The 107,251-nt window shown below is 67.9% G+C and carries 104 protein-coding genes, 2 tRNA genes and 2 pseudogenes (1 of these 108 only partly in view); 80 read left to right on the top strand and 28 right to left on the bottom strand.

The window, feature by feature from the left end; translation table 11 throughout:
- The 3 genes in view from ML342_RS01900 to ML342_RS01910 are tightly spaced (at most 29 nt apart) and all read left to right on the top strand, a layout consistent with a single transcriptional unit that may run on beyond the window.
- Nucleotides 1–1,255: the 3' portion of a UDP-glucose dehydrogenase family protein gene (locus ML342_RS01900; RefSeq protein ID WP_240125211.1), read on the top strand. Its footprint begins 101 nt before the window's first position; only the last 1,255 of its 1,356 coding nucleotides appear in the window; its start codon lies off the left edge, out of view; its stop codon occupies nucleotides 1,253–1,255.
- Complete coding sequence (locus ML342_RS01905) at nucleotides 1,252–1,485, top strand: SlyX family protein (protein ID WP_240125212.1); 234 nt, start codon at nucleotides 1,252–1,254, stop codon at nucleotides 1,483–1,485. The genes ML342_RS01900 and ML342_RS01905 overlap by 4 nt, the downstream gene beginning before the upstream one ends.
- Nucleotides 1,486–1,514: 29 nt before the next feature.
- On the top strand, nucleotides 1,515–2,081 hold the full coding sequence (locus tag ML342_RS01910) for a DUF2058 domain-containing protein (protein ID WP_240125213.1): 567 nt from the start codon (nucleotides 1,515–1,517) through the stop codon (nucleotides 2,079–2,081).
- Nucleotides 2,082–2,099: 18 nt separating this feature from the next.
- Here the strand turns inward: ML342_RS01910 and metH are convergent, their stop codons facing one another.
- The 3 genes and pseudogenes from metH to ML342_RS01925 form a co-directional block, all read right to left on the bottom strand.
- The gene (gene metH, locus ML342_RS01915; protein WP_240125214.1) at nucleotides 2,100–4,787 is read right to left on the bottom strand and encodes a methionine synthase; all 2,688 of its coding nucleotides are present in this window, start codon (nucleotides 4,785–4,787) and stop codon (nucleotides 2,100–2,102) included.
- Nucleotides 4,784–5,881, bottom strand: a complete 1,098-nt coding sequence (locus tag ML342_RS01920; RefSeq protein WP_240125215.1) for a homocysteine S-methyltransferase family protein — start codon at nucleotides 5,879–5,881, stop codon at nucleotides 4,784–4,786. Before ML342_RS01920 ends, metH begins: the two co-directional genes overlap by 4 nt.
- A gap of 23 nt (nucleotides 5,882–5,904) precedes the next feature.
- Nucleotides 5,905–6,828: pseudogene (locus ML342_RS01925) on the bottom strand (ArsR/SmtB family transcription factor); the annotation flags it as partial.
- Nucleotides 6,829–7,071: 243 nt separating this feature from the next.
- Here ML342_RS01925 and ML342_RS01930 point away from each other — a divergent pair.
- From ML342_RS01930 to ML342_RS01950, 5 genes are all read left to right on the top strand, one after another.
- A complete protein-coding gene (locus tag ML342_RS01930) occupies nucleotides 7,072–8,265 on the top strand; it encodes an acyl-CoA dehydrogenase family protein (RefSeq protein ID WP_275672340.1) in 1,194 nt (397 codons plus the stop codon).
- A gap of 59 nt (nucleotides 8,266–8,324) precedes the next feature.
- Nucleotides 8,325–13,265: an NAD-glutamate dehydrogenase gene (locus tag ML342_RS01935; protein ID WP_240125218.1), complete on the top strand. Its 4,941-nt coding sequence runs from the start codon at nucleotides 8,325–8,327 to the stop codon at nucleotides 13,263–13,265.
- Between the two features lie 110 nt (nucleotides 13,266–13,375).
- Nucleotides 13,376–14,146, top strand: a complete 771-nt coding sequence (locus tag ML342_RS01940; protein ID WP_240125220.1) for an NAD kinase — start codon at nucleotides 13,376–13,378, stop codon at nucleotides 14,144–14,146.
- 24 nt (nucleotides 14,147–14,170) lie between these two features.
- Nucleotides 14,171–16,816, top strand: a complete 2,646-nt coding sequence (locus tag ML342_RS01945) for a bifunctional diguanylate cyclase/phosphodiesterase (RefSeq protein ID WP_240125221.1) — start codon at nucleotides 14,171–14,173, stop codon at nucleotides 16,814–16,816.
- Nucleotides 16,809–17,738, top strand: a complete 930-nt coding sequence (locus ML342_RS01950) for a 5'-nucleotidase (RefSeq protein ID WP_240125222.1) — start codon at nucleotides 16,809–16,811, stop codon at nucleotides 17,736–17,738. Before ML342_RS01945 ends, ML342_RS01950 begins: the two co-directional genes overlap by 8 nt.
- Before the next feature lie 63 nt (nucleotides 17,739–17,801).
- Here the strand turns inward: ML342_RS01950 and ML342_RS01955 are convergent, their stop codons facing one another.
- From ML342_RS01955 to ML342_RS01975, 5 genes and pseudogenes are all read right to left on the bottom strand, one after another.
- Nucleotides 17,802–17,981: an oxidoreductase-like domain-containing protein gene (locus ML342_RS01955; protein WP_240125223.1), complete on the bottom strand. Its 180-nt coding sequence runs from the start codon at nucleotides 17,979–17,981 to the stop codon at nucleotides 17,802–17,804.
- A gap of 125 nt (nucleotides 17,982–18,106) precedes the next feature.
- Nucleotides 18,107–20,329 (bottom strand): annotated as a pseudogene (locus tag ML342_RS01960) (Tex family protein); the annotation flags it as partial.
- Nucleotides 20,330–20,438: 109 nt separating this feature from the next.
- Complete coding sequence (locus ML342_RS01965; protein ID WP_240125225.1) at nucleotides 20,439–21,740, bottom strand: MFS transporter; 1,302 nt, start codon at nucleotides 21,738–21,740, stop codon at nucleotides 20,439–20,441.
- 37 nt (nucleotides 21,741–21,777) lie between these two features.
- Nucleotides 21,778–22,866, bottom strand: coding sequence for a DNA polymerase IV (gene dinB, locus ML342_RS01970; RefSeq protein ID WP_338064968.1), 1,089 nt, complete (start codon nucleotides 22,864–22,866; stop codon nucleotides 21,778–21,780).
- Nucleotides 22,867–22,885: 19 nt separating this feature from the next.
- Nucleotides 22,886–24,289: a GntP family permease gene (locus ML342_RS01975; protein ID WP_240125226.1), complete on the bottom strand. Its 1,404-nt coding sequence runs from the start codon at nucleotides 24,287–24,289 to the stop codon at nucleotides 22,886–22,888.
- Nucleotides 24,290–24,443: 154 nt separating this feature from the next.
- Here ML342_RS01975 and ML342_RS01980 point away from each other — a divergent pair, with 154 nt between their 5' ends.
- The 4 genes from ML342_RS01980 to ML342_RS01995 all read left to right on the top strand — a co-directional run bounded on the left by ML342_RS01980 (nucleotide 24,444) and on the right by ML342_RS01995 (nucleotide 31,836).
- Nucleotides 24,444–26,702: a TonB-dependent receptor gene (locus ML342_RS01980; protein ID WP_240125227.1), complete on the top strand. Its 2,259-nt coding sequence runs from the start codon at nucleotides 24,444–24,446 to the stop codon at nucleotides 26,700–26,702.
- A 120-nt stretch (nucleotides 26,703–26,822) separates the two neighbouring features.
- Nucleotides 26,823–30,176 (top strand): PAS-domain containing protein, encoded by a 3,354-nt coding sequence (locus ML342_RS01985; RefSeq protein ID WP_240125228.1) that lies wholly within the window; start codon nucleotides 26,823–26,825, stop codon nucleotides 30,174–30,176.
- Between the two features lie 37 nt (nucleotides 30,177–30,213).
- Nucleotides 30,214–30,702 (top strand): NUDIX hydrolase, encoded by a 489-nt coding sequence (locus ML342_RS01990; protein ID WP_240125229.1) that lies wholly within the window; start codon nucleotides 30,214–30,216, stop codon nucleotides 30,700–30,702.
- Between the two features lie 87 nt (nucleotides 30,703–30,789).
- Nucleotides 30,790–31,836, top strand: coding sequence for an NAD(P)-dependent alcohol dehydrogenase (locus tag ML342_RS01995; protein WP_240125356.1), 1,047 nt, complete (start codon nucleotides 30,790–30,792; stop codon nucleotides 31,834–31,836).
- Between the two features lie 274 nt (nucleotides 31,837–32,110).
- On the opposite strand, the gene ML342_RS02000 is transcribed toward ML342_RS01995, so the two are convergent.
- Together ML342_RS02000 and cas6 are read right to left on the bottom strand one after the other, a co-directional pair.
- Nucleotides 32,111–32,776: a response regulator transcription factor gene (locus tag ML342_RS02000; RefSeq protein WP_240125230.1), complete on the bottom strand. Its 666-nt coding sequence runs from the start codon at nucleotides 32,774–32,776 to the stop codon at nucleotides 32,111–32,113.
- A 169-nt stretch (nucleotides 32,777–32,945) separates the two neighbouring features.
- Complete coding sequence (gene cas6, locus ML342_RS02005) at nucleotides 32,946–33,155, bottom strand: CRISPR system precrRNA processing endoribonuclease RAMP protein Cas6 (protein WP_240125357.1); 210 nt, start codon at nucleotides 33,153–33,155, stop codon at nucleotides 32,946–32,948.
- 72 nt (nucleotides 33,156–33,227) lie between these two features.
- Here cas6 and ML342_RS02010 point away from each other — a divergent pair, with 72 nt between their 5' ends.
- From ML342_RS02010 to tadA, 5 genes are all read left to right on the top strand, one after another.
- On the top strand, nucleotides 33,228–33,737 hold the full coding sequence (locus ML342_RS02010; protein ID WP_240125231.1) for a hypothetical protein: 510 nt from the start codon (nucleotides 33,228–33,230) through the stop codon (nucleotides 33,735–33,737).
- Entirely contained in the window at nucleotides 33,737–34,183 is a 447-nt protein-coding gene (locus ML342_RS02015; protein WP_240125232.1) for a hypothetical protein, read from the top strand. The genes ML342_RS02010 and ML342_RS02015 overlap by 1 nt, the downstream gene beginning before the upstream one ends.
- Nucleotides 34,184–34,269: 86 nt before the next feature.
- On the top strand, nucleotides 34,270–35,478 hold the full coding sequence (gene csm6 / locus ML342_RS02020; protein ID WP_240125233.1) for a CRISPR-associated ring nuclease Csm6: 1,209 nt from the start codon (nucleotides 34,270–34,272) through the stop codon (nucleotides 35,476–35,478).
- A gap of 7 nt (nucleotides 35,479–35,485) precedes the next feature.
- Nucleotides 35,486–35,791 (top strand): CRISPR-associated protein Csx16, encoded by a 306-nt coding sequence (gene csx16 / locus ML342_RS02025; RefSeq protein WP_275672341.1) that lies wholly within the window; start codon nucleotides 35,486–35,488, stop codon nucleotides 35,789–35,791.
- 100 nt (nucleotides 35,792–35,891) lie between these two features.
- On the top strand, nucleotides 35,892–36,392 hold the full coding sequence (gene tadA, locus ML342_RS02030; protein WP_439655135.1) for a tRNA adenosine(34) deaminase TadA: 501 nt from the start codon (nucleotides 35,892–35,894) through the stop codon (nucleotides 36,390–36,392).
- A gap of 11 nt (nucleotides 36,393–36,403) precedes the next feature.
- On the opposite strand, the gene ML342_RS02035 is transcribed toward tadA, so the two are convergent.
- Nucleotides 36,404–36,865 (bottom strand): DUF2721 domain-containing protein, encoded by a 462-nt coding sequence (locus ML342_RS02035; RefSeq protein ID WP_240125237.1) that lies wholly within the window; start codon nucleotides 36,863–36,865, stop codon nucleotides 36,404–36,406.
- Between the two features lie 58 nt (nucleotides 36,866–36,923).
- On the opposite strand from ML342_RS02035, the gene orn reads away from it, so the two are divergent.
- Nucleotides 36,924–37,493: an oligoribonuclease gene (orn, locus tag ML342_RS02040; RefSeq protein ID WP_240125238.1), complete on the top strand. Its 570-nt coding sequence runs from the start codon at nucleotides 36,924–36,926 to the stop codon at nucleotides 37,491–37,493.
- Nucleotides 37,494–37,511: 18 nt separating this feature from the next.
- On the opposite strand, the gene ML342_RS02045 is transcribed toward orn, so the two are convergent.
- Nucleotides 37,512–38,348, bottom strand: coding sequence for a mechanosensitive ion channel family protein (locus tag ML342_RS02045; protein ID WP_275672363.1), 837 nt, complete (start codon nucleotides 38,346–38,348; stop codon nucleotides 37,512–37,514).
- A gap of 59 nt (nucleotides 38,349–38,407) precedes the next feature.
- Nucleotides 38,408–40,780, bottom strand: a complete 2,373-nt coding sequence (ppsA, locus tag ML342_RS02050) for a phosphoenolpyruvate synthase (protein WP_240125239.1) — start codon at nucleotides 40,778–40,780, stop codon at nucleotides 38,408–38,410.
- Between the two features lie 73 nt (nucleotides 40,781–40,853).
- Between ppsA and ppsR the strand changes: the two genes are divergently transcribed.
- The 4 genes from ppsR (at nucleotide 40,854) to ML342_RS02070 (ending at nucleotide 42,513) form a co-directional block, all read left to right on the top strand.
- The gene (gene ppsR / locus ML342_RS02055; protein WP_240125240.1) at nucleotides 40,854–41,675 is read left to right on the top strand and encodes a posphoenolpyruvate synthetase regulatory kinase/phosphorylase PpsR; all 822 of its coding nucleotides are present in this window, start codon (nucleotides 40,854–40,856) and stop codon (nucleotides 41,673–41,675) included.
- Nucleotides 41,676–41,762: 87 nt separating this feature from the next.
- Nucleotides 41,763–42,269: a DUF1249 domain-containing protein gene (locus ML342_RS02060; RefSeq protein WP_240125241.1), complete on the top strand. Its 507-nt coding sequence runs from the start codon at nucleotides 41,763–41,765 to the stop codon at nucleotides 42,267–42,269.
- Between the two features lie 69 nt (nucleotides 42,270–42,338).
- A tRNA-Ala gene (locus ML342_RS02065) sits at nucleotides 42,339–42,414 on the top strand.
- Between the two features lie 23 nt (nucleotides 42,415–42,437).
- A tRNA-Glu gene (locus ML342_RS02070) sits at nucleotides 42,438–42,513 on the top strand.
- A 95-nt stretch (nucleotides 42,514–42,608) separates the two neighbouring features.
- Here ML342_RS02070 and smpB read toward each other — a convergent pair.
- Nucleotides 42,609–43,103 (bottom strand): SsrA-binding protein SmpB, encoded by a 495-nt coding sequence (gene smpB / locus ML342_RS02075; RefSeq protein WP_240125244.1) that lies wholly within the window; start codon nucleotides 43,101–43,103, stop codon nucleotides 42,609–42,611.
- Nucleotides 43,104–43,170: 67 nt separating this feature from the next.
- On the opposite strand from smpB, the gene ML342_RS02080 reads away from it, so the two are divergent.
- Both ML342_RS02080 and ML342_RS02085 read left to right on the top strand, forming a co-directional pair.
- Entirely contained in the window at nucleotides 43,171–43,599 is a 429-nt protein-coding gene (locus tag ML342_RS02080; RefSeq protein ID WP_240125245.1) for a type II toxin-antitoxin system RatA family toxin, read from the top strand.
- The gene (locus ML342_RS02085) at nucleotides 43,599–43,877 is read left to right on the top strand and encodes an RnfH family protein (protein ID WP_240125246.1); all 279 of its coding nucleotides are present in this window, start codon (nucleotides 43,599–43,601) and stop codon (nucleotides 43,875–43,877) included. Before ML342_RS02080 ends, ML342_RS02085 begins: the two co-directional genes overlap by 1 nt.
- Nucleotides 43,878–44,185: 308 nt before the next feature.
- On the opposite strand, the gene ML342_RS02090 is transcribed toward ML342_RS02085, so the two are convergent.
- Nucleotides 44,186–44,590, bottom strand: a complete 405-nt coding sequence (locus ML342_RS02090; protein ID WP_240125248.1) for an outer membrane protein assembly factor BamE — start codon at nucleotides 44,588–44,590, stop codon at nucleotides 44,186–44,188.
- Nucleotides 44,591–44,721: 131 nt separating this feature from the next.
- Here ML342_RS02090 and fur point away from each other — a divergent pair, with 131 nt between their 5' ends.
- Nucleotides 44,722–45,120 (top strand): ferric iron uptake transcriptional regulator, encoded by a 399-nt coding sequence (gene fur / locus ML342_RS02095; protein ID WP_240125249.1) that lies wholly within the window; start codon nucleotides 44,722–44,724, stop codon nucleotides 45,118–45,120.
- Between the two features lie 22 nt (nucleotides 45,121–45,142).
- Here fur and ML342_RS02100 read toward each other — a convergent pair whose 3' ends face one another.
- The 6 genes from ML342_RS02100 to ML342_RS02125 are packed head-to-tail and all read right to left on the bottom strand — an operon-like array spanning nucleotide 45,143 to nucleotide 50,636.
- A complete protein-coding gene (locus ML342_RS02100; RefSeq protein ID WP_240125251.1) occupies nucleotides 45,143–46,015 on the bottom strand; it encodes a copper resistance protein B in 873 nt (290 codons plus the stop codon).
- The gene (locus tag ML342_RS02105) at nucleotides 46,012–47,751 is read right to left on the bottom strand and encodes a copper resistance system multicopper oxidase (RefSeq protein ID WP_240125252.1); all 1,740 of its coding nucleotides are present in this window, start codon (nucleotides 47,749–47,751) and stop codon (nucleotides 46,012–46,014) included. Before ML342_RS02105 ends, ML342_RS02100 begins: the two co-directional genes overlap by 4 nt.
- Nucleotides 47,748–47,960: a heavy-metal-associated domain-containing protein gene (locus tag ML342_RS02110; RefSeq protein WP_240125253.1), complete on the bottom strand. Its 213-nt coding sequence runs from the start codon at nucleotides 47,958–47,960 to the stop codon at nucleotides 47,748–47,750. The genes ML342_RS02105 and ML342_RS02110 overlap by 4 nt, the downstream gene beginning before the upstream one ends.
- A 60-nt stretch (nucleotides 47,961–48,020) precedes the next feature.
- Entirely contained in the window at nucleotides 48,021–49,253 is a 1,233-nt protein-coding gene (arsJ, locus tag ML342_RS02115) for an organoarsenical effux MFS transporter ArsJ (protein ID WP_240125254.1), read from the bottom strand.
- A 6-nt stretch (nucleotides 49,254–49,259) separates the two neighbouring features.
- Nucleotides 49,260–50,264 (bottom strand): ArsJ-associated glyceraldehyde-3-phosphate dehydrogenase, encoded by a 1,005-nt coding sequence (locus tag ML342_RS02120; protein ID WP_240125255.1) that lies wholly within the window; start codon nucleotides 50,262–50,264, stop codon nucleotides 49,260–49,262.
- Between the two features lie 42 nt (nucleotides 50,265–50,306).
- A complete protein-coding gene (locus ML342_RS02125; RefSeq protein WP_240125256.1) occupies nucleotides 50,307–50,636 on the bottom strand; it encodes an ArsR/SmtB family transcription factor in 330 nt (109 codons plus the stop codon).
- Nucleotides 50,637–50,772: 136 nt separating this feature from the next.
- Here ML342_RS02125 and ML342_RS02130 point away from each other — a divergent pair, with 136 nt between their 5' ends.
- The 3 genes from ML342_RS02130 to ML342_RS02140 all read left to right on the top strand — a co-directional run bounded on the left by ML342_RS02130 (nucleotide 50,773) and on the right by ML342_RS02140 (nucleotide 53,940).
- Nucleotides 50,773–52,956 carry a heavy metal translocating P-type ATPase gene (locus ML342_RS02130; protein WP_275672342.1) on the top strand — a complete coding sequence of 728 codons (2,184 nt, stop codon included), beginning with the start codon at nucleotides 50,773–50,775 and terminating at the stop codon, nucleotides 52,954–52,956.
- Nucleotides 52,932–53,420: a Cu(I)-responsive transcriptional regulator gene (cueR, locus tag ML342_RS02135; RefSeq protein ID WP_240125257.1), complete on the top strand. Its 489-nt coding sequence runs from the start codon at nucleotides 52,932–52,934 to the stop codon at nucleotides 53,418–53,420. Before ML342_RS02130 ends, cueR begins: the two co-directional genes overlap by 25 nt.
- A gap of 109 nt (nucleotides 53,421–53,529) precedes the next feature.
- Entirely contained in the window at nucleotides 53,530–53,940 is a 411-nt protein-coding gene (locus ML342_RS02140; RefSeq protein WP_240125259.1) for a DUF4124 domain-containing protein, read from the top strand.
- Here the strand turns inward: ML342_RS02140 and ML342_RS02145 are convergent.
- Both ML342_RS02145 and ML342_RS02150 read right to left on the bottom strand, forming a co-directional pair.
- A complete protein-coding gene (locus tag ML342_RS02145) occupies nucleotides 53,934–54,488 on the bottom strand; it encodes a lipocalin family protein (protein ID WP_240125260.1) in 555 nt (184 codons plus the stop codon). The two genes, ML342_RS02140 and ML342_RS02145, sit on opposite strands and share 7 nt — an antisense overlap.
- Nucleotides 54,489–54,493: 5 nt before the next feature.
- A complete protein-coding gene (locus tag ML342_RS02150) occupies nucleotides 54,494–55,573 on the bottom strand; it encodes an SAM-dependent methyltransferase (RefSeq protein WP_240125262.1) in 1,080 nt (359 codons plus the stop codon).
- Nucleotides 55,574–55,687: 114 nt separating this feature from the next.
- Between ML342_RS02150 and ML342_RS02155 the strand changes: the two genes are divergently transcribed.
- Together ML342_RS02155 and ML342_RS02160 are read left to right on the top strand one after the other, a co-directional pair.
- Nucleotides 55,688–55,819, top strand: a complete 132-nt coding sequence (locus ML342_RS02155) for a DUF2256 domain-containing protein (protein ID WP_240125263.1) — start codon at nucleotides 55,688–55,690, stop codon at nucleotides 55,817–55,819.
- Between the two features lie 13 nt (nucleotides 55,820–55,832).
- Nucleotides 55,833–56,498, top strand: coding sequence for an NAD(P)H-binding protein (locus ML342_RS02160; RefSeq protein WP_240125264.1), 666 nt, complete (start codon nucleotides 55,833–55,835; stop codon nucleotides 56,496–56,498).
- A 25-nt stretch (nucleotides 56,499–56,523) separates the two neighbouring features.
- Here ML342_RS02160 and ML342_RS02165 read toward each other — a convergent pair whose 3' ends face one another.
- On the bottom strand, nucleotides 56,524–57,924 hold the full coding sequence (locus ML342_RS02165) for a cryptochrome/photolyase family protein (RefSeq protein WP_240125265.1): 1,401 nt from the start codon (nucleotides 57,922–57,924) through the stop codon (nucleotides 56,524–56,526).
- 246 nt (nucleotides 57,925–58,170) lie between these two features.
- Here ML342_RS02165 and ML342_RS02170 point away from each other — a divergent pair, with 246 nt between their 5' ends.
- Together ML342_RS02170 and ML342_RS02175 are read left to right on the top strand one after the other, a co-directional pair.
- Nucleotides 58,171–59,457 carry a cyclic di-GMP phosphodiesterase gene (locus ML342_RS02170; protein ID WP_275672344.1) on the top strand — a complete coding sequence of 429 codons (1,287 nt, stop codon included), beginning with the start codon at nucleotides 58,171–58,173 and terminating at the stop codon, nucleotides 59,455–59,457.
- Nucleotides 59,458–59,552: 95 nt separating this feature from the next.
- On the top strand, nucleotides 59,553–61,217 hold the full coding sequence (locus tag ML342_RS02175) for an EAL domain-containing protein (protein WP_240125267.1): 1,665 nt from the start codon (nucleotides 59,553–59,555) through the stop codon (nucleotides 61,215–61,217).
- A gap of 12 nt (nucleotides 61,218–61,229) precedes the next feature.
- Here ML342_RS02175 and ML342_RS02180 read toward each other — a convergent pair whose 3' ends face one another.
- The 4 genes from ML342_RS02180 to ML342_RS02195 all read right to left on the bottom strand — a co-directional run bounded on the left by ML342_RS02180 (nucleotide 61,230) and on the right by ML342_RS02195 (nucleotide 63,779).
- Nucleotides 61,230–62,477 (bottom strand): ATP-binding protein, encoded by a 1,248-nt coding sequence (locus ML342_RS02180; protein ID WP_240125268.1) that lies wholly within the window; start codon nucleotides 62,475–62,477, stop codon nucleotides 61,230–61,232.
- Nucleotides 62,474–62,818, bottom strand: coding sequence for a flagellar protein FlgN (locus tag ML342_RS02185; RefSeq protein WP_240125269.1), 345 nt, complete (start codon nucleotides 62,816–62,818; stop codon nucleotides 62,474–62,476). Before ML342_RS02185 ends, ML342_RS02180 begins: the two co-directional genes overlap by 4 nt.
- Nucleotides 62,819–62,825: 7 nt before the next feature.
- Nucleotides 62,826–63,143 (bottom strand): flagellar biosynthesis anti-sigma factor FlgM, encoded by a 318-nt coding sequence (flgM, locus tag ML342_RS02190; protein WP_240125270.1) that lies wholly within the window; start codon nucleotides 63,141–63,143, stop codon nucleotides 62,826–62,828.
- A 78-nt stretch (nucleotides 63,144–63,221) separates the two neighbouring features.
- Nucleotides 63,222–63,779 (bottom strand): flagella basal body P-ring formation protein FlgA, encoded by a 558-nt coding sequence (locus ML342_RS02195; RefSeq protein ID WP_240125271.1) that lies wholly within the window; start codon nucleotides 63,777–63,779, stop codon nucleotides 63,222–63,224.
- 101 nt (nucleotides 63,780–63,880) lie between these two features.
- Between ML342_RS02195 and ML342_RS02200 the strand changes: the two genes are divergently transcribed.
- The 48 genes from ML342_RS02200 to ML342_RS02435 form a co-directional block, all read left to right on the top strand.
- Nucleotides 63,881–64,795, top strand: coding sequence for a chemotaxis protein (locus tag ML342_RS02200; protein ID WP_240125272.1), 915 nt, complete (start codon nucleotides 63,881–63,883; stop codon nucleotides 64,793–64,795).
- Between the two features lie 182 nt (nucleotides 64,796–64,977).
- Complete coding sequence (flgB, locus tag ML342_RS02205; protein ID WP_240125273.1) at nucleotides 64,978–65,343, top strand: flagellar basal body rod protein FlgB; 366 nt, start codon at nucleotides 64,978–64,980, stop codon at nucleotides 65,341–65,343.
- Between the two features lie 13 nt (nucleotides 65,344–65,356).
- The gene (flgC, locus tag ML342_RS02210; RefSeq protein WP_240125274.1) at nucleotides 65,357–65,764 is read left to right on the top strand and encodes a flagellar basal body rod protein FlgC; all 408 of its coding nucleotides are present in this window, start codon (nucleotides 65,357–65,359) and stop codon (nucleotides 65,762–65,764) included.
- Between the two features lie 2 nt (nucleotides 65,765–65,766).
- Nucleotides 65,767–66,444, top strand: coding sequence for a flagellar hook assembly protein FlgD (locus ML342_RS02215; RefSeq protein ID WP_240125275.1), 678 nt, complete (start codon nucleotides 65,767–65,769; stop codon nucleotides 66,442–66,444).
- A 35-nt stretch (nucleotides 66,445–66,479) separates the two neighbouring features.
- Nucleotides 66,480–67,697, top strand: coding sequence for a flagellar hook protein FlgE (flgE, locus tag ML342_RS02220; RefSeq protein ID WP_240125276.1), 1,218 nt, complete (start codon nucleotides 66,480–66,482; stop codon nucleotides 67,695–67,697).
- Nucleotides 67,698–67,745: 48 nt separating this feature from the next.
- Nucleotides 67,746–68,486: a flagellar basal body rod protein FlgF gene (locus tag ML342_RS02225; RefSeq protein WP_240125277.1), complete on the top strand. Its 741-nt coding sequence runs from the start codon at nucleotides 67,746–67,748 to the stop codon at nucleotides 68,484–68,486.
- A 39-nt stretch (nucleotides 68,487–68,525) separates the two neighbouring features.
- Nucleotides 68,526–69,311 carry a flagellar basal-body rod protein FlgG gene (flgG, locus tag ML342_RS02230; protein ID WP_240125278.1) on the top strand — a complete coding sequence of 262 codons (786 nt, stop codon included), beginning with the start codon at nucleotides 68,526–68,528 and terminating at the stop codon, nucleotides 69,309–69,311.
- Nucleotides 69,312–69,319: 8 nt separating this feature from the next.
- A complete protein-coding gene (locus ML342_RS02235) occupies nucleotides 69,320–70,039 on the top strand; it encodes a flagellar basal body L-ring protein FlgH (RefSeq protein WP_240125279.1) in 720 nt (239 codons plus the stop codon).
- Between the two features lie 11 nt (nucleotides 70,040–70,050).
- Nucleotides 70,051–71,157, top strand: a complete 1,107-nt coding sequence (locus tag ML342_RS02240) for a flagellar basal body P-ring protein FlgI (protein ID WP_439655129.1) — start codon at nucleotides 70,051–70,053, stop codon at nucleotides 71,155–71,157.
- A 29-nt stretch (nucleotides 71,158–71,186) separates the two neighbouring features.
- Entirely contained in the window at nucleotides 71,187–72,173 is a 987-nt protein-coding gene (flgJ, locus tag ML342_RS02245; RefSeq protein WP_240125281.1) for a flagellar assembly peptidoglycan hydrolase FlgJ, read from the top strand.
- Nucleotides 72,174–72,176: 3 nt separating this feature from the next.
- The gene (flgK, locus tag ML342_RS02250; protein WP_240125282.1) at nucleotides 72,177–74,057 is read left to right on the top strand and encodes a flagellar hook-associated protein FlgK; all 1,881 of its coding nucleotides are present in this window, start codon (nucleotides 72,177–72,179) and stop codon (nucleotides 74,055–74,057) included.
- Between the two features lie 14 nt (nucleotides 74,058–74,071).
- Nucleotides 74,072–75,280 carry a flagellar hook-associated protein FlgL gene (gene flgL, locus ML342_RS02255; protein WP_240125283.1) on the top strand — a complete coding sequence of 403 codons (1,209 nt, stop codon included), beginning with the start codon at nucleotides 74,072–74,074 and terminating at the stop codon, nucleotides 75,278–75,280.
- A 340-nt stretch (nucleotides 75,281–75,620) separates the two neighbouring features.
- Nucleotides 75,621–76,769 carry a flagellin gene (locus ML342_RS02260; RefSeq protein WP_240125284.1) on the top strand — a complete coding sequence of 383 codons (1,149 nt, stop codon included), beginning with the start codon at nucleotides 75,621–75,623 and terminating at the stop codon, nucleotides 76,767–76,769.
- A gap of 63 nt (nucleotides 76,770–76,832) precedes the next feature.
- Entirely contained in the window at nucleotides 76,833–77,261 is a 429-nt protein-coding gene (locus tag ML342_RS02265; protein WP_240125285.1) for a flagellar protein FlaG, read from the top strand.
- A 105-nt stretch (nucleotides 77,262–77,366) separates the two neighbouring features.
- Nucleotides 77,367–78,704 carry a flagellar filament capping protein FliD gene (gene fliD, locus ML342_RS02270; RefSeq protein WP_240125286.1) on the top strand — a complete coding sequence of 446 codons (1,338 nt, stop codon included), beginning with the start codon at nucleotides 77,367–77,369 and terminating at the stop codon, nucleotides 78,702–78,704.
- A gap of 15 nt (nucleotides 78,705–78,719) precedes the next feature.
- The gene (fliS, locus tag ML342_RS02275) at nucleotides 78,720–79,109 is read left to right on the top strand and encodes a flagellar export chaperone FliS (protein WP_240125287.1); all 390 of its coding nucleotides are present in this window, start codon (nucleotides 78,720–78,722) and stop codon (nucleotides 79,107–79,109) included.
- Nucleotides 79,106–79,411 carry a hypothetical protein gene (locus ML342_RS02280; RefSeq protein ID WP_240125288.1) on the top strand — a complete coding sequence of 102 codons (306 nt, stop codon included), beginning with the start codon at nucleotides 79,106–79,108 and terminating at the stop codon, nucleotides 79,409–79,411. Before fliS ends, ML342_RS02280 begins: the two co-directional genes overlap by 4 nt.
- The gene (locus ML342_RS02285) at nucleotides 79,408–79,980 is read left to right on the top strand and encodes a PilZ domain-containing protein (RefSeq protein WP_072756655.1); all 573 of its coding nucleotides are present in this window, start codon (nucleotides 79,408–79,410) and stop codon (nucleotides 79,978–79,980) included. The genes ML342_RS02280 and ML342_RS02285 overlap by 4 nt, the downstream gene beginning before the upstream one ends.
- A 146-nt stretch (nucleotides 79,981–80,126) precedes the next feature.
- On the top strand, nucleotides 80,127–81,536 hold the full coding sequence (gene rpoN / locus ML342_RS02290; protein ID WP_240125289.1) for an RNA polymerase factor sigma-54: 1,410 nt from the start codon (nucleotides 80,127–80,129) through the stop codon (nucleotides 81,534–81,536).
- An 18-nt stretch (nucleotides 81,537–81,554) separates the two neighbouring features.
- Nucleotides 81,555–81,968 (top strand): response regulator, encoded by a 414-nt coding sequence (locus tag ML342_RS02295; RefSeq protein ID WP_240125290.1) that lies wholly within the window; start codon nucleotides 81,555–81,557, stop codon nucleotides 81,966–81,968.
- Nucleotides 81,961–83,463, top strand: a complete 1,503-nt coding sequence (locus ML342_RS02300; protein WP_240125291.1) for a sigma-54 dependent transcriptional regulator — start codon at nucleotides 81,961–81,963, stop codon at nucleotides 83,461–83,463. Before ML342_RS02295 ends, ML342_RS02300 begins: the two co-directional genes overlap by 8 nt.
- A 60-nt stretch (nucleotides 83,464–83,523) precedes the next feature.
- The gene (fliE, locus tag ML342_RS02305; RefSeq protein ID WP_240125292.1) at nucleotides 83,524–83,898 is read left to right on the top strand and encodes a flagellar hook-basal body complex protein FliE; all 375 of its coding nucleotides are present in this window, start codon (nucleotides 83,524–83,526) and stop codon (nucleotides 83,896–83,898) included.
- Nucleotides 83,899–83,971: 73 nt separating this feature from the next.
- Nucleotides 83,972–85,675, top strand: a complete 1,704-nt coding sequence (fliF, locus tag ML342_RS02310) for a flagellar basal-body MS-ring/collar protein FliF (protein ID WP_240125293.1) — start codon at nucleotides 83,972–83,974, stop codon at nucleotides 85,673–85,675.
- Complete coding sequence (gene fliG / locus ML342_RS02315; protein ID WP_240125294.1) at nucleotides 85,668–86,666, top strand: flagellar motor switch protein FliG; 999 nt, start codon at nucleotides 85,668–85,670, stop codon at nucleotides 86,664–86,666. The genes fliF and fliG overlap by 8 nt, the downstream gene beginning before the upstream one ends.
- Nucleotides 86,663–87,274: a FliH/SctL family protein gene (locus ML342_RS02320; protein ID WP_240125295.1), complete on the top strand. Its 612-nt coding sequence runs from the start codon at nucleotides 86,663–86,665 to the stop codon at nucleotides 87,272–87,274. Before fliG ends, ML342_RS02320 begins: the two co-directional genes overlap by 4 nt.
- A 5-nt stretch (nucleotides 87,275–87,279) precedes the next feature.
- Complete coding sequence (locus ML342_RS02325) at nucleotides 87,280–87,426, top strand: hypothetical protein (protein WP_240125296.1); 147 nt, start codon at nucleotides 87,280–87,282, stop codon at nucleotides 87,424–87,426.
- Nucleotides 87,423–88,799, top strand: coding sequence for a flagellar protein export ATPase FliI (gene fliI, locus ML342_RS02330; protein WP_240125297.1), 1,377 nt, complete (start codon nucleotides 87,423–87,425; stop codon nucleotides 88,797–88,799). The genes ML342_RS02325 and fliI overlap by 4 nt, the downstream gene beginning before the upstream one ends.
- Nucleotides 88,796–89,248, top strand: coding sequence for a flagellar export protein FliJ (fliJ, locus tag ML342_RS02335; RefSeq protein ID WP_240125298.1), 453 nt, complete (start codon nucleotides 88,796–88,798; stop codon nucleotides 89,246–89,248). The genes fliI and fliJ overlap by 4 nt, the downstream gene beginning before the upstream one ends.
- A gap of 872 nt (nucleotides 89,249–90,120) precedes the next feature.
- A complete protein-coding gene (locus tag ML342_RS02340; protein WP_240125299.1) occupies nucleotides 90,121–90,732 on the top strand; it encodes a flagellar hook-length control protein FliK in 612 nt (203 codons plus the stop codon).
- Between the two features lie 169 nt (nucleotides 90,733–90,901).
- Nucleotides 90,902–91,318 (top strand): flagellar basal body-associated FliL family protein, encoded by a 417-nt coding sequence (locus ML342_RS02345; RefSeq protein ID WP_240125300.1) that lies wholly within the window; start codon nucleotides 90,902–90,904, stop codon nucleotides 91,316–91,318.
- Nucleotides 91,319–91,331: 13 nt separating this feature from the next.
- On the top strand, nucleotides 91,332–92,327 hold the full coding sequence (gene fliM, locus ML342_RS02350) for a flagellar motor switch protein FliM (RefSeq protein ID WP_240125301.1): 996 nt from the start codon (nucleotides 91,332–91,334) through the stop codon (nucleotides 92,325–92,327).
- Nucleotides 92,324–92,662 (top strand): flagellar motor switch protein FliN, encoded by a 339-nt coding sequence (gene fliN / locus ML342_RS02355; RefSeq protein ID WP_240125302.1) that lies wholly within the window; start codon nucleotides 92,324–92,326, stop codon nucleotides 92,660–92,662. The genes fliM and fliN overlap by 4 nt, the downstream gene beginning before the upstream one ends.
- A gap of 152 nt (nucleotides 92,663–92,814) precedes the next feature.
- Nucleotides 92,815–93,174, top strand: a complete 360-nt coding sequence (fliO, locus tag ML342_RS02360) for a flagellar biosynthetic protein FliO (RefSeq protein WP_439655136.1) — start codon at nucleotides 92,815–92,817, stop codon at nucleotides 93,172–93,174.
- A complete protein-coding gene (gene fliP / locus ML342_RS02365; RefSeq protein ID WP_240125304.1) occupies nucleotides 93,171–93,992 on the top strand; it encodes a flagellar type III secretion system pore protein FliP in 822 nt (273 codons plus the stop codon). The genes fliO and fliP overlap by 4 nt, the downstream gene beginning before the upstream one ends.
- A 64-nt stretch (nucleotides 93,993–94,056) precedes the next feature.
- Complete coding sequence (locus tag ML342_RS02370; RefSeq protein WP_240125305.1) at nucleotides 94,057–94,326, top strand: flagellar biosynthetic protein FliQ; 270 nt, start codon at nucleotides 94,057–94,059, stop codon at nucleotides 94,324–94,326.
- Between the two features lie 11 nt (nucleotides 94,327–94,337).
- Nucleotides 94,338–95,126 (top strand): flagellar biosynthetic protein FliR, encoded by a 789-nt coding sequence (locus ML342_RS02375; RefSeq protein WP_240125306.1) that lies wholly within the window; start codon nucleotides 94,338–94,340, stop codon nucleotides 95,124–95,126.
- 4 nt (nucleotides 95,127–95,130) lie between these two features.
- Nucleotides 95,131–96,273 (top strand): flagellar biosynthesis protein FlhB, encoded by a 1,143-nt coding sequence (flhB, locus tag ML342_RS02380; protein ID WP_240125307.1) that lies wholly within the window; start codon nucleotides 95,131–95,133, stop codon nucleotides 96,271–96,273.
- Between the two features lie 35 nt (nucleotides 96,274–96,308).
- Nucleotides 96,309–98,363: a flagellar biosynthesis protein FlhA gene (gene flhA, locus ML342_RS02385; RefSeq protein WP_240125358.1), complete on the top strand. Its 2,055-nt coding sequence runs from the start codon at nucleotides 96,309–96,311 to the stop codon at nucleotides 98,361–98,363.
- Nucleotides 98,364–98,388: 25 nt separating this feature from the next.
- On the top strand, nucleotides 98,389–99,915 hold the full coding sequence (flhF, locus tag ML342_RS02390) for a flagellar biosynthesis GTPase FlhF (protein ID WP_240125308.1): 1,527 nt from the start codon (nucleotides 98,389–98,391) through the stop codon (nucleotides 99,913–99,915).
- Nucleotides 99,887–100,777: a P-loop NTPase gene (locus tag ML342_RS02395; RefSeq protein WP_439655130.1), complete on the top strand. Its 891-nt coding sequence runs from the start codon at nucleotides 99,887–99,889 to the stop codon at nucleotides 100,775–100,777. The genes flhF and ML342_RS02395 overlap by 29 nt, the downstream gene beginning before the upstream one ends.
- Nucleotides 100,774–101,523, top strand: a complete 750-nt coding sequence (locus ML342_RS02400; RefSeq protein ID WP_240125309.1) for an RNA polymerase sigma factor FliA — start codon at nucleotides 100,774–100,776, stop codon at nucleotides 101,521–101,523. The genes ML342_RS02395 and ML342_RS02400 overlap by 4 nt, the downstream gene beginning before the upstream one ends.
- A gap of 92 nt (nucleotides 101,524–101,615) precedes the next feature.
- Nucleotides 101,616–102,008, top strand: coding sequence for a chemotaxis response regulator CheY (gene cheY / locus ML342_RS02405; RefSeq protein ID WP_240125310.1), 393 nt, complete (start codon nucleotides 101,616–101,618; stop codon nucleotides 102,006–102,008).
- Nucleotides 102,005–102,628, top strand: a complete 624-nt coding sequence (locus ML342_RS02410; protein ID WP_240125311.1) for a protein phosphatase CheZ — start codon at nucleotides 102,005–102,007, stop codon at nucleotides 102,626–102,628. Before cheY ends, ML342_RS02410 begins: the two co-directional genes overlap by 4 nt.
- A gap of 2 nt (nucleotides 102,629–102,630) precedes the next feature.
- Nucleotides 102,631–104,490 (top strand): chemotaxis protein CheA, encoded by a 1,860-nt coding sequence (locus ML342_RS02415; protein ID WP_240125312.1) that lies wholly within the window; start codon nucleotides 102,631–102,633, stop codon nucleotides 104,488–104,490.
- Nucleotides 104,491–104,500: 10 nt separating this feature from the next.
- Nucleotides 104,501–105,241, top strand: a complete 741-nt coding sequence (locus ML342_RS02420) for a flagellar motor protein (RefSeq protein ID WP_240125313.1) — start codon at nucleotides 104,501–104,503, stop codon at nucleotides 105,239–105,241.
- Nucleotides 105,242–105,257: 16 nt separating this feature from the next.
- Nucleotides 105,258–106,190 (top strand): flagellar motor protein MotD, encoded by a 933-nt coding sequence (gene motD, locus ML342_RS02425; RefSeq protein WP_240125314.1) that lies wholly within the window; start codon nucleotides 105,258–105,260, stop codon nucleotides 106,188–106,190.
- On the top strand, nucleotides 106,187–106,960 hold the full coding sequence (locus ML342_RS02430) for a ParA family protein (RefSeq protein ID WP_240125315.1): 774 nt from the start codon (nucleotides 106,187–106,189) through the stop codon (nucleotides 106,958–106,960). The genes motD and ML342_RS02430 overlap by 4 nt, the downstream gene beginning before the upstream one ends.
- A partial coding sequence (locus ML342_RS02435; RefSeq protein WP_240125316.1) for a hypothetical protein occupies nucleotides 106,957–107,251 on the top strand: 295 nt, incomplete at its 3' end. The genes ML342_RS02430 and ML342_RS02435, both read left to right, overlap by 4 nt.

Here is a 107,251-nt window from a genome sequence, read left to right on the forward strand (position 1 = left end):
CAAGATCGCCGGGTTGAACCGAGGCGAGGTGCCGATCTACGAGCCGGGTCTGACGCCGATGGTGCAGGCCAACCACGCTGCCGGGCGGCTGCGCTTCACCACCGATGCGGCGGCCGGGATCGCGCATGGCCAGGTGCTGTTCATCGCGGTCGGCACTCCACCGGACGAGGACGGCAGCGCCGATTTGCAGTACGTACTCGCAGTGGCGCGCACCATCGGACGCCATTTGCAGCGGCCTGCCATCGTGGTGGACAAATCCACCGTGCCGGTGGGCACTGCCGACAAGGTGCGTGCGGCGATCGAGGACGAGCTGGCAGCGCGTGGGGTGGAGATCGCCTTCCAGGTCGTCTCCAATCCGGAGTTTCTGAAAGAGGGCGCGGCGGTCGAGGACTGCATGCGCCCGGACCGGATCGTGATCGGCACCGACAGCCCGCAGGCGCTGGAGACGCTGCGTCGGCTGTATGCGCCGTTCAACCGCAATCACGAGCGCATCGTGGCGATGGATGTGCGCTCGGCGGAGCTGACCAAGTATGCGGCCAACGCCATGCTGGCCACCAAGATCAGCTTCATGAACGAAATCGCCAACATCGCCGAGCAGGTCGGCGCGGACGTGGAGATGGTGCGCAAGGGCATCGGCTCCGATCCGCGGATCGGCTGGCATTTCATTTATCCGGGCGTCGGCTATGGCGGCTCGTGCTTCCCCAAGGACGTGCAGGCACTGGCGCGCACTGCGCAGCAGCATGGGGTGACGCCGCGCCTGCTGCAGGCGGTGGAAGCGGTGAATGCTGCGCAGAAGCAGCATCTGTTCGAGCTGATGGTGCGTCATTACGGCAACGCCGATGCACTGCGTGGCAAGACCATCGCGCTGTGGGGGCTGGCGTTCAAGCCGAATACCGACGATATGCGCGAGGCATCCAGCCGCACTTTGCTGGCGCAGCTGTGGGCGGCAGGAGCGCGGGTGCAGGCCTTCGACCCGGAAGCGATGGGCGAGGCGCGGCGGATCTTCGGCGCGCGCGATGACCTGCGGCTGTGCGAAAGCGCGCAGGCCGCCCTGCAGGGCGCCGATGCGCTGGCGGTCGTCACCGAGTGGAAGCAATTCCGCAGCCCGGACTTTGCGCGGCTGCGCGCGCAGCTTGCCGATGCGGTGATCTTCGACGGCCGCAACCTGTATGAGCCGGCCGAGGTCGAGGCGGCTGGCATCGCCTATTACGGCATCGGGCGCGGACGTTCGCTGCGGCGGGAGGCGCTGGCGTGATCGATCCCGAGCTCGAGCGTCGGCTGGTGGATCTGGAAACGCGGCTGGCGTTCCAGGAGCACGCGCTGCAGGAGCTCAGCGATGCGCTGGCCGCCGCGCGCGCCGAGGAATCTGCCAATGCGCTCCGCCTGCATCGCGCATTGGAGGAGTTGCGCCAGCTGCGTATCGCTCTGGCCAACAGTCCTGCCGTCGGCGATCCTGCCAGCGAGCCGCCGCCCCCGCATTATTGAACGATCAGATTGCAGTTCCTGGGTGTTCGATGAGCAATTCCCTGCGCGATCAGTTGCTTGGTCTGGGTTTCAAACCTGCTTCGAAGCCGGTTTCCGGTTCCGCAAAAGCCGCCCGCAAGGCGCCGTCTGGGCCGGGCGGCAAGTCCGCGCCTTCGCCGCGTCCGCGTGAGCAGGACATCGATCTGGCGAAGGCCTACGCGCTGCGTGCGCAAAAGGAGAAAGAAGAGCGCATCGAAGCCGAGCGTCGCAAGCAGGAACAGGCGCGTCAGCGCCGCGAGGCCAGGGCGAAGCTGGAGGCCTTCCTGCAAGGCAAGGCGCTGAACGTGGCCGAAGCCGAGCACGTGCGCCATTTCGAGTACGGCGGCAAGATCAAGCGCATTTATGTGACCGCCGAGCAGTTGAAGGCGCTCAATGCGGGTGAGCTGGGCGTGGTTCAGCTCAACGGCCGCTATCTGCTGGTGGACGCTGCGGTGCTGGCCGAGGCGGAGACGATTTTCCCGGACGCGGTCGCGCTCAAGGTGGATCCGAATGCGCCGACCGAGGACGATCCCTACTCCGATCCGAAATACCAGGTGCCGGACGATCTGATGTGGTGAGCGTGGACCGCCGCGCCGTCACTCCGGGTCGTAATCCAGCTCGGCAGCCAGCCAGCGCTCCGCCTGCGACAGTTCGACACCCTTGCGGCGGGCGTAGTCGGCCACCTGATCCCGCGTGAGTTGGCCGACCACGAAATAGCGGCTCTCCGGATGGCTGAAGTAGTAGCCACAAACGCTCGCCGCCGGAGTCATGGCGAAGTGCTCGGTCAGGCGGATGCCGGTATGGGCACTGGCGTTCAGTAAATCGAACAGTGTCTGCTTCTCACTGTGCTCGGGGCAGGCGGGGTAGCCCGGAGCCGGGCGGATGCCGCGGTAGCGCTCTGCGATCAGCGCCTCGTTGTCCAGCGCTTCGTCCGGTGCGTAGCCCCAGAACTCGGTGCGCACGCGCTGATGCAGGCGTTCGGCGAAGGCTTCGGCCAGACGGTCGGCCAGCGCTTTGATCAGGATTGCGCGGTAGTCATCGTGCGCGGCTTCGAAGCGCGCCACATGCGCCTCGATGCCGATCCCGGCCGTGACCGCGAAGGCGCCGATCCAGTCTTGCATTCCCGCATCGCGCGGCGCGATGAAATCGGCCAGGCACAGGTTCGGGCGTTCGGCCGGCTTGTCGGCCTGCTGGCGCAGGAAATGCAACCTGCGCATACCGGACTCCGTGCGCACCGCCACGTCGTCCCCCTCGCTGCTCGCCGGCCATAGGCCAATGACACCGCGCGCGGTCAGCCATTTTTCGGCCACGATCTGCTCCAGCATCGCGCGCGCATCGCGATACAGCTCGCGCGCCTGAGGGCCGACCACGGCATCGTCGAGGATGGCCGGGTATTTGCCCGCCAGTTCCCAGGCGCCGAAGAACGGCGACCAGTCGATGTAAGCGATCAGTTCCGACAGCGGGTAATCGTCGAATACGTGCAGCCCGGGTTGCTGCGGCTGGGGCGGCGAATAGGTCTGCCAGTCGTAACGGAAGCGGCGCGCGCGCGCCTGCTCCAGCGGTACCAGCAGGCGCCTGTGGTCGCGGTTGCGATGCCGCTTGCGCACCTCCGCATAGTCGTCGGCCGTCGCGCGCATGAACTCTTCGCGTAGCTCGGGCGACAGCAGCGACTGCGCGACGTTGACCGCGCGCGAGGCGTCTTTCACCCAGACCGTCGGCGCCGCGTAATGCGGGGCGATCTTCAGCGCGGTATGCGCGCGCGACGTGGTGGCCCCGCCGATCAGCAGCGGAATCGTGAACCCCTGCCGCTGCATCTCCTTGGCGACGTGGCTCATCTCCTCCAGCGAGGGCGTGATCAGTCCTGACAGCCCGATCATATCGGCGCCTGCTTGCCGGGCAGTGTCCAGGATGGTCTGCGCGGGAACCATCACGCCCAGGTCGATGACCTCGAAGTTATTGCAGGCCAGTACCACGCCGACGATGTTCTTGCCGATGTCATGCACATCGCCCTTGACCGTGGCCAGCACGATCTTTCCGTTGCTCTTGCCGGTATCGCCGCTGCGCTGCTTTTCCGCCTCGATGTAGGGCAGCAGGTGCGCGACGGCTTTCTTCATCACCCGGGCTGACTTCACCACCTGCGGCAGGAACATCTTGCCGGCGCCGAACAAATCGCCGACCACGTTCATGCCCGCCATCAGCGGGCCTTCGATCACGTCCAGTGGACGCGCAGCCGCCTGGCGGGCTTCCTCGGTGTCCTGTTCGATGTATTCATCGATGCCATGCACCAGCGCGTGCGACAGGCGAGCGGCAACCGGCTGCTGGCGCCAGGCCAGGTCCTCGGCTCTCTTTTCGCCCTTTTGCTTCCTGTAGTTGCCGGCGATTTCCAGCAGGCGTTCGGTGGCGTCCGGGCGGCGGTTCAGCACCACGTCCTCGACGCGCTCGCGCAGCAGCGGATCCAGCGCATCGTAGATTGGCAGCGCGCCGGCGTTGACGATGCCCATGTCCATGCCGGCGCGGATGGCGTGGTAGAGAAAGACGGAATGGATCGCCTGCCGCACCGGCTCGTTGCCGCGGAATGAAAACGAGACGTTGGACACGCCGCCGGAGACATGGCAGTGCGGAAACCGCCGGCGCAGCTCGCGCGCGGCGTCGATGAACTCCACCGCATAGTTGTCGTGCGCCTCGATCCCGGTGGCGACCGCAAAGACATTGGGGTCGAAGATGATGTCCTCGGGCGGAAACCCCACCTGGCTGACAAGCAGACCGTAGGCGCGGGCGCAGATCTCGACTTTGCGCGACGCGGTGTCGGCTTGCCCCATTTCATCGAAGGCCATCACCACCACTGCCGCGCCGTAGCGCCGCACCAGGCGCGCCTGGCGCAGGAACTCGGCCTCGCCTTCCTTCAGCGAGATCGAGTTGACGATGCCCTTGCCCTGCAGGCATTTCAGGCCGGCCTCGATCACCTCCCACTTGGAGGAGTCCAGCATCACCGGAACCCGCGCGATGTCCGGCTCGGCCGCGATCAGGTTGAGGAACTCGACCATCGCCTGCTTGGCATCGAGCAGCCCCTCGTCCATGTTGACATCGAGGATCTGCGCGCCGTTCTCCACCTGTTGACGCGCCACCGCGACTGCGGCGTCGTAGCGGCCTTCCAGGATCAGCTTCTTGAACTGCGCGCTGCCGGTGACGTTGGTGCGCTCGCCGATGTTGACGAAGTTGGATTCGGGCGTGATGACCAGCGGCTCCAGCCCGGACAGCCGCGTGTGGCGGGGCAGGATGCTCATGCGATCGGCTCGAGGGCGGGGACCTGGCGCGGCGGCAGGTCGCGCACCGCCGCGGCGATGGCGCGGATGTGATCGGGCGTGGTGCCGCAGCAGCCGCCCACCAGATTGAGCAGCCCAGACTCGGCGAAATCGCGCAGTACGCGCGCCATGTCGTCGGGCGTCTCGTCATAGCCGCCGAAGGCATTGGGAAGCCCGGCATTGGGATGGGTGCTGACATGGGTATCGGCGACCTGAGCCAGCACGTCGATATGCGGGCGCAGGTCACGCGCGCCGAGCGCGCAGTTCAGCCCGATCGCCAGCGGCTCGGCATGCCGCAGGGAATACCAGAATGCCTCGGCGGTCTGTCCGGAGAGCGTGCGGCCGGAGGCATCGGTGATGGTGCCGGAGATCATCACCGGCAGGCGCGCGCCGATCTCCGTAAATACGTCGTCGATCGCAAACAGCGCGGCCTTTGCGTTCAGGGTGTCGAACACGGTTTCGACCATCAGGATGTCGGCGCCGCCTTCGACCAACCCGCGCGCGGCTTCGCGGTAGGCATCGGCGAGCTCGTCGAAGGTGATGGCGCGAAAGCCGGGACGGCTGACGTCCGGCGAGAGCGAGGCGGTACGGTTGGTGGGGCCGAGCACGCCGACCACGAAGCGCGGTCGCGATGGGTCGGATGCCTCTGCCGCGTCGCACTCGGCGCGCGCCAGTCGGGCGCCTTCGCGGTTGAGTTCGCGCACCAGATGCGAAAGATGGTAGTCGGCCAGCGAGATGCGCGTGGAGTTGAAGGTGTTGGTCTCGATCAGGTCGGCGCCGGCCTCGAGATAGGCGCGGTGGATGCCGCGGATGATGTCCGGACGGGTCAGCGTGAGCAGGTCGTTGTTGCCGCGCTGGTCGTGCCCGGCGCAGCCGCAGCCGGGTCCGTGGACGTGGCCAGCAGGCGCGCACAGGGCGTCGAAGCCGGAGGCAAAGCGCTCGCCGCGGTAGTCGGCTTCGGTCAGGCCATGACGCTGGATCATGGTGCCCATCGCGCCGTCGATCACGAGAATGCGGCGTGCCAGCGCCTCCTGCAGCGCGGCGACGCGGAGTGGGGCACGCCAGGGGAGGGCCATGATCAGGAGGCCTCCGCTCACGACTTGACGCCGGTCAGCGCAATCACCTCGAAATGAGGTGGACGACGCTCGCGAGTGACGGTTTCGCAGTTGGCAATCGTCAATCCAGCCTTTTCCGCGAACTTGCGCAGCTCCTTGTGGGTGAAGCCCAGGTTCACATGGCCGTAGGCTTCGACCACGCTGCGGTGCTCGTGGCGGGCCAGGCTGGACAGCAGCAGGCGGCCGCCTGGGCGCAACACGCGCGCCGCCTCGGCCACCGCCTGCGCCGGGCGCGTGGCGTACGTCAGCGCATGCATCAGAATGACCAGGTCGAAACTTGCCTCCGGAAACGGCAGTGCATGCATGTCGCCTTCCAGCACTTCGACATTGTCGAAGCGGCGCAGGCGCTCCCGCGCTGCCGCTACCACGCGTTGGCTGGAATCGATGCAGACATAGCGATCGGCGTGCGGGCTCAGCAACTCGGCCAGCACGCCGTCGCCGGAGGCGATGTCCAGCACGTCGCCCGGCCACAGCAGCGGCAGCGCGGTGCGCGCCAGCGCCTCCCAGGTGCGGCCCGGCGAGTAGTGGCGCTCCATGTCGCCGGCCACGCTGTCGGCCCAGTTCTGATCGGCTGCGCGCATCGCCAGCACTGCCGGCACGCGTTCGGCGTCCTGGCGCAGCAGGGGATCGTCGGTTCCGGTGCGGATCGATTGCCAGAGCATGCGCTGGGCTGGCTCGATCATGCTGTCGTCGAAGCGGTAGTAGGCCGAGACCCCGGCGCGGCGATCACGCACCAGGCCGGCTTCCTTGAGTTTGGCCAGATGGGTGGAGACCCGCGGCTGCGCCAGCTGGGTGATCGCCGACAGCTCGGCCACCGTCAGCTCCTCATTTTCCAGCAGCGCCAACAGGCGCACGCGGGTCGCATCGGCGAAGACTTTCAGATGCGCAGACCAGCCTTCCAGATCCATAAATATCTTTCCATCGCGATTTAAAGATGATTATTTCGGGAAGCCGCGATGCGGTCAAGTCGCTGCCTGTCCCCGGCTTGGCCCCGGATGGCATTGCCGCCTCTTCGCGCAGGCTGGCGAATCGCCGCTCGATGCGATCAGAACGCCTGTCCGCCGGCGTGGCTTGGGGCATTTCGCGCAGGCTCCTACACGATGCGCCGGACGCCTGCGTACTGCTACGGTTCGCCGCGGCGCGGGGCTACAATGCCGCATCTCGTAAGACACGCGAAAGGGCAAAGAGAGGCACTCGTGGATTTCAGCTTCAGCGAAGAGCAGTTGATGATTCAGGACGTGGCGCGGCGGATCGCGCGCGAGAAGATCGCGCCCAGCGCCGAGCATCATGACCGCACCGGCGAGTTTCCGGTCGAGAACATTCGCGCGCTCGGCGAGAACGGTCTGATGGGCATCGAGGTGCCGGTGGAATACGGTGGCGCCGGCATGGATCCGATCAGCTACGTGCTGGCAATGATCGAGATCGCAGCTGCCGATGCCGCCCACAGCACCATCATGTCGGTCAATAATTCGCTGTTCTGCAATGGCATCCTCACCTTTGGCACGGAGGCGCAGAAGCAAAAGTACGTGCGCGCGATCGCCGAAGGCCGCGAGATCGGCGCGTTCGCGCTGACCGAGCCGCAGTCCGGCTCGGATGCCACCGCGATGCGCTGCCGCGCGGTGAAGCAGGCCGACGGTCGTTTCATCGTCAACGGCAAGAAGAGCTGGATCACCTCCGGCCCGGTCGCCAAGTACATCGTGCTGTTCGCAATGACCGATCCGGAGAAGGGCGCACGCGGCATCACCGCGTTCCTGATCGACACTGCGCGCGCTGGTTTCCACCGCGGCAAGACCGAGCCGAAGCTGGGCATTCGCGCCTCCGCCACCTGCGAGATCGAGTTCACCGACTACGTGGTCGAGCCGGATGAGGTGCTGGGCGAGGAAGGCCAGGGCTTCAAGATCGCGATGGGCGTGCTGGATGCCGGCCGCATCGGTATCGCCAGCCAGGCCATCGGCATCGCTCGCGCCGCCTACGAGGCCACCCTGGCCTACGTGAAGGACCGCAAGGCGTTTGGTCAGCCGATCGGCGCGTTCCAGATGACCCAGGCCAAGATCGCCGACATGAAGTGCAAGCTGGATGCGGCATTGCTGCTGACTCTGCGCGCCGCGTGGCTGAAGGCGCAGGGGCAGCGCTTCACCACCGAAGCCTCGGTGGCCAAGCTGACCGCGTCGGAAGCGGCGATGTGGATCACCCATCAAGCGCTGCAGATCCACGGCGGCATGGGCTATTCCAAGGAAATGCCGATCGAGCGGTATTTCCGCGACGCCAAGATCACCGAAATCTACGAAGGCACCAGCGAGATCCAGCGGCTGGTGATCGCCCGCAACGAAACTGGACTGCGCTGATCATTTATTCCAGGCGGCCGCGCTTTCGTGCGGCCGTTTCTCTTGAAGGCCATGACCCGATGAAAACCTCCGTCGCACCCGCCGAAAGCGCCGATCTCAACCCGATTCTCGATGCCGTGGCCAAGCGCGTGGGCAAGGCTGCCCGCGCCGAGGCGCAAGCGTTCGTCGCCGCCTTCTATCGGCGCATGGATGCCGAGGAGTTCGCCACGCGCAGCGCCGATGCCTGGGCTCAACTCGCCATCGACATCCTGGAGTTCGCACGCAGCCGCAAGCGCGGCAAGCCCAGCGTGCGCGTCTTCAACCCGGCGGATTCCGCGCACACCGTGCTGCAGATCGTCAACGACGACATGCCATTTCTGGTCGATTCGGTGACGATGGCGCTGGCCGAGGCCGCGATCGGCGTGCACGTGCTGGGACACCCGGTGATCCGGCTGCAGCGCGACAAGGCCGGCAAGCTGCTGGCCGTGGGCGAAGGAGAGCCGGAATCCTTCATGCATCTGGAGATCGATCGCCAGCCGCAGGCGGACATCGCCAAGTTGAAGGCCCGCATCCTGGCCGTGCTGAACGATGTGCGGATGATCGTCTCCGATTGGCAGAAGATGCGCGCGAAGATGCATGAGGTCGCAGATGACCTCACCAATCGTCGTCTGCCGGTGGCCGACAAGCAGCGCCACGAGGCGCAGGAGTTCCTGCGCTGGGCGGCGGACGATCACTTCACTTTCTTCGGCTACCGCGAATATCGGGTCGAAAAGCGCGGCAAGGAAGAGGTGCTGGTGGCGGTGCCGGGCAGTGGCCTGGGCCTGCTGCGCAGCGAGGACGGCCACAAGGTGCGGCCGCTGAAGTCGCTGGCCGCACACGGCATGCCGCAGTCGGGCGCGGTGGATGCGCTGATCCTGACCAAGACCAATGCGCGCTCGACCATCCATCGCCCAGGCTACATGGACTATATCGGCGTGCTGGAGTTCGACGCCAAGGGGCGTGCGGTGGCCGAGCAGCGTTTCTTGGGGCTGTATACCTCGAGCGCCTACAACCGCCGCCCGTGGGACATTCCGCTGGTGCGCGAGCGCTTCAACTACGTGATGGAGCAATCCGGGCTCGATCCGAACAGCCATAGCGGAAAGGCGTTGCGCCACATTCTGGAGACGCTGCCGCGCGATGAGCTGTTCCAGGCCAGCGAAGAAGAGCTGCTGCGTACCTGCATGGGCATCCTCGGGCTGCAGGAGCGCGTGCGCAGCAAGCTGTTCCTGCGCCGTGACCGCTACGGCCGCTACTACTCGGCGCTCGTCTATGTGCCGCGTGATCGGATGAGCACCCAGGTCCGGCATCGCATCGAGGGGATGCTGCTGGAGGCGCTGAAAGGCGAGCGGGTGGATACCAACGTGCAGATCGGCGATTCGCCGCTGGCGCAGCTGCACCTGATCGTGCGCCAGCGTGCCGGCGAGGACGCGGCGCAGGTGGATATGGCGACGCTGGAGGTCGGGCTGGCCGACATCGTGCGCGACTGGCGCGACGAGCTGCGTGAGCAGCTGGTGGCCAGCCAGGGTGAGGAGATCGGGCTCAAGCTCGCCGCGCGCTATGGCGGCGCCCTGCCGACGGGCTACATCGAGGAAGTCAGCCCGCAGGTGGCCGCCGATGATGTGCTCCAGATCGCCGATCTGCACCATCCAGGCGACATGCGCCTGAAGCTGTATCGAACCCCCGCCGCACAGCACGAGCGCCTGCGCTTCAAGGTGTTCCGTTACGGTTCTCCGCTGGTGCTCTCGGATGTGATGCCGGTGCTCGAGAACATGGGGCTGAAAGTGCTGTCGGAGCGCCTGTTCGAGGTCGAGGTGGGTCACGAGTCGGTGTTCATCCAGGACTTCGAGGTCATCAGCCAGCAGGAGCAGGTCGGTTTCGAGGCGCTGGACGTGGAGGTCGTGCGTGAGGCTTTCGAGACCACGTTTGCCAAGGTGTTGAGCGGCGATTGCGAGAACGACGGGTTCAACCGCCTGGTGCTGCTGGCCAAGCTGGACTGGCGCCAGGTCTCGGTGCTGCGCGCCTACTGCAAGTATTTGCTGCAGGTCGGGGTGCCGTTCTCGCAGAGCTACATGGAAACCACGCTTGCGCGCTACCCGCTGCTGGCGCGGTTGCTGATCGAGCTGTTCGAGGCGCGCTTCCATCCGGCGACGGGCCGCGAGACCCGTGCGGAAATCGAGCATGGCGTGGCGCGTCTGCGCACGCAGCTGCAAGCGCTGGCGGGCGGCGATGATGCGACGCTGGCGCTGCTGGAGCCGCTGCTCAAGGCGCGCGCCGGAACGCGCGCCGAGCAGGAGCAGGCCGCGCGCGAGGCATTGCTGGGACTGCTCGATCGGGTGTCCAGCCTGGATGAAGACCGCATCGTGCGCAGCTTCATGGGCGTGATCGAGGCCACGTTGCGCACCAGCTTCTACATCGAGTACGCGCATGGCCTGCGCAAGGACGGCGGGCCGGCTGACTACGTCAGCTTCAAACTGGATTCCGCGCGCGTGCCCGACCTGCCCAAGCCGCGCCCGTACCGCGAGATCTGGGTGTGCGGCCCGCGGGTGGAAGGCATCCACCTGCGCTTCGGTCCGGTCGCGCGTGGTGGCCTGCGCTGGTCCGACCGCCGCGAGGATTTCCGCACCGAAGTGCTGGGCCTGGTCAAGGCGCAGATGGTCAAGAACACCGTCATCGTTCCGGTCGGCAGCAAGGGCGGCTTCTTCTGCAAACAGCTGCCGGACCCCGCACAGGACCGCGATGCCTGGTTCAACGAGGGCGTGGCCTGCTATAAGCGTTTCATCAATGGTCTGCTGGACATCACCGACAACCTCGGTACCGACGGCAAGGTGATTCCGCCGGCGGGCGTGGTGCGCCATGACGGCGATGATCCCTATCTGGTGGTGGCCGCCGACAAGGGCACCGCGACGTTCTCGGATATCGCCAATGGCATCGCCAAGGCTCATGGCTTCTGGCTGGACGATGCGTTTGCCTCCGGCGGTTCGGCAGGCTACGACCACAAGGGCATGGGCATCACCGCGCGCGGCGCGTGGGAATCCGTCAAGCGCCATTTCCGTGCGCTCGGCCGCGATTGCCAGAGCGAAGACTTCACCGTGGTCGGCATCGGTGACATGTCCGGCGATGTGTTCGGCAATGGCATGCTGCTCTCGCGCCATATCAAGCTGGTATGCGCGTTCGATCACCGCCATGTCTTCCTCGACCCTGATCCCGATCCCGAGGTCTCGTTCAAGGAGCGCGAGCGTCTGTTCAAGCTGCCGCGATCGAGCTGGGACGATTACGACAAGTCTTTGATCAGCGCTGGAGGCGGCGTCTATGCGCGCACGCTCAAGTCGATCGAGATCACTCCGCAGGTGCGGCAGGCGCTGGGGCTGGATCCAGAGGTCAAGTCGATGACCCCGAGCGAGCTGATCAGCGCGGCGCTGCGCGCCCCGGTCGATCTGCTGTGGAACGGTGGCATCGGCACCTATGTCAAGGCGACTTCCGAAAGCCACGCAGACGTGGGCGACCGTGCCAACAATGCATTGCGCGTGAACGGCGCGCAGTTGCGCTGCAAGGTGGTGGGCGAGGGCGGCAACCTCGGCTTCACCCAGCTTGGGCGAGTCGAAGCCGCCCTGCACGGGGTGCTGCTCAATACCGACTTCATCGACAACTCTGCCGGCGTGGACACCTCCGACCACGAGGTGAACATCAAGATCCTGCTCAATGGCGAGGTTCAGAAGAAGCGGCTGACCCTGGCGGCACGCAACAAGCTGCTGGCAGAGATGACCGATGAAGTGGCGCAGCTGGTCCTGAACGACAACTACCGGCAGAACCAGGCACTGACCCTGATGGAACGCATGAGCGCAACGCGTCTTGGCTCCAAGATGCACTTCATTCGCACCCTCGAGGCGCAGGGTCTGCTCGATCGCCAGATCGAGTTCCTGCCGAGCGATGCCGAGATCGCCGAGCGCACGCTGCGCGGGCAGGGCCTGACCCGGCCGGAGCTGGCGGTGCTGCTGTCCTACGCCAAGCTGGTGGCCTATCCGCAGCTGCTGGATTCGGACGTGCCGGAAGACCCGTACCTGTCCAAGGAGCTGGTGCGCTACTTCCCAGAGCCGCTGCAGAAAAAGTACGCCAAGGCGATGGAGAACCACCGCCTGAAGCGCGAGATCATCGCCACCGCGGTGACCAACTCCACCATCAACCGCATGGGGGCGACCTTCTTCCTGCGCATGCAGGAAGACAGCGGCCGCAGCATCGGCGAGATCGCGCGGGCCTACACCATCACCCGGGAAACGCTGGATGCGCGCGATTTGTGGGCGCAGATCGATGCGCTGGATGGCAAGGTGGCCGAGTCGGTGCAGATCGATGCCTTGCAGGTGATCTGGGAGTTGCAGCGCAGCTTCACGCGCTGGCTGCTGTCGCGTCCGGGCGCGGTGCCCGCGATCGCCACCGCGGTCGAACGCTATCACGACGGTTTCCGCGACATTCGCGCCGGCCAGGGGATCCTGCCGGATTCGCAGCGGCCAGAGTACGAGGCCAGCCGCCGTGCGTGGCGTGAGAAAGGGGTGCCCGATGCGCTGGCCGACCAGCTCGCGGCGCTGCCGTATCTGGACGCCAGCCCGGACATCATCGAGCTGGCTCGCGAGCGCAAGCTGCGCGCGGTGGAGGTGGCCAAGGTCTATTTCCGTCTCGCCGACGCCCTGCACGCGCCATGGCTGCGTGAGCAGATCGAGGCGCTCAAGGTGGAAGGGCGTTGGCACGCGGTCGCGCGCGGGGTACTGCGCGACGAGCTGTTCTCGCAGCTGCGTACGCTCACCGGCCAGGTGCTGGGCATGCCGGGCAAGGACGCCGATGCCAAAGTGCGGGCATGGCTACAGCGCGACGATCCATCGCTGCGGTTCACGCTGGCGATGTTGACCGAGCTTGCCGCGCAAAAGACGCTGGACTATCCCACTGCATCGGTGGCGGTGCAGCGCGTGGCGCAGCTGGCACAGCGCGGTTGAGCGCGTCGCCTGCGTTGGCCGCAAAGGGCGTCCCGAAACGGACGCCCTTTGCGTTCGCTCATGAAAGATGATCGCGAACACCCGGCGCTGGGTCTTGTTATCCTGCGAGCATGACTGCCCCCCGCCTTGCCCTGCTTGCCAGTCCCGCTGCCGAGGCCCAGGCCGCGCTGGCCGAACTGCAGCGGATCCACGGAGCATATCCGCCGGCGGAAGCCGACGTGATCGTCGCGCTCGGCGGTGATGGCTTCATGTTGCAAACGCTGCACCGGCATGGTGCGCTGGGTCGGCCGGTGTACGGGATGAAGCTCGGCACGGTCGGGTTTCTGATGAACCAGTACCGCCCCGGCGATGACCTGTTGGCACGCATTGCATCGGCCGAGCCTGCCGTGCTGCATCCGCTGGAGATGCATGCGCAGACCGAAGCCGGCGCCTGCGTCACCTCCCTGGCGTACAACGAGGTTTCGCTGTTGCGCCAAACCCGCCAGGCTGCGCATATCTGCATCGAGCTGAACGGCCAGGTGCGGCTGGAGGAGCTGATTTGCGACGGGGTGATGCTGGCCACCCCGGCCGGCAGCACCGCCTACAACTTTTCCGCGCACGGCCCGATCCTGCCGCTCGGCGCCAACGTGATGGCGCTGACCCCGATCGCTCCGTTCCGGCCGCGGCGCTGGCGCGGCGCGGTGCTCAAGGCAGGGACCGAAGTGCGCTTTCGGGTGCGCGATCCGCTCAAGCGCCCGGTCAGCGCCACCGCCGATTCACATGAGGTGCGCGACGTCACTGAGGTGCGCGTGCGCGAGTCATCCGAGCGTCCGGTGACCTTGCTGTTCGACCCCGAGCACAACCTGGAAGAACGCATTCTCATCGAACAGTTCACCGTCTGACCCGTCCAGCCCAGCGGAGCCTGCATGTCTCTCGATGCGACGACGCCAAGCCACAGCGACCCGTTGCAGACGCTGGCCGATCGCCGGCGGTTTCCGGCCTGGGCGTCGGGGTTGCTGGTGCTGCTGCTCGGCCTTGGCACCACGCTATGGCTGGCTGCGGTTCAACGCGCCTATGCCGAGCATCAAGCGCGCGCGGAGTTCGTCAGGCAGGTCGAGCAGGTGTCACTGCGGATCCAGGATCAGCTGCGGCAGTGCGAGCATCTGCTGCGCGCGTTTCAGTCGCTTTTCCTGGCCTCCGAAGATGTGACTCCAGAGGAATTCGCGCATGCCTACGAGAACATGCAGGCCAGTGCCGATGTTCGGGTCAGCTTGCAGGCGCTGGCGTATGCGCAGCGGCAGGTCATCGATGGTCGCGAGCACTACATCACCACCATGTTCACCCCGCTGGAAGGCAACGAGGCCATCCGCGGGCTGGATGTCGCCTCGCAGCCGATGAATCTTCAGGCCCTGCAGCGCTCGCGCGATGACAACCAGATCGCGATGTCGCCGCCATTTCGGTTGTTGCAAAGCCGCGACAGCCAGGGGCCTTTGGATGGCATCATCATGCGCCTGCCGGTGTATCGGCCCGGCCCCGTTCCCGTCACCGTGGAGGAACGGCGGCAAGCGATCGTCGGGTCGCTCGGCGCCTCGTTCCGGATCGTCGATCTGATCGGCTCCGCCATTCCCGTGTCGCCTGCCCAGTTCGCCGCGGTACGGCTGGAAGACGTCAGCGATCGGCGCACGCAGCTGCTCTATGCGCGTAGGTTCGCGCCCGACGCCGGCGGCGCGCCGCATACGCAGGAGTTCCGTTTCGGCGGTCGAACCTGGCGCTTGGCCGTCACTCCGGGAATCGCGCTGGACGGGCGCGGGCAATGGCGCGCCGTGGTGTGGATCGGTTCCACGCTGAGCCTGCTGCTCGCGATCCTGACCTGGTCGTTGGTGAGTACCCGCGAGCGCGCGATCGCGCTCGGCGCTGCGATGAGCGCGCGCTTCCGCGCGAGCGAGGAGCGCTTTCGTACCCTCAACGAGCTGCTGCCTTGTCTGGTGCTGCTGGTGCGCAAGGACGACGGCACGATCGTCTATCGCAATGCGGTGGCGCGCCAGAAGCTGGATCCGGAGGCTGCCGTGCGCGGTGGTTTCAGCACGCTGCTGGAAATCGGCAGCCGCGACTTGCTGGAGTTGACCGAGGATGGGGCGTCGCCTCCATTGGAAGTGCAGATGCGTGGCGCCGACGGAAAGCCATTCTGGGCCACGGCCTGGATCAGCTCGATCGAGATCGACGATGTGCCGATGTGGTTGCTGGTCGCCAGCGATACCACCGAGCAGCGGCAGCTGAACGAGCGCCTGAGCTACCAGGCCAGTCATGACCCGTTGACCCGGCTGTTCAACCGGCGCGAGTTCGAGCTGCGCGCGCAGGCTTTGCTCGCCAGCGGCGGGAGCAAGCTCGGCGCGATGCTGTTCATCGATCTCGATCAGTTCAAGCTGATCAACGACACCTCCGGGCATGCCGCCGGCGACGAGCTGCTGGTTCGCCTGGCGGCACAGATGAAGGAGAGCCTGCGTCCGCACGACATCCTGGCGCGGCTGGGAGGAGATGAGTTCGGCGTGCTGCTGGCGGGCGTGCGTAGCCCCGATGAGGCCATCCAGGCGGCCGAGCGCATCCGCGCCGGGATCGAATCGTTCGTCTTCCTCTGGCAGGAGCGCAGCTACACCGTCAGCGCCAGCATCGGCGTGGTCATGCTGCGCAGCGCGGCATCGCTGAAAGAGCTGTTCGCGAATGCGGATGCGGCCTGCTATCTGGCCAAGGAGGCCGGGCGCAACCGCATCCATCTGTATGTCGAGGACGATGCCGCCATCGCGCGCCGTATGAGCGAGATGGAATGGGCCAGCCGCATCCGCAAGGCGATCCAGGATGACCGTCTGCTGCTGGATTATCAGGAGCTTCGCTCCTTGCGCGGTGAGGCTGGCGTGCATATCGAACTGCTGCTGCGGCTACGCGACGAGGACGGCGGCGAGGTGTTGCCGGGCGTGTTCTTGCCAGCAGCCGAGCGCTACGGGCTGATGCCGCTGCTCGATCGCTGGGTAGTGGAATCCGCGCTGGCGAATCTGGACCGTCTGCATCCCAGCGGCGCGGCGCTGTCCACCTGCGCGATCAACCTGTCCGCCGCCAGTCTGGAAGACCCGGGCCTGGTCGAGCGCATCGCGCGCCTGCTGGAGCAGCATCGGATCGATCCGCGGCGATTGCTCTTCGAGATCACCGAGACGGTGGCGATGCGCGACTTCGCCGCCTCCAGTGCGCTGATCGCCCGTCTGCGCAAGCTCGGCTGCCGGGTGGCGTTGGATGATTTCGGTGCCGGTATGTCGTCGTTCGCCTATCTCAAGGACCTCGAGCTGGACATGGTGAAGATCGACGGCAGCTTCGTGCAGAACATGGCCAGCGACCGCATGTCGCGTTCGATCGTCCGCGCGGTGGCTGAGATCGGCCATGAGCAGGGTCTGAAAGTCGTGGCCGAATGGGTGTCGTCGCAGGAGCTGCTGGATCTGCTGGCCGGGATGGCGGTCGATTATGCACAAGGCTTTGCGCTCCACCGTCCGCAACGCGTCGTATTCCAACGGGATGCCAATGTCTGACACACTTCAGCCCTGCGATGATCGCATCGTGCCGCCATTAGTGGTGGCGATCACCGCGCGTGCGTTGTTCCACATGGAAGACAGCCATGCGGTGTTCGAACGCGAGGGAATCGAGGCGTTCGCCGAGCATCAGCGCCAGCGTGAGAACGAGGTGCTGCCGCCCGGCATCGCCTTTCCGCTGGTGCGCAAGCTGCTCAATCTGAACAGGGATGCGCGCCGGGTCGAGGTGATTCTGCTGTCGCGCAACTCTGCCGACACCGGCCTGCGCGTGTTCAACTCCATCCAACATCACGGACTGGACATCCGGCGTGCGACCTTCACTGCCGGCGCGCCGGTCTGGCCGTACATCAAACCGTTTGGCGCAAAGCTGTTTCTCTCGGCCAATCCCGAGTCGGTGCGGCGGGCGCTGGAGGCAGGCGTTGCCGCCGCGACCATCCTGCCGGAAAAGGCCAGCGAGCCGCGCCATCCGCACCAGCTGCGCATCGCTTTCGATGGGGATGCGGTGATTTTCGGAGATGAAAGCGAGCGAGTCTCGCGCGAGCAGGGAGTAGAGGCATTCGGCCAGCATGAGCGCGCACATGCGCACGAGCCTCTTTCGGGTGGCCCGTTCCGCGGGTTCCTGGCGGCACTGCACGACTTGCAGGCAGCATTCCCCGCCGGCCAGGACGCGCCGATCCGCACCGCCCTGGTCACGGCGCGCTCGGCGCCTGCGCATGAGCGCGTGATCCGCACCTTGCGTGAATGGGGCGTGCGCCTGGATGAGGCGCTATTCCTCGGCGGGCGCGACAAAGGGCCGTTCCTGGAGGCATTCGGCGCGGATATTTTTTTCGACGACTCGCCGCACAATATCGATTCGGCACGCCGTCACGTCGCGGCCGGGCACGTGCCGCACGGTGTCGCGAACGAAGCCGGGCCAGCCTGAGCCGCGCCGGTTGCCAGCAGGCGCGAGCCTCGCGGGGCGCTGCGCGCCGCGAGGCATCGGGATTTACTCTGCGGCATCAGGATGGCGTGCCTTCCACGCGGCCAGTGCCTGTCGGTAATGCCGGAGTTCCTCGGCGTAGAGGTCGTGCACGCAGGGGTCGCAGCCGCTGTCGCAGCAGTCGCCGGGTTGCGGTGGCGTCGGCGGCTGCGGACGCGGGTCTGGGTCCACTGTAGATGACGGCATGCTCATCGTTTCAGCCCCCGCAGTGCGTCCGCCAGCGCGCTGTTGAACGGCGCTTTCGCCGGCTGCGCTTGCGACGTCACTGTGCGTGAATCGCGTGGAGCGGAGCGGTGCCGCGCCGTCCGGTCGGCCTCGCGCGCGTCGGAGCGGGCCTGGCCCAGGGGATCGTCCAGGCGGCGGGTGAGGGCGATGCGGCGGCGCGCAACGTCCACCTCCAGCACCTTCACCTTCACGATATCGCCGGCTTTCACGACGTCGCGCGGGTCTTTGACATAGCGCTCGGACAGCGCCGAGATATGGATCAGCCCGTCTTGATGCACGCCGATATCCACGAACGCGCCGAATGCGGCGACGTTGGTCACCACGCCTTCCAGGACCATGCCTGGACGCAAATCCCGGATGTCTTCCACGCCTTCGGCGAACTGCGCGGCGCGGAACTCCGGACGCGGGTCGCGGCCGGGTTTTTCCAGCTCTTTGAGGATGTCGCGCACGGTCGGCAGGCCGAAGCGGTCATCCACGAACTGCTGTGGCTGCAGTGCGCGTAGCAGCGTCGTATCGCCGATGATCTGCCTGACCGATTTCCCGGTGGTGGCGAGGATCCGCTCCACTACCGGATAGGCTTCCGGATGCACGGCGGAGGCATCCAGCGGCTGCTCGCCGTCCATGATGCGCAGAAAGCCTGCGCACTGCTCGAAGGTTTTTTCGCCCAGGCGCGGCACCTTCAGCAGCGCCTTGCGCGACGGGAAGGGGCCGTGTTGGTCGCGGTAGAGGACGATGTTCTCCGCCACCGTCGCCGACAGGCCGGAGACGCGCGCCAGCAGCGGCGCGGAGGCGGTGTTCACATCCACCCCGACCGCGTTCACGCAGTCTTCCACCACCGCATCCAGGCGCCGCGCCAGGCGGTATTGGTCCACGTCGTGCTGATACTGGCCGACGCCGATCGACTTGGGCTCGATCTTCACCAGCTCGGCCAGCGGATCCTGCAGACGACGCGCGATGGAGACCGCTCCGCGCAGTGAGACGTCGAGATGCGGAAACTCCTTCGCGGCCAGCTCCGATGCCGAATACACCGAGGCGCCGGCTTCGCTGACCACGAGTTTCTGCAGCGCGAGTTCGGGATGGCGTTTGATCAAATCGCCGGCCAGCCTGTCGGTCTCGCGACTGGCAGTGCCATTGCCGATCGCGATCAGCGCGACCCGATGCGCGCGGCACAGCGCGGCCAGGGTGGCGATCGACGCCTCCCACTGCCGCTTGGGTTCGTGTGGATAGATGGTGTCGGTGGCGACCAGCTTTCCGGTGGCATCCACCACCGCCACCTTTACGCCGGTGCGCAGCCCAGGATCGAGGCCCAGTACGGCCTTCGGGCCCGCCGGCGCGGCCAGCAGCAGATCCTTCAGATTGCGCCCGAAAATCTCGATGGCCTCGGTCTCGGCTTTCTCGCGTGCCTGGTTGAACAGGTCGAGCAACAGGTGCATGTGGATCCGCGCACGCCAGGCCAGGCGCACCGCATTGCGCAGCCAGGAATCGGCCGCGCGCCCGCGCTCGGCGATGCCGACGTGTCGCGCGATGCGTCCTTCGGCATAGGCATGCCCGGCTTCGGCGTCTGCTCCCGGGTCGAGCTCCAGCTGCAGGATTTCCTCGCGGCGTCCGCGCAGCAGCGCCAGCATCCGGTGCGAGGGAATCGTGGCAAGTGGTTCTGCGTGGTCGAAATAATCGCGATATTTCTCGCCCTCCGCCTGCTTGCCTTCCACTACCCGGGCACGGATGACGCCATCGCGCGCCAGCCAGTCGCGCAGTTCGCCCAGCAGCGTGGCATCCTCGCTCCAGCGTTCGATCAGGATCGCGCGCGCGCCTTCCAGCGCGGCTTTGACATCGGGAACGCCCTTGTCGGCGTCGATGAAGCCGGCGGCGTACTCCTCCGGCACCAGATCTGGATTGGCCAGCAGGCCATCTGCCAGAGGCTCCAGCCCGGCCTCGCGCGCGATCTGCGCGCGCGTGCGGCGCTTGGGCTTGTAGGGGAGGTAGAGGTCTTCCAGGCGCGCCTTGCTGTCTGCCGCCTCGATCTCGGCGCGCAGCGCATCGGTGAGTTTGCCCTGTTCGGCGATGCTGGCCAGGATCGCCGCGCGCCGCTCTTCCAGTTCGCGCAGATAGGCCAGGCGGATTTCGAGATTGCGCAGCTGGGTATCGTCCAGACCGCCGGTTACTTCCTTGCGGTAGCGGGCGATGAACGGAACCGTGGCACCTTCGTCCAGCAGCTTGACTGCGGCCTGCACCTGGGCAGGCTGCGCGCCGATCTCGGCGGCGATGGTGGTGGCGATCTTGTGGCTGGAGGCAGAGACGGCATCAGTCATGCGGCAGGCTCGCGAGAAAACTCTGCGCGCATTGTCGCCGCGCAGTTCGATCGGCGACAGCTTGACAAGCCAGTCGCGGCGCACTCAATGGCCAGCCCGCCATGCGGACTCAAGCCGCGGGCATGCGCTGGTCGCGCCAGGCGACTCCGACTGCGAGCGCGATCCCCAGCGCGGCCATGCCGGCGATATAGTGCGCAGGCGCGGCCGGGTTGCGTTGCATCGCCAGGCTCAGCAGCACCGGGGTGAGGCCGCCGGCGATGGCGTAGGCGAGGTTGTAGGCCAGCGACAGTCCGGAGAAGCGGACCGCCGGTGGAAAACCGCCGAGGATGATCGCGGGGATCATTGCAGTCAGGCCCACGCCGCTGCCGGCGAGCGCATAGAGCGCGTGTGAGTAGTGGCCGTCCTGCGCTGCGCGGTAGCACCACCAGAATGCGACACCCAGCAGCAGGCTCCATAGCGCCAGCACGCGGCCGGTGCCGAAGCGGTCGGCCAGCGCCCCGGCGACCAGGTTCGCCGCCATCGCCGCCAGCACCGCCAGCGCATTGCCGGCGAGCGCGGCATCGCGGCTGACGCCCATGCCCTGCAGGATGGTGGGCATCATCAGGATGGTGACCACCACCGCGGCGGTCAGCAGCCAGGTGAGCAGCATGCCCAGCGCGACTGCGCTGGCATGATCGCGCAGCACGGCTTTCAGCGGCAGCTCCGATGCCAGCCTGCGGCGCGCCTGCAGCTCCGCGAACACCGGGGTTTCCTGCAGCTGCCGGCGCAGCACCATCGCCAGCAGTCCGAACACGCCGCCCAGCAGGAATGGCAAGCGCCAGCCCCAGGCCAGCAGCTGCGCCTCGTCCAGCCAAGCGTTGAGCGCGCGCGCCACCAGCGAGCCCAGCAGGATGCCGGCCAGCAGGCCCAGCGACAGCGAGCCGCAGGCCAGGTTGCGATGGCGCGGGCTGACGTGCTCGCTGACGAACACCCACGCGCCCGGCGCCTCGCCGCCGATCGCAGCGCCTTGCAGGATGCGCAGCACGAGCAGCAGCAGCGGGGCTGCGATCCCGATCTGGGCGTAGGTCGGCAGCAGGCCCATCAGCAGGGTGGGCAGCGCCATCAGCAGGATGCTGAGCAGGAACATCCGCTTGCGCCCGGTAAGGTCGCCGAAATGCGCCATCAGCACGCCGCCCAGCGGACGCGCGAGATAGCCCGCGGCGAAGATGCCGAAGGTCTGCACCTGCCGCATCCATGCAGGCAGGTCGGCCGGGAAGAACAGCGCGCCCATGGTGGTGGCGAAGAACACGAACACGACGAAGTCGTAGAACTCCAGCGCGCCGCCGAGCGCGGACAGCACGAGGGTCTTGAGTTGCTGGCGCGATAGTCCGCGGCTCTGTGCGGAATGTGATGCGCAATCGACGGTGCCCATCGCGCTAGCGTATGCGAATGTAGGCGCAGCCGAACAGTCAGCCGAACAGGTCATCCTGGGCCGGACTACCATCGGGTTCGCTGAAGCCGGACAGGCCTACGCCGGCCAGCCGGTAGCGGGTCGCGGCGAGCAGGCCCACGCGGGCGCGCAGCGCGCAGGCAGTGTCGGCCAGCGCCTGTTCCGAGGTTGGCGGTTCCGGCGCGGTCAGGCTGCGGGTGAGGGTGCGGAAGTCGGCGGTCTTGAGCTTGAGCACCACGGTGCGCGCCACCCGTTCAGGACGGCGCGCACGCTCGCGCAGGTAGCCCGCCCAGGTCTTGCCCGCCAGCCGGCGCAGGTGCGGTTCCAGCGCTTCCAGCGGCAAATCCTCAGGGAAGGTGTCCTCGCTGGAGACCTGCAGGGTGGGGCGCTCGGATTCCACCTCGCGTTCATCGATCCCCCGCGCGAGCTCGTGCAGGCGCAGGCCCCAGCGCCCGAAGCGCGCCTGCAGCGCCTGCGCGCCGAATGCGCGCAGGTCGGCGCAGGTGGCGATGCCCAGCGCCGCCAGCTTGGCCTCCATCACCTTGCCCACCCCGGGCAGCTTGCCCACCGCCAGCGGGGCCAGGAACGCATCGACCATCACCGGCTTGATGACGAACTGGCCGTCCGGCTTGTTCCAGTCGCTGGCGATCTTGGCCAGGAACTTGTTGGGCGCGACACCGGCGGAGGCGGTCAGCCCGATTTCGGCGCGGATCGCCTTGCGGATCTCGGCGGCGATCGCGGTGGCGCTGCCGAGGTCGCGCTTCGGTGCGGTGACGTCGAGGTAGGCCTCGTCCAGCGACAGCGGCTCGATGCGGTCGGTGTAGCGTTCGAAGATGGCGTGGATCTGCCGCGACACCGCCTTGTAGCGGCTGAAATCCGGCGGCACGAACACCGCCTGCGAGCACAGCCGCTCCGCGCGCAGGGCCGGCATCGCCGAGCGCACCCCGAAGCGGCGCGCCTCGTAGCTGGCGGCGCACACCACCGAGCGCGCCCCGCGCCACGCCACCACCACCGGACGTCCGCGCAGGGCGGGGTCGTCGCGCTGTTCCACCGACGCGTAGAACGCGTCCATGTCGATGTGGATGATCTTGCGTTGCGGGGCGCTCACCGCGTCATTGTAGGCAGGCTCACACCAGCCCGAAGGCGTAGTACAGCGCGATCACCACGAACACCGCCAGGGTCTTGACGCAGGTGATGGCGAAGATGTCCTTGTAGGCCTGGCGGTGGGTGAGGCCGGTCACCGCCAGTAGGGTGATCACCGCCCCGTTGTGCGGCAGGGTGTCCATGCCCCCGGAGGCCATCGCGGCGACGCGGTGCAGGACTTCCATCGGGATGCCGGCGGCGTTGGCGTTGGCGATGAAGGTGTCGGCCATCGCCGCCAGCGCGATGCTCATGCCGCCGGAGGCACTGCCGGTGATGCCGGCCAGCGCGGTCACGGTCACGGCTTCATTGACCAGCGGGTTGGGGATCGCGCCCAGCGCGTTGGCGACCACCAGGAAGCCGGGCAGGGCGGCGATCACCGCGCCGAAGCCATATTCCGAGGCGGTGTTCATCCCGGCCAGCAGCGCACCGCCGATCGCGGACTTGCTGCCTTCGGAGAATCCCGCCTTGACCGGCCGCCAGGCCAGCAGCAGCACGCAGGCGATGCCCGCCAGCAGCGCGCCTTCCACCGCCCAGATCGCCACCAGCTTGGAGGTGTCCTGCACCACCGGGGCGGGGTTGCCGATCACCGCCGGCACGAAACTGGTGCTGTCGCCGTAATGCAGCGGGATCCACAGCGTCAGCAGCTTGTTCGCCACGCCCACCACCAGCAGCGGCAGCACGGCGATGAGCGGGTGGGCGAGTTTGCCGCCGGTGAAGGCGGCCGGTTCGTTCGCCAGCGTCGCGGCATCGCCATAGCCCTCGCCGTTGCGTGTCGCCACCCGCCGCCGCCAGTCGAGCCAGGCAAGGCCGGTGATCAGGATGAACACGCCACCCAGCGTGCCCAGCACCGGCGCCGCCCAGGTGGTGGTGCCGAAGAAGGTGGTGGGGATGATGTTCTGGATCTGCGGCGTGCCGGGCAGGGCGTCCATGGTGAAGGTGAACGCGCCGAGGGCAATGGTGCCGGGGATCAGCCGCTTGGGGATGTCGCTCTGGCGGAACAGCTCGGCCGCGAACGGGTACACCGCGAACACCACCACGAACAGCGAGACCCCGCCATAGGTCAGCAGCGCGCACACCAGCACGATGGAGAGCATCGCCCGCTGCGCGCCGACGACGCGGATGGTGGCTTGCACGATCGCCTTGGAAAACCCGGACAGCTCGATCAGCTTGCCGAACAGCGCGCCCAGCAGGAACACCGGGAAGTACAGCTTGAGGAAGCCGACCATCTTGTCCATGAACAGGCCGGTGAACATCGGCGCGACCAGCTGCGGGTCGGTGAGCAGCACCGCGCCGAGGGCGGCCACCGGCGCGAACAGGATGACGCTGTAGCCGCGGTAGGCCACCAGCATCAGGAAGCACAGCGCGGCCAACACGATCAGAAACGACATGCCCATTCCCGACGACGGATGCAGGGCTGCGAGTGTCCGGGGCAGGGGCGGGGCAGCCCATTGTCCGAACGTCCAATGCCGCCGGCGAGCGGTGGCGCTTACCGTGCCCGGCATTGGTGGTAATCGTGCCGCCCGCATACCTGGAGGGGAGAAGATGAAACGCAAGCAGTTGAGCATGGCGATCCACGGCGCGCTGGCCGTGTCGCTGCTGGTCGGGGCGCCGGCGCTGGCGCAGGACGCGCCGCAGGCGAAGACCCGGGAAGGCGAGCAGACGGCCAAGACCCTGGACACCGTCACCGTCACCGCCCGTCGCCGCGCCGAGTCCATCCAGGACGTGCCGGTCGCGGTCAGCGCGTTCGGCGAGGACCAGCTCAAGGACCTGCAGGCCAGCAACGTCGATGGACTGCAGGGTGCGGTGCCCAACATGAACATCGTGCAGGGCCGCGGCTCGGCCAACAGCGTGAACGTGTTCATCCGCGGCATCGGCCAGCCGGATGCGCTGCAGACTTTCGATCCGGGCGTGGGCATGTACGTGGACGACGTGTACTACTCGCGCATCAACGGCGCGTTGTTCTCGCTGTTCGACATCGCCGACGTGGAAGTGCTGCGCGGCCCGCAGGGCACCCTGTATGGCAAGAACTCCACCGGTGGCGCGGTCAAGCTCACCACCAAGAATCCGTTCGATTACGAGGGCGGCTCCGCCGAGCTGACCTATGGCGATTACGACCGCGCCGAGGCGCGTTTCTATGCCGGCGGCAAGCTTTCCGACAGCGTGGCCGGCAGTATCGCGGGCGCCTGGATCACCAACGGCGGTTATGTGAAGAACCGCGCCGGCGGCCATAACTTCAACGACGACGACACCCGCAGCGTGCGCGCCAAGCTGGGTTTCAGGCCCAGCGAGACGTTCCAGGCGATGCTGTCGCTGGACTACACCAAGCAGGACGCGGCGCTGACCATGGGCCGGCCGATGGCCAACCTGATCCGCACCGACGTGGTGTTCGGCCCGGTGGTGCTGCAGCCGGGGGAGACCGGCAAGTGGAACTATTCCGCGCAGACGTCGTTCGCGCCGGGCAAGGGCCAGCAGATGACCCACCAGGGCGCCAGCCTGAGCATGCAGTGGAACATCTCGCAGGCCTGGCTGCTCAAGAGCATCACCGCCTACCGCAAGCTCAAGACTCATTCGTTCATCGACATCGACGCCTCGAAATGGGAGCTGGGCGACGTGCTGGTGGCCATCGACCAGAATCAGAAGAGCCAGGAGCTGCAGCTGCAATACGACAACGGCGGCCACCTGCGCGCGATCTTCGGCGCGTACTGGATGCGCGAGCACGTGCCGTCCTACCAGGAGGCCTACGCCAGCGATCTGTACGCGGTGGCCGGCAACCGGGTGAGCTTCCTGCGCACGATTGCCGATGACCTCACCACCACCAGCACGGCTGCCTTCGCGCATGCCACCTGGGAGTTCGTGCCGAGCTGGACGCTGTCTGCCGGCGTCCGCTGGACCCGCGACCACAAGGCCTATCAGCGCACCACCAGTACGTTCTGGGGCGCGCCGTTCACCGGCCTCAACGGCACCGTGCCGTTCCCGCGCACGGCCGCCAGCTGGACCGCGGTGACCCCGTCGGTCAGCCTGCAGAAGAAGATCAGCGCGGGCCTGATGTGGTACGTCTCGGCCAACCGCGGCTTCAAGTCCGGCGGTTTCAACGGGCGCGCCAATACCCCGTATGACGTGGCCCATGCCAAGTACGACCCGGAATACGTGTGGACCTACGAGACCGGGTTGAAGATGGAGTCCGCGGACCATCGCCTGCGCGGCGGCATCACCGCGTTCACCAGCCGCTACAAGGACTTTCAGGCGCGTGTGTCGCAGGATGTCAATACATTCCCAGTGTTGAACGCGGCCGCGCTGAGCATCCAGGGCCTGGAGCTGGAGGGCAGCGCGATGCTCGGCGAGCGCACCACCGTCACCGGCCAGATGAGCTGGCTGGATGCCAAGTACGACCGCTTCGACGATTTCCGGCTGGATCCCAGCTACCCCGGCTACGACCCCAACGTCAGCCATGCGCACGTGCCGTTCTCTCCGCGCTTCACCAGCCGGATCGCGGTGAACCACGCGATTCCGCTGGCCACCGGCGGCATGCTCAGCTTTGGGGGCGACGTGTCCTACCGCACCCGCACCTGGCTGTCGGTGGACAACCGCAACGTGCTGAGCCAGCCGGCTTACACCGTGGTTGGCGTGTACGGGGTGTGGGATTCGGCCGACTACAAGTGGCAGGTGCGGGTGGGCGTGCGCAACCTGACTGACGAGCGCTTCATGATCGACGGTCAGGAGTTCTCCAGCGTGGCCAACATCCAGACCGCCTACTACGGGCTGCCGCGCAACTGGTACGCCTCGGTGCGCTACAACTTCTGATCCACGCCCGTTCTGGTTGGTACGCCGTGACGGCGGGCGTAAGCTCGCCGTCGCGCTATCCTCACCGCGAATGCGCCTCGATGATGTCCCGCGTCCCCATACCTGCCTGAAGGCGGCGCCATGCTGAGCGTCGCCGCGGTGGTGGCCGCCGCGCTGCTGTGGTTGGGCCTGCTGTTCGGCACTGGTCTGTACGCGGAGCGCCACCCGGGGGTGTTCGCCCGCCACTGGCGGCACGTCTATGCGCTGTCGCTGGCGGTGCACTGCACCTCGTGGACCTTCTACGGCACGGTCACCCAGGCCGCCCGCTACGGCTGGCCGCTGCCGCCCACGTTCGTCGGCGCGATCCTGTTCTACGCGTTGGCGATCGCCTTCATGGCGCGGCTGGCGCGGTTGGCGCGCGAGAGCAACGCCACCTCGCTGGCCGACCTGATCGCCACTCGGCTGGGCAAGGACGCGTGGCTGGCCGCGGTGGTGACCCTGGTCGCGGTACTCGGCCTGATCCCCTACATCGCCCTGCAGCTGCAGGCGATCACCATGAGCCTGGCCACGCTCACCTCCGGCATCGCCAGTGCGGACGCCGGCGCGCCGCCGGCGTGGCGCGACGGTGCGCTGTACGTGGCGCTGGCGATGGCGGCGTTCGCGATCCTGTTCGGCACCCGCCGGGTCAGCGCCGCCGGGCACAACCGCGGGTTGGTGCTGGCGCTGGCGTTCGAATCGCTGTTCAAGCTGGTGGCGATGCTGGCGCTGGGCGGGTTCGTCTGGTTCGGCCTGCGCGGCCTGCCGGAGCTTCCGCCGCCGGCGCCGCAGGCGGCGGCCGGGGGGTTCATGCCGCTGGTGATCCTGGGCGCGCTGGCGATGTTCGTGATGCCGCACCAGTTCCACGTCGCGGTGGTGGAATGCCGCGACGAGGCCGACGTGCGCACCGCGCGCTGGCAGTTCCCGCTATACCTGCTGTTGATCGCGCTGCCCACCCTGGCGCTGGCGCGCGCGGGCGCGGCGCTGCTGGGCGATAGCGTGCCCACCGACATGTATGCGCTGGCATTGCCGCTGGCGCAGGGGCATGCCGGGCTCGCCCTGCTGGTGTTCCTGGGCGGGCTCAGCGCGGCCACCGGCATGGTGATCGTGAGCACGCTGACGCTGAGCCTGATGATCGGCAACCACTGGTTCGCCCCGGGCCTGCTGCGCGGGGCCTGGGCACGCGCGCAGGGCGGCGACCGCAGTGGCGACCTGCTGCGGCTGCGGCGAATCGGGATCCTGCTGCTGATGCTGCTGGGCTGGGGCTACGGCCGCTTGCTCAGCGGCAACGAGGCGCTGGCCGACGTCGGCGCGGTGTCGTTCTCGGCGCTGGCCACCCTGGCCCCGGCGCTGGTGTTCGCGGTCTGGCGTCCGCAGACGCCGGCGATCGCCGCCAGCATCGGGATCCTGGCCGGATTCGCGGTCTGGGCCTGGGTGATGCTGGTGCCGATGCTCGCCGGTGCGCTGGGCAGTACGCCGCACTGGCTCCGCGAGGGGCCGCTGGGCCTGGCATGGCTGGCGCCGGAGACGATGTTCGGCCTGACCGGCTGGAGCCGGCTGGGCCGCGCGGTCGGCGCCAGCCTGTTCGTCGGCACCGTCGCCACCTGGCTGGTGGCCGTCCTGCGCGGCGCGCCGCGCCAGCGCGCCGCGCGCGGGGCGGACCTGGCGACCTTGCGCAGCGCGGGGCTGCGCTTTCTTCCGGCGGAGCGGGTGAACATGCTGCTGCGCGACGCGCCGCCCAGTGGGCCGGTCCCGGCGCGGCTGGAGTCGCGGCTTGAACACGAGCTGGCGGCGGTGCTTGGCAGCGCTTCGGCGCGCCTGCTGTTGGATGCCGCGCGCCGCGCCGCGCCAGGCGCCGACCTCGATACGGTGGCCGCGATCGTGGGCGAGGCCTCGCAGGATTTGCGCTTCAACCAGCGGGTGCTGGAGGCGGCGCTGGAGAACATGAGCCAGGGCATCAGCGTGGTCGATGCCCAGCTGCGGCTGGTGGCCTGGAACCGGCGCTACGAGGAGCTGTTCGGCTTTCCGCGTGGGATGCTGCGGGTGGGGATGCCGATCGCGCAGGCCGCGCGCTGGGCGCTTCGGCATATCTCCAGAATCGCTCCGGAGCATTTGGATGTCGCGCTGGAACGGCGGCTGGCGCACATGCGCGCCGGAACCCCGCATCTGTCGGAGCGGGTGTTCCCGGACGGCAGCATCGTCGAGATTCGCGGAAACCCCATGCCGGGCGGCGGTTTCGTCGCTACCTTCACCGATGTCACCGCGTTCCGCCGGGCGCAGGCCGAGCTGATGCGGGTGAACGAGACCCTGGAGCAGCGCGTATCGGAGCGCACCGCGCTGCTGGAGGCGGCCAAGCGTGAGGCCGAGCAGGCCAACGATGCCAAGAGCAGGTTCCTGGCCGCGATCGGGCACGACCTGCTGCAGCCGCTGCATGCCGCGCACCTGTTCGCGGATGCGTTGCAGCAGCGCGGCGACGGCGAGCAGCGCGAGCTGGCCCGGCAGATCGCATCAGCGCTGGATTCCACCGCCGACCTGCTGACCACCCTGCTGGACATGTCGCGGCTGGAGGCCGGTGGCCTGGTGCCAGAGCCGCGCGCCCTGCCACTGGCGGATGTGCTGGAACCACTGGTCGAACAGTTCCGCGCACTGGCCGCCGAGCGCGGGTTGCAGCTGCGCTACGTGCCCACCCGGTCCTGGGTGCACAGCGACCCGCAGCTGCTGCGGCGGGTGCTGCAGAACTTCCTGGCCAATGCGGTGCGCTACACCGCGCGCGGAAAAATCCTGCTGGGCGTGCGTCGCCGCGCTGGCCAGCTATGCATCGAGGTGCACGACACCGGCCCGGGCATCCCCGATGCCCAGCGCGAGGCGATCTTCGAGGAGTTCCGCCGTGGCGAGGGCGCGTCGGGGCAGGGGCTCGGGCTGGGGCTGGCGATCGCGCGGCGCATCGCCGGCCTGCTGGGCAGCGGGATTTCCCTGCGCTCGTCGCCCGGCCGCGGCAGCTGCTTCGGCCTGTGCCTGGGGCCGGCCGAAGCGCCGCCGCAGCGGCCGCCGGGGCGGGCCGCCACCCGCGGTCTGCCCGGCCTGCGGGTGCTGCTGGTGGACAACGAGGCGCCGGCGCGCGAAGCCCTGTGCCGGATCTTGGAAGGTTGGGGCTGCCGGGTGCAGGCGGCCGCCGATGGCGAGGTCGCCGCGCGCCTGCTGGCCGAGTCCGCCTGCGATCTGTGGCTGCTGGACTACCATCTGGATGGCGGCGATGACGGCGTCCGCCTGCATGCGCGCCTGGCCACCCGTTTCGGAGCCGTGCCCTGCCTGATCCTCAGCGCCGACCAGACCGGCGCGGTGCGCAGCGCGGTGCAGGAGGCCGGGCTGCCGCTGCTGGCCAAGCCGCTGCGCCCGCTGGCGCTCAAATCGATGCTCGACCGCCTGCTGGCCGCGCATCCGTCGCGCATCCCGGGTTAGTCGCAAGGCCGCCGCGGCGCGCGGCTACACTGTGCGCATGCCCTATACCCCGATCGCCGCCACCCTCGGCTATGTGCTCTCGCCAGACCGGCGACGCGTATTGATGATCCACCGCAATGCCCGCCCGGATGATCCGCATTGGGGCAAGTACAACGGCCTCGGCGGCAAGCTGGAGCGGGACGAGGACGTGCTGGCCGGCCTGCGCCGCGAGCTGCGCGAGGAGGCCGGGATCGAGTGCACCGGCGTGCGCCTGCGCGGCACCATCAGCTGGCCCGGCTTTGGCAAGCAGGGCGAGGACTGGCTGGGCTTCGTGTTCGTGGTCGAGGCCTTCACCGGCACCCCGCTGCAGCGCAACCCGGAAGGCACCCTGGAATGGGTGGAGCGCGAGCACCTGCTCGACCTGCCGCTGTGGGAGGGCGACCGCCACTTCCTGCCGCTGGTGTTCGACGACGATCCGCGCCCGTTCCACGGGGTGATGCCCTACCGCGACGGACGCATGCAGTCCTGGGCTTATTCGCGCCTGTGATCCTGTGCTGTTCCACTGGAGTTCGCACCGAGGCGACACACTTCGGCGCACAATGGAACTTCCCTCCACCAGGAGCCTGCCATGAGCATGACCGTCAAAGCCCGCGGCGCGCACGCCGCCGATCAACCCGTCGTTGCCCTCGAGATCCAGCGCCGCGCGCCGGGACCGCGCGACGTGCAGATCGAGATCGCCTATTGCGGCATCTGCCATTCCGATCTGCACACCATCCGTTCCGAATGGCCGGGCACGCTGTACCCCTGCGTTCCCGGTCACGAGATCGTGGGCCACGTCAGCGCGGTCGGCGCGGCCGTCACCCGCTTCAAGCCGGGCGACATCGTGGGCGTGGGCTGCATGGTCGGCAGCTGCCAGCACTGCGCGGCCTGCGACGAGGGGCTGGAGCAGTATTGCGAGAACGGCATGGTCGGCACCTACAACGGCCCGACCACGGATGCCCCCGGCCATACCCTCGGCGGCTATTCGCAGCGGATCGTGGTGGACGAGAAGTTCGTCCTGCACGTGCGCCATCCGCAGGACCAGCTGGCGGCGGTGGCGCCGCTGCTGTGCGCCGGCATCACCACCTATTCGCCGCTGCGCCACTGGAAGGCTGGTCCGGGCAAGAAGATCGGGATCGTCGGCATCGGTGGGCTGGGCCACATGGGCATCAAGCTCGCGCACGCGATGGGCGCGCACGTGGTGGCATTCACCACCAGCGAATCCAAGCGTCAGCAGGCGCATGCCCTAGGCGCTGACGAAGTGGTGAACTCGCGCGATGAGGCGCAGATGGCCGCGCACCGCGGCAGCTTCGATTTCATCCTGGACACGGTGGCCGCGCCGCACGTGCTGGATGCGTTCACCGCGCTGCTCAAGCGCGACGGCACGCTGTGCCTGGTCGGCGCGCCGGCCACGCCGCATCCGAGTCCAGCCGTATCGAGCCTGATCTTTGGCCGCAAGTCGATCGCCGGCTCGCTGATCGGCGGGATCAAGGAGACCCAGGAAATGCTGGATTTCTGCGCCAAGCACGGGATCGTGGCGGATATCGAGATGGTGCATGCGGACCAGATCGAGGTCGCCTACGAGCGCATGCTCAAGAGCGACGTCAAGTATCGCTTCGTGATCGACATCGCCACCCTGTGAGCAGGCGTAATGTGCGCGCCGGTTCTCCACAGCCGCTGTGGATGAAATCCGGATAAGCATGTGGATAATGGCCTGCGCGCTTTGTGTGGCGCGGCTGTCAAGAGGCGTGGCGAAAAAATCGCCACGTCTTTTTTGTGGCGATCCGCCGCGGAATCCGGGTTCTCCACAGCGGCTGTGGATGAAAATCGTATAACGATGTGGACAACCGCGTGCGCGCCTTGCGTGGCGCGGCTGTCAAGAGTGTTGGCGAAATATTCGCCAGTCGCGCGCTGGGTCAGACCTCGACCTGGCGGGCCGGGTCGCTCAGTTCCAGCGAGCGCAGCACCACCCCGGCCTGGGTGCGGTTGCGCACGCCCAGGCGTTCGAAGATCGCAGTCAGGTGGGCCTTCACCGTGCGCTCCTGCACGCCGAGGCGGTCCGCGATCTGCTTGTTGAGCAGGCCTTCGGCGACCAGCGTGAGCACTCGGAACTGCTGCGGCGACAGGCTGGCCAGCCGCGCGGCGAGGTCGGCATCGCCCGGCGCGCTCTGCGCGCGCGCCACGCTGGCGCGCAGCGCCGGCGGCAGCCAGGTCTCGCTGGCCAGCACGGCGGTGATCGCCGCGCGCAGTTCATCCAGCCCGGTGCTCTTGGGCAGATAGCCGGCCGCGCCGTGGTCCAGCGCGCGCCGTACCACTCGCGGATCGTCGTTGGCCGACACCACCACCACCGCCACGCCCGGGAACTGCGCGCGGATCGCGGCCAGCCCGGCCAGCCCGTGGTTGCCAGGCATGTGCAGGTCCAGCAGCACCAGATCGACCTGCGGCTGCGCCTCCAGCAGCGCGAGCGTCGCCTCCAGGGTGCCGGCTTCGAACAGCTCCACCACACCCAGCGCCTCGCGCGCCGCCTGCTTGAGCGCAGCGCGGAACAGCGGGTGGTCGTCGGCGATCAGTAGCGAGGGCATGGGGGTGTCATGTTTGCTTGCGCTGGTCCAGATCCTCGGCGTCACCGAACGTCGCTTGCATGAGTCGTCATCGCCAAAGGCGATGTCTCATTGTCACCGATGGCGTGCAAATAGTTCAGAGTTTCCCTGAATCCGGTGAACTTCGCGTGCGCGTCGAATGAGTCGTGGCTCAGCCGGTGTCTGCAAGCTGGTAGCGCCCTTGCCCGAATGCTGCATGTTTGCCCACGTGCAGCCATTGTCCGGCGTGCAGGAGTGGCAGAAACGGTGTGAGCGGGCCGCGCATGTGGAAGCGGCCGAGCACGCCGCCCATGGGGTGGGTTTTGCCTTGCCGGCTGGACCAGCGTTCACCGTCGCTCCATTCCAGCCTCGAATGCGGCATGGTCAACGGACAGGCAATCTATCAGCCTTCCAGCCTCGACATGGAGGCGGTCGCGCCAGCGGCTGCGACGGCATGAGCATCAAGCAGGCGGCGCTCATGTTCGTGGTGCCGATGCTGACGGCGATGCTGAGCGTGCTGATGGTGCGGGTGCAGTATGAGCAGCGCGTGATGCGCGTCATCATCGCGCCCGCCATCATCCTCCATGAGCTTGGGCACATGCTGTTCGGGATGTTGACCGGTGCGGACGTGGTGCGCTACCAGCTGTTGCCGAGCCGGACGTCGGCCGGATTCGTGACGATCCGGGCAGAGGGCGAGATTTCTTCCCTCATCAGCCCGATGTTCATGCTCCTTGGCCCGGCCCTGTTGGGCTGGGGTGGCGGCGCTGCGCTCATGGCCTATGTCTGGACGCACCACGTTCCGGCCTGGGCGACGGCCGCCAGCGTGATCGGGCTGCCGTACCTGTTCAATGCCGGCGTTCTATCCGGCTTCGACACGAAGGCATTGGGAGGGTTCGGCAAGTTGGTGCTGCTGAACCTGGAAGTGATGGTGCTGTGGCTGTTCGTTCACACGGTGGGCTTGTGATGCAAGAGCAGCGGACCAGCAACATCGTGTTTCTGCCTAATGCCGACCGCCGCTGCGAATGCGGCCTCAAGCGGGCGGTGGCGGATGCCTGCCAGCGGCGCAACCCCAAGTTTGCCGCGATTCCCGTGATCGAGTGCGACGACTGCGGCCACCTGGTCGAGCTGCCGAGCGTGATCGAGCAGGGAGGCAGATGGATTGGGTATGAGGATGCTGCTGATGACAGCGATGGGGTTGCGGAATCGCTGGATGGAAATCGAGTGCGCAGCGTGTCCGGGCATCAGGCAGAGCAGGAGAGCCCGCCGCTTCTGGTGACGACCCCGTTCCATGTCATCGCGTGGCGTATCCGGCAAATCGTGCTTCCGCCATTGCTGGCCATCGTCATCGCGCTGATTCTGCTGTCCGTGACTGGCCCTGCCGCAGCCTCTGGTCCGTTGGGGGGCGCCTGAGCTTCCGGCTTTCGCCCGCAAGCTTGCGGATGTTGCAACCGGCCTGCAGCACGTCATCATTTCGCACGTTCTCTTGGGAGTGATCGATGCAGCCTCATGTGTTCCCGCGCCGCATCCTGTTGTGCGTCAGCGGCAATAGCCCTCAGATCATCACGGAAACGCTCTACGCGCTGGCAGTGGAGACGGGCGGGCGGCCGCCGTTCGTGCCGACCGAGATCCGCGTGCTGACCACGGCGCGCGGGGCGGAGCAGACGCGGCTTTCGCTGCTTGCGGAGGACCGCGCCATGCTCGCGCGGCTGTGCGAAGACTATGGGCTCGAGGGGATTCGCTTCGACGAAGAATGCATCGAGGTTTTCACGCGGGAGGACGGAAGTCCGCTGCATGACATCGTGACTCCGGATGACAACCGGATTGCGGCGGATCACATCACCCGCCGGGTCGCGGAGCTGACGGCCGATCCCGACGCCGCGATTCATGCGTCGATTGCCGGCGGCCGCAAGACGATGGGCTTTTATCTGGGATACGCGATGATCCTGTATGGACGCGAGCAGGACCGGGTGTCGCACGTCCTGGTCTCCGAGGGGTTCACCGAGCATCGCGATTTCTTCTTCAAGCCGAAGAAGCCGCGCACGCTGCAAGGGCCGCAGGGCTGGGAGATGAGCACGGCCGATGCGCAGATTCATCTGGCGCAGATTCCCTTGGTGCGGCTGCGCAGCAGCGAGTTCGAGGCGCTCAGCGAGCGGCGGTTGGGGTTCGCCGATGCGGTCGAGCGCGCCAGCCGGCTGGCGCATGGGGTGGAACTGCGGATTCGGGTGGACCGTATGGCGGGCGAAGCCAGATGCGAGGCGCAGCTGGCTGGGCAGCGTCTTGCGCTTTCGAATACGCAGGGGTTGTTCCTGCATTGGCTTGCGCTGCGCCGTTTGCACGGCGGGCAGGATGGCAGCCAGGGGCAGGTCTTGCGCGAGGCATTCAAGTATCCGCGCGGTTCCAGGCATGCCATGGGATATCTGGATGAGATTTTCGAACTTGCCAAGGACTGCTACGGCGAGATGTCGGCGGTCTATGCCAGCATCGAGGACAGCCTGAGCGGCAAGCCGGGACGAAGCCAGCGTGAGCCGGTCAAGTGGCTGGAGCCTTTGGTCAGCGGCATCAACAAGGAAATCCGCAAGCACTTCGGTGAGGTGGGCGTGCGGCGATATGGAATCGCGGGCGAGGGTGGCCGTGGGCAGAAGGTGTATTGCCTGGCGCTGCCGCCTTCGCAAATCGTCATCGAGGATGAAAAGAGCAGGGAGTGACCACCCAATGGCGACGTGGCTGGTGACGCGGCATCCAGGGGCCTTGGCCTGGCTGCTGGAGCAGGGATTTACCGAGGTGAAGCACGTGCCGCATCTGCAGATCGGAGAGGTGGCGGCGGGCGATGTCGTAGTCGGCACGCTGCCCGTGCATCTGGCTGCCGAAGTGTGCCGGCGCGGCGCGCGCTATCTGCATCTGGCGCTGGACATCCCGCCCGATTTGCGCGGAATCGAGTTGAGCATCGCGCAGATGGCGCAATGCCGGGCGCGGCTGGAGGAGTACCGGGTCGAGCACATTGCGGCGGAGGACGCCTGACGGCGATGTGGCATTGGCAGTACAGTGCGCCAGCCGCCCCTGGCAAAAGCCGCGGCGGCACGCCGCGGTGATACGGAGCCTTCGAGTGATGCGCAGCGCGATGGACCTGCCTTCGCAAATCGATGCAAACATGTCTCATCTGGACGATGAACGCTGGATGCGTCATGCCCTGACGCTGGCCGAGCGCGCCCGTGACGAGGACGACGAGATTCCGGTCGGCGCGGTGGTCGTGTCCGCCACCGGCGAGGTGCTGGGGGAGGGCTGGAACCGCAACATCGGGGAGCACGATCCTTCCGCGCATGCCGAGATCGTCGCCTTGCGCGAAGCCGGCCGCCGGCTGGGCAACCACCGCCTGCTCGGCACGACGCTGTACGTGACGCTGGAGCCCTGCGCGATGTGCGCGATGGCGATGGTGCATGCGCGCATCGCGCGGGTGGTGTTCGGCGCGTTCGATCCCAAGACGGGAGCGGCGGGCAGTGTGTTCGACCTGATCGCCGATCCGCGGCACAACCATCGGGTGGCGGTCACCGGCGGGGTTCTCGGGGAACAGGCCGGCGCGATGCTGACCGCCTATTTCCGCGCCAAGCGCGGCAAGGCGTGAGCGCGACCGCTTCAGCGGCGCCGGTCGAGTTCTTGGTCGAGTTCCTGGTCGAAGTTTTGCACCGCCAAGCTTACTTCCCGCCACATCGCGACGCTGGCGGCCAGCAGGAACAGCACGCCGAGCACGGCCGTGATCGTAGGCAGGGCGCCAAGACGCGAACCCACCAGGGCATCCGCCGCCAGCGCGAGGCTGGTGCCGACGAAGCTGGCCAGCGCTGCATAGAGCAGGCGCAAGGCGCGTAGCACCAGATGCGCACGCTGGCGGTGCCGCTGGATCTGCGCCTGGCGTTCAAACGCGTCCGGGGCATCGTGCTGCCAGGCACCGATCAGGCTGCGCAGGCGATCCACCACCCGCGCCAGGCGCGCGTTGGCCGACGTCAGCAGGCCGGCGGTGGCGGTCAGAAAGAACGCCGGGGCGAGCATGGCCGTCAGCACGGCATGATGATCCGGAAGCGAGGCGGGAAGCGGCAGCATTGCAATCTCCATTGCGCTAGCCAGTATCATGCGCACAGCCGATGACAAGTGCGAGCCCATGACGACTGATTCGCCGAAAGACCGTTTGATCTGGATCGATCTGGAGATGACCGGTCTGGATACCGCACGCGACGGGATTCTGGAGATCGCAACGGTCGTCACCGATGCCCAGCTCAATGTGCTGGCGGAAGGCCCGGCGCTGGCGATCGCGCATCCGCTCGAGGTGCTGGAGGCGATGGACGAGTGGAACCGCACCCAGCATCGCAAGTCCGGGTTGTGGCAGCGGGTGCTCGAAGAAGGCGTGCCGCTGGCGGAGGCGGAGGCGCGCACCCTGGCCTTCCTGCGTGAGTGGGTTCCGGCCAACGCTTCGCCCATGTGCGGCAACTCGATCTGCCAGGATCGGCGTTTCCTGCACCGGCTGATGCCGGCGTTGGAGGCGCATTTCCACTACCGCAACCTGGACGTGAGCACGCTCAAGGAGCTGGCGCGGCGCTGGGCGCCGCAGGTGCTGGACGGATTCCAGAAGGAGTCCGCGCACACCGCCTTGAGCGATGTGCACGATTCGATCGCGGAGCTGCGCCACTACCGCGCCTTCATGGGCGCGTTGAGCGGCCTGCCGGCCGCCTGAGGATCAGGCGCGAATCAATCAGTCCTTCGCGGCCGCCGGCGCCGGCTCGGCGTAGTACACATGCAGGTCGCGCTGCGGGTAGGGGATGCTCAGCCCGTTGGCGGCGAACGCATCGCGCACCGCCTCGATGATCTCGCTGCGCGCATCCATATGGTCATCGTTGCGGGTGAAGGCGTACAGCGTCAGGGTGATGCTGCTGTCGGCCAGCGCCACGATGCGCACCACCGGCGGCGGATCGTCCACCACGGCGGGATGCTGCCGGGCGATTTCAAGCAGCAGCGCGCGCGCTTTTTTCAGGTCATCGTCATAGCCCACGCCCACCGTCACCTCCATGCGCCGCAGCGGCAGGGTGGAGTAGTTGACGATCTGGGTGGTCGTGATCTGGCTGTTGGGCAGGATGATCATGCGATGGTCGAAGCTGCGCAGCCAGGTCTGGAACACCCGGATTTCCTGCACGATGCCCTCCTGGCCGGCGATGACCACGTGATCGCCGGCGCGGAACGGACGCAGGACGATCAGCATGACTCCCGCGGCGATGTTGGACAGCGAGTCCTTGATCGCCAGGCCCACCGCCAGGCCAGCGGCGCCGAGCAGGGCGAACATCGAGGTGGTCGGAACGCCCAGTGCGGTCAGCGCGGTCATGATGACCAGCACGATCATCACCGCATAGGCGATGTTGCGCAGGAAACCGCCAAGGGTGGCATCCACCCCGGCGCGGGTCAGCACCCGGTCCAGCCCGCGTGCGAGGCGGCGTGCCAGCCAGCGGCCCAGCAGGAAGATCAGGATCGCCGCGAGCACGCGCAGCCCCCAGGTCTCGAGCAGGCCGAGCCAGTCGATCCTGCGCACGTCGCGCATCAGGTCGATGGCGTCGCGGTGGATCGCAGTAGTGGCGGGTTGTCGCAGCCCCACGGTGCTCAGGCCGACTTCGCCTTGGCCAGCGCCAGCCAGGTGTCGACCACGGTGTCGGGGTTCAGCGACACCGACTCGATGCCCTGTTCCATCAGCCATTGCGCCAGGTCGGGATGATCGCTCGGACCCTGGCCGCAGATGCCGATGTACTTGCCCTTGGCGCGGGCGGAATGGATCGCCATCGCCAGCATTTTCTTGACCGCGGGGTCGCGCTCGTCGAACAGGCCGGCGACGATCGCGCTGTCGCGATCCAGCCCCAGGGTGAGCTGGGTCATGTCGTTGGAGCCGATCGAGAAGCCGTCGAAGATGTCCAGGAACTCGTCGGCCAGCAGCGCGTTGGACGGCACCTCGCACATCATGATCACCTTCAGGCCGTGCTCGCCCTGCACCAGGCCGTTCTCGCGCAGGACTTCAATCACTTTGCGCCCTTCATCGAGGGTGCGCACGAACGGGATCATCACCCACACATTGGCAAGCCCCATTCCCTCGCGCACGCGCTTGACCGCCACGCACTCCAGCGCGAACGCGTCCTTGAAGCTGGGATCGACATAGCGCGAGGCGCCGCGGAACCCGATCATCGGGTTTTCCTCGTGCGGCTCGTAACGGCTGCCGCCGAGCAGGTTGGCGTATTCGTTGGACTTGAAGTCCGACAGGCGCACGATCACCGGCTTGGGATAGACCGAGGCCGCGATGGTGGCGATGCCTTCCTTCAGGCGCTCGATGTAGAACTCCACCGGGCTGGCATAGCCCGCGGTGCGGGCGTCGATCTTCGCCTTGGTGGCGGCGTCCTGGGTGTCGTATTCGAGCAGCGCCTTTGGATGCACGCCGATGTGGCTGGCGATGATCATCTCCAGTCGGGCCAGGCCGATGCCCGCATTGGGAAGCATCCCGAAGTCGAACGCGCGCTCTGGGTTGGCGACGTTCATCATGATCTTCAGCGGAGCTTCCGGCATGTTGCCGAGATCGGTGGTGGTGCGCTCGAAGGGCAGGGCGCCGGCATAGATGTAGCCGGTATCGCCCTCGGCGCAGCTGACGGTCACGGTATCGCCATCGCGGATGGTCTCCAGCGCGTTGCCGGTGCCGACCACCGCCGGCACGCCCAGCTCGCGGGCGATGATCGCGGCGTGGCAGGTGCGGCCGCCGCGATTGGTGACGATGGCGGCGCTGCGCTTCATCACCGGCTCCCAGTCGGGGTCGGTCATGTCCGCGATCAGCACGTCGCCAGGCTGCACTTTGTGCATGTCCTCGAGCGTGCGCACCACGCGCGCGGTGCCGACCCCGATCTTGTGGCCGATGGCGCGGCCTTCGGCCAGCACCTGGCCACGCTGTTGCAGGGTGTAGCGTTCGATCTGAGTGGCGTGCGCGCGCGATTTCACCGTTTCCGGACGCGCCTGCAGGATGTAGAGCTTGCCGGTGTGGCCGTCCTTGCCCCATTCGATATCCATCGGGCGGCCATAGTGCTGCTCGATGATCAGCGCTTGGCGCGCCAGCGCGTGCACGTCCTCATCGGTGATGGAGAACCGCGCGCGCAGCTCGGCGGGCGTTTCCTCGGTGCGCACGCGCTCGCCCGGCACGTCGGAATAAACCATGCGCAGCTGCTTGCTGCCCAGCGAGCGGCGCAGGATCGCCGGCTTGCCGGCCTGCAGGGTCGGCTTGAACACGTAGAACTCGTCGGGATTGACCGCGCCCTGCACGACCATCTCGCCCAGGCCGTAGCTGGAGGTGATGAACACCACGTCGCGGAAGCCGGACTCGGTGTCGAGGGTGAACAGCACGCCGGAGGCGCCGACGTCGGAGCGCACCATCAGCTGCACGCCGGCGGAGAGGAACACGTCCTCGTGCTTGAAGCCGTGGTGCACGCGGTAGGCGATCGCGCGGTCGTTGTACAGGCTGGCGAAGACTTCCTTCACCTTGCGCACCACGTCGTCCGCGCCGGTGACGTTGAGGAAGGTTTCCTGCTGGCCGGCGAAGCTGGCATCCGGCAGATCCTCGGCAGTGGCCGAGGAGCGCACCGCGACCGCGACGTCGCTCGCGCCGGCCTCGCTGCACAGCGTGGCGTAGGCGCTGCGGATGTCGGTCTCCAGCTCCGGCTGCAAGGGCGCGTCCACGACCCAGCGGCGGATCTCGGCCCCGGCGGCGGTCAGCGCGGGCACGTCTTCCACGTCGAGCCCGGCCAGCCGGTCATAAATGCGGGCATGCAGATCGTTGTGTGCGATGAAGGCCTTGAACGCGTCGGCAGTGGTAGCGAAGCCGCCGGGGACGGAGACCCCGAGTCCGGACAGCTGGCCGATCATCTCGCCGAGCGAGGCGTTCTTTCCGCCCACCTGGGCGAGGTCGGACAGGCGCAGTTCGTTCAACCAAAGGATGTTGCGGGTCAAGGCAGGCTCCATCGGGGCGGCGCGGTCGCGCGAATCACGTTATTTTAGCCGCTGTTCGTCAGCGAGGATCAGCATGCCCGACGCGCGCCCGGTTTTTTTCGTGTCGGATGGCACCGGCATCACCGCCGAAACCATCGGCCACAGCCTGCTCACCCAGTTCGCAGGGCAGCGGTTTTCCAGCGATCGCCTGCCGTTCGTGGATTCCATCGAAAAAGCGCGTGAGGCTGCCGACAAGATCCGGCAGACGGCGCAGGCGACCGGCCTGCGTCCGATCGTGGTCAGTTCCTGCGTGGATCCGGCGTTGACCGCGACTCTGGCCGAGAGCGGCGCCCTGATTCTGGACGTGTTCGCGCCGTTCATCGGGCCGCTGGAGCGCGAGCTCGGACAGCCACGACAGCCGCGCGTGGGGCAGGCGCATGGGATCGTCGATTTCGAGGCCTATCATCGGCGCATCAACGCGATGAACTACGCGCTCGCCTACGATGATGGCGCCCGCCTGGATTACAGCGATGCCGACCTGATCCTGGTGGGCGTCTCCCGCGCGGGCAAGACCCCGACGTGCGTATATCTTGCGCTGCATCACGGTGTGCGTGCCGCCAACTATCCGCTGACCCCGGAAGACTTGGAAAGCGAGCGTCTTCCAGCGGTGCTGCGTCCGCATCGCGCCAAGCTGTTCGGGCTGACCATCGATCCGGCGCGGTTGCACCAGATCCGGCAGGAGCGGCGGCCCAACTCGCGCTATGCGCAGCTGGAGACCTGCCGGCGCGAGGTCGCGCAGGCCGAGGCCATGCTGCGGCGGGAGGGGATCGAAATGCTGAGCACCACGCACGCCTCGATCGAGGAAATCGCCAGCCGGGTGATGGAGGCGCTCGGCCTCGACCGCGAGATGTTCTGAAGAACGCGCGCGACTTCCTCAGCGTGCGCCGGCGGTGAGCATCCGTCAATCCTGCCGTCCTCGGTGCGGCGCGTGTAGGATCGGCGCATGAGTCTTGCCATCGCACGCCGTCAGCGCATTCCCAGCCTCAGCCGCTTTGGCTGGCTGATGGCGCTATACGCCGAGAACCATGCCCGTCTGCAGCGCCTGTTCGATGTCGGGCATCTGCCGCGCGGGGTGTATGTCTCCACGATCGGCGACGGGCTCGACGTGCGCATCGAGGTGCTGGAGCAGCACGCCTACACCAGCGAGCTGCGCATGAGCTATGGGCTGATCGACCCGCACACCGGTCTGGCCGATCCGTCCGCGCATCTGCGCCTGTATCGCGATGCGCGCCAGGTGGAAGCCACGCACTGCTATGCCGGGCGCCGCTGGCAGGATGTGATCGGCATGTTCCCGCCGCCCGCGCGCATCCTCGATCACCGTCTGCGCATGAACACCTTCCTCGGCAAGTGGCTGCAATATCTGGCCGAGTGCGGGCACGGCATGGCCACGCTGCGTTCCCTTGAGCAGGCCGGTTGCGCCGCTGCGGCAGGGCAGGCGCAGGACGGCTGATCATTTCGTTGAAAAACCTCTTGACGGTTTTCGATTTGCGCCTCACAATGCGCGTCCTTTCCAGCCCGTGGGGCCATAGCTCAGCTGGGAGAGCGCCTGCATGGCATGCAGGAGGTCGCCGGTTCGATCCCGGCTGGCTCCACCACGTTTCGACGCGTTTTCGGTACTGTCCCCATCGTCTAGAGGCCTAGGACATTACCCTTTCACGGTAGTAACCGGGGTTCGAATCCCCGTGGGGACGCCATCCGAAAACCAGATTGGAATGCAAACGGCCGCCTCAGGGCGGCCGTTTTGCTGTTGGGACGCACGCGACGAGTGTCATCGCGCTCGGGTGTCCTTTCAGGCGTCCTTGTTGTGCCGGCGCAGCAGGCGCTGTTTCTCGCGGTTCCAGTCGCGCTCCTTGCTGGCTTCGCGCTTGTCGTGCGTCTTTTTGCCTTTGGCCAGCGCCAGCTCGGCCTTGACTTTGTTGCCTTTCCAGTACAGCGCCGTCGGTACCAGCGTGTAGCCGTCGCGCTGGATGCGGCCGATCAGGGTGTCGATCTCGCGCCGGTGCAGCAGCAGCTTGCGGGTGCGGCGGTCGTTGGCGACCACGTGGGTGGAGGCCTGGATCAGCGGCGTGATCTGGGCGCCGATCAGGAACAGCTCGCCCTGCAGCACCACCGCGTAGGCATCGCCGATGTTCGCGCGGCCGGCGCGGATCGCCTTCAGCTCCCAGCCTTGCAAAACCAAGCCAGCCTCGAACTTCTGCTCGAAGCTGTACTCGTGGCGTGCGCGCTTGTTGAGCGCGATGGTGCCGCCGGTGTTTGGCTTATCCTTGCCGTTCTTCTTGCTCATTTGGCTATTGTCGCCGATCCGGATGCCGTGCGGTGCTCCGGGATGCGGCCCGCACGGATCCTGACCGATGCCCGTCATTCAGCGCAGCGCGCTCGTCGAACACTCCGCCGCCAGGATGTTCGCCCTGGTCAACGATGTGAGAGCCTACCCGCAGCGGTTCGAGTGGTGCCGCGAGGCCAGGGTGCTGGAGGAGGGCCCGGAGCGGCTGGTGGCGCGACTGGATCTGGGCTTGGGCGGCTTTCACACGTGGTTTACGACCGAGAACCACCTGATCCCGCCGCATCACATCGAAATGACGCTCCGCGACGGGCCATTTCGCCATCTGCACGGGCATTGGCAGTTTCATGCGCTCGACGAGAGCGCCTGCAAGGTGACGCTGCGACTGGACTTCGAGCCGCAGTACGCGCTGTTGACGCCTGCCTTGCAGCTGGGCATGCAGGGCTTGGCCGATCGCATGGTGGACGATTTCGTGCGCGCAGCGGACAGGGGCGAGTGATGCGAGTCGAGTTGGTGCGCGCCTGGCCGGGGCGCTTCGAAACGGCGGAGGTGCATGTGCCGGCTGGTGCGGTCGTGGCCGATGCCCTGGCGGCTGCCGGCTGGACATTGGATGCGGAGTTCGTGGCGCTGGCGGTGTTCGGGCAGGCCGCCGGGCTACGGACCGGGCTGGAAGACGGCGACCGCATCGAACTGTTGCGGCCGCTGCAATGCGACCCGATGCAGGCGCGGCGCCGACGCGCAGAACGGCGGGCGTCCGGCGGCCGCCCGAAGCGATGACGCCTTGCCTTCAGGCAAGGTCTGAACGACGCGAGCCAGGCGTTGTTAGTTCACGCCGAATCCGGTGCAGGCTTGGACTGGGCTCACGTGCATCCATCACGTGCATGATGGGTGCGTGGCCGGCGGGAACCTCTGAGTCGATCGGAGGTTTCTTAGGGAAGGTCTGAACAACGCCATCCAGGCGTTGTCAGCCCACGCCGAGTCCGGTACAGGCCCGGACTCGGCTCACACGCATCAATCACTTGCGTGATTGATGCGTGGCCGGCCCTCCATGGCCGGCGGGAACCTCTGATTTGATTAGAGGTTTCTTAGCGGCCGCGCCGCTTCTTGTCTTTATCCTTGTCTTTGGCCAGGTTCGGGCCGAAGTAGCGGATCGAGTTGTTGGCCAGGGCTTCGTCCTGTTCGGGGAAATACTCGCCTTCCCAGCGCGCCAGCTGACCGTTTTCGAACCATAGCGTCATGGTCTTGACCACCGGTGCGCCGGTGCGGCCGATGCGCTGGCTGGCGACGTAGTCCCAGCGGTCGTGGTGGAACGGATCCTGGACCGAGGGTGTGCCGAGCAGCATCATCACCTGGCGCTGATCCATGCCGACCTGCAGCTGGTCCACGGCGGTCTTCTCCAGCAGGTTGCCCTGGAAAATCGGTTGCCGGTACACCAACCCGCAGCCGCTCACGAGCAAGGTGGCCAGAACGAGGGGAAACAGCTTGCGCATCGGGACGGGCAGGGCAGTGGTCAGGAACGCGGATGATACACTTCCGAATGCTGGCTGCGGCCAGCATGGCCTGCGCGGGCGCCCGCATTCATGCCGGGTTGCCGGGTGCCGGCCGCGACGGAGGAGTTTCGATGGCGCCGGATCTTCGCAAGGCGGGACTCAAGGTCACTCATCCGCGGCTGCGGATCCTGGAGCTGCTGGAGCACGCCAAGCCCCGGCACATGACCGCCGAGGACATCTACAAGCAGCTGCTGGCCGAGGGCGAGGATATCGGCCTGGCGACCATCTACCGGGTGCTGACCCAGTTCGAGGCCGCGCACCTGGTGCTCAAGCACAACTTCGATGGCGGCACCGCGGTGTACGAGCTGGATCGCGGCGTCCACCACGACCACATGGTGGATGTGGACACCGGCAAGGTGATCGAGTTCCAGAGCGAGGAAATCGAGCGGCTGCAGCAAAAGATCGCCGCCGAACACGGCTTCGAGATCGTCGATCACGCGCTGGTGCTGTACGTGCGCAAGAAGCGCTGATCGTCACCGCCGCGCGGGGGATTCAGAACCAGAAGCGGACGCCGGCGACCCAGCCGTGGTCGCGCACGGGCTCGCCGCGCAGGCGCGCACGATCCACGCTGCCGCCATGCCGCTGGGTCCAGGCATAGCCGAAGTAGGGCGCAAGTTCTCGCCGGAGCTCGTAGCGCAGCCGCAGGCCCTGCGAGGTTTGCGCCAGGCCCGCCCCGGTGCCGCGCGCGGGATCGGCGCGCCCGTTGAGCACCGCCTCCAGGTGCGTCTGCAGGATCAGACGGTTGGTGAGCAACAGCTCGTACTCGGCCTCGGCGCGCAGCATCGAGCGCCCGCCGCTGCCCAGGTAGGCGGTGGCCTGCACCTCGAACTTGTACGGGGCCAGCCCCTGCACGCCGAGCGCCAGCCAGTCGCGCGCGGGGCCGGGCCCGGCGGTGTCGTGGCGGAGACCGGCCAGCACGTCCCACCAGGCATCCAGCGGGCGGCCCCACAGGGCTTCGAGGCTGGCATCGACATGGCCATGACTGCGCTCGCCCTCGCTGCGCAGCCACAGGCGGCCGCGGTCGCGGCCGATCCAGGCCTTGCCCGACCAGGCCAGCGTATCGCCTTGGGTGTATTCGAAGCGGTCGGCCTGCACCATCCACACCAGCGGATCGCGGTGGTCGTGGCGGGCGTGCAGCACCGGGAAGGCCGCCGCGCGATCGGCATCGGTCAGCGGCGGGACTTGGTACGTACCTGCCATCGGAGCGGAGACGTGCGACGCCATCGCGCGATGCGCCGCGTGCGGATCCGTCTGCTCTTCGCCCGCGGCCTGGGGCGCCTGCGTCGCGCGGTGGGCGTGATCCTGCGCGCTGGCAGCGCCCAGCCAAAGCGCCAGCGGGAGAAGGGGCCAGGCGCGCGCGGTCATTCCTCCACCCGCACTTCGCGCATCATCCCGGTTTCCATGTGCAGCAGCATGTGGCAGTGGAAGGCCCAGCGGCCAAGCGCATCCGCGGTGACCCGGAGGCTGCGGCGGGCGCCGGGCGGAATGCGGACCGTGTGCTTGCGCACCAGGAACTGGCCGTGTTCGTCCTCCAGGTCGCTCCACATGCCGTGCAGGTGGAGGGGGTGCTCCATCATGGTGTCGTTGACCAGCACCAGCCGCACGCGCTCGCCGTAGCGCAGCCGGATCGGCTCGGCATCACTGAAGCGGATGCCGTCGAAGCCCCAGGTGTAGCGTTCCATGTTGCCGGTGAGGTGCAGCTCGATCTCGCGCGACGGCGGGCGATCGTCCGCAGGCGGCTGCAGGCTGCGCAGATCGGCGTAGCGCAGCACGCGGCGGCCGTTGTCGCGTAGGCCGATGCCGGGGTCGTCCAGGCGCGGCGTGGGCATCATGGTCTGCATATCCACGTCCGGGTTGCCGGTCTCGCTGGCGGGGTGCGCCTGCATCCCGCCACCGTGCGTGCCGTGGTCCATCCCGGCCATGGCCATGCCCGGCATGGTCATCGCCGCGCCGCAGGTCATTTCACTCGCAACGGTCTTGCCGGGATCGGCGTGGCCGCCGTGGCCCATGTCGTCCATGCTCAGCAGCGGTCGCCGGTCCAGCGCCGGGATCAATGCCTGCATGCCCGGCCGCGGCGCCAGGGTGAGGCGGGTGTAGCCGCTGCGGTCCATCGCCTGCGCGAACACGGTATAGGCCGCATCGTCGCGCGGCTGCACGATCACATCGAAGGTTTCGGCGGGCGCGATGCGGAACTCGTCGATCGCAACCGGATGCACCGGCTGCCCGTCCGCGGCGACCACGGTCATCGACAGGCCGGGAATGCGCACGTCGAAGAAGGTCATCGCGGCGCCGTTGATGAAGCGCAGGCGGACGCGTTCGCCGGGGGCGAACAGCGCGGTCCAGTTCTGCGCGGCGGTGTGGCCGTTCACGAGATAGGTGTAGGTATGGCCGTTGACGTCGGCCAGGTCGGTCGGGCTCATCCGCATCGCGCCCCAGGCGCGGCGGTCGGCCAGGGCGGCGGCCAGCCCGTCGCGGCGCACGTCGCGCATGAAATCCACGACGGTGCGCTTGTGCAGGTTGTCGTAGTCGCTGCGCTTCTTCATGCGCGCCAGCAGGCGCGAGGGCGGCAGGTCGGTCCAGTCGGACAGCAGCACCACGTAGTCGCGTTCGCAGGCCAGCGGGTCAGGGCCGGCCGGATCGATGATGATCGCGCCCAGCAGCCCGGCCTGCTCCTGCAGGCTGGAATGGCTGTGGTACCAGTAGGTGCCGCTCTGTCGGACCTTGAACTGGTACAGGTAGTCGCCGCCGGGCGGGATGCCGTCGAAGCTCATCCCCGGCACGCCGTCCATGTTGGCCGGCAGCAGCAGGCCGTGCCAGTGGATCGAGCTCGTTTCTGCCAGCGCGTTGCGCACGCGGATGCGCACGCTGTCGCCTTCGCGCCAGCGCAGCACCGGGCCCGGCAGTAGCCCGTTGACGGTAAACGCGGAAGCGGTGCGTCCGGTGATGTTCACCGGCGTGCGCTCCAGCGTCAGCTCGAAGGCGTTGCCGGCGAGCACGCCGGGCTGATCCGGCGAGGCCAGCGCCCACAGCGGGCGCAAGGCGAGTGCGCCGGCGCCCAGCGCGGCCCCTTGCAGCAGGCGGCGGCGGGTGTGGTCGGTCATGCCGGATCGGCGTCTGCCGACAAGCGCGCCGGATAATCCGCGTCGGCCAGCGCCCGGATCGCCGCCTCGGCATCGAACTTCCCCTCCGTGAGCACTTCGCCGCGTGCCAGATCCACCTCGACCTGGGCCTGCGGATCCAGCGCGCGCAGGGCGGCGGTCACGGCCCGCACGCAGTGCTGGCAGCTCATGTTCTCGACCTGCAAACGCATGGCTACGCTCCTTATTCTGGCGATGGAGCGCATAGCCTCCACCTTCCCAGGGTGGGAAAGTCAAGCGGGCGTGGGCGAGGAGGGCGCTGCCCGATCGTGCCGCGGCAGCGCCAGCGAGATGAACGCGGCCAACAGCACGAACGCGGCCGAGATCCACAGGCAGGCGGTAAGCCCCGCGGCCTGGAACACCCAGCCCGAGAGCACCGTGCCGAGCAGGCGGCCCATCGCGTTGGCCATGTAGTAGAAGCCGACGTCCAGCGAGACGCCGTCCTCGCTGGCGTAGCTCACGATCAGATAGCTGTGCAGCGCGGAGTTGACCGCGAACAGCACGCCGAACACCAGCAGGCCGCCGATCAGGATCGGCGCGAACTGCGGCCGGCCGGAACAGGCCGCCATCAGCGCCGGCGCCAGCGCCAGCAACAGCGCCCACGCCGCGGCGCTGCGTCCATCCGGCACCTGCCCGCGGCGGCGGCCGGTGACCCACGGAGCCAGCGACTGCACCAGCCCATACCCGATCACCCAAGCCGCCAGGAATCCGCCGACCTGCCAGAAATCCCAGCCGAGGGAGTCGTACAGGAACACCGGCAGGGCGACCACGAACCAGACGTCGCGCGCGCCGAACAGGAACAGCCGCGCCGCCGACAGCAGGTTGATCGCACGGCTCTTGGAGAATGCCTCGCGGAACTTCGGCTTGGCCTTGGCCTTGCCCAGGTCGCGCTTCAGCAACACCAGGCTGGCCAGCCAGACCAGCAGCAGCATGCCGGCCATCGCTGCCACCGCGGCGCGGAAGCCGATCGCCGCCAGCAGCGCGCCTCCCAGGAAGAACCCCACGCCCTTGAGCGCATTCTTGGAGCCGGTCAGCGCCGCCACCCAGCGGAACAGCGCGCCCTGCTGCCCGCCCGGCACCAGCAGTTTGATGCTGGCCTTGGCGCTCATCTTGTTGAGGTCCTTGGCGATCCCCGACAACGCCTGCGCCGTCATGACCCAGGCCACGCTGAGCGCCGCCGGCGGCACCAGCAGCATGGCCAGCGCCGCCACCTGCAGCAGCAGGCCGATGTTCATGGTGCGGTTGAGCCCGATGCGCGCCCCCAGCCAGCCGCCCACCAGGTTGGTGACGACCCCGAACACCTCGTAGAACAGGAACAGCAGCGCGACCTGCAGCGGGCTGTAGCCCAGCTGATGGAAGTGCAGCACCACCAGCATGCGCAGGGCGCCGTCGGTGAGGGTGAAGGCCCAGTAGTTGCCGGTGATCAGCAGGTACTGGCGCACCTCGGGAGACAGCCGGGCCAGCATCGGCTTTCAGCCCGCGCGACCGACCAGCTGCACCAGCTCGCCGAGCCGGTTGGCATAGCCCCACTCGTTGTCGTACCAGGCATACAGCTTGACCTGGGTGCCGTTCACTACCAGCGTCGAGAGTGCATCTACGATGGCGGAGCGCGGGTCGTGCAGGAAATCGATCGACACCAGCGGGCGGGTCTCGTAGCCGAGGATGCCAGCCAGCTCGCCTTCGGCGGCCGCGCGCAGCAGGCCGTTGACTTCCTCCACGCTGGTTACGCGCTCCACTTCGAACACGCAGTCGGTGAGCGAGGCATTGGTCAGCGGCACCCGCACCGCGTGCCCGTCCAGCCGCCCGCGCAGTTCGGGGAAGATTTCCGCGATCGCAGTCGCCGAGCCGGTGGAGGTCGGGATCAGGCTGCTGCCGCAGGCGCGCGCCCGGCGCAGGTCCTTGTGCGGCGCATCCACGATCACCTGGGTATTGGTCAGGCTGTGTACGGTGGTCAGGCTGCCGTGGCGGATGCCGATGCCTTCGTGGATCACCTTCACCAGCGGCGCCAGGCAGTTGGTGGTGCAGGACGCGGCCGAGACGATGCGGTGCACGGCCGGGTCGAAGCGGTGGTGATTCACCCCCATCACCACGTCCAGCGCGCCGGCGGCCTTCACCGGCGCGGCCACCACCACCCGGCGCACGCCCTGGTCGAGATAGGGCTGCAGCACGTCCGGCTTGCGGAACTTGCCGGAGGATTCGATCACCACGTCGCAGCCAGACCAGTCGCTGGCGGCCAGCTCGCGGTTGCGGCTGACCGGGATGCGCACGCCGTCGATCACCAGGGCGTCGCCGTCGCTGGTGATGGCCGCGTCCCATCGGCCATGCACCGAATCGAACTGCAGCAGGTGGGCGAGGGTGGCGGCATCACCCGCCGGGTCGTTGATCTGCACGAAGGACAGCCCGGGCTTGCCCCAGGCGGCGCGCAGGGCCAGGCGCCCCATGCGCCCGAAACCATTGATGCCGATGCGGAGATTCATGTGGAGGCTCGCGTGTCGTGAGGGAAATCGTGGCGGAAGGGGTCAGGCACAGCCGCGGCGCGCGCCGGGCAGGCAGTCGCGGGTGCCGCTGCCCGCGCAGCAGTTGCGGGTGAGAAAGCCGATCAGCGCGTCCATCGCCGCGAAATCGGCGCGGTACCGGATCGCGCGGCCCTGCGGCTCGGCGCTGATCAGGCCGGTGCTGGCCAGTTCTTTCAGATGGAAGGACAGGGTGGCGCCCGGCAGGTCCAGCGCCTCGGCGATTTCCCCGGCCAGTCGCCCGTCCGGGCCGGCTTCCACCAGCAGGCGGAACACCGCCAGCCGGGTGGCCTGGCCCAGGGCGGCAAGAGCGGCGGTGGCGTCTTTCATTTCCATCTTTCCAGAATAATCGAACGACGGCACGGTAATCGCCGGATGTGACGCCGGCATGACGATCACGGCGCACCGGCTTGACCTTCCCATCTTGGTAAAGTCGAAACTGACATCCCTGCCCGTGCCGATGGAGATCCCCATGCATTCCGAATCTCCGCTGCGCCTGGACATCGCCGGGATGACCTGCGCCTCCTGCGTGGGCCGGGTGGAAAAAGCCCTGCGCAAGGTCGAGGGCGTGCGCGAGGCCAGCGTCAACCTGGCCACCGAGACCGCCGCGGTCATCGCCCCCGGCGTGCCCGCCGCGCGGCTGATCCAGGCGGTGGAGCAGGCCGGCTACCAGGCCCGCGTGCACGCCGACGCCGCGCCGCCGCCCGCCGTCTCGCGCGAAACCCGCCACCTGTGGCTGGCGGTGCTGCTGTCGCTGCCGCTGGCCGCGCCGATGCTGCTGATGCCGTTCGGCATCCACTGGGCGCTGCCCGGCTGGGCGCAATGGCTGCTGGCCACGCCGGTGCAGTTCTGGCTGGGCGCGCGCTTCTACCGCGCCGGGTTCGCCGCGCTGCGCGCGCGCAGCGGCAACATGGACCAGCTGGTCGCGCTCGGGACCAGCGCCGCCTACGGCCTGAGCGTGTATCACCTGCTGGCCGCGATGCCGGGTCACCACACACCGCCGCTGTATTTCGAATCCTCGGCGGTGGTGGTGACCCTGATCCTGTTCGGCAAGTGGCTGGAGGCGCGCGCCAAGCGCCAAGCAACTGATGCCATCCGCGCTCTGCAAGCGCTGCGCCCGGCGACCGCGCGGGTGCTGCGCGACGGGGTCGAAACGCCGGTGGCAGTGGATGCGGTGGCGGTGGGCGATACGGTGGTGGTGCTGCCCGGTGAGCGCATCCCGGTGGACGGGGTGGTGCTGGATGGGCGCAGCCATTGCGACGAATCCCTGCTCAGCGGCGAGTCGCGGCCGGTGCCAAAGGCGCCGGGCGACACCGTGACGGGCGGGGCGGTGAACGGCGAGGGCCGGCTGCACCTGCGCACCACCGCGGTCGGCGCCGAGACCGCATTGGCCCGCATCGTGCGGTTGGTGGAAGACGCGCAGGCGAAGAAGGCGCCGATCCAGCGCATCGTGGACAAGGTCAGCGCGGTGTTCGTGCCGGTGGTGATCGTGATCGCGCTGGTCACGCTGCTTGGCTGGGGCCTGGTCCGCGGCGACTGGACGCAGGCGCTGCTCGACGCGGTGGCGGTGCTGGTCATCGCCTGCCCCTGCGCGCTGGGCCTGGCGACCCCGGCAGCGGTGATGGCCGGCACCGGCGTGGCCGCGCGCGCCGGCATCCTGATCCAGGACGTGGAGGCGCTGGAAACCACCGGCCGCCTGCGCACGGTGGCATTCGACAAGACCGGCACGCTGACCGTCGGCAAACCCGCGCTGATGCGACTGCAGGCGCTGGAGGGCGACGAGGCGGCGCTGCTGGCGCTGGCCGCCGGGCTGCAGCAAGGCAGCGAGCATCCGCTGGCGAAGGCAGTGCTGGACGCGGCGCGCGCGCGCGGCATCGCGCCGGCCGCTGTCACCGGCATCGCGGCCGTGGCCGGGCGCGGCGTGCAGGGCGAGCAGGACGGCCGACGCCTGGTGCTGGGCCAGGCGCGCTGGCTGGCCGCGCTGGGCGTCGATCTGACGCCCATGCAGGAGGCGGCGCAGGCGGCCGAACGGCAGGGCCAGACGCTGTCCTGGCTGGCCGTGGCCATGCCCGACGGCTGGCAGGTAAGGGGGCTGCTGGCGTTCGGGGATACGCCGCGCCCGCAGTCCGCCGAGGCCATCGCCGCGCTGCGTGCGCTGGGCATTCGCCCGCTGCTGCTGACCGGCGACAGCCGCGGCGCGGCGCGTGCGCTGGCCGCCCAGGTCGGGCTGCACGAGGACGAAGTGCGCGCGGAGCTGCTGCCGCAGGACAAGCTGGAGGCGATCCGCGCCCTGGCCGCAGACGGTCCGGTCGGGATGGTCGGGGATGGGATCAACGATGCGCCGGCGCTGGCCGCGGCCACCGTTGGCTTCGCGATGGGCAGCGGCACCGACGTGGCGATGCACGCCGCCGGCATCACCCTGGTGCGCCCGGATCCGCGGCTGGTGGCGGATGCCATCGACATCTCGCGGCGCAGCGTGCGCAAGATCCACCAGAACCTGTTCTGGGCTTTCATCTATAACGTGGTGGGCATCCCGCTGGCGGCCCTGGGCCAGCTCGACCCGATGCTGGCGGGGGCGGCGATGGCCGCCTCCAGCGTCAGCGTCGTCAGCAATGCCCTGCTGCTGCGGCGATGGACACCGCGCGCCCGCGATTGATCCGCGAGAAGACCGACATGGCGAGTAAAACCCTCCGCCCCGAACTGGCCGACGCGCTGGCGCAGGGGCTGCACAACATCGGCCAGGCCGCCGCGCTGACCGGCGTGTCGGCCAAGATGATCCGCCACTACGAGGCGATCGGGCTGCTCGCGCCGGCCAGCCGCACGTTCGCGGGCTATCGCCTGTATGGCGAGCCCGAACTGCACCGGCTGCGCTTCATCAAGCGCGCGCGCTCGCTGGGGTTTTCGATCAGGCAGATCGAGACCCTGCTGGCGCTGTGGGACGACCCGCATCGCGCCAGCGCCGAGGTCAAGCGGCTGGCGCTGGCGCACGCCGCCGAACTGGAGCAGAAGATCCGCGAGCTGCAGGCCATGCAGCGCACGCTGGAGACGCTGGCGCGGCGCTGCCACGGCGACGGGCGCCCGACCTGTCCGATCCTGGAGGATCTCGCCGCAGGCGCTTGAATGCCTGCGGCATTTCCCGACCTTTCGCCGGCGTGCATGCCGACAGACAGGCACGCCGGTAGGCGCGACCCTGCATGCCGCGTTCCTTCGCGCATTCTGGGAGCTTGCGATGCCTTCGTTCACCGGCCTGCTCGTGCTGCTGTCCATCGCGCTGGCCTGCCCCGTCCGGGCAGAGCAGCTGTACCGCTGCGTGACGCCGCAGGGCTCCGTCAGCTACCAGGCGGCGCCATGCGCAGGAGCGGCGCGGCTGGACCGGGTGGTGGAATATCGACCCGATCCGGTGACGCCAGCCGCCGCCCGCCCCGCGCCAGCCCGGACGGCGCCTCCCGCTTGGCGCGCAGCAGGCCGCCGCGTATACGTCCTGCGCGTGCAGCAGCGCGCCGTTGCTACCGCCGCCCAACGCTGCCGGGCCGCGCGCGAGCGGCGTGAAGCGGCGCTGCAGCGGCTGGGGCTGAAGCGCCGCTATGCCCAGCTCAGCCAGCTGGATGCCGAGCTGCGCGCGGACTGCCCGCGCTATTGAGCGGTGGGCGCGATCACGTGCGGGATGCGCCGCCATTTGCCGAGATCGTAGCCCCAGCCCTGCAGGCGGCGGCGCGCGGCCTCCAGCTCGGCCTCGGGGACCGCCGGCGAGCGCGCGAATACCCAGGCGTAGTCGCGGGCATCGCGCGCCACCAGCATCAGGCCGTAGTCCTCGCGCAGCCAGGCCACGATGTACTGCGCCTTGACCGGGCCGAACACGCGCACGTCCCACACTGCATTGCCGGTGCCCGGGCGAACCCGCGCCGGCGCCTCGATGTGCTTGCGCGGGCCTTCGGCCCCGCCCTGGTTGAAGGTCAGGGTGGTCAGGATGCTGCCATCACGGCGCAGGGTGTAGGTCTGCACCGCGTTCCAGGCGGTGCGTTCGAATGGTGTCGGCATGCCACCCACCAGATACCAGGTGCCCATGAAGCGCGGCAGATCCAGCTGCGGCACTGGCGGGATCGGCGGATGGCTGGCCCCCGCGCTGGCCACCGCCAGCAGCAGGGCGGCGAGCAGCGCGGCCGCCCGCTGCCGGCGGGCCCGGCGCACCGGGTTCAGCCGCGCTCGAACAGGTAGTGCGACACCAGCCATTCCTGTCCATCCGCGTAGCCGAACAGCTCGGCGCAGGCCATCCAGAACATCCGCCAGCGCTGGAACCACAGCCCGGCGGCATCGCCGTAGGCCTTTCGCAGCACCACCATCACCTCCTCGCGGTGCGCGTCCTGGGCCTGCAGCCAGTGATTGGCGGTCTTCTCGTAATGGGTGCCATCCACCAGCCACTGCTGGCGGATCTTCAGGGTCTGCTGGAAATGCAGCAGGGTGTCGGCCGCCGGCATCAGCCCGCCGGTGAAGAAATGCCGGCCCATCCAGTTGTCGCGCCCTCGAGTCTCGAACGGGTAGAGCAGGGTGCGGTGGGCGAAGATGTGCACGAACAGCCGTCCGCCCGGGCGCAGCCAGTGGCCGATGCGTCCCAGCAGGCGCTCGTAGTTGCGCATGTGCTCGAACATCTCGATCGACACGCAGCGGTCATAGGCAGAGGCTGGCAGTTCCAGCGCGTTCACGTCGCGGGTGAGCACCTGCACGTTGCCGATCCCGCGCTCGCGGCAGCGCGCCTCGATGAAGCTACGCTGTGCATGCGAGTTGGACACCGCGGTGATGCGCGCGTTCGGATAGCGCTCGGCCATCCACAGCGTGAGCGAGCCCCAGCCGCAGCCCAGTTCCAGGATGTCCTGGCCATCGGCCAGCCCGGCGCGCTCGGCGTACAGCGCCAGCATCGCCTCCTCGGCCTCGGCCAGGGTCTCGTCGCCCTGCGGGTAGTAGCAGCAGGAATATTTCAGCCGCGGACCGAGGCAGCGGGTGAAGAACGCCGGCGGCAGCTCGTAGTGCTGGGCGTTGGCGGCCTCGGTCTCGATCGCCACCGGGCTCTGGCGCAGTTCCTCTAGTCGCGCGCGCTGGCGTGCGGATTGCGCTTCCACCCCGCCGGCGAGTTCGTCGCGCAGGCGCTGCGCGCACAGGCGGCGGATGCCGGCGCGGATTGCGGCATCCGGCAGCCAGCCGCGTTCGGCCAGCCCCAGCAGGCCGGGCGCGGGTTGGTCCTTGGCCAGTTCCTGGCGGTCGAGGGTGACGGTGGTCATGGCGGGCTCCTGCTCTCCGCGCAGGCCGACTGGATCACCGGCCAGGTGCTGGGCGTGGACGGCGGCCGCGGCACGGTCGCGGGCAAGTGAGGGCAGGGCGCGCCGATGCCGCGGATGCGCCGCAAGCACGAACTTCCGCAGAAGCCCTGCGCGACCTGCGGGCGGCCATTTGCATGGCGGCGCAAATGGGCGCGCGACTGGGAGGCCGTGCGCTACTGTTCCCGGCGCTGCCGGGGACGCGATTGAGAGGAGTCGGGCGATGGGCAAGCAGGTGCTGTTGATCGGTGCGACCGGGCTGGTGGGGCAGGGCGTGCTGAAGTCCCTGCTGGAAGCGCCGGTCATCAGCCGCGTGGTGGCGGTGGTGCGGCGGCCGCTGGACGTCGCGCACCCCAGGCTGGAGGTGCGGCAAGTCGCCGACTTCTCCGCCAGCGCGCTGGAGCGACTCGACCTGCGCAACCTGGAGGCCTGTCTGTACTGCGCCGGCCCGCTGCCGCTGGGCATGACCGAAGCCGCCTACCGCGAAGCCACGGTCGGCACCCTCGCGCGGGTGGTGCAGGCCTATGCTCGGGCGAACCCGGAGGGCTTTGTCGCCTACGTCTCCGGCGCGGGCGCCGACCCTGGCAGCCGGCTGATGCCGCTGCGGGTGAAGGGCGAGGCCGAAGCCGCGCTCGCCGCCAGCGGGCTGGCCCATACCTGCCTGCGTCCCGGGGTGGTGCGTCCGGTCGATGGCGTGCGTTCGCCGCACCGCCTGCGTAGCCTGGCCTATCGCCTTGGCGATCCGCTGCTGGGGCTGGCCGCGCACCGGGCGCCGGCCATCTTCACCACCACGGCTGCGATCGGTGCCTGCATGCTGCGCCTGGTGTGCGCCAGCGGGCCGCGCCCAACCGTGATCGAGAACGCGGACATCGCGCGGTGGGGCGGCTGATGCACTCGTGGGATCCTTACCGGCTTCAGGCCGCCGGCAAGGCCTCCCAGGCCGCCAGCGCGGCTTCGCGCGAGGCCGCCATGTCCACCATCGGCGCGGGATAGCCGCAGGCGGCCAGCGCGGACGGGTTCTTCCAGGCCTCGTGCAGGGTCTTGGCCGGCAGCGCCGCCAACTCCGGCAGCCAGCGCTTGAGGTAGGCCGCGTCGGGGTCGAACTTGGCCGACTGCAGGTAAGGGTTGAACACCCGGAAATAGGGGGCGGCATCCGCCCCGCAGCCGGCCACCCACTGCCAGCCCAGGGTGTTGTTGGCCAGATCCGCATCCACTAGCGTGTCCCAGAACCAGCGCGCCCCATGCAGCCAGTGCTGGCGCAGGTTCTTGGTCAGGAAGCTGGCCACCACCATGCGCACGCGGTTGTGCATCCAGCCGGTCTGCCACAACTCGCGCATGCCGGCATCCACCAGGGGGATGCCGGTGCGGCCGCGTTGCCAGCGTTCCAGCAGGGCGGGGTCGTCCTTCGCCCACGGGAAGGCATCGAAGCGCGGGTTGAAGTTGGCGTGCGGCGTGTACGGGAAGTGATAGAGCAGGTGGTAGGCGAACTCGCGCCAGCCGAGTTCGCGCAGGTAAGGGGTGAGATCCGCGCCCTCGGCGCGTTCGCGCAGGTGCGCATGAATCTGGCGCGGGGTGATTTCGCCAAAATGCAGATGCGGCGACAGGCGCGAGGTGCCGTGGCGGGCCGGCAGGTCCCGTAACTTCGCATAATCATTCACGGCATCGTCCGCGAAGATCTCCAGCAGCTCCTGCGCCCCGGCTTCGCCCGGCGTCCACTGCGCGGCAAGACCCGCATCCCAGCGGATCACCGGCAGCAGCTTCAACGCCTCGATCGGCACGCTGCCGTCAGCGATCCCCCATTGCCGGGGACGCGCCTCTGGTAGCGGCCGCGGTGGCGGCAGTTGCGCAGACAGCCGGCGCCAGAACGGGGTGAACACCCGGTATGGCTGGCCGCTGTCGGTCGTCAGCATCCACGGCTCTTGCCAAAGATTGCCCGGATGGCTGTGAACCTCTATCCCGTCGGCGCGCAGCGCGGCTTTCAAGGCGGAATCGTGGGCAATCGCGGCCGGCTCGTAGCGCCGACTCCAATACACCGCGCGGGCGCCGCTGGCGATACACAGCTGGCGAATGCAGGTCAGGGGATCGCCCGTTGCGACATGCAGGCGTCCGCCTTGGCATGACAAGGCTTGATCCAGCGCGCGCAGGCTGTGATGCAGCCACCATCGGCTGGCCGCGCCCGGCGCCCAGTCGCCATCGGCGGCCGAATCGTGAACGTATACCGGCAGGATACGGTCGTGAGCCGTGCAAGCGGCGTGCAGCGCGGGATGATCGGACAGGCGCAGATCGCGCCGGAACAGCACCAGGGCGGTGGACATTCAAGGCACCGGGTCGGAGGTCGATAGTGGTAGTGCTGGCTTATACGTGAACCCGGGGTGTTTCGATGCGGACATTTCGGCATCGCCCCTTGTCTATTACATAATATGTATTATGCGAAATAAAGACTCCATCCTGCGCGGGTCCCGATCCCGCGCTGCCGCGGCTGGCGGATCTCTCCTCCGGCCAGCTTCTTCTCACGGGCGCACGATATCCTCTCTCTTCTTGGAGACCGGTTTAGCTGTCTCATGAGTCCCACGATTCTCCAAATCCCAGTCTCCCGCCTGCGTGTCGGCATGTATCTGCACAAGCTGGGCGGCTCGTGGCTGGATCACCCGTTTCTGCGCAACAGCTTTCTGCTGGAGGATCCCAAAGATCTGCAGCGCATCATCGCATCCGGCATCCAAAGCGTCTGGATCGATACCGCGCGCGGCCTGGGGCTGGATGGGCCGGAAGCCTCGGCGCCGTCCCCTGCGGCAGATGATGAACCTGACGGTCGGGCGAACGCTTCCACGACGGCGGGCCTGACCGAGGCCGAGCGCGAGGAAATCGCGCAGGACCGCATGCCCGAGCGGTTCCGGCAGCCAATGCAATCGGCCGGCCCGGTGGCGCTGCATGCCGAAATCGAGCGTGCGCGTGAGATTTGTCTGTCCGGCAAGCAGCAGGTCATGGCGCTGTTCGGCGAGCTGCGCCTCGGCAACAGCATCGAGCCGGAAAGCGTGCTGCCGCTGGTCGAGGAGATGCAGGCCTCGGTCTTGCGCAACCCTTCGGCGCTGATCAGCGTGGCCCGGCTGAAGACGCATGACGACTACACCTACCTGCACTCGGTGGCGGTGGCGGCGCTGATGCTGGCACTGGCCCGCCAGCTCGGCCTGGATCCCGTGCAGACGAAGATGGCCGGCTGCGGCGGGTTGATGCACGACCTTGGCAAAGCCTTCATGCCGCTCGAGATCCTCAATAAACCCGGGCGGCTCACCGATGAGGAGTTCGCGGTGATGAAGACCCACCCGGCCGCTGGCGCGCGCGCGCTGCAGGAAGCTGGCGCGGAAGCCGGAGTCATCGACATCGCCCTACACCACCACGAACGCATGGATGGGCGCGGCTATCCGCATGGATTGCGGGGAGAAGAGATCTCGCTGCTGGCGCGGATGGGGGCGATTTGCGACGTGTACGATGCAGTGACATCGGTACGCGCGTACAAGGCGCCGTGGGATCCGGCCGGCGCGATGCGCGAGATGGCGCGCTGGGAGGGGCATTTCGACAAGCGGATTTTCAACGCATTCGTCAAGACGGTGGGCATCTATCCGATCGGCGCCCTGGTGCGGCTGGCTTCCGAACACCTGGCCGTGGTCGCCGAGCAAAGCAGCGAGTCCCTGCTCAAACCCAAAGTGCGGGTGTTTTACTCGCTGCGGCGCAAGGAAAAGGTGCTGGTGCACACGCTCGACCTCGCCGATCCGGCCTGCCAGGACAGTATCGTTGGCCCTGAAAACCCGGAAAAATGGGGCTTCACCAACCTCGAAGCCCTCTGGCTGTGAACTCCATGGCGCATCTTGACGAGCGAAGCAACGCCATCTCGACGGGAACTGTGGAACTGCATCGACTCGGCGCCAGCGGCCCTAGCCTGGCCTCGGTGATCGCGAGTATCGGCCCTCAGCGCAAGCTGGCCCTGCTGCATATCGATCTGGATGGAGTCGGCAGCATCAACGCCACTCTGGGCGAAAACATCGTCGAGCGGGTGCTGGCGGTGACCGCGCAGCGCCTGCAACAGGCAATGCCGCCTGGTACCTGGCTGTGGCAACTTGCCAGCGAGGAGTTCCTCGCTGCGATCGCCTATCGCGACGGTGAGCCGGATGGCGAGCAACTGGCAGAGTGCCTGCGTGAGGCGTTCGAACCCCCTGTGCAGGTTGCTCCCTACAGCCTCGACATCACCCTGGCGATCGGCTTGGCGGTCTATCCGGATCACGCGCATGATGCTGCCAGCCTGCTGGCTGCGGCCGAGCAGGCGATGCGCCGGGCCAAACGCGCAGGCCCGGGCGGCTTTTCGCAGTTCGCGCCCGAACCACAGCACGCGGCAGCCACCGATCCGTTGCAGGGCCACCGCTTCGTCGATGCCATCGCGCGCAGCGAGTTCCGTCTGTACTACCAACCCACGGTCAGCGCGCAGGATGGCAGCATCGTTTCGTGCAGCGCGCTGCTGCGCTGGCACAACACCCAGGAAGGCGTGCTGCGCGCCAGCCGCGTGCTGCCGGCGGTCGAGCGTGCCGGCTTGTCCGCCCCGGTTGGGCTGTGGACCATCGAGACCGCAATGCGGCAGATGCGGCGCTGGCGTGAGCAGGGCATCGACTATCTCACGGCGGCGGTGCCGCTGGATATGGCATTGCTGACCCGCCGCGAGTGCCCGGACCTGATCGGCGAGTTGTTCCATCGCAACGAAGTCCCGGCCAGCGCGTTCGAGTTCGAGATCTCGGAGGCGGCGCTGGCGATGGAGGCGTTGCATCTGGCGGGGAATCTTGCCGCCTTGCGCGCCATGGGCGCGACCTTGGCCTTGGCCGATTTCGGCATGCGCGGACTCAGCCTGGTCAGCCTGGCCAGGCACCCGCTGGATCGGCTCAAGATCGACCGTAGTTTCCTGCGCGAGGTGATCCGCTCGCCACGCAGCGCCGCGCTGGTGCGCGCCATCATCGCCATGGGCCACAAGCTGGGCATGACCGTGGTGGCCAAAGGCGTGGAGACCGAAGCCGAGCTCGGCTTTCTGCGCCGCCATCACTGCGATTTCTTCCAGGGATATCTGTTCAGCCCGCCGCTGCCGGATACGGACATCGACGAACTGCTGCGCCGCCGCTTCCTGCTTCCGCAGGTGTTTCAAACGGGCGCGGATCAACAACCGACGCGCACCCTGCTGTTGCTGGACGATGAGGAAAACGTGCTGCGCTCGCTGGTGCGGCTGCTGCGCCGCGATGGCTACCGCCTGCTCACGGCGAGCAGCGTGAATGAAGCCTTCGACCTGCTGGCCCGCAACGACGTCCAGGTGATCGTGTCCGACCAGCGCATGCCGGACATGAGCGGCACCGAGTTCCTGGGACGGGTGCGCGACATGTATCCGGACACCATCCGGCTGGCGCTGTCGGGCTATACCGATGTCAACACCATCAGCGAGGCGGTAAACCAGGGAGCGGTCTTCCGGTTCCTCCTCAAGCCGTGGGATGACGCCGAACTGCGTGGGCACATCCGCGCCGCGTTTCGTCTGGCCGAGCAGCGCCGCGCCCAGGTCATTCCCAGCGAAGACGCCGAGTGATCGGCGCGCCGGTCACTCCACGTCAGACGGCAGCTTGGCAGCCTCTTGCGTCGCATCCTGCGGCTGCCGGATCGGCAAGACCACCCGGAAGGTACTGCCCTGCCCCACCGTGCTGGTGACTTCGATCCGGCCGTGGTGCTTGGCCACGATGCTGTAGGAGATCGCCAGCCCCAGGCCGGTGCCACGTCCGATCGGCTTGGTGGTGAAGAACGGATCGAACAGATGCGGCATCACTTCCGGAGGAATGCCGCAGCCGGTATCGCTGATACTGATCCACACTTCCTTGTCGTCGCAGCCGCTGGCGAGCACGATGGTGCCGCGCTGCTCGATCGCCTGGCTGGCATTGAGCAGCAGATTGAGAAAGACCTGGTTGATCTCCGAGGCCAGGCACTCCACCAGCGGCAGGCTGGAATAGTGCTTCTCCAGCCGCACCTTGTACTTGAGGTCGTTCCAGACGATGTTGAGGGTGGAGTCCAGTCCCTGCAGCAGGTCGGCCGGCTGCATTTTCTGGTCGCGTCCCACCCGCGAGAAATCCTTGAGGTCCTGCACGATCTTGGTGACGCGCTCGATGCCCTCGCGCGACTCCTTGAGCAGGTTGGGCAGGTCGCCGAGGATGTAGTCGATGTCCAGCTGCTGGCGTGCCTGCATGATCTCCTGACGGCGTGCGGCAGGATCCTCGGAAAACAGCGCCTCGTGATATTTCTCGACCAGCGCCAGCAGCGCGGCGCTGTACTCCTGCAGGGTTCCGAGGTTGGAGCCGACGTACCCGATCGGGTTGTTGATCTCGTGCGCCACGCCTGCGGCCAGCTGGCCGATCGACGCCATTTTCTCGGACCGCAGCAGCTGCTCTTGGGTGGTGGCCAGGCGTTCCACCGTGCGCTGCAGCTCGGCGTACTGGCGCTGGCGCTCGTCGCGCGCGCTGATGTCTACGAGCACCATCAGACAGTGCGGTGTGTCCGGCGACTGCCCGCAATGGATCTCGAGGGCCAGCGGATGCTCCGGATCCGGCCGCACGACACCTTTCCAATACCCATCCCGGAGCGCGCTCTCCCACTGCGCATCGCTGACTAGGGCGACCAGAGACTCGGCTCCTGCAGCCGGCTCCAGATCGAGCTTACCTGCCAGCGCCTGCGCCGCCGGATTGGCAAGATGCACGCGGCGCTGCGCATCCAGCAGCAAGACCGGAAAGCCAATCGTGCTGGCGGCCCAGCGCGCGTCATCGCTCCACAGCCCGGTGGGCGGGTCAAGCGGCTCGCTCATCCACACCCCAGCAGGCGGCTTCCTGCATACGTGCTGCGAGTAAAGCCGGACATGTCATAGGTACCCGTGGCCTCGCTGCGGCCGAGGTAGCGCAAGGTCCAGGCGATCTCGCGGCGGCGGCGAGCCAGCAGCACGGCATTGGCTTGATTGAGCGCTTGCAGCGCCTGAATGCGCGCGTGATCCTCCGGCCCGGCGACGCGTTCGGCGTCGCGCAGGGCTGCCAGCTTCGCATAGGCCGCCTGCAGCAGTGCATCGACGTCATGCTCCAGCAAAGCCCGCCGCTCGGCCTGCAGGGCCTGCTCCAGCGCGTCCAGCGGATGCACGTCGACGTCGGCGCTCATGGGATCGTCACTTCAGGATGTCGCGCTCCAGCGCGAGCATGCGGTCGGCAATGTCCTGCGGGTGGATCTGGTAGCTGCCGCCATCGATGGCGCTGCGGATTTCCTTGACCTTGGCCAGATCCACCTTGGGCGGGGTCGCCAGTTCCTTGGCCAATGCCTTCAGGCCGACGGCCTCGCCGGTCAGGCGCAGGCTGTCCACCGGAGGGGTGGCTTGCACCGACGGTGCGCGTACGCTGCCCGCGCGTGCCTGCGCCGTCTCGGCGAGATTTCTCGCCTCCATGGCGGCCTGTTTTGCAGGCAGGTGGCCTTCGATTTTCGTGTTCATGACCAGCGGTTCCGAGGTGGGGCAAGCCAGATAACGGCCGACTGCAGCCGGACTTTAGGCGGATTCGGCGGAAAAACATCAATTTACGACGTCCACCGTACCGTCGGCGTTCAGGCGGCCGCGGATGATCCGGTGCGAGCTGTCGTTTTCCACGTTCAGGATGTTGCCCGCCACCGCCTGCCCGAGCGCGCGGCCGCCCATGCGGACTTCGGAGTTGCCGACACGGGCGCGCAGCACCACCGGATCCCCGCGCCTGACGATAACGGCCGCCGCGCCGGAATCCGTCGCCTGCCCGGAGGCGGCCGTGCCAACGGGCGTCGCCGGGCCGTTGCGGACCGGCACGAACAGGCGCCAGCCGGGGGTATCCGGACAGCGCACGTCGGCCACGGTCGGGGTGCTCGGCGTCGCCGTGAGGGGCTGACGGCAGGCGGCCAGACGCAGCCCTGGCGCGACCATGGCCTGGACGCCGGGGCCGGCCTGCAGCGCGCTCAGCGCAGCCTGCTGGATCGCCGCGATGTCTTGCAGAGGTTGCTGCGCGAATACCGGGGCGCACAAGGCAGCGACCACCCATGGCAGGCCGAACCGCCCAACAAGACGCCGGCGCAGGTAGGAGACGGGAGGGCGATGGATTTGCATGGGACTGGCGTGCATGAAGTAGGCCCGGACGTTGGATGCAAAGCAAAACCCATGCCCTCGCAGCCCCTCAAGATGGAACGAGCGCGGCCGACAATGCCGTCATGGCGCGCAATCAACTTCTCGACCGTATCGACCAACGCATCCGTCTGGCCGGCCACAACCGCCTGGCCTTGTTGCTGTTCCGGTTGGGAGGGCGGCAGGTCTTCGGAGTGAACGTGTTCAAGGTGCAGGAGGTCCTGCAGCGCCCGCCCCTGTTCACCCTGCCCCAGCTCCCCCCCAGCTTTCTCGGCGCCGCGGACATCCGCGGCCGCAGCGTGCCGGTGCTGGATCTTGCCGCCGCCATCGGCCAGCCGGGCGACCCGAACGCCAACTATCTGGTGGTGACCGAGTTCAACCGCAGCGTGCAGGGGTTTTTGGTCTCCGCGGTGGATCGCATCGTGAACATCGCGGTGGAGGACGTAAAGCCGCCCCCGGAGCTGGGCAACGATCCCCACTATCTGGTCGGGGTCACCCGCTATCACGACGAGCTGATCCAGCTGGTGGACGTTGAGAGCGTGCTGGCCGAGGCGCTACCGGCACAAACCGGGCATCTTTCCGTGCTGCCGGCGGCGCAAGGCGGCCGCTATGAGGTGCTGGTAGTGGACGATTCACGGGTGGCGCGCAACCAGATCCGCAGCGTGCTGGATCAACTCGGGCTGGGCTGCACCCAGATGTCCGACGGCCGCCAGGCGCTGGAGCATCTCAGGCAGATCGCCGCCAGTGGCCAGCGCCCCGCGCAGCGCTATGCGATGGTGATCTCCGATATCGAGATGCCCGCGATGGACGGCTACACGCTCACGTCGGAAATCCGACGCGACCCGATGCTGAAAGATCTCTACGTGCTGCTCCACACCTCTCTTTCGGGTGTGTTCAACCATGCCATGGTCGAACGGGTCGGCGCGGACGATTTCGTTCCGAAGTACTCGCAGGAAGAACTGGCGGAGCGGATCGCGGCCAGAATCTCACAGCTTGGATGAAGTTTTATATCCAATCCATTGTTTTATATGGATTGACTTCTTGAGAAGGGGTAGTTGCAAGCCGCCTTTTCAGCAGGGCGCGCCCCGCCAGCCTCGATGACAATACCCGCATGGCGGGACGTCGTCACGGCTTCGGCATGCTATTTGCTTGAACTCATGCGAACACGCCCCAGGAGGGTCGCATGAGTGATTTCCTCGGCATCCACGGCACGGCCTTGATCCTGCGCGAGCAGCGGCTACAGGTGCTCGCCTCCAACCTGGCCAATGCCGACACTCCAGGCTTTCAGGCCCAGGATCTGGATTTCACCGCGGCGCTCCAGGCCGCGCTGGCGCCGACGGCAGGCGCGGCCGGCGAAGACCGCTACCAGGGCGCGGTCGGCGCGGCGCTCTACGCGCGTCCAAGCGCCCAGCCCAGCCTGGATGGCAACACCGTCGATACCGCGCGCGAACAGGCCGCATTCTCGCAAGCGGCGCTGGAGTACCGGGCATCGATGGCGTTCGTCGAATCCAAGGTCAGAACCATGCTGACCGCGATCACCGGCCAGTAAGCGGAGGCAGGCCATGAGCAATCTCCCGATCTTCGATGTCGCCGGGTCGGCCATGCAGGCGCAATCGGTGCGCCTGAGCACGGTGGCCAGCAATCTGGCGAATGCCAATACCGTCGCCGGCAGCCCGGAAGGCGCCTATCGCGCCCGGCAGCCGGTATTCATCGCCGAGGCCGTCCCCGACAACCCGGCGCTCTCCGGTGTGCGCGTTGCCGAAGTCCGCGAGAGCACGGCCGCACCGGTCAAACGCTATGACCCGGGCAACCCGCTGGCCGATGCGCAGGGCTATGTGTATGCCCCCGACGTGGATCCGGTGGCGCAAATGGTGGACATGATCTCCGCCTCGCGCAGCTATCAGGCCAACGTCGAAGTCTTCAACAGCGCCAAGGAACTGGCGGTCGCCACACTCAACATGGGCCGCTGACCATGAACACCATCGGATCCACCGCCGCCGCCGATAACCCGTACGCGCAGTTCGCGTTGCCAGACGCGGCCTCCAAGAAAGGCTCCACCGGCAGCATGGGCCAGGCCGACTTCCTGCGCCTGATGACCGTGCAGATGAAGAATCAGGACCCGCTGAACCCCCTCAAAGGCGCGGAGTTCCTGGGGCAGCTTGCGCAGTTCTCCACCGTGCAGGGCATCGAGAACATGCAGCAGGCCATGAGCGCCATGGCCACGGTGATGGAGAACGATCAATCCCTGCGCGCCGCGACGCTGGTGGGGCACAACGCCCTGGTCGATGCGGACAAGGTCCAGCTGGACGGCGGCAGCGGCGCCAGCGGCGAAATCAACGTCAACCGCGCCGGGCCGGTGCAGCTCGAGATCGTGGATGCCAGCGGCAGCGTGGTGCGCCGGCTCAGCTTCCAGGCCCAGCAGGCCGGCGCCGTCAAGTTCGTCTGGGATGGCAGGGATGAAGCCGGCAACGTCGTTCCCGCCGGGCAGTTCACTTTCCGCGCCACCGCCGGCAGTGGTAAGGACACCGAGGCGCTGGCGGTGCGCCTCGCCTCCCGTATCGACAGCGTCTCGATCGAACCCCAGGGACTGGTGCTCAACCTTGCCGGTCTCGGCAGCTACCCGCTCTCTTCCGTCCGACGCATCGGCTGATCGCGGCCGATTTCCCCAATCAGGAGCGCACTCCCATGAGCTTTCGCATCTCCATCAGCGGCATGAACGCGGCCAGTTCCGATCTGGCGGTCACGGCCAACAACATCGCCAACGTCAACACCACCGGATTCAAGAGCTCGCGCGCCGAATTCAGCGATGTGTTCCCGGTGTCCACCTACGGGGTTTCCCAGAATGCGATCGGCGCGGGCGTGCGCCTGGCGGCGGTCGCCCAGCAGTTCAGCCAAGGCAACATCGACTTCACCGGGCGCGTGCTGGACATGGCGATCTCCGGCCAGGGCTTCTTCACACTGTCCGACAAGGGCAGCCTGGTCTACTCGCGGGCCGGCAACTTCGGTGCCGATCGCGATGGCTATATCGTCAACCCGTCCGGACAGCGGCTGCAGGTGTTTGCGCCCAATGTCTCCGGCGGCTTTGATACCGGCCGCCTCAGCGATCTGCGGATTCCCAGCGGCGATTCCCCGCCGGCGCCCACCACCAAGGTGAAGGTCGAAACCAATCTGCCCGCTGCGGCCAGCACTCCCAGCATCACGCCGTTCGATCCCAACGACCCGGCCACATACAACAACACCACGTCCCTCACGATCTACGACTCGCTGGGCGCTTCCCACACCCAGTCGATGTACTACGTCAAGACCGCCAATCCAAACGAGTGGCAGGTCTATACCTACATCGACGGCACTGCGGTCGGTCCTGCGCAGACGCTGCAGTTTTCCAATGCCGGTGTGCTGACGTCGCCTTCGCCGGCGCAGATCAGCCTGCCGCCCTACTCTCCGCCCAACGGCTCGGCGCCGCTGAACATCACCCTGGATCTGGGCAACTCCACCCAGTACGGCAGCGCGTTCAGCATCCAGACCCTGACCCAGGATGGGCACGCCACCGGCCGCATCACCGGCATCGACATCTCGCCGGAAGGCGTGGTGTCGGCGCGCTACACCAACGGCGTGGCATTGCCGCTCGGGCAGATCGCATTGACCAACTTCGCCAATCCTCAAGGGCTGCAGTCGCTCGGTGACAACGCCTGGGCGGAAACCTTCAACTCCGGACAGCCCCTGCGTGGCCAGGCGGGCACGTCGGATTTCGGCCTGATCCAGGGGGGCGGCCTGGAAGCGTCCAATGTGGATCTGACCGAGCAGCTGGTGAACATGATCACCGCGCAGCGCAACTTCCAGGCCAATGCGCAGATGATCCAGACCCAGGATCAGATCACCCAGACCGTGATCAATATCCGCTGATGAGATGGCCATTCCGGCGGGCGCCGCCGGAATGGCAGGAGGTCTGCCATGACCGATCGTGCTCTTTACATCGCCATGACCGGCGCCAGCGCGATGCTGCGCGGCCAGGCCACGGTGGCGCAAAACCTCGCCAATGTGGACACCACGGGTTTCCAGGCGACGCTGGACGCCACCGTGGCGGTGCCCGTCACCGGCCCTGGCCTGCCCTCACGGGTTGCGACCGTCGCGCAGACGCTGGGCGTCGATGCGCGCCCCGGAGCGCTCCGCAACACCGGCAATCCACTGGACATCGCGCTCAAGCCCGAGCATTGGCTGGCGGTGCAGGATGCCGGCGGCGGCGTCGCCTATACCCGCGCGGGCGACCTCACGCTCAATGCGAACGGGCTGCTGATGACCGCGCGCGGGCTGCCGGTGCTCGGCGCGGACGGGGCGCCGGTGTCGATTCCGGCCTATCAGGCGCTGGAGATCGGCCAGGACGGCACGATCTCGATCGTGCCGCAGGGACAGCCGGCTTCGACCATGGCCACTGCCGCCCGGCTCCAGATCGTCACCGCCAAACCTAGCGAGTTGGTGCGGGGCGACGATGGGCTGATGCGCCCGCGGCCGGGCACGCAGCCGACGCCATCGACCGGCGCGGCGCTGGTCAGCGGCGCGCTGGAATCCAGCAATGTCGATGTGGCTGGCGCACTGGTGTCGATGATCGCGCTATCGCGTCAGTTCGACATGCAGGTACAGCTCTTGCGCAGGGAAGACGAGAACGCGCGCGCCACCAGCGCCATCGTTCGCTGACCTGCCTTTCTGCTTCCGTTTTCTTACGAGGACACCGCCATGACCCAGGCCCTGTGGATCGCCAAGACCGGCCTCGATGCGATGCAAACCAAGATGGGGGTGATTTCCAACAACCTCGCCAACGTCAACACCACCGGCTTCAAGCGCGATCGCGCCAGCTTCGAGGATCTGCTCTACCAGACCCTGCGGCAGCCGGGCGGCGCAACATCCGAGCAGACCCAGCTGCCGACCGGACTGCAGGTCGGCACCGGCGTGCGCGTGGCGGCGACTTCCAAGCAGTTTTTGCAGGGCGGGCTGAACCAGACCGGCAACGCGCTGGACGTGGCGATCAACGGGCGCGGCTTCTTCGAGGTGCTGCTCCCGGACGGCACCTCCGCCTATACCCGTGACGGCAGCTTCCAGATCAACGCGCAGGGCGAGCTGGTGACCAGTGAAGGTTATCCCGTGCAGCCCGGGCTGCAGCTGCCGGAAGGCGCGCAGAGCATCACCATCGGCGCAGACGGGACGGTCAGCGTGCAGCTTGCCGGGCAGGCGCAGCCGGTGCAGATCGGCGCCCTGACCCTGGCCGATTTCGTCAACCCGGCTGGCCTGCAGTCGCTGGGCGAGAACCTGTATGCCGAGACCGGCGCCAGCGGCCCGGCGCAGACCGGTGGCCCCGGCACGGGTGGCCTCGGCCGACTGGTGCAAGGGTCGCTGGAAGGCTCCAACGTCAACGTGGTGGAAGAGCTGGTGAGCATGATCGAAACCCAGCGCGCCTACGAGACCAACGCCAAGGCGATCTCCACCACCGACCAGATGCTGGGCTACCTGAACAACAACGTGTGAGATGCTCCATGCGCTGCCTCCCCACTTCCGCCCGCGTTGCCATGCTCGCTGCCGTCCTGCCGCTGGCGCTGGCGGCCTGCGCCGGCATCAACCGCCTGCAGGGCGATGTGCGTCCGTTCGACGCGATCCAGCCCACGGCGGTGGCGCCATCACCGGTGGCGGCGCCAGATCCGCCGCGGCCCGGCGATGGCGGCGGCTCGATCTATGCCGCGCGCAGCGGCAAGGGCATTCGGCTGTTCGAGGACAACAAGGCCGGCGAGGTCGGCGACCTGCTCACCATCGTGCTAGTCGAAAACACCACCGCCTCCACCCAGGCCAAGACGGCAGTGAGCAAGAAGAACGCCACCAGCGTGAGCGCGCCAACCCTCGGCACCGCCGTGCTGCCCGGATTGTCCGCCTCGCTGAGCGGCGACCGCAGCTTCGGCGGCAGCGGCGACAGCGCGCAGAGCAACAAGCTGGCTGGTCAGCTCACCGTGCAGGTCGTGCAGGATCTCGGCAATGGCAATCTGCTGGTGCGCGGCGACAAGCAGCTGCGTCTGAATCAGGGCGATGAGATCGTGCAGATTCAAGGGATCGTCCGCCGCGCCGATATCGGTCCCGACAATCGGGTGACCTCCGACCGCGTGGGCGACGCCCGCATCGTCTATGGCGGACGTGGCATCCTCGCCCGCTCCAACGCGATGGGCTGGCTCGCCCGGTTCTTCAACTCGGCCCTCGCGCCGTTCTGAGGGAGGCGACCATGATGCCCCGCCTGCTGACCGCGCTGTCTGCCCTACTGTGCACGCTGTTGCTGGCGCCTGCGCCGGCTTGCGCCGAGCGTGTCAAAGATTTGGCGCAGGTCGCCGGTGTGCGCGGAAATCCGCTGATCGGCTACGGCCTGGTGGTCGGCCTGGACGGCAGCGGCGATCGCACCAGCCAGACCCCGTTTACGGTGCAAAGCCTGAAAACCATGCTGGAGCAGCTGGGCGCCACCATCCCGCCGGGCGTGAATCCGCAGCTGAAGAACGTGGCGGCCGTCGCGGTCAATGCCGAACTTCCGCCGTTCGCCAAGCCAGGCCAGGCCATCGACGTCACCGTCTCCTCGATCGGCAACGCCGGCTCGCTGCGCGGCGGCACCCTGCTCATGACCCCGCTGAAAGGCGCCGACGGCCAGGTGTATGCGATTGCCCAGGGCAACCTGATCGTCAGTGGCTTCGGGGCATCCGGACGCGACGGCTCGAAGATCTCGGTGAATGCCCCCAACGGCGGCCGCATTCCGTCGGGTGCCATCGTCGAGCGCCCGGCCCCCGCTTCTGCGACGACGGGCAATGTCACCCTCAACCTGCACGAGGCCGATTTCACCACTGCCGCGCGCATCGTCGCGGCGATCGATCGCGCGTTCGGGCCCGGGCGCGCGCGCGCGCTGGACGGCGTCACCATCGAAGTGACGCCGCCTCCCGGCGACCGCATTGCTTTTCTCGCCGCGCTGGAAGCGCTGGAGATCGACCCCGGCACCGCACCGGCCAAGGTCATCGTCAATGCGCGCTCCGGCACCGTGGTCATGGGCGGTCAGGTGACGGTGCTGCCGGCCGCGGTGGCGCATGGCTCGCTCACGGTCACGATTAGCGAATCCACCCAGGTCAGCCAGCCCGGCCCGTTCGGTCAGGGTCAGACCGTGGCCGTGCCGCAGTCCACGATCAGCGCCAGCGCCGAGGCCAATCACATGGTGCTGTTCAAGGGCGGCGCCTCGCTGGAAGAAATCGTGCGCGCGGTGAATGCGGTCGGTGCGGCCCCGGGCGACATCGTGGCCATTCTGGAGGCCCTCAAGCAGGCCGGCGCGCTGCGCGCCGAACTGGAAGTGATCTGATATGGCACGCCGATTGCTAGGTGACTGACATGCGCCTGCCTGCCGCCACTCCCATCCCGCTCCAGCGCTCCCAGGCGCCGGAGCGCGCGCGCGTGGAGGACGCGGCCCGCGGGCTGGAAAGCCAGTTCGCGCAGATGCTGATCAAGAGCCTGCGCAGCACCACCCCGGGCGATCCGTTGGGTGGCGACACCACCTACCGCGAGCTGTACGACCAGGCGCTGGCACAGGAGTTGACCAAGGGCCGCGGGTTGGGGCTGCAGCCGATGATCGTGCGCCAGCTGACCCACGCGCAGGCGGGATCGGCTCCGGCTGCGCCCACCGCCCCTCTGCCGCTCGCGCCTTCGGCGCGTCCATTGCCGCTGACGCCGGCGGACACGCCGTCCGGGCTACCGCTGCCGGCGGGGCTGCGCGGTGAATCCCTCGCGCTGACCCCTGCCAGCGCAGGCACCTCGCTACCGGCGATGGCGCTGCCGGCGCGTCCGCCGCAGCTGTCTGCCGCCAACGCCACCTGCGACGAGAACGCGCCACTCGATTGCAGCAGCCCCGATGCCTTCGTCCGCTCGATCTGGCCGCATGCCAAGAAAGCCGCAGCGCAACTCGGCGTATCGCCCAAGGCGCTGGTGGCGCAGGCAGCGCTGGAAACCTCCTGGGGCCGCCGGCTGGCGGGCAAGGATGGCAAGGCGACATCGCACAATCTGTTCGGCATCAAGGCCGGTGGCGGCTGGCGTGGGGAACAGGTCGAAGCCTCCACCTACGAGTACGTGGACGGCAGCCGCATCCGCACCCAGGCGCGCTTCCGCAGCTACCGCAGTCCGGCCGACAGCTTCGCCGACTATGCCCGCCTGCTGCAAAGCCCGCGCTATGCGGCCGCGCGCGGCAGCGGCGGTGACATTCGCCAGTTCGCCAGCGCTTTGCAGCGTGCCGGCTACGCCACCGACCCTGCATATGCGGCGAAGATCGTCGCGATTGCCGATGGCCCAACGCTACGCCGCGCCCTCGACGGGCTGGAGGGATGAGCCATGACATCCGGCATCCTCGGCACCGGCACTTCGGCCTTACTCGCCTACCAGCGCGCGCTGGCCACCGTCAGCCACAACGTGGCCAACGCCGCCACCCCCGGCTACAGCCGTCAGCGGGTGGAGCTGCAGGCGCGCCCTGGCGACAACGTCGCCATCAGCATCGGGCGCGGCGTGGACGTCAAGGACATCCGGCGTCTGGCAGACAGCCTGGTGTTCTCGCGCCAGAACGACAGCGCCGGTGAGTTGGGGCGCCTGGATGTGCTCGCGCAGAAGAATGCGCGGATCGACAGCCTGATGTCCGATTCCGCGACCGCCCTTGGCGGCCCGTGGTCGAGCTTCTTCAACGCGGCCAAGGCGGTCATGGCCGACCCCACCTCGAACCCGGCGCGCAGCCAGATGCTGGCCGCCGGCGAGCAGCTGGCCGCGCGCTTCCGCCTGCTCGACGGCCAGCTGGCGTCGCTGGATGACGATGTCGATCGCGGACTCACCAGCCGGATAGCGGATGTCAACCGTCTGGCCAGCGAGATCGCGGATCTCAATCGCAACATCATCGGCGCCCGTGAGAGCGCCTCGTCCGATCTGCTCGATGCCCGCGAACAGCGGGTTCATGAGCTGGCCAGGCTGGTCGGCGCGAGCACCGTGATTCAGGACGACGGCGCGATGAACGTCTATACCCCCGGCGGGCAGCCGCTGGTGTTGGGTGTGCGCGCTTCGAGCCTGGCAACCAGCCCCGATCCCTACCGTCCGGACCGGCTGCAACTGACCCTGCAAACCCCCACTGGAACCCAGCGCCTGCCCGAAAGCACCGTCAGCGGCGAAGTGGGCGGGCTGCTGGAATACCGCAGCCGCAATCTCGATCCGATGCGGGCGGAGCTTGGCCGTATCGCCACCGCGTTTGCGCAGCAGGCCAATGCCATCCAGACCGCCGGCATCGACTACAACGGCAACATCGGCACTGCCCTGTTCGCGCTCGCGCCGCCTCTGGTCGCGGCGAATCCGGCCAACACCGGCAGCGCCAGCCTGAGCGTGAGCGTGGATGACCTCAGCGCGCTGACCGGCCAGGATCTGACGCTGCGCTTCGACGGCAGCAACTGGAGCGCGCAGCGCGCCGACACGGGCCAGGCCGTGACGATGACGGGAAGCGGAACGCTCGCCAACCCGTTCAAGGTCGGCGGGCTGGCCATCGTGGTCGGTCCCGGTGCCGCGGCAGGCGACACCTTCCTCGTCAGCCCGACCGCCAACGCGGCGGGCAGTCTGCGGCTTGCGATCAGCGACCCCAATGCCATCGCCGCGGCCGCCCCGATCCTGGGGGCCGCGGATCCCGGCAATCTTGGCAGCGCCAGAGTGTCCGGCTCGGCCATTACCGATCCGGTTCAGTTCGCCAGCTTCACTTCCGCCACGCTCGATTTCATCGACGCCACCCACTACACCATCGATGGCAACGGCCCCTATACCTACACGCCCGGCAGCCCGATCGCCGGCAACGGCTGGAGCCTGACCCTGACCGGAACACCGACCGCCGGCGACTCCTTCACCCTGAGCCGCACCGGGCCGCATTCCGCAGACAACGCCAATGCCCGGCAGCTGGCAAGCCTCGATCAGCGCAAGCTGCTCGATGGCGGCACGGTCGATCTTGGCAGCGGAATCGCGCGCATGGTGGGCCAGGCGGGCAGCGCCGCGCGGTATGCCGACCTCTCCCGGGAGGCACAGCAGGCCATCGACGATCAGCTTGCCAATGACCGTGAGTCGCTCAGCGGCGTCAACCTGGACGAGGAAGCGGCCGACATGCTGCGCTATCAGCAGGCCTATCAGGCGGCTTCGCAGATCATCGCCACTGCCGACACCATGTTCCAGACGCTGCTGTCGGTGACGCGTCGCTGAGCGGAGGGCCAGGCATGAGCACGCGCATCTCCACCGCCCAGATCCACTACCAAAGCTTGTCGGCGCTGCAGTTCCGGCAGGCGGAAATCCAGAAATACCAGCAGCAGATCGCCACCGGGGTTCGCCTGAGCCGCGCCGCCGACGATCCGTCCGGCATGACCCAGGCCAAGCAACTCGAACAGGCGCTGGCGCGGCTGGATCAGTACCAGCGCAACAACGCGCAGCTCAGCGACCGCCTGCAGCAGCAGGAAGGCGCGCTCGGGGATGCCGGCGATGTGCTGCAACGCGCCCGGGAGTTGGCCATCCAAGCCAATAGCGGTGCCTTGAGCGACAGCGACCGCCATACCATCGCGCTCGAACTGCGCAGCCTGCGCGAGCATCTGCTGCAAATCGCAAACCGTGAGGATGGCCACGGCCGCCGCCTGTTTGCCGGGACCCAGGATGGCGTGCAGCCTTTCGTGGATGCGGGCGGCAGCGTCAGCTACGTCGGCAACGACGGGCAGAACTATGTGGACGTGGCCGATGACAGCACCGTGGCGGATACCGACCCGGGGAGCCGCGTGTTCATGCGCATTCCCACCGGCGACGGAATCAGCCGGACCCGCGCCAGCGCCGCCAACGCCGGTACCGGGCGCATCGAGTCCGCGCAGGTGACCGATCCCATCACCTGGAATGGCGCCACCCTGCAACTGCGCTTCACCAGCCCGACCAGCTACGAGGTGGTGGATGGCAACGGCAACCCGCTGACACCGCCGGTGTCTGGCGCCTGGACCTCGGGCCAGGCGGTGAATGCCCAGGGCGCCACCTTCGTGATCAGCGGAAGCCCCGCCACTGGGGATACCTTCGTGCTGGAGAAATCTCCCAGCCAGGACGTCTTCACCACCTTGAAGACCCTCGCCGATGCGCTCGATGCGCCGGTCGCGAGCGACCCCGACCGCGCACGTCTTGCGAACGCCATGCGCGCAGGGCTCGAAGACATCGTCAATGCCCACAATCATCTGCAGGATATCCGCGCCAGGACCGGCGTGCAGCTGGCTGGGCTTGCGGATGTCGCGGATGTCTCCAGCGCCAGCAACGTCACCTTGAACGAGATGCTCTCCAAGGTGCGCGACACCGACCTGGCCGATGCCATCAGCCGCCTGCAATACAACATGACCGCGCTGGAAGCGGCCCAGCGGATGATGGCCAGGCTGCAAGGCAGCTCGCTGTTCGACAAGCTTTGATGCGTTCATCGGCGCAGCGTTGAACGCTCTGCGGCATCACCGGCCTTTCGCGCATGCGGCCACCTGTCCGCATCGGATGGCCAGCGGTTCTTGCAGCCCAGCCTTTGGCGGAAGCCGCCTCGTGCAGTCCCGAGAAAACTTTAGGGCATGCACAACTTTTATTCGAAATCTGCGATTCATTCTGCAATTTCGAAAATTTACCTAAAGCCTGCCGCCGCCGGCCCGTTAACGGGGTCAGCAGTGGACCCAAGCCTTCTTCCTCGGCAAGCCCTCTGCGGAACCCCAACCGGCTACGCCCTGACCCACGTCGGCATTGCCTACTTTCAGGAGAGAGACTCCCATGACCACCATGATCAACACCAACGTGATGTCGCTGAATGCGCAGCGCAATCTGGCGACCAACTCCGCCAGCCTGTCCACCACCATTCAGCGTCTGTCTTCGGGCCTGCGCATCAACAGCGCCAAGGACGACGCGGCGGGCCTGGCCATTTCCGAGCGTTTCACCTCGCAGATCCGAGGCCTCAACCAGGCCGCACGCAATGCCAACGACGGCATCTCGCTGGCGCAGACCGCGGAAGGCGCCATGTCCGAGATCGGCAACAACCTGCAGCGCATCCGCGAACTGGCGGTGCAGGCGTCCAACGGCACCAACTCGCAGTCCGACCGCGACGCGCTGCAGAAGGAAGTCGTGCAGCTGCAGGACGAAATCCAGCGTGTAGCCACCCAGACCAGCTTCAACGGCACCAAGCTGCTGGATGGCTCTTTCGCAGGTGTCGCCTTCCAGGTGGGCGCCAATGCCGGCGAGACGATCACCATCGGCAGTATCGTCAATGCGCAGACCAGCGCGCTTGGCGGCACGGTCACACGCTATTCGGGCAGCGTGGCCGTTTCTTCGCTGACCGGTTTCGCCACCGCGATCGCGGCAGGCGGCGTCACCATCAACGGCACCGATATCGGCGCGATCGCCGCCGCAGGCAGCGCCCAGGAGCGCGCCGGCCAGCTGGCCGAGGCCATCAACCGCGTCTCCGCTCAGACGGGGGTTGGTGCCTACTACGACTCGGCTTCCGGTCAGCTCACGCTCAGCTCCAGCGCGGCCATCACCGTTGGCGGCACCACCAACGATGCCACCGTCGCCGGCTTTGCCAATGGCGCCGTGGGCACGTCCTCCAGCGTCACCGGCATCGGTAACGTCAACGTCAGTTCGTTCGCGGGCGCGCAGATGGCCATCGATGTGGCGGATGCGGCGCTGAAGGTCATCAACGCCGGCCGCGCGGATCTGGGTGCGATCCAGAACCGCTTCGCTTCGGTGGTGACCAACCTCAACACGGCAGCCGAGAACCTCAGTGCCTCGCGCAGCCGCATCCGCGACACCGATTTCGCCAAGGAAACGGCCGAGCTGACCCGCACCCAGATCCTCACCCAGGCGGGTACGGCCATGCTGGCCCAGGCCAACCAGGTGCCGCAGAACGTGCTCAGTCTGCTGCGCTGATCCCGTAGTCCCCGGCGGGGAGCCCGGATGGCTCCCCGCACGGCTCTTTCCGGATGAGCCGTCATGTCGATCGTTGTGTTCTCTCCCGCACCGCCAGGCACGATTCCGATGTCCGGCGCAAGCATCTCCCCGCCCTCCCCTGGCGGGGCGTCGCCGTTTGCTGCCGCCACGCCGCCAGCCGTCGTCTCCGCAAGCGCGTCGGCGCCTGCCGCGCAGGCCGCGCAGGCCGCCCCGCTGCCGCCGGACGCCGCCCCCGGCGCCGCTGCCGAACGCGACCGTCAAGCCCTGCAGAAAGCCCTGGACGAGGCGCTCTCTCGCGCCAACGCGCGCACCTCGCTGCGCTTCCGGGTGGAAGAGGACATCGGTGAAGTCGTGGTGTCGGTGGTGGATGAAGACGGCAAGACACTGATGCAGATCCCGGACGACGTGGCGCTGGCGCTCGCCCGCCGCCTGGCTGAGACGGGCAGCGGCCTGCTGGATCACAAGGCTTGACCCATTCAGCCAGGGGCGCGGCCCGCAGGCTAAAGTCGCACCCAGCGGCGCCGATATCCAAAAAGCGGAACGCCGCCGCGCCCCGCAAGTTGTAAGGAGTATTCCATGGCCACCATCACCAGCGCAGGTATCGGCTCCGGGCTCGATGTCGTCGGCCTGGTAAGCCAGCTCGTGGCGGCCGAGCGTGCGCCTGCCGACAAGCGGCTGACGACGGCTGAGACCAGCGTCAAGGCGCAGCTGTCCGCATTCGGTCAGCTCAAGTCGGCGCTGTCGGGGCTGGAGTCGGCCCTGTCCAAGCTGACCGGCAACGGCGCCCTGCCCGGCCGCAAGGCTACCCCGCAGGACGGCGCCGGGTTTACCGCGAGCGCCAGCAGCAGCGCCGTGCTCGGCACGTATTCGATTTCCGTGGAGCAGCTGGCCAGCGCGCACAAGCTGCGCTCGGCATTCGCCGCCAGCAACACCCAGATCGGCTATGGCACGTTGACGTTCCAGGTCGGCAGCGGCACGCCGTTCGATGTCACCATCGACTCCGGCAAGGGCACGTTGGCCGACATCCGCGATGCCATCAACAGCCAGGCGGGCGGCAAAGTCTTGGCCACATTGGTGCGCGGCGACAGCGGCGATGCGCTGGTGCTGACCTCCGGCACACAGGGAAGCGCTGGCGCCTTGACCATCAGCGCCAGCGGCGGCAATGGCGGTCTGGCCGTGCTCGCCACCAGCGGTGGCACCCTGACCCAAGTCGCGGCGGCGCAGGATGCGCAGGTCGTCGTGGATGGCGTCACCCGCACCAGCAGCAGCAATACGCTCACCGATCTGATCGACGGCGTCAGCCTGACCCTCACCAAGGCCAATCCCGGCCAGCCTTACAGCCTCAAGGTCGAAAGCGACGCCAGCACGCTCAAAGCCAGCGTGCTCGGTTTCGTCAGCGCCTATAACGCGGCGCTCTCGACGATTCGCACCCAAAGCGCCGCCGGTGGCGATGGCAAGACCGCCGGCCCCTTGAGCGGGGATGCCACCGCGCGCAGCATGATGCAGTCGCTGCGCAGCGCGGTCGGCAACCACTACGCCGAGCTCAACGCGATCGGGCTTTCGACCGCAGTGGACGGCTCGCTGAGCCTGGATGGCAGCAAGTTCGACGCCGCCATCAGCGGCAATCCGCAGGCGGTCAAGAACCTGCTCGGAGATGACGCCGCCTTCGGCAAGGCCATGCGCGACATCCTGCACAACTTCAACGGCGCGCAGGGGCTGCTGGATGTCCGGAATCAGGACCTGAACAAGCGCCTGAAATCGATCAGTGATCAGCGCGCCACCCTGGACGACCGCATGGCCCGGCTCGAAGCCAGCTATCGGCAGCAGTTCGCCGCGTTGGATGCGCTGATGGCGCAGATGCAGGGCACCTCCACCTATATCGCCAATCAGCTTGGCGCCGCCAACAAAGCCTGAAGATCACCAATCACCATGAACGCACGCGCTTCCGCCCAACAGTACCGTCAGACCGCCGTGCAGAGCGCGGTGCTGGAGGCCAGCCCGCACCGCCTGGTGGCCTTGCTGCTGGCCGGCCTGCGCGAGCGCCTGCAGCTGGCGCTCGCCTGCCTCGAGAAAGGCGATCTTGCGCGCAAAGGGCAGGCCATCGGTGAGGCCTGCCGGATCATCGCCGAGCTCGACGGTTCACTCGACCATGCGGCCGGAGGCGAGGTCGCCGCGGGGCTGGCGGCGCTCTACGACTATGCCCAGCGGCGTCTGCTGGACGCCAATCTGCACAACGATCCCACCCCGCTTCAGGAAGTGGATGGCCTGATCGCCGAGATCGAAAGCGCCTGGCGCGCGATCGAGCCTGCAGCCGCATGACCGATTACGCGCCAGATGCGGTTCCTGTCCTGCCCGCGGAGGCCATCCGCGTCGCGCTCGGACAGGCCGATCTGGATATGGCCGCTGCCCTGCTGGAAGCGCACGACCGCGCAGTGCGCCAGGCCCTGACTGCGGACGCCCTGCTGGATCCGCGCCAGGCCCAGCGCTGGGCCTGCCTGCTGCAGGAACAGCAGGCCTTTCTGGAAGAGCTCGCCCGCCTGCGCGATCACGTCGGCGAACAGCTGCGCCAGTTGCAGCGCCATCAGCGCGGGGCGCGGGCGTATCTCGGGTCGGGCGCATGAGCGCGCCGGAAGCGGCCGACGACCTGCTGTTCGGGCAGACGCTGGCGTGCCAGGAGCGGGTGCGTGCCGGGTTCAGCCCGCAGCGGCTGCAGGCGCATCAGATTCAAAGCTTGTGCCTGCGCGCGGAGACTGCGCTGGGAGCGATCGCGGTGATCGAGGACAGCCGCTCCGAGGACGAGGAGGCCACGCAGGGCCCCGCGCTGCGCCGGATCGAAGCGAAGCTGGACCTGCTGCTGACCTTGATCGGCAACCTCGGGCGCATGGCGAGCGAGCTCGACGAGGTCGCGCTGCAATGGTCGGCGCTCGGGGTGCGCCTGCCGTACGCACCGCACCAGGACAGCCATATTGGCCTGGAAGACAGCGGCGTTTTCCGGATCCAGGCCGCCCCCTGGCTGCCGGAGCCGTTGGCACTGCCGGCCCGGGTGATCGCCTACGCGCCCTCCGCCGATGCGGCAGGCCAGCTGTGGCTACGGTTCGAGCCGCTGACTCCGGGGGTCTGCGCCGCGCTGGAGCGCCACTTGTTCCGGCGTCATCGCCGCGCCGTCGCCGAGCGCCGCCGCAGCGTCTGAACGTGCGCGTCCCTGCCCGATGCCCGCACGCGCAATGTCACGGCGGTGAGGCGTCGGAAACTCGACATTTCCGGTTTTTTTTCCGATAGTGAACGCACGCTGGCTTCTCGTGGAGGCCGGCCGACTCGAACGTTCGGGGGCAGTGGATGAAGGCAAGCTTGCAGGCGAAGTTGGGGCAGCAGATGGCGCTGACCCCGCAGCTGCTGCAGTCCATCCGGCTGCTGCAGGTGACGTCGCTGCAACTGGAGCAGGAACTGCAGCAACTGCTCGAACGCAATCCGCTGCTCGAGCGGCTGGAGCCCGAGGAGCCTTCGCTGCCCGACGTGGGGGAAGCCGAACGCGCCCGTCTGGAAGCGGCCGCCTGGGATGAACTGCCAGAGCCGATGTTCCTGTCCGGCGGGGGCTATACCGGGGATCCCGACGAGGATCCGACCGCTCGCATTCCCGCCGGGCAGTCCAGCGATCCGCGCCAACGTCTGCTGGCGCAAATGGCGGTGCGCAGCACGCCGCGCGAACTGGCCCTGGCCGCGTACTGGCTGGATTGCTGCGACGACCGTGGCTACCTGGAAGGCGCGCCTGAGGCGCTGGCGGCGCAGGGAGTCGCCGCCCTGCGCCAGGAGCTGCCGGACGTCACCGCGGCCGAACTGCTCGCCGCCCGCCAGCGGCTGCTGGACGGCGAGTGGCCAGGCATGGCGGCAGCCGATCCGCGCGAATGCCTGCTGGCCCAGCTGCGCGCCCTGCCCTCGGAACCGACCCGCGCTCTGGCCATGCAGATCGTGGCGTCGCACCTGGAGCGGCTGGCTCGGCATGACCTGCCCGGGCTGGCCGCCGCGCTGGGCGTCGCGCCGGAGGCGGTGGCGGCGGCGGTGTCGCTGGTGCTGTCATTGCAGCCGCATCCGGTGGAGCAGCCCCCCGAGCCCGAACCGGCCTATGTCGTCCCCGACGTGATCGCCTGGCGCGCCAACGGCGGCTGGCAGGTGCGTTTGAACGAGCGCAGCCAGCCCCGGCTGCGCCTGTGCGCCTATGCCGAGCAGGCCGCCAGCGGACACGAAGGCATGCGCGCGCTGCTGGAGGAGGCGCGCTGGATGCTGCGCAGCCTGGGCATGCGCAACGAGACCCTGCTCAAAACCGCACGCATCCTGGTCGCGCGCCAGCAGGACTTCCTCGAGCATGGCGAGGAACACATCGCCCCGTTGACCCTGAAGGATGTCGCCGAAGAGATCGGGATGCACGAATCCACGGTTTCGCGCATCACCACCGGCAAATACATCCAGACACCGCGCGGCACCTTCGAACTCAAGCAGTTCTTCGCGGTGCGGCTGGAGGGCGCCGACGTGTCCGGCGCGGCGATCAAGGCGATGGTGCGCCGCCTGATCGAAACCGAACCCCCGCATGCCCCGCTCGCAGATGATGCGATCGCGGCGCTACTGGCGCGTCAGGGGATCCGCGTGGCGCGGCGCACAGTGGCAAAGTATCGCGAACAGTTGGCCATCGCGCCCGCACGCGAGCGCAAACGCGCGCGCAGCGGCGACTCGCAAATGGCCCATACAGGATGACCGATGACGGGGGGTGCGATGCCGAATACGATCCGGGTGCTGCTCGTGGACGACCACGAGGGCTTCATCAACGCGGTGCTGCGGCACATGCGCAAATATCCGTGGGTGGAGATCGTGGGAACCGCCGCCAACGGCATCGAGGCGGTGGCCCGCTCGGAAGCCCTGCGCCCGGACGCCGTGCTGATGGATCTGTCGATGCCGGAGATGGGCGGGCTGCAGGCCACGCGCCTGATCAAGGCCCAGGATGCGCCGCCGCTGGTGGCGATCGTCAGCCATTTCGACGATAACGAGCACCGCGAGCACGCCCAGCGCGCCGGCTGTGACGCGTTCGTGAGCAAGCTCAACTACATGCAGGAAGTGCTGCCGCTGCTGGAACGATGGGCGGGCGGCACGGCCGACAACACGCAGGAGGCGGCATCGGGGCATGAGTGAATCGCGAATCCTGGTGGTCGATGCCGACGACAGCCGCAGCGAGCGGCTGGTGACGCTGCTGGACTTCATGGATTTCACTCCGCGCGTGGTGGTCGATGCGGCCGATCTCGACCCTGCCAAGGCCCGTGCCAGCGACTGGGTGGCCGTGATCGCCGGCGACGTCGGGGATACCGCGGCCTGGGATGGATTCGTGCGCTGGCTGTCCGAGCAGCCGCTGCATCCGCCGGTCATCGTTTTGCCCGATCAGGCCGAGGACGCGCCTTGGCGCCGACACATCCATCCCGACCTGGTGTGGCCGCTGGCCTACCCGATCCGCCGCAACCAGCTGCAGGACGTGCTGCGCCGCGCCAGCCTCAAACGGCTGGACGACGACGCCCGGCGCGAGCGGCCGCAAGTCGGCCCGACCGGCCGCAGCCCCGCCGTGTTGCGCCTGAACCGGATGATCGACCAGGTCGCCCGGTTCGACACCACTGTGCTGATCCTGGGCGAATCCGGCACCGGCAAGGAGGTCGCCGCGCGCGCCATCCACGCGCGCTCGCCGCGCCGGGACAAGCCGTTCGTCGCGATCAACTGCGGCGCGATTCCGCCCGACCTGCTGGAAAGCGAGTTGTTCGGCCACGAGAAAGGCGCGTTCACCGGCGCCTTGACCCAGCGCAAAGGCCGCTTCGAAATGGCCGAGGGCGGCACCCTGCTGCTGGATGAAATCGGCGACATGCCGATGGCGATGCAGGTGAAACTGCTGCGCGTGCTGCAGGAGCGCGTGTTCGAGCGCGTCGGCGGCGGCGTGCCGATCCAGTGCGACGTGCGCGTGATCGCCGCCACCCATCGCAACCTGGAAGCGCTGATCGCCGAGGGCAAGTTTCGCGAGGATCTGTTCTACCGGCTCAACGTATTCCCGATCGAAATGCCCGCCCTGCGCGAGCGCAGCGAAGATTTGCCCGAGCTGGTGGCCGCCATCACCCGCCAGCTGGCCGAATCCGGACGCGGCCGGGTCAGCCTGACGGCCGAAGCCGTTGCGGCGCTGCAGCATTACGACTGGCCCGGCAACGTGCGCGAGCTGTCGAACCTGCTGGAACGGCTCGCCGTACTGAACCCGGAGGGCCGGGTCGGCCTTGACGACCTGCCGGCGCGCTACCGCGCGGCGGTGCCGCCGGATTTCGTCGCGCCCAAGCCGGCGCAAGATGCGCAAGATGCGCAAGATGCGCAAGGGATGGCGTCTGCGCCGCCCCTCGCCAAACCTGCCGCCGCAGGGCCCAATCCCTCCACGCTCTCCCCGCTGGTCTCGCTGCCGCCCGGCGGACTGGACCTGCGCCAGCACATCGCCGAAATCGAAAACGAGCTGATTCGCCAGGCCTTGCAGCAGGCGGGTGGAGTGGTCGCGCATGCCGCCCCGCTGCTCGGCCTGCGTCGCACCACCTTGCTGGAAAAACTTCGCAAGTACGGCATCGTCCGCCCGGGCGATGCCACGGTCGAGGACGACGCGCGGGATTCTTGACGCATCGACGGCACGGGTTTTGCTTAATGTCAGGCGGACCCGTTTCCATTCGATGCCGAGATGACCGACGCCATCAGCTCGATCCTCTCTCAGATCCGCGCCTATGAGGCGCGGGCCCAGGGGGGCCTTGCCGGATCCGCCGGCATGGCGGGGACCGGCCGCGCGGGCGACACCCCTCCTTCCAATGCCATCAGCGGCACGGCCGCGCCCTCTTCCAGCTTCCAGCAGACACTGAACAACGCCATCGACGGCGTCAGCAAGGCCCAGAACGAGGCCGGAGCGCTGCAACAGGCCTTCGAACTGGGCGATCCGCGCGCGGATCTGGCGCGGGTCATGGTGGCGATGCAGCAGTCTCAGGTGGCGTTCAAGGCAGCGGTGGAAGTACGCAACCGCCTGGTACAGGCCTATCAGGACGTGATGAACATGCCGATCTAGCCCCAGCCGCGCCGGCCGGGGTTCCCCGGTCGCACGCCTTGACTCCTTCCGCCATCGAGCTTTGCCCTGACCCATGAGCGCCATCGCCCTTCCCAAGACTCCCGACGACCTCAAGAAGCTGGGGCGCCTGCAGGACATTCCGCTGGTGCGGCAGCTACTGACGCTGGGCATGGCAGCGGCCGCGATCGCGCTGGGCCTGTGGCTGTACTCCTGGATCCAAAAGCCGGCGTATGTGCCGCTGCCCGGACTGGATGCCAAGGCGACGGCCGAAGCCAGCGACCTGCTGCGCAACGCCAAGGTGCCGTTCAAGATCGATCCGGCGACCGGCACGCTGACCGTGCCCGAAGACAAACTCGGACAGGCTCGGCTGACCCTGGCGGGTGCCGGCCTGGGTAGCGGCGATGACAAAGGCTTCGAGACCCTGGAGGGCGACCAGGGCTTCGGCACCAGCCAGTTCGTGGAGAATGCGCGCTATCAGCACGCGCTGGAAACCGAACTGGCGCGCACCATCACCAATCTGCGCCCGGTGCGCGAGGCACGGGTGCATCTGGCGCTGCCCAAGCCCTCGGCGTTCACCCGCCAGCGCGAGCCGGCCAGCGCTTCGGTGGTGCTGCAGCTGAACAGCGGTGCCAGTCTGGAGCCGGGCCAGGTGGACGCGATCGTGCACCTGGTGGCCTCGTCGATCCCGGAACTCCCGGCGAGCAATGTCACGGTGGTGGACCAGTTCGGGCGCCTGCTCTCCAACCCCGATCCCGACAGCGATGCGGCCATCGCCGCCAAGCAGTATGAGCAGCAGCGCCGTCAGGAGGCCGTGTTCGCGCAGCGTATCCAGGCCCTGCTCGAGCCCATCACCGGCCCCGGCAAGGTGCGCGCACAGGTGAGCGTGGACATGGATTTCTCGCAAACCGAAGAGGCGCGCGAGGTCTACGGCCCGCAGGCCGGGCTCGTCCGCAGCGAACAGGTGTCCGAGACCGGCAGCGCCGTGACCCCGATGCCGCAAGGCGTGCCGGGCAGCGCGTCCAACACGCCGGCCGCGCCGGTGGCCGCCGCGCCTCAATCTTCACCGGCATCGCCCGCAGCGGCCACGGCCGCCGGTCCCGCGAATGTCGCCAATGGCAACGGCCTCGCCAGCACGACTGCATCGGGTGGCAATGGCAGCCGCAGCGCCGTGCGCAATTACGAGATCGATCGTACCCTCACCCATACCCGCAAGGCGCCATCGCAGATCCGCCGCATCACGGCCGCGGTATTGGTGGACAACATCGCAGGGCCGCCGGACAAGAAAGGCCAACCGACCCAGCGCCCGCTCACCCCGGCTGAAATCGCGCGGCTGCAGACTTTGGTGCAGCAGGCGATCGGCTTCGATGCCCAGCGCGGCGATGTCGTCAGCGTGGTCAACTCGCCCTTCGCTCCGGTCAAGGACGCCCCGCCGCCCGATGTTCCTTTCTGGGAGGATCCGCGCGCCCGCGACCTGCTGCGCACCCTGCTCGGCGGAATCGCGCTGCTGCTGGTGGTGTGGTTCGTGCTCAGGCCCTCGTTTCGGGCATTGACCGCGCCTGGCAAGGAGGGCAAGACGGACAAGGCCGAGACCGTGCCGCCCGAGGCAACGCTCATGCTTGCCGAAGGAGAAGGAGCAGCACACCCCGCGCTCCCCCAGGACAAGGCGCACGCGCCGGTCACGTTCGAGGACAAGCTTCAGATCGCACGTAATGCGGTGACGACCGATGCCAAGCGGGTCGCCGCGGTCGTGCGCGACATGGTGAACTCCGATGGCTGAGACAGAACTTAGTGGCGTGCAACGGGCCGCCATCTTGCTGCTCTCGCTGGGCGAACAGCAGGCCGCCGAGGTGCTCAAGCACCTGAATGCGAAAGAGGTCCAGAAGCTGGGGCTGGCGATGACCTCGGTCGGCAGCGTTTCGCAGGAAGACATCGAGAAAGTCGTCGATGAGTTCATCCAGACGCTGGAGCGGCCCAACCTCGCTGCGGGCGCCGATGAGTATGTGCGGGCGGTGCTGATGCAGGCGCTGGGCGAAGATCGCGCCAGCAGCCTGATCGACCGCATCCTGATGGGGCGCAACACCTCCGGCCTGGACACGCTCAAGTGGATGGAGCCGCGCGCCGTGGCCGACCTGGTGCGCAACGAGCACCCACAGATCATCGCGATCGTGCTTTCGCATCTGGATCCGGACCAGGCGGCCGAAACGCTCAAGTTCCTCCCCGAGCGTGTACGGGCCGATGTGATCGTGCGCATCGCCACCCTGGACGGCATCCCGCCGCATGCGCTCAACGAGCTCAACGACGTGATGGCGCGACAGTTCGCGGGCAACCAGAACCTGAAATCGTCCTCCATCGGAGGCGTGAAGGTCGCGGCCAACATCCTGAACTTCATGGATGGCGGCATGGACGAAACCATCCTGGAGGCGATCGCCCAGATCGACGAGCCGCTCACTGGCCAGATCCGCGACCTGATGTTCGTGTTCGACGATCTCGCCGAGCTCGACGACCGCGCCATTCAGACCGTGTTGCGCGAGGTGCCGGCGGACAAGCTGGCGTTGGCGCTGCGCGGCGCCGACCAGAAAGTCAAGGACAAGATCATCAGCAACATGTCGCAACGCGCATCGGAGATGCTGCTGGAAGACATGGAGGCGCGTGGACCTGTCCGGTTGGCCGAAGTCGAGGCGGCGCAGAAGGAAATCCTCACGCTCGTGCGCAAGATGGCCGATGAAGGCACGATCCAGCTGTCCGCCAAGGCCGAGGTGTTCGTATGAGCACAGCCGTGCGCTGGGTTGCCCCCGAACTGACCGCGCCGGCCCCGCCTGCGCCGGATCCTGCGGAGGAGGAAGCCGCACGCCGGCTGCCCAGCGTGGAAGAGCTGCAGCAGATCGAGGAGGCCGCGCGCGCGGAAGGGTATGCGGAAGGCTATGCGCGCGGGCATGCCGAGGGGTTGGCCAACGGGCAGGCGGAAATCCGGCGTATCGTGGCCCAGATGGAGGGAATCCTGGATGCCTTCACCCGCCCGCTGGCACGCCTGGATGCAGAGGTCGGCGACGCCCTGGGCGCGCTGGCCGTGCGTATCGCCGGGGCCCTGCTGCGGCGCAGCTATGCGGCGGACCCTACGCTGCTGGCCGACCTGGTGCGGGAAGCGCTCGAGATCAGCAGCGCCGAAAGCCGGCAGCTGGAGCTGCGCCTGCATCCGGATGACATCGCGATGCTCACCCCCCATCTGCCGCCCCAGGAAGGCGTGCGGCTGGTGCCCGACCTGACCCTGGCCCGCGGCGATCTGCGGGTGCATACCGACAGCGTGCGCATCGATGGCAGCCTGGCCGCGCGCCTGGATGCCGCCTTGCAGCGCATCGTCTCGGCGGAGCATTCATGAGGCCGATGACTTCGCCCCTGTCGCCTTTCCCGGCGCGCCCGATGCACTTGCATATCGGCATGGAAAAGCGCTGGATATGCATTCCAGGGCGTGATTTTCGGCACGCGCCCGGCGTGATCGCCGCCACGCTGAAAACGGGAGGCTCGCGATGAACATCGCCGCCGCACACTGGGATGAGGCCCGCAATCTGCGCCTGGCCGCGCGCCTGCACGCGATCGACCCGCGTTTGCATGCCATGGGCATGGTCCGTGAAGGCGTGCTGCGGCGGGCGGTGGGCCTGACCCTGGAAGCCACCGGCTGCGAGGCCCCGCTGGGCGCGCGCTGCCGGGTGGAGACCCGCGGCGGCCGCTGGGTGGAGGCGGAAGTGGTCGGCTTCGCCGGCGACCGCACTTTTCTCATGCCAACGTCGGATCTCTCCGGCCTGCTGCCGAACGCCCGGGTCATCACCGGCGCCAGCCGCGCCGAGGTGGCGGTAGGCGAAGGCCTGCTGGGGCGTGTGATCGACAGCGACGGCGTGCCGCTGGACGGCCGACCGCCGCTGCGCGCCGAGGATTTCGTCGGCCTGGCCGGCACCCAGATCAACCCGCTGATGCGCGAGCCGATCACCCGCTCGCTGGACGTCGGCGTGCGCGCCATCAACGCCCTGCTCCCGATCGGGCGCGGCCAGCGCGTCGGCCTGTTCGCCGGTTCCGGCGTCGGCAAATCGACGCTGCTGGGCATGATGACCCGCTACACCGCGGCGGATGTGATCGTGGTCGGGCTGATCGGCGAACGTGGCCGCGAAGTGCGCGATTTCGTGGAGAGCACGCTGGGCCCAGAAGGGCTGCGCCGCGCGGTAGTGGTCGCCGCCCCCGCCGACCGCCCGCCGCTGGCGCGTCTGCACGGCGCCCTGCGCGCCACCGCGATCGCCGAATGGTTCCGGGACCAGGGCTTGCATGTGCTGCTGCTCATGGACTCCCTGACCCGCTTCGCCCATGCCCAGCGCGAGATCGGCCTGTCCGTGGGCGAGCCGCCGACCACCCGCGGCTACCCGCCGTCGGTGTTCGCGCGCCTGCCGGCGCTGGTGGAACGCGCCGGCAACGGCACCGATGGGCGCGGCTCGATCACCGCGTTCTACACCGTGCTGACCGAGGGCGACGACCAGCAGGAGCCCATCGCGGACGCCGCCCGCGCCATCCTCGACGGCCATATCGTGCTGAGCCGCCGGATCGCCGACGCCGGGCTATACCCGGCCATCGACGTGGAAGTCTCGGTCAGCCGCGTGATGCAGGACATCACCGACCCGGCCTGGCGCGCGCGCATTCGCCGCCTCAAGCAGCTGATGGCCGCCTACAACAACCAGCGCGATCTGATCACGATCGGCGCTTACCAGCGCGGCAGCGATCCGCTGGTGGATGAAGCCTTGGCCCTGTGGCCGCGAATCCAGCAGTTCCTGGCCCAGGACGTCAGCGAGTCGGCCGATGTGGAGGCCAGTCGCGCCGCGCTCGCCCAACTGCTAGATGGTTTGCCGGAGACTTCCGCATGACCCGTTCACGCCGTCTCGACCCTCTGCTGCGCGTCACCCAGCAGCGCCAGGATGCAGTGGCCCGCGAGCTGGCCGCGCGCGAAAAGGCGCTGCACGAGCAGCAGCAACGGCTGGATCTGCTCAAGCAATACGCCGACAGCTACGCGCAGGCGCCGGCGCCGACCGGCGCCACCGTGGCGCCGGCGATGCTGGCCAACCACGTAGCGTTCCGCGCCAAGCTCGACGTCGCCCTGCAGCAGCAGGCACAGGCGGTGGAAGCATCGCGCCAAAGCCGCGAGATCGAGCGCGCCCGCCTGCTGCTGGCCAGCCGCGACAACAAGGTGCTGGAGCAACTGGCGGCCAGCTATCGGCGGGAAGAGCAGCGCATCGCCAGCCAGCGCGAACAGCGCGAGCTGGACGACCTCGGCAGCCGCCTGGCCCGTTCGGCCCGCGAGGAGAATGCGCCATGAGCGGGGAGCCTGCCAGCCTGCTGCCGACGGCTGGGGCCATGCTGCGGGCGGCGCCGGTCGGAACGATGCCGATCAGCGATGCGGCAGGCGATGACGTTTCGGCGCCTGCGGCGTTCCAGCATTTGCTGCGTGCCGATTCGCCAGCGCAGCAGGCACCCACATCGGGCGCGTCGCCCTCTCCCGCATCCGGCGAACGCCTGTCCAAACAAGACGCCGAAGCAACCGCCGCATCAGAGGCGATGCCCGACACAGTGAACCCGATGCTGGCGATGTTCATGCCGCTACCGGGATTGCCAGCCGTCGCCGAAGCAACCGCCGCATCAAAGGCGATGCCCGACGCGGTGAACCCGATGCGGGCGATGTTCGCGCAGCCATCTGGGCTGCAAGCCGTTGCCGAAGCGGTCGCCGCGAGCCCTGCCGCAGTAGGGCAAGACCCGCTCGCCGGTGTCGGGCCCTACCCCGCCGCAGCCGCCGCGTCCAGCTCCCTGCCGCATGGCGCCGTCACGGATGCCATTGGCGCAGCCCTGCGGCCGCGCCTGATCGATCCGCCGCCATCCGCCAGCGCTGGCGACACCACCACGCCGATGCTTCCGCCGATCCTGCGGACCGCCTCACCCGGCATCATTCCACCCGCGTTGGCGCAGGCCTTGCAATCGTCCGCCAGCGCAGTGCCGGTGCTCACGGCCAGCGCCTTCGCTGACGCGGGCGCAAGCGCTGGCTTGGCTGGCGCAACAGCGTCCCAGCCGACGTCGCAAGGCCTGCCTTTGCCTTCTTCCATGCCCGTACCGGCGAGCACATCCGATACGGGCATCGAGGGCATCCCCGCCGTTTCAATGGCATGGACGCTTGCGCGCGTGCCCCCGGATCGCGCCATGGCAGCGGATGCGCCAATCGATCCTGTCGCACTGTTGCAAGCCTTGCAGGCGACCCAGGCAGAGCCGCATACCGATGCTTCCGAAGCCGCGGGCGCGGAGGCGGCCAGTCTCGGCGTGCCGCATGTCCCGGCCATGCTGGCTGCGAGCGCGGCGCCGGCCACTCCCGCCACCCTCTCCGCTTCATCATTGACGCTGGCGCAGCCGGCCGATCCGAATGCCGGCTATGACGACCGTCTCGGCGATCATCTGGCTTGGATGGCGGCGCAGCGGCTGAGCCATGCCCAGATCCGGGTCGCGCCGGAGCATCTGGGCCCGATCGACATCCGGGTGCAGGTCGATGGGCGCGAGGTGCGCGCCGAGTTCCACAGCCCGCATGCCGAGGTCCGGCAGACCCTGGAGGCCAGCCTGCCCCGCCTGCGCGAACTGCTAGCGCAGCAGGGATTGCAGCTGACGCATGCCGGCGTCGGCCAGGGGCAGCCGCAGGAACGGCGCGCCGGCAGCAGCCGTGTGCCGCTTGCTGACGGCAACCCGACCGAAGACCCGCTGCCGGTGCCGCCTCGTTTGCCGGAAATCCGTCGCGGCCGCGGGCTGCTCGATGAATACGCCTGACGGAGGCCGCTGGAAAGCTGTCATCGCGGTATCGGCATGAGCATTGCATGGGGGCTGGCGGTGCCATTTCAGGAATGATCACGCCGTGGCTGCCCCCGCAAAACCCGCAAAACCCGCCCCTGCCGGCGCATCCGATGCTCCCCCAAAATCCAAGAAACTGCTTTGGATCATGCTGATCCTGGCGGTCGTGGCGGGCGCTGGTGGAGGCACGGCGTTCGTGATGCTCAGGCAGCCCGCCGAGCATGCCCAGGCAGCCAAACCGCTCGGTCCGCCGCAGTACATCGCGATGGATCCTGCCTTCGTGGTCAATCTGGCGGATGCCGACAGCGTCAAGTATCTGCAGGCCGACGTGCAGCTGCAGACCCGCGATCCGGAAACCGCGGCGGCGATCGCGCTGCACACGCCGCTGATCCGCAACCGGCTGCTGCTGCTGTTCGGCCAGCAGACCTCGCAGCAGCTCACCGGGCGCGCCGGCAAGGAGCGGCTACAGGCACAGGCACTGAACGAAGTCCGCTCGGTCCTCAAGTCACAGCACGCCCCTGACAAAGTGGATGCGCTGCTGTTCACCAGTGTCGTGATCCAGTGATCGGGATGCCGCGATGAGCTCCGACCTGCTCAGCCAGGACGAGATCGACGCCCTCCTCCACGGCGTGGACAGCGGTGTGGTGGACACCGAGCCGCCGCCGGCACCTGGGGAAGTCAGACCCTACGATTTCACTGCCCAGGAGCGCATCATCCGCGGGCGTCTGCCCACCCTGGAGATGATCAACGAGCGCTTCGCGCGGACCTGGCGGATTGGGCTGTTCAATCTGCTGCGGCGCTCGGCCGACCTGTCGGTGCGCGGTATCGACATGGTGCGCTTCGGCGAGTACATGCATTCGCTGCACGTACCGACCAACCTCAATCTGGTGAAGATGAAGCCGCTGCGCGGCACCGGCATCGTGATGTTCGAGCCGCGCCTGGTCTTCACCGTGGTGGACAACTTCTTCGGCGGCAGCGGCAAGTACCACACCCGGATCGAGGGCCGCGAGTTCACGCCGACCGAAATGCGGGTGATCCAGCTGCTGCTCAAGCAGACCTTCGCCGACTTCACCGAGGCGTGGGCGCCGGTGATGCACGTCGAGTTCGAATATCTCAACTCCGAGGTCAACCCGCACTTCGCCAACATCATCAGTCCGCGCGAATACATCGTGGTCTCGCGCTTCCACGTCGATCTGGAAGGCGGCGGCGGCGAACTGCACCTGGCCTTGCCGTGGGCGATGCTGGAGCCGATCCGCGACCAGCTGGATGCCGGCGTGCAGAGCGATCGGGTGGAGCGCGACGAGAACTGGACGCGCGCTCTGCACGCGCAGCTGCTGGAGGCCGAAGTCGAGATCAGCAGCGTGCTGGCCGAACGCCAGATCAGCCTGCGCGAGCTGAGCCGGCTGAAGGTCGGCGACATCATTCCGCTCGAAATCAAGCCCCAGGTTCCACTGCAGGTGGAGCACTTGCCGCTGTTCACCGGCGAGTTCGGCATTCATAACGGGCGCAATGCGGTGAAGATCACCGCCGTGCACCCACTTCGTTCTTCCCAGGATTCGCAGGCCTCGCCATGAGCACGACCGAAAACGATCCGACCCGCGCCGCCTTCGAACCGCTGACCGCCGAGGCCGGCACTGGCAGCGGCAGCGAACTCAACCTGGATGTCATCCTCGATGTCCCGGTGTCGCTGTCGCTGGAAGTCGGGCGCGCGCGCATTCCGATCCGCAATCTGTTGCAACTCAACCAGGGTTCGGTGGTGGAGCTCGAGCGCGCCGCCGGCGAGCCGCTGGATGTTTACGTCAACGGCACGCTGATCGCGCAGGGCGAGGTCGTGGTGGTCAACGACCGCTTCGGCGTGCGCCTGACCGACGTGGTCAGCCCATCCGAGCGCATCAAGCGTCTGCGCTGAGAGCCGCCATGCAGGATTCCGCTCCCGCCTCCCCGTCTGACGCGGGTGCCAGCATCGCCCAGCCTGCTCCCGCGTCTTCGGCAATGGCGCAGCCGACGATGCCGCCTGCGCGTCCGGCGCAGGCCCATCCCGCGCAGACCCATGCGCTGGTGATGCCGCCTGCGCACGCCCCCGCCGCGCCCAGCGCCGCCGGCACCATCGGCGGCACCCTGTTCGCGCTGGCGCTGGTGCTCGCCCTGATCTTCACCCTGGCCTGGCTGGCGCGACGCATCCCCGGATTCAGCGCGGCGCGCCAAGGCGGACTGCGGGTGGTGACCTCGCTGGCGCTGGGCGCGCGCGAGCGCCTGCTGGTGGTCGAAGTCGGCAGCACCCAGCTGCTGCTGGCCAGCGGCCCCTCCGGCACCCGCCTGCTGCATACCCTGGAGCAGCCGCTGCCCGCGCCGCCGCCGGCCACTACGCCTGCCGCGCCGTTCGCGCGGGTGCTCGCCCAGCATTTCGGGAAGATCTCATGAGCCGGGATTTTTCTTTGCGATTCAGCGCCATCTGGCGGCATGGCCTGATGATCCTGCTGACGCTGGCGCTGCTCGCCTGGGCGATGCCTGCGCTGGCACAGACGCCACCGGCGCCTCCTCCAGCGTCTGCAGCAACGCCGCTGTCCAATCTGCCAGCGGTGACCGTCGGCCAGATCGGCAAGGAACCGGTCAGCCTGCCGATGCAGGTGCTGCTGCTGATGACCAGCATCACCCTGCTGCCGGCGCTGCTGCTGGGGATTACCGCATTCACCCGCATCATCATCGTGCTCAGCCTGCTGCGGCAGGCGCTGGGCACCGGCCAGACGCCGTCCAACCAGATCCTGCTCGCGCTGGCGCTGTTTCTGACCGCGATGATCATGCAGCCGGTGCTGAACCAGGCCTGGGCCGCGGGCATCGCGCCCTATCTCGACCACCAAATGGATTTCCGCAGCGCCTGGAGCGCCGCCTCGGCGCCGTTTCGCGCCTTCATGCTGGCGCAGGTGCGCGAGAACGATCTGATGACCTTTGCCGGGATGTCGGGGACAGGCCCGTATGCCACGCCGCAGGACGTGCCGTTCGGGGTGCTGGCGGCTGCGTTCCTGACCAGCGAGCTGAAGACTGCGTTCGAGATCGCGTTCCTGCTCTACATTCCGTTCGTGATCATCGATCTGGTGGTGGCCAGCGTGCTGATGTCGATGGGCATGATGATGCTCTCGCCGATGCTGATCTCCGCCCCGTTCAAGATCCTGCTGTTCGTGCTGGTGGACGGCTGGGTGCTGGTAGTCGGCTCATTGGCCGGCAGTTTCAACCCCATATGAGCGCCACGTCCTCCTCGCCCCTCTGTCCAGCAACTCACGCGTATTTCCCCCACGGAGCCACCGCATGACCCCTGAAATGGCCCTTGCGCAGATTTCTCAGGGGCTGCAGCTGGCGCTGCTGCTGGGCGCACCGCTGCTGCTGGCGGTGCTGGTCACCGGCGTGGTGGTCGGCATCCTGCAGGCTGCCACCTCCATCAACGAGCCGACCGTGGCCTTCGTGTTCAAGGTCGGCGCGCTGGTCGTCACGCTGGCGCTGACCGGCCATTTCCTGCTCGGCCGGCTGGTTGCATTCACCACCCAGCTGATTCAGCAGATTCCACACCTGATCGGTTGACCGGAGGTGCCGTGGACACCGTCACCCTGACCACCGCCGACGGACTGAACCTGTTCGGCATGCTGGCGACGGTCCTTTGGCATGCGATCCGGATCGGCGCCGCCATCCAGGTGTTGCCCGCCATCGGCGGCAAAGGCATCCCCGTGCGGGCACGCGCGCTGTTCGTCCTGGTCCTGGCCGCGGCGCTCTCGGGCGTGCTTCCCGCCCCGCCGCCAGCGGCGGTGGATGCGGTCACGGCCCTCAACGTCCTGCGCGAATACGCGATCGGCCTGGCCATCGGCCTGGTCTTCAAGCTGGCGTTCGAAGCCGCGGTGCTTGCGGGCGAGTTCGTCTCGCAGGGAATGGCGCTTTCATTCGCCACCATGACCGACCCCGTCAACCAGACCCAGGCGCCGGTGCTCTCCACCTGGTTCTACCTGATCTTCGGACTGGTGTTCTTCAGCCTGAATGCGCATCTGGCGGTGATCCAGTTATTGGTGGAGAGCTATCGCGCGCAGCCGATCGGCAAGCCGTTGGCAGACCTGCCGCATTTCCTGTCGGTGCTGCCGGCGTTCTTTCCGACGGTGCTGCGCGCGGCAGTGTTGCTATCGCTGCCGGTCACGGTGGCGATGCTGGCGGTGAATACGGTGGTGGGCGTGCTCTCGCGCGCCGCGCCGCAGCTCAATCCGATCCAAATCGGCATGCCGCTGGCCCTGCTGGTGGGCCTGGCTTTGCTGGTGATGCTGGCACGTGAGTTGCTTGATCCAGTGCAGGCGTTGTTCGGGCAGGCATTCGAGGCCGCCCGCGCCGTCACGGATTGAGACGATGAGCGAAGTCGCCGATCGCGAAGACCGCACCGAAGCCCCGACAAGCAAACGCCTGGAAGATGCCCGCAAGCGCGGCGACGTGCCGCGCTCGCGCGAGCTGGCCAACGTGGCGGTACTAGGCGCCTCGGTGGTCGCGCTGCTGGTGCTGGGGCCACAGATGGCGCGCGCGGCGCTGGCCTGGATGCACGAGGCGCTGACGTTCGATCCCACCCTGATCGGCCATCGGGACCGCCTGCTGGCGCATGCGGCTACTCTGCTCGTTGGCCTGGTGCTGCCCACGGTGCCGCTGGTGGCGGTGGCGCTGGGGGCTTCCTTCATTGCGCCGATGATCGTCGGCGGACTGCATATGAGCGGGCAGCACCTCCAGCCGGATCTGAGCCGGCTCGATCCGTGGCAGGGGCTGATGCGGATGTACGGGCGCGAGGCGCGTGCCGAACTGCTGCGCTCCCTGCTGCGCGTGATTCTGGTCGGGGCCGTCGGCTACTGGGTGATCGCGCGTGCCTGGCGGGGCATGCCGGCGCTGCCACGGATGGCGCTGGAAACCGCCGTGCGCGACGGCCTGAGCTTCATGCTGCACGCGCTGGCGGCGCTGATCGGCGCGATGGCGCTGCTGGCGGCCATCGACGTGCCCTATCAGCGCTGGGCGTGGCGCGAGAAGCTGAAGATGACCAAGCAGGAAGTCCGCGACGAGTTCAAGGAGAACGAGGGCAACCCGCAGGTCAAGAGCAAGATCCGGCAGATGGCGCAGCGGCTCGCGCAGCAGCGGATGATGGAGGCGGTGCCGAAGGCGGACGTGGTGGTGGTCAACCCGACCCACTATGCGGTGGCGCTGAAATACGAGCCGGGCAAGATGCGCGCGCCCAAAGTGGTGGCCACCGGGGTGGACGAGATCGCGCTGAAGATCCGCGAGATCGCCCGCGCCCACCGGGTGGTGCAGGTCGAGGCCCCGCCACTGGCGCGCGCGCTGTACCGGCATGCCAAGCTGGATCAGGAAATCCCGGTCGCGCTGTATGCGGCGGTAGCGCAGGTGCTGTCCTACGTGTTCCAGCTGCGCCGCTGGCATCCGAAGCATGGGCCGATGCCGCGCCTGCCGGTGGTGACCCTGGACCCCGCTCTGGATGATGGACAAGCCCCGCGATGAGCACCCTACCCGACGACCGCCCTCAGCCCGGCGCGATGGCCTCCCTAGTGCAGGCCGTCCGCTCAGGCGCCGCCGCGCCGCTGGTGGTGCTGGCGATGCTGTCGATGGTCGTGGTGCCGCTGCCGCCGTTTTTGCTGGACGCGCTGTTCACCATCAACATCGGCCTGTCGCTGATGGTGCTGCTGGCGGTGGTGTATGTGCGCCGGCCGCTGGAGTTCTCGATCTTCCCCAGCGTGCTGCTGATGGTCACCTTGCTGCGGCTGTCGCTGAACGTCGCCTCCACCCGCGTGGTCCTGCTGCACGGCCACGAGGGCGGCGCGGCCGCCGGTCACGTGATCGAATCGTTCGGCAACTTCGTGGTCGGCGGCAGCTATGCAGTCGGCATCGTGGTGTTCGCGATCCTCACCATCATCAACTTCGTGGTGGTGACCAAGGGCTCCGGGCGCATCTCGGAAGTGTCCGCGCGTTTCATCCTCGACGCCCTGCCCGGCAAGCAGATGGCGATCGACGCCGATCTCAACGCCGGCCTGCTGACCCGCGAAGAGGCCAAGCTGCGGCGCGAGGAAGTGCGCAACGAGGCCGACTTCTACGGCTCGATGGACGGCGCCAGCAAGTTCGTGCGCGGCGATGCCATCGCCGGCTTGCTGATCCTTGGCATCAATCTGGTCGGCGGCGTGCTGATCGGCATGCTCCAGCATGGCCTGAGCTTCTCCCAGGCCATGCAGACCTACACCCTGCTGGCGATCGGCGACGGCCTGGTGGCGCAGCTGCCCGCGCTGCTGGTGTCCACTGCGGTGGCGATGTTGGTGACGCGCGCCACCCGCGAGCAGGAAATGGGCGATGCCGTCACCGCGCAGGTCTTCGGTCAGCGCCGCGCCCTGATCGTCGCCGCCACCTTGCTGGGCCTGATCGGGCTGGTGCCGGGCATGCCCAACCTGCCCTTCCTGCTGCTGGCGGCGGTTCTCGGGTTTGCGGCATGGCGGATGGGCGCTCACGCCGAAACCGCCGCGCCGGCCGCGGCCGAGGTCGCCACCGTCATGCCGGGCAGCACCGCCGTCGCGGAGCTGACCTGGGACGAAGTGACGCCGGCCGAACCGCTTGGCCTCGAAGTCGGCTACAAGCTGATTCCGCTGGTGGACAAGAGCCAGGGCGGCGAACTGCTGAGCCGGCTCAAGGGCGTGCGCCGCAAGCTGACCCAGGACCTTGGATTTCTGATCCCCGCGGTGCACGTGCGCGACAACCTGGAACTGGCGGCCGGCCAATACCGGATTTTGGTGCATGGCGTGCCGGTCGCCAGCGGCGAACTGTACCCCGACCGCATGCTCGCGCTGGATCCGGGCCGGGTGTTCGGGCGCCTGGACGGCATCCCGGGCAAGGATCCGGCGTTCGGACTGGATGCGGTGTGGATCCTGCCCAGCGAGCGCGCCCACGCCGAATCGCTGGGCTATACCGTGGTCGATGCCGGCACCGTGGTCGCCACCCACCTTTCGCACGTGGTGCGTGAACGCGCATCCGAGCTGCTGGGGCATGACGAAGTGCAGCAGCTGCTGGCGAGCGTCGGCAAGACGTCGCCCAAGCTCGTCGAAGAGCTGACGCCGAAACTGCTGCCGATGTCGGTGGTGGTGAAAGTGCTGCAGTCGCTGCTGGCCGAGAAGGTGCCGCTGCGGCAGATCCGGCGCATCGTCGAGGCCCTGCTGGAACACGGCATCCACACCCAGGACCCGGCCGCGCTGACGGCGGCAGTGCGGGTGGCGCTGGGCGCGTTCATCGTGCAGGAGCTGGTCGGCATGGCGCCGGAGCTGCCGGTCTATACCCTCGCGCCGCAACTGGAACGCATCTTGCAGGACTCCATCAGCGGCCAAGGGGCCGCGCTGGAACCCGGGCTCGCCGAGCGGCTTCATCAAAGCCTCAGCGAGTGCGTGGCCCGGCAGGAGCAGCGCGGCGAACCCGCCATCCTGCTGGTTCCCGGCGGAATCCGCGCGGCGCTGGCCAGGCTGGTGCGTCACAGTGTTCCGCAGCTGACCGTCCTGGCGTATGGTGAGGTTCCGGAGGACAAGCGGTTGCGGCTACTGGGCGCCATTGGTGGATGAATCCAGGCAGTAGCGGAGCGGCACGATGCGAATCAAACGGTTCAACGCCCCCGACATGCGCACCGCGCTGCGCATGGTGCGCGAGGAACAGGGGCCGGATGCGGTGATCCTGTCCAGCCGGCAGGTCAGCGACGGGGTGGAAGTCGTGGCCGCGACCGACTACGACGAGGCGGTGGTGCAGCAAGCCTTGCGCACACTCGGCGCGCCGGAGGCGCCTTCCTCCCAGGCAACGGCCGCCAATACCGGAGCCCCTTCCACTCCCGCTCCGGAAGACTTCGCCGCCGTGCTGCATGCGCGCATGTCCGACCGTCCGCAGGGGCGGGCGGTGTTTCAGATCGGCGCCGAGCCGCAAGGTCCGGCCCCCCGCGCCACCCCCCGGCCAGCGCCAGCCGCGGCCAGCGAGGAGGCCCAACGTCCGGCGAGCCGCCTGGAACAGGTGATGGCGGTCCTCAAGGGGCCGAAAGCGGCCGCGGCCGCCGCGCACGGGCCTACTCCTCCGCCCGAGGCAAGCGCGGACGCGGCATCGCGCCCGACCGCGCCGCCATCCGCGTCGGCGCCGCTGATGCCTGTGCCTGCGACAGACGCAGAGACGCAAGCCCCGACGCCGGCAGCCGCAGCGCCCGATCTGCGCAGCGTCGCCGCCGATCCAGCCATGGCCGCCCTGCGCGCCGAGCTTGCGGCGATGCGCAAGATCATCGAACGCGAGCTCGGCCAGCTCGCGGGCGAACGGCTGCGTGGCGCGCCGGCGCGGGCGGCGGCGCTGGACGCGTTGGCTGCGTTCGGCTGCGATGAGTCCCTGGCGCAGCAGGTCGCCGCCGCCATCGACCCGACGCTGGCCCCGGAGGCCATCGCCGAGCCGCTGCGGGCCGCCCTCGCCGCGCGTTTGCCGGTGCTGGACCGGGAAGCGCTGGAGACTGGCGGCATTCTGGCCGTGCTGGGTCCGACCGGCGCCGGCAAGACCACCACCATCGCCAAACTGGCCGCGCGCTACGCCGCGCGCCACCGCGCCCGCGATGTGGCCCTGGTCAGCGCCGACCATGCGCGCGCCGGCGCCCGTGAGCAGCTGCACGTGCTGGGCCGGCGGCTGGGCATCACCGTGTGCGATGCAGAAGGCCCGGACGCGCTGACCCATACCCTGGAACAGCTGGCCGACTATCCACTGGTGCTGATCGACACCGCCGGCCACGGCCTGCGCGACCGCGCCCTGCTGCGTCAGATCCTGTGGGTGCGCGCCGCCAGCCACGTGCGCAGCCTGCTGGTGCTGCCGGCCAACGCGCACCCGGCCGACCTCGACGAGCTGCTGCGGCGCTATCGCCCGGCCGCGCCGGAAGGCGTCATCCTGACCAAGCTGGACGAAACCACCCGTCTGGGCGCCGCTCTGTCGGTGCTGGCCCACCAGCGTCTGCCGCTGGCCTATACCACGGCCGGGCAGAACGTTCCGGACGATATCACCCTGGCGGACGCCACCCATCTGGCCGACGCCCTCGAGTTTTCCCGCCCCGTATCGGCGCTCACCTCTCACCATGACGACGGCCACCATGCACTCGCCTGAGCCCACCCGCCCGCAGCCGCTCTCCACCCCCACCGCGCCGCGCGTGATCGCCGTCACCGGCGGCAAGGGCGGGGTCGGCAAGACCACCATCGCCATCAACCTGGCGATGACGATGGTGCTCGCCGGCCAGCGCACCCTGCTGCTGGACACCGATCTCGGCCTGGCCAACGTGGACGTGATGCTGGGATTGTCGCCGCAACTGACCCTGGCCGACGTCTTCGCCGGTCGCTGCGAGCTGCGCGAGACCATCGTCGAAGGCCCGCGCGGGCTGCTGGTAGTGCCGGCCGCGTCCGGCAAGCGCCACATGACCGAGCTGCTGCCGCAACAGCACGTCGGCCTGGTGAATGCGTTCTCACAGCTGGATATTCCGCTGGATGCCATGATCGTGGACACCGCGGCGGGCATTTCCGACAGCGTGCTGACCTTCTGCCAGGCCGCCCAGGACGTGCTTCTGGTGGTCTGCGACGAGCCGGCCTCGATCACCGACGCCTATGCGCTGGCGAAGGTACTCAGCCGCGACCGCGGCGTGAACCGGATCGAGGTGGTGTCCAACCAGGTGGCCAATCCCGGCGAAGGCAAGGCGCTGTTCGAGAAACTGGAACGCGTCACCTCGCGCTTTCTCGACATCACCCTGTCCTACCTCGGCGCGATTCCGCGTGATGAATGGCTGCGGCTGGCGGTGCAGCGCCAGGAGGCGGTGGTCGATGCCTTCCCCAGCGCACCGTCTGCGCTCGCGTTCCGCGAGCTGGCTGCCCGCATCAGCCAGTGGCAAGCTCCCCGTGGCCCGCGCGGGCACGTCGAGTTCTTCACCGAGCGCTTGATCGCCGCACAAAATGCCGACAAGAGGAGTGCCTGCGCATGAATACCGCAGCCGCCCACTACCGCTCCCAGCAGAACGGCGATGCCGCTGCGATCGTGGCGCGGCATTCGGAACTGGTCCGGCGCATCGCCCACCACCTCGCCGCGCGGCTGCCTTCCAGCGTGGAAATCGACGATTTGATCCAGGCCGGCATGATCGGCCTGATCGAGGCCGCCCGGAACTTCCAGTCCGACCAGGGCGCGACCTTCGAGACCTACGCCTCGATCCGCATCCGCGGCGCGATGATCGACGCCATCCGTGCCGGCGACTGGGTGCCACGCTCGGTGCACCGCCGCTACCGCGATATCGTCGCCACCACCCGCGCCATCGAGCAGCGTGAAGGGCGCGCCGCGACTGCCCAGGAAATCGCCGCCGCGCTGGGCATGAGCATGGACGACTACTACCAGGTGCTGCAGGATGCCGCCCGCGGCCAGCTCGTCAGTCTGGACGAATATGCCGAAGAGCACGACGGCGAGCCGCAGCTGGGCCAGCACGACAACGCGACGCCCGCCCGCCGGTTCGAACAGAGCGCATTCCGGGAAGCTCTGACCGAGGCCATCGACCATCTGCCCGAGCGCGAAAAGCTGGTGCTCTCGCTGTACTACGAGCAGGAACTGAACCTGCGCGAGATCGGGTCGGTGCTCAACGTCAGCGAATCGCGGGTGTGCCAGATCCACGGCCAGGCCATGCTGCGCCTGCGCGCGCGCCTGACCGACTGGCGCGGCGAGCTGGACGACGAGGAGGAATGAGCCGCTTGCAATATGCGTTTCGGGCACTGCGTCACATCAAGTTTTCGGCCGGCCGGCCGATAGCATCTGCGCATCTTTAGCTGGGAATCGACATGGACAAGGGCATCCGCATCCTCATCGTTGACGATTTCTCGACCATGCGCCGCATCGTCAAGAATCTGCTCAACGATCTCGGCTTCACCAATACCGCCGAGGCCGACGACGGCACCACCGCGCTGATCGAGCTGCACAAGGCGCGCTATGACCTGGTGATCACCGACTGGAACATGCCCGGCATGCCCGGCATCGATCTGCTCAAGGCGATCCGCGCGGATGCCGCGCTGGCCAAGATTCCGGTGCTGATGGTGACCGCCGAGGCCAAGCGCGAGCAGATCATCGAAGCCGCGCAGGCCGGCGTGAACGGCTACATCATCAAGCCGTTCACCGCCGCCACTCTGGAGGACAAGCTCAACAAGATCTTCGAACGGCTGGAGAAAGTCGCATGAGCATGCCGACACGCCCGCCCTCGATTCCCGCCGACCAGGCCCACGTGATGGAGCGTCTGCACGCGGCGATGGCCGCCCTGGAAGCCGGTGATGCCGACGCTTGGCGACGACACCTCGACTCGCTTCTCGAATGGCGCCGGCAGCCGGTGGTGGAAAGCCTGGTCAAGCTCGCGCGCGAGCTGGATGAGTTGGAGCGCGCCATCGACGCCCGCATGCCGGGCGCGACGCAGGCCGCCAGCGCCGCGGGTAGCCTGCCGGACGCCTGCTCCCGGCTGGAGCACGTCGTGAAAATGACCGAGGAAGCCAGCATGCGCACGCTGGATCTGGCCGATGAATGCCGCAGCCTGCTGGCCTCGTTCGGGCCGGAGCATGCCGCCACGGTCGAGGCGATCCGCACCCGTCTGTCCGCCATGGTGGAGGCGCAGAGCTTCCAGGACCTCACCGGCCAGATCATCCAGCGCGTGATCCACCTGATCCGCTCCCTGCAAAGCGGCCTGGGCGACATCCAGGCCCTGCACCCCGATTCCGGCAAGGGCCATGGCCCGACGGTGGCCGGCGTGGATGCCCCGGCCGCCACTCAGGACGAAGCCAACGACCTGCTGGCCGCACTCGGGATCTGACCATGGCCTCGGAGGGCGGCTACGACGCACGCGCCGACTTCCTGATCGAAGCGCGGGAGATTCTGGACCGGCTGGGCGAGCAGATCGTCACACTCGAGCAGACCCCGGGCGATCGCGCCCTGCTGGACGCGGTATTCCGCGGTTTTCACACCATCAAGGGCGGCGCCGGCTTCCTCGATCTACCACCGATGGTGGCGCTCTGCCATGCCTTCGAAGATCGCATCGATGCCGCCCGCAGCGGAGCGCGCGCGCTCGATGCCACGGCGTTCGACAGCGCCCAGCGTGCCGTCGATCTGCTGCAGGAGATGCTCGAGGCGCTCGCCCACGGTGAACCGCTGGAGGACATCGACCCGGCCCTGCTGCGCCAGATTCGCGGTGAAGAGGCACCTGCCGCGCCCGCGCCGGCCCTGAACATCGAGATTCCGGACAACCTGGAGGAGCTGGATTTCGACGCGCTGCTGGATGCCCTGCACGGCGTGGGCGGCGTTCCCGGCGCCCCCACCAAACCGGCCACCCAGGTCCCGGCGGTTACGCCTGCGCCCGCCAACCCCACACCCAGCACGCCCCCTCCGCCCGCGCCCGCCAACCCCACACCCAGCACGCCCCCTCCGCCCGCGCCCGCCAAGCCCAAGCCTGCGCCTGCGGCCGCGCCCAGCAAGCCGTCGCCCGCCGCTGGGGAGGCGGAACAGACCGTGCGGGTGGACGTCCGCCGGCTGGATGCGCTGGTCAACCTGGTCGGCGAACTGGTACTCGTCCGCAACCGTTTGAAAACCCTGCGCCCAGGCGCCCGCGACGAACAGCTGGACCGCGTAGTGACTGCGCTCGACACCGTCACCGCGCGGCTGCAGGGCGCGGTCATGTCGGCGCGCATGCAGCCGGTCAGCCGGGTGTTCACCCGCTTCCCGAAGCTGGCGCGCGACGTCGCCCGCCAGCTGAAAAAACAGGTCGAACTGGTGGTGGAAGGCGCCGAAACCGAGCTCGACCGCAATCTGGTGGAAGCGCTGGCCGATCCGCTGGTGCACCTGGTGCGCAATGCCATCGACCACGGCATCGAGATGCCCGAGGTGCGGCGCGCCGCCGGCAAGCCGGAAACCGGGCGGGTGCGCCTGTCCGCGCAGCAGGAGGGCGACCACGTCGCCATCGAAGTCAGCGACGATGGCGCCGGAATCGACCCCGACAACATCCGCCGCAGCGCGGTGCGCAAGGGCCTGATCGACGCCGAGGCCGCCAGCCGCCTGACCTCGGAAGAATGCCTGTCGCTGCTGTTCCTGCCGGGATTTTCGACCCGCACCGAGGTGTCCGACATCTCCGGCCGCGGGGTCGGCATGGACGTCGTGCAGTCGAAAATCCGCGAGCTCTCGGGCCAGGTGCAGATTTTCTCCGAGATCGGGGAAGGCACCCGCTTCGTGATCCGGGTGCCGCTGACGCTCGCCATCCTGCCGACGCTGCTGGTCGAGATCGGGCAGGAGGTGTACGCCCTGCCGCTGGTGCGGGTGCTGGAAGTGATCACCCACGACGCCTCGCAGCTGCTGTGGATGGATGGCCAGCAGGTGCTCGACCTGCGCGAGCGCCCGATGCCGGTGCTCTCCCTGCGCGACTGGCTTGGCCTGCCGCAGGGCGCTGGCGAGACCACCCGCGGCGTGATTCTGCAGGCAGGAGAGCAGCGTTTCTGCCTGCTGGTGGATCGCGTGCTGGGCCGCGAGGAAGTGGTGATCAAGGCGCTGCCGCGCAGCCTGCGCGGGCTGCCCGGCTATGCCGGCGCCAGCCTGATCGGGGATGGACGGATGGCGATGATCCTCGACGTCGATGCCCTGTTCGGCTCCGCGCAGCGCGGCTCAAGTGGAACCCAGCGCGGCCGATAGCACTGGATGTATGGATATCCTCAGCATCATCGGCGCGATCCTCGGGCTGATCGCCCTGGTCGGCGGCAGCATTCTGAAAGGCGCAGGCATCGACGGCCTGTGGAATCCGGCGGCGTTCGTCATCGTCATCATCGGCACCATCGCCGCGATCCTGGTGCAGACCCCGATGCACAGCTTCCGGCGCGCGCTGCAGATCCTGGCCTGGGTCTTCCGCCCGCCGCCGCACGACGCCCATGCGCTGATCGCGCGCATGGTCGAGTGGAGCACGATCGCCCGTAAGCAGGGCCTGCTGGCGCTGGAACCGCTGCTGGAACAGCAGTCCGATCCGTTCCTGCGCAAGGGCCTGCAGATGGTGGTGGACGGGGTGGAGCCGGACACCATCCGGCAGATGCTGGAAATCGAATCGCATGCCCATACCAAGCGCGACATCGCCGCGGCCCGGGTATTCGAGGGCATGGGCATCTACGCGCCGACCTTGGGCATCATCGGCGCGGTGCTCGGCCTGATGGCGGTGATGAAGAACCTGGCCGACCCCAGCAAGCTCGGGCACGGCATCGCCGCCGCGTTCACCGCGACCATCTACGGCATTGCCTCGGCCAACCTGATGTTCCTGCCGATGTCGTCCAAGCTCAAAGGCATCGTGCACCGTCAGGAAGTGGAGCGCGAGATGATCATCGAAGGGCTGATCGCGATCGCCGAGGGCGAAAACCCCCGCAATATCGAAAGCCGGCTCGCCGGTTTCGTGCACTAGAAAGGGATCTGCGCCCATGGCCCGCAAACGCCTCCACCAGCACGAAGAGCATCTCAACCACGAAGCCTGGGCGATCCCCTACGGCGACCTGCTGACGCTGCTGCTGGCTTTCTTCGTCGTGATGTACGCGATTTCCTCGATCAATGAAGGCAAGTATCGGGTCGTGGCCGATGCGCTGTCCGCCGCGTTCGGCGGCGCGCCGCGCTCGATCAAGCCGATCCAGGTCGGCCAGGTGCAGCTGCGCGGCGGCGATTTCGACCACCCTTCGATGATCGACACCGGCGCCCGCCGCGGCCCGGCGCCCAAAGTGCCGGTAGAGGTTCCAATGCCGCTGCACAGGCAGGACCGGTTTGCAGACCCGACCTCTGCGCCCGCGCAGAATGCGCATAGCGAACAGGCGGCCCAGCAGCAGCTGCAGGCGCTGGGCGACAAGATCGAGCAGGCGCTCTCGTCCCTGGTGGAGAACGGGCTGGTGCGGGTGCGCCGCGGCCGCAACTTTCTCGAAGTCGAAATCCAGAGCGACCTGCTGTTCCCCAGCGGCGTGGCCACTCCGACCGCGACCGCACTGGACACCGTGCGCAAACTGGGCAGCGTGCTGCGCGATGCGCCCAACGCGATCCGGGTCGAGGGCTATACCGACGATCAACCCATTCGCAACGCGCAGTTCCGTTCCAACTGGGATTTGTCCACCGCGCGCGCGGTCAACGTGCTCTATGAGCTGATCGATGTCGGGATCGCCCCTGCGCGGCTGGCCGCGATGGGCTATGGCGAACATCAGCCGATCGCAGATAACCGCACCTCCCAGGGGCGCGCGCGCAACCGGCGGGTCGATCTGGTGATTCTGGCGCCCACCCAGGGCGTGGACAGCGTGATGCAGGGCCTGGATGCGCGAGCATCGGTAGAGAGCCAAGTCTCGCTCCCCGCACCCACCCCGGGAGAACGGCAATGAGAATCTGGGCGATCGCCAATCAGAAGGGCGGCGTAGGCAAGACCACCAGCGCGCTATGCCTGGCGCGCTGCCTGGCCGATCTCGGGCACCGCGTGCTGCTGGTGGATTTGGATCCGCACGGCTCGCTCTCGCGCGCCTTTGGCGTTCCCGCCGAACCGCCGCCGAAGGGCACATACGATCTGTTCGACGGCGCCTCCATCGCCGCCGTGGCGCGCCCCACCGCGCAGGAGGAGATCCAGCTGGTCCCCGCCCAGGCGGCGATGGCGACCCTGGAACGGCGTAGCGCCACCCAGCCGGGGCTTGGGCTGGCCCTGCATCGCGCCCTGCAGGATGCCGACGGCGACTACGATTACGCGCTGTTGGACTGCCCGCCCACGCTCGGCCTGCTGCTGGTGAACGCGTTGGCCGCCTGCGACCGCCTGGTGATCCCCACCCAGACCGATCCACTGGCCGTGCACGGCCTGGAAGGCATGCTGCGCACCGCGGCGATGGTCGAACGCTCGCGCGGGCGCCCGCTGCGGCGGCAAATCCTGCCGACCCTGTACGACCGCCGCACCCGCACCAGCCACGACACGCTCGAGCAGCTCAAGGCCCTGCCGGATGCCGCCGTCTGCCCTTGGCCGATCCCGATGGATACCCGGCTGCGCGACGCCGCCACCCTGGCCACCCAGCCCCGCCACCTGGCCGGGCGCGGCATCAATGCCTATCGCGATGCCTTGCAGTGGCTGCTCGAAATCGCTGATGCAAGACCACAGGAGGCCGCCGCATGAACCAGACCATCGCGCCGCCCACCTCTGCCCTGCCCGCCGATCCGCAGGTGGATGCTTATCTGGAGGCCCTGCTGGGATCGCCGCCTGCGCCGGTGCCGTCAGCGGAAAAAAACGCCGCAGCCGGCGCCATCGAACCGGCGCAGGAACCGGCGCAGGAACCTGTCGCCGAACCTGTCGCCGAACCTGTCGCCGAACCTGTCGCCGAACCTGTCGCCGAACCTGTCGCCGAACCTGTCGCCGAACCTGTCGCCGAACCTGTCGCCGAACCTGTCGCCGAACCTGTCGCCGAAC

It is taken from the genome of Thermomonas alba (assembly GCF_022419205.1).
Classification (GTDB): domain Bacteria; phylum Pseudomonadota; class Gammaproteobacteria; order Xanthomonadales; family Xanthomonadaceae; genus Thermomonas; species Thermomonas alba.

What these genes read in the sequence shown, in the direction of transcription:
- ML342_RS02015 (WP_240125232.1), top strand. Translation starts at nt 33,737, where the DNA reads ATGCAAGAGCAGCGGACCAGCAACATCGTGTTTCTGCCTAATGCCGAC.
- flgJ (WP_240125281.1), top strand. Translation starts at nt 71,187, where the DNA reads ATGCGCCTGCCTGCCGCCACTCCCATCCCGCTCCAGCGCTCCCAGGCG.
- ML342_RS02060 (WP_240125241.1), top strand. Translation starts at nt 41,763, where the DNA reads ATGAGTCTTGCCATCGCACGCCGTCAGCGCATTCCCAGCCTCAGCCGC.
- fliP (WP_240125304.1), top strand. Translation starts at nt 93,171, where the DNA reads ATGAGCCGGGATTTTTCTTTGCGATTCAGCGCCATCTGGCGGCATGGC.
- fliJ (WP_240125298.1), top strand. Translation starts at nt 88,796, where the DNA reads ATGACCCGTTCACGCCGTCTCGACCCTCTGCTGCGCGTCACCCAGCAG.
- fliI (WP_240125297.1), top strand. Translation starts at nt 87,423, where the DNA reads ATGAACATCGCCGCCGCACACTGGGATGAGGCCCGCAATCTGCGCCTG.
- ML342_RS02035 (WP_240125237.1), bottom strand. Translation starts at nt 36,865, where the DNA reads ATGCTGCCGCTTCCCGCCTCGCTTCCGGATCATCATGCCGTGCTGACG.
- fliN (WP_240125302.1), top strand. Translation starts at nt 92,324, where the DNA reads ATGAGCACGACCGAAAACGATCCGACCCGCGCCGCCTTCGAACCGCTG.
- ML342_RS02140 (WP_240125259.1), top strand. Translation starts at nt 53,530, where the DNA reads ATGCCTTCGTTCACCGGCCTGCTCGTGCTGCTGTCCATCGCGCTGGCC.
- ML342_RS01935 (WP_240125218.1), top strand. Translation starts at nt 8,325, where the DNA reads ATGAAAACCTCCGTCGCACCCGCCGAAAGCGCCGATCTCAACCCGATT.
- csm6 (WP_240125233.1), top strand. Translation starts at nt 34,270, where the DNA reads ATGCAGCCTCATGTGTTCCCGCGCCGCATCCTGTTGTGCGTCAGCGGC.
- fliG (WP_240125294.1), top strand. Translation starts at nt 85,668, where the DNA reads ATGGCTGAGACAGAACTTAGTGGCGTGCAACGGGCCGCCATCTTGCTG.
- ML342_RS01945 (WP_240125221.1), top strand. Translation starts at nt 14,171, where the DNA reads ATGTCTCTCGATGCGACGACGCCAAGCCACAGCGACCCGTTGCAGACG.
- cueR (WP_240125257.1), top strand. Translation starts at nt 52,932, where the DNA reads ATGGACACCGCGCGCCCGCGATTGATCCGCGAGAAGACCGACATGGCG.
- ML342_RS02265 (WP_240125285.1), top strand. Translation starts at nt 76,833, where the DNA reads ATGTCGATCGTTGTGTTCTCTCCCGCACCGCCAGGCACGATTCCGATG.
- ML342_RS02105 (WP_240125252.1), bottom strand. Translation starts at nt 47,751, where the DNA reads ATGACCGACCACACCCGCCGCCGCCTGCTGCAAGGGGCCGCGCTGGGC.
- ML342_RS02110 (WP_240125253.1), bottom strand. Translation starts at nt 47,960, where the DNA reads ATGCGTTTGCAGGTCGAGAACATGAGCTGCCAGCACTGCGTGCGGGCC.
- ML342_RS02085 (WP_240125246.1), top strand. Translation starts at nt 43,599, where the DNA reads ATGCGAGTCGAGTTGGTGCGCGCCTGGCCGGGGCGCTTCGAAACGGCG.
- fliM (WP_240125301.1), top strand. Translation starts at nt 91,332, where the DNA reads ATGAGCTCCGACCTGCTCAGCCAGGACGAGATCGACGCCCTCCTCCAC.
- ML342_RS02300 (WP_240125291.1), top strand. Translation starts at nt 81,961, where the DNA reads ATGAGTGAATCGCGAATCCTGGTGGTCGATGCCGACGACAGCCGCAGC.
- flhF (WP_240125308.1), top strand. Translation starts at nt 98,389, where the DNA reads ATGCGAATCAAACGGTTCAACGCCCCCGACATGCGCACCGCGCTGCGC.
- ML342_RS01995 (WP_240125356.1), top strand. Translation starts at nt 30,790, where the DNA reads ATGACCGTCAAAGCCCGCGGCGCGCACGCCGCCGATCAACCCGTCGTT.
- fliF (WP_240125293.1), top strand. Translation starts at nt 83,972, where the DNA reads ATGAGCGCCATCGCCCTTCCCAAGACTCCCGACGACCTCAAGAAGCTG.
- ML342_RS02180 (WP_240125268.1), bottom strand. Translation starts at nt 62,477, where the DNA reads ATGAGCGAGCCGCTTGACCCGCCCACCGGGCTGTGGAGCGATGACGCG.
- ML342_RS02340 (WP_240125299.1), top strand. Translation starts at nt 90,121, where the DNA reads ATGGCAGCGGATGCGCCAATCGATCCTGTCGCACTGTTGCAAGCCTTG.
- flgM (WP_240125270.1), bottom strand. Translation starts at nt 63,143, where the DNA reads ATGAACACGAAAATCGAAGGCCACCTGCCTGCAAAACAGGCCGCCATG.
- arsJ (WP_240125254.1), bottom strand. Translation starts at nt 49,253, where the DNA reads ATGCTGGCCCGGCTGTCTCCCGAGGTGCGCCAGTACCTGCTGATCACC.
- ML342_RS02325 (WP_240125296.1), top strand. Translation starts at nt 87,280, where the DNA reads ATGACTTCGCCCCTGTCGCCTTTCCCGGCGCGCCCGATGCACTTGCAT.
- ML342_RS01990 (WP_240125229.1), top strand. Translation starts at nt 30,214, where the DNA reads ATGCCCTATACCCCGATCGCCGCCACCCTCGGCTATGTGCTCTCGCCA.
- ML342_RS02420 (WP_240125313.1), top strand. Translation starts at nt 104,501, where the DNA reads ATGGATATCCTCAGCATCATCGGCGCGATCCTCGGGCTGATCGCCCTG.
- fliO (WP_439655136.1), top strand. Translation starts at nt 92,815, where the DNA reads ATGCCGCCTGCGCACGCCCCCGCCGCGCCCAGCGCCGCCGGCACCATC.
- ML342_RS01955 (WP_240125223.1), bottom strand. Translation starts at nt 17,981, where the DNA reads ATGCCGTCATCTACAGTGGACCCAGACCCGCGTCCGCAGCCGCCGACG.
- ML342_RS02100 (WP_240125251.1), bottom strand. Translation starts at nt 46,015, where the DNA reads ATGACCGCGCGCGCCTGGCCCCTTCTCCCGCTGGCGCTTTGGCTGGGC.
- fliS (WP_240125287.1), top strand. Translation starts at nt 78,720, where the DNA reads ATGAACGCACGCGCTTCCGCCCAACAGTACCGTCAGACCGCCGTGCAG.
- fur (WP_240125249.1), top strand. Translation starts at nt 44,722, where the DNA reads ATGGCGCCGGATCTTCGCAAGGCGGGACTCAAGGTCACTCATCCGCGG.
- ML342_RS01940 (WP_240125220.1), top strand. Translation starts at nt 13,376, where the DNA reads ATGACTGCCCCCCGCCTTGCCCTGCTTGCCAGTCCCGCTGCCGAGGCC.
- ML342_RS01975 (WP_240125226.1), bottom strand. Translation starts at nt 24,289, where the DNA reads ATGTCGTTTCTGATCGTGTTGGCCGCGCTGTGCTTCCTGATGCTGGTG.
- flgK (WP_240125282.1), top strand. Translation starts at nt 72,177, where the DNA reads ATGACATCCGGCATCCTCGGCACCGGCACTTCGGCCTTACTCGCCTAC.
- flgL (WP_240125283.1), top strand. Translation starts at nt 74,072, where the DNA reads ATGAGCACGCGCATCTCCACCGCCCAGATCCACTACCAAAGCTTGTCG.
- ML342_RS02155 (WP_240125263.1), top strand. Translation starts at nt 55,688, where the DNA reads ATGCGCCGCAAGCACGAACTTCCGCAGAAGCCCTGCGCGACCTGCGGG.
- ML342_RS02285 (WP_072756655.1), top strand. Translation starts at nt 79,408, where the DNA reads ATGAGCGCGCCGGAAGCGGCCGACGACCTGCTGTTCGGGCAGACGCTG.
- ML342_RS02170 (WP_275672344.1), top strand. Translation starts at nt 58,171, where the DNA reads ATGAGTCCCACGATTCTCCAAATCCCAGTCTCCCGCCTGCGTGTCGGC.
- ML342_RS02200 (WP_240125272.1), top strand. Translation starts at nt 63,881, where the DNA reads ATGGCGCGCAATCAACTTCTCGACCGTATCGACCAACGCATCCGTCTG.
- ML342_RS02345 (WP_240125300.1), top strand. Translation starts at nt 90,902, where the DNA reads ATGCTGATCCTGGCGGTCGTGGCGGGCGCTGGTGGAGGCACGGCGTTC.
- rpoN (WP_240125289.1), top strand. Translation starts at nt 80,127, where the DNA reads ATGAAGGCAAGCTTGCAGGCGAAGTTGGGGCAGCAGATGGCGCTGACC.
- ML342_RS02185 (WP_240125269.1), bottom strand. Translation starts at nt 62,818, where the DNA reads ATGAGCGCCGACGTCGACGTGCATCCGCTGGACGCGCTGGAGCAGGCC.
- ML342_RS01965 (WP_240125225.1), bottom strand. Translation starts at nt 21,740, where the DNA reads ATGGGCACCGTCGATTGCGCATCACATTCCGCACAGAGCCGCGGACTA.
- ML342_RS02045 (WP_275672363.1), bottom strand. Translation starts at nt 38,348, where the DNA reads ATGCGCGACGTGCGCAGGATCGACTGGCTCGGCCTGCTCGAGACCTGG.
- ML342_RS02090 (WP_240125248.1), bottom strand. Translation starts at nt 44,590, where the DNA reads ATGCGCAAGCTGTTTCCCCTCGTTCTGGCCACCTTGCTCGTGAGCGGC.
- flgG (WP_240125278.1), top strand. Translation starts at nt 68,526, where the DNA reads ATGACCCAGGCCCTGTGGATCGCCAAGACCGGCCTCGATGCGATGCAA.
- flhB (WP_240125307.1), top strand. Translation starts at nt 95,131, where the DNA reads ATGAGCGAAGTCGCCGATCGCGAAGACCGCACCGAAGCCCCGACAAGC.
- smpB (WP_240125244.1), bottom strand. Translation starts at nt 43,103, where the DNA reads ATGAGCAAGAAGAACGGCAAGGATAAGCCAAACACCGGCGGCACCATC.
- ML342_RS02320 (WP_240125295.1), top strand. Translation starts at nt 86,663, where the DNA reads ATGAGCACAGCCGTGCGCTGGGTTGCCCCCGAACTGACCGCGCCGGCC.
- ML342_RS02130 (WP_275672342.1), top strand. Translation starts at nt 50,773, where the DNA reads ATGCATTCCGAATCTCCGCTGCGCCTGGACATCGCCGGGATGACCTGC.
- ML342_RS01930 (WP_275672340.1), top strand. Translation starts at nt 7,072, where the DNA reads ATGCCGCATCTCGTAAGACACGCGAAAGGGCAAAGAGAGGCACTCGTG.
- flgB (WP_240125273.1), top strand. Translation starts at nt 64,978, where the DNA reads ATGAGTGATTTCCTCGGCATCCACGGCACGGCCTTGATCCTGCGCGAG.
- ML342_RS02165 (WP_240125265.1), bottom strand. Translation starts at nt 57,924, where the DNA reads ATGTCCACCGCCCTGGTGCTGTTCCGGCGCGATCTGCGCCTGTCCGAT.
- ML342_RS02000 (WP_240125230.1), bottom strand. Translation starts at nt 32,776, where the DNA reads ATGCCCTCGCTACTGATCGCCGACGACCACCCGCTGTTCCGCGCTGCG.
- ML342_RS02215 (WP_240125275.1), top strand. Translation starts at nt 65,767, where the DNA reads ATGAACACCATCGGATCCACCGCCGCCGCCGATAACCCGTACGCGCAG.
- ML342_RS02160 (WP_240125264.1), top strand. Translation starts at nt 55,833, where the DNA reads ATGGGCAAGCAGGTGCTGTTGATCGGTGCGACCGGGCTGGTGGGGCAG.
- ML342_RS02370 (WP_240125305.1), top strand. Translation starts at nt 94,057, where the DNA reads ATGACCCCTGAAATGGCCCTTGCGCAGATTTCTCAGGGGCTGCAGCTG.
- ML342_RS02240 (WP_439655129.1), top strand. Translation starts at nt 70,051, where the DNA reads ATGATGCCCCGCCTGCTGACCGCGCTGTCTGCCCTACTGTGCACGCTG.
- ML342_RS01910 (WP_240125213.1), top strand. Translation starts at nt 1,515, where the DNA reads ATGAGCAATTCCCTGCGCGATCAGTTGCTTGGTCTGGGTTTCAAACCT.
- tadA (WP_439655135.1), top strand. Translation starts at nt 35,892, where the DNA reads ATGGACCTGCCTTCGCAAATCGATGCAAACATGTCTCATCTGGACGAT.
- flhA (WP_240125358.1), top strand. Translation starts at nt 96,309, where the DNA reads ATGGCCTCCCTAGTGCAGGCCGTCCGCTCAGGCGCCGCCGCGCCGCTG.
- ML342_RS02395 (WP_439655130.1), top strand. Translation starts at nt 99,887, where the DNA reads ATGACGACGGCCACCATGCACTCGCCTGAGCCCACCCGCCCGCAGCCG.
- ML342_RS02410 (WP_240125311.1), top strand. Translation starts at nt 102,005, where the DNA reads ATGAGCATGCCGACACGCCCGCCCTCGATTCCCGCCGACCAGGCCCAC.
- fliD (WP_240125286.1), top strand. Translation starts at nt 77,367, where the DNA reads ATGGCCACCATCACCAGCGCAGGTATCGGCTCCGGGCTCGATGTCGTC.
- metH (WP_240125214.1), bottom strand. Translation starts at nt 4,787, where the DNA reads ATGAGCATCCTGCCCCGCCACACGCGGCTGTCCGGGCTGGAGCCGCTG.
- flgE (WP_240125276.1), top strand. Translation starts at nt 66,480, where the DNA reads ATGAGCTTTCGCATCTCCATCAGCGGCATGAACGCGGCCAGTTCCGAT.
- ML342_RS02120 (WP_240125255.1), bottom strand. Translation starts at nt 50,264, where the DNA reads ATGAATCTCCGCATCGGCATCAATGGTTTCGGGCGCATGGGGCGCCTG.
- cheY (WP_240125310.1), top strand. Translation starts at nt 101,616, where the DNA reads ATGGACAAGGGCATCCGCATCCTCATCGTTGACGATTTCTCGACCATG.
- ML342_RS02415 (WP_240125312.1), top strand. Translation starts at nt 102,631, where the DNA reads ATGGCCTCGGAGGGCGGCTACGACGCACGCGCCGACTTCCTGATCGAA.
- cas6 (WP_240125357.1), bottom strand. Translation starts at nt 33,155, where the DNA reads ATGCCGCATTCGAGGCTGGAATGGAGCGACGGTGAACGCTGGTCCAGC.
- motD (WP_240125314.1), top strand. Translation starts at nt 105,258, where the DNA reads ATGGCCCGCAAACGCCTCCACCAGCACGAAGAGCATCTCAACCACGAA.
- ppsR (WP_240125240.1), top strand. Translation starts at nt 40,854, where the DNA reads ATGCCCGACGCGCGCCCGGTTTTTTTCGTGTCGGATGGCACCGGCATC.
- ML342_RS02010 (WP_240125231.1), top strand. Translation starts at nt 33,228, where the DNA reads ATGAGCATCAAGCAGGCGGCGCTCATGTTCGTGGTGCCGATGCTGACG.
- orn (WP_240125238.1), top strand. Translation starts at nt 36,924, where the DNA reads ATGACGACTGATTCGCCGAAAGACCGTTTGATCTGGATCGATCTGGAG.
- ML342_RS02235 (WP_240125279.1), top strand. Translation starts at nt 69,320, where the DNA reads ATGCGCTGCCTCCCCACTTCCGCCCGCGTTGCCATGCTCGCTGCCGTC.
- csx16 (WP_275672341.1), top strand. Translation starts at nt 35,486, where the DNA reads ATGGCGACGTGGCTGGTGACGCGGCATCCAGGGGCCTTGGCCTGGCTG.
- flgC (WP_240125274.1), top strand. Translation starts at nt 65,357, where the DNA reads ATGAGCAATCTCCCGATCTTCGATGTCGCCGGGTCGGCCATGCAGGCG.
- fliE (WP_240125292.1), top strand. Translation starts at nt 83,524, where the DNA reads ATGACCGACGCCATCAGCTCGATCCTCTCTCAGATCCGCGCCTATGAG.
- ML342_RS02280 (WP_240125288.1), top strand. Translation starts at nt 79,106, where the DNA reads ATGACCGATTACGCGCCAGATGCGGTTCCTGTCCTGCCCGCGGAGGCC.
- ML342_RS02295 (WP_240125290.1), top strand. Translation starts at nt 81,555, where the DNA reads ATGCCGAATACGATCCGGGTGCTGCTCGTGGACGACCACGAGGGCTTC.
- ML342_RS01920 (WP_240125215.1), bottom strand. Translation starts at nt 5,881, where the DNA reads ATGGCCCTCCCCTGGCGTGCCCCACTCCGCGTCGCCGCGCTGCAGGAG.
- ML342_RS02195 (WP_240125271.1), bottom strand. Translation starts at nt 63,779, where the DNA reads ATGCAAATCCATCGCCCTCCCGTCTCCTACCTGCGCCGGCGTCTTGTT.
- ML342_RS02400 (WP_240125309.1), top strand. Translation starts at nt 100,774, where the DNA reads ATGAATACCGCAGCCGCCCACTACCGCTCCCAGCAGAACGGCGATGCC.
- ML342_RS02080 (WP_240125245.1), top strand. Translation starts at nt 43,171, where the DNA reads ATGCCCGTCATTCAGCGCAGCGCGCTCGTCGAACACTCCGCCGCCAGG.
- ML342_RS02225 (WP_240125277.1), top strand. Translation starts at nt 67,746, where the DNA reads ATGACCGATCGTGCTCTTTACATCGCCATGACCGGCGCCAGCGCGATG.
- ML342_RS02125 (WP_240125256.1), bottom strand. Translation starts at nt 50,636, where the DNA reads ATGGAAATGAAAGACGCCACCGCCGCTCTTGCCGCCCTGGGCCAGGCC.
- ML342_RS02260 (WP_240125284.1), top strand. Translation starts at nt 75,621, where the DNA reads ATGACCACCATGATCAACACCAACGTGATGTCGCTGAATGCGCAGCGC.
- ML342_RS01980 (WP_240125227.1), top strand. Translation starts at nt 24,444, where the DNA reads ATGAAACGCAAGCAGTTGAGCATGGCGATCCACGGCGCGCTGGCCGTG.
- ML342_RS01950 (WP_240125222.1), top strand. Translation starts at nt 16,809, where the DNA reads ATGTCTGACACACTTCAGCCCTGCGATGATCGCATCGTGCCGCCATTA.
- ML342_RS02150 (WP_240125262.1), bottom strand. Translation starts at nt 55,573, where the DNA reads ATGACCACCGTCACCCTCGACCGCCAGGAACTGGCCAAGGACCAACCC.
- ML342_RS02430 (WP_240125315.1), top strand. Translation starts at nt 106,187, where the DNA reads ATGAGAATCTGGGCGATCGCCAATCAGAAGGGCGGCGTAGGCAAGACC.
- ML342_RS01985 (WP_240125228.1), top strand. Translation starts at nt 26,823, where the DNA reads ATGCTGAGCGTCGCCGCGGTGGTGGCCGCCGCGCTGCTGTGGTTGGGC.